This is a genomic window from Pseudomonas sp. NY15372 (genome assembly GCF_048068215.1).
Taxonomy (GTDB): domain Bacteria; phylum Pseudomonadota; class Gammaproteobacteria; order Pseudomonadales; family Pseudomonadaceae; genus Aquipseudomonas; species Aquipseudomonas guariconensis_A.
In genome coordinates, this window is sequence record NZ_JBLUPY010000001.1 from 281,931 (window position 1) to 370,413 (window position 88,483).

At 63.2% G+C, this 88,483-nt stretch carries 70 protein-coding genes and 1 pseudogene (1 of these 71 running past the window's edge); 30 read left to right on the plus strand and 41 right to left on the minus strand.

Annotated elements, in window-relative coordinates; all coding sequences use genetic code 11:
• The 8 genes from ACNFG0_RS01255 to ACNFG0_RS01290 form a co-directional block, all read right to left on the minus strand.
• On the minus strand, positions 1-272 hold the 5' portion of the coding sequence (locus ACNFG0_RS01255; protein ID WP_196143083.1) for a GntR family transcriptional regulator. The gene continues 481 nt to the left of window position 1, outside the view; the window shows 272 of its 753 coding nt (coding positions 1-272); it begins with the start codon at positions 270-272; its stop codon lies beyond the left edge, outside the window.
• Between the two features lie 91 nt (positions 273-363).
• Complete coding sequence (locus ACNFG0_RS01260) at positions 364-753, minus strand: carboxymuconolactone decarboxylase family protein (RefSeq protein ID WP_196154359.1); 390 nt, start codon at positions 751-753, stop codon at positions 364-366.
• A 173-nt stretch (positions 754-926) separates the two neighbouring features.
• Positions 927-1,412: a flavin reductase family protein gene (locus ACNFG0_RS01265; RefSeq protein WP_196143082.1), complete on the minus strand. Its 486-nt coding sequence runs from the start codon at positions 1,410-1,412 to the stop codon at positions 927-929.
• Between the two features lie 14 nt (positions 1,413-1,426).
• Positions 1,427-2,908 (minus strand): aldehyde dehydrogenase, encoded by a 1,482-nt coding sequence (locus ACNFG0_RS01270; protein ID WP_196143081.1) that lies wholly within the window; start codon positions 2,906-2,908, stop codon positions 1,427-1,429.
• Positions 2,905-3,738: an alpha/beta fold hydrolase gene (locus ACNFG0_RS01275; protein ID WP_196143080.1), complete on the minus strand. Its 834-nt coding sequence runs from the start codon at positions 3,736-3,738 to the stop codon at positions 2,905-2,907. Before ACNFG0_RS01275 ends, ACNFG0_RS01270 begins: the two co-directional genes overlap by 4 nt.
• A gap of 71 nt (positions 3,739-3,809) precedes the next feature.
• The gene (locus tag ACNFG0_RS01280; protein WP_084853534.1) at positions 3,810-4,406 is read right to left on the minus strand and encodes an amino acid synthesis family protein; all 597 of its coding nucleotides are present in this window, start codon (positions 4,404-4,406) and stop codon (positions 3,810-3,812) included.
• Between the two features lie 403 nt (positions 4,407-4,809).
• The gene (locus tag ACNFG0_RS01285; protein WP_196143079.1) at positions 4,810-5,853 is read right to left on the minus strand and encodes an LLM class flavin-dependent oxidoreductase; all 1,044 of its coding nucleotides are present in this window, start codon (positions 5,851-5,853) and stop codon (positions 4,810-4,812) included.
• A 131-nt stretch (positions 5,854-5,984) separates the two neighbouring features.
• Entirely contained in the window at positions 5,985-6,470 is a 486-nt protein-coding gene (locus ACNFG0_RS01290; protein ID WP_196143078.1) for a flavin reductase family protein, read from the minus strand.
• A gap of 315 nt (positions 6,471-6,785) precedes the next feature.
• Between ACNFG0_RS01290 and ACNFG0_RS01295 the strand changes: the two genes are divergently transcribed.
• A complete protein-coding gene (locus ACNFG0_RS01295) occupies positions 6,786-8,192 on the plus strand; it encodes a purine-cytosine permease family protein (RefSeq protein ID WP_196154357.1) in 1,407 nt (468 codons plus the stop codon).
• Between the two features lie 148 nt (positions 8,193-8,340).
• Here ACNFG0_RS01295 and ACNFG0_RS01300 read toward each other — a convergent pair whose 3' ends face one another.
• Positions 8,341-10,002, minus strand: coding sequence for a methyl-accepting chemotaxis protein (locus ACNFG0_RS01300; RefSeq protein WP_416763827.1), 1,662 nt, complete (start codon positions 10,000-10,002; stop codon positions 8,341-8,343).
• Between the two features lie 237 nt (positions 10,003-10,239).
• On the minus strand, positions 10,240-11,442 hold the full coding sequence (locus ACNFG0_RS01305) for an NAD(P)/FAD-dependent oxidoreductase (protein ID WP_416763829.1): 1,203 nt from the start codon (positions 11,440-11,442) through the stop codon (positions 10,240-10,242).
• A gap of 300 nt (positions 11,443-11,742) precedes the next feature.
• On the opposite strand from ACNFG0_RS01305, the gene ACNFG0_RS01310 reads away from it, so the two are divergent.
• Together ACNFG0_RS01310 and tam are read left to right on the plus strand one after the other, a co-directional pair.
• Complete coding sequence (locus ACNFG0_RS01310) at positions 11,743-12,282, plus strand: RrF2 family transcriptional regulator (protein WP_416763830.1); 540 nt, start codon at positions 11,743-11,745, stop codon at positions 12,280-12,282.
• A gap of 64 nt (positions 12,283-12,346) precedes the next feature.
• Complete coding sequence (gene tam, locus ACNFG0_RS01315) at positions 12,347-13,123, plus strand: trans-aconitate 2-methyltransferase (protein ID WP_416763831.1); 777 nt, start codon at positions 12,347-12,349, stop codon at positions 13,121-13,123.
• On the opposite strand, the gene ACNFG0_RS01320 is transcribed toward tam, so the two are convergent.
• Both ACNFG0_RS01320 and ACNFG0_RS01325 read right to left on the minus strand, forming a co-directional pair.
• Positions 13,113-13,484, minus strand: coding sequence for a DUF2784 domain-containing protein (locus tag ACNFG0_RS01320; protein ID WP_416763832.1), 372 nt, complete (start codon positions 13,482-13,484; stop codon positions 13,113-13,115). The genes tam and ACNFG0_RS01320 overlap by 11 nt on opposite strands.
• Positions 13,485-13,681: 197 nt before the next feature.
• Positions 13,682-14,551 (minus strand): LysR substrate-binding domain-containing protein, encoded by an 870-nt coding sequence (locus ACNFG0_RS01325; protein ID WP_196143073.1) that lies wholly within the window; start codon positions 14,549-14,551, stop codon positions 13,682-13,684.
• Between the two features lie 263 nt (positions 14,552-14,814).
• Between ACNFG0_RS01325 and ACNFG0_RS01330 the strand changes: the two genes are divergently transcribed.
• The 7 genes from ACNFG0_RS01330 to ACNFG0_RS01360 all read left to right on the plus strand — a co-directional run bounded on the left by ACNFG0_RS01330 (position 14,815) and on the right by ACNFG0_RS01360 (position 29,683).
• On the plus strand, positions 14,815-16,131 hold the full coding sequence (locus ACNFG0_RS01330) for an MFS transporter (protein ID WP_196154351.1): 1,317 nt from the start codon (positions 14,815-14,817) through the stop codon (positions 16,129-16,131).
• 12 nt (positions 16,132-16,143) lie between these two features.
• Entirely contained in the window at positions 16,144-17,535 is a 1,392-nt protein-coding gene (locus ACNFG0_RS01335; RefSeq protein WP_196166279.1) for an FAD-dependent oxidoreductase, read from the plus strand.
• Between the two features lie 194 nt (positions 17,536-17,729).
• On the plus strand, positions 17,730-18,440 hold the full coding sequence (locus ACNFG0_RS01340) for a YebC/PmpR family DNA-binding transcriptional regulator (protein ID WP_196143070.1): 711 nt from the start codon (positions 17,730-17,732) through the stop codon (positions 18,438-18,440).
• Positions 18,441-18,552: 112 nt separating this feature from the next.
• On the plus strand, positions 18,553-19,497 hold the full coding sequence (locus ACNFG0_RS01345; protein WP_196143069.1) for a LysR family transcriptional regulator: 945 nt from the start codon (positions 18,553-18,555) through the stop codon (positions 19,495-19,497).
• A 201-nt stretch (positions 19,498-19,698) separates the two neighbouring features.
• The gene (locus tag ACNFG0_RS01350; protein ID WP_416763834.1) at positions 19,699-21,111 is read left to right on the plus strand and encodes a DOPA decarboxylase; all 1,413 of its coding nucleotides are present in this window, start codon (positions 19,699-19,701) and stop codon (positions 21,109-21,111) included.
• A 541-nt stretch (positions 21,112-21,652) separates the two neighbouring features.
• Entirely contained in the window at positions 21,653-28,915 is a 7,263-nt protein-coding gene (locus ACNFG0_RS01355) for a neuraminidase-like domain-containing protein (RefSeq protein ID WP_416763835.1), read from the plus strand.
• Positions 28,916-29,011: 96 nt separating this feature from the next.
• Positions 29,012-29,683: a TetR/AcrR family transcriptional regulator gene (locus ACNFG0_RS01360; RefSeq protein WP_196143066.1), complete on the plus strand. Its 672-nt coding sequence runs from the start codon at positions 29,012-29,014 to the stop codon at positions 29,681-29,683.
• Between the two features lie 18 nt (positions 29,684-29,701).
• Here ACNFG0_RS01360 and ACNFG0_RS01365 read toward each other — a convergent pair whose 3' ends face one another.
• Positions 29,702-30,709 carry a GlxA family transcriptional regulator gene (locus ACNFG0_RS01365; RefSeq protein WP_196143065.1) on the minus strand — a complete coding sequence of 336 codons (1,008 nt, stop codon included), beginning with the start codon at positions 30,707-30,709 and terminating at the stop codon, positions 29,702-29,704.
• Positions 30,710-30,853: 144 nt separating this feature from the next.
• On the opposite strand from ACNFG0_RS01365, the gene ACNFG0_RS01370 reads away from it, so the two are divergent.
• From ACNFG0_RS01370 to katG, 3 genes are all read left to right on the plus strand, one after another.
• Positions 30,854-31,066, plus strand: coding sequence for a PLD nuclease N-terminal domain-containing protein (locus ACNFG0_RS01370; protein ID WP_084859055.1), 213 nt, complete (start codon positions 30,854-30,856; stop codon positions 31,064-31,066).
• Between the two features lie 436 nt (positions 31,067-31,502).
• On the plus strand, positions 31,503-32,381 hold the full coding sequence (locus ACNFG0_RS01375; protein ID WP_196166275.1) for a DMT family transporter: 879 nt from the start codon (positions 31,503-31,505) through the stop codon (positions 32,379-32,381).
• A gap of 172 nt (positions 32,382-32,553) precedes the next feature.
• On the plus strand, positions 32,554-34,806 hold the full coding sequence (gene katG, locus ACNFG0_RS01380) for a catalase/peroxidase HPI (protein ID WP_416763837.1): 2,253 nt from the start codon (positions 32,554-32,556) through the stop codon (positions 34,804-34,806).
• Positions 34,807-35,008: 202 nt separating this feature from the next.
• On the opposite strand, the gene ACNFG0_RS01385 is transcribed toward katG, so the two are convergent.
• From ACNFG0_RS01385 to ACNFG0_RS01400, 4 genes are all read right to left on the minus strand, one after another.
• Positions 35,009-36,181 (minus strand): cupin-like domain-containing protein, encoded by a 1,173-nt coding sequence (locus ACNFG0_RS01385; RefSeq protein WP_416763838.1) that lies wholly within the window; start codon positions 36,179-36,181, stop codon positions 35,009-35,011.
• Positions 36,182-36,285: 104 nt separating this feature from the next.
• Entirely contained in the window at positions 36,286-36,810 is a 525-nt protein-coding gene (locus tag ACNFG0_RS01390) for a DoxX family protein (protein WP_196166272.1), read from the minus strand.
• A 116-nt stretch (positions 36,811-36,926) separates the two neighbouring features.
• Positions 36,927-38,213: a sensor histidine kinase gene (locus tag ACNFG0_RS01395; protein ID WP_196154341.1), complete on the minus strand. Its 1,287-nt coding sequence runs from the start codon at positions 38,211-38,213 to the stop codon at positions 36,927-36,929.
• Positions 38,210-38,950, minus strand: coding sequence for a response regulator (locus ACNFG0_RS01400; RefSeq protein WP_196154340.1), 741 nt, complete (start codon positions 38,948-38,950; stop codon positions 38,210-38,212). Before ACNFG0_RS01400 ends, ACNFG0_RS01395 begins: the two co-directional genes overlap by 4 nt.
• Positions 38,951-39,167: 217 nt before the next feature.
• Between ACNFG0_RS01400 and ACNFG0_RS01405 the strand changes: the two genes are divergently transcribed.
• The 5 genes from ACNFG0_RS01405 to ACNFG0_RS01425 all read left to right on the plus strand — a co-directional run bounded on the left by ACNFG0_RS01405 (position 39,168) and on the right by ACNFG0_RS01425 (position 46,010).
• Positions 39,168-39,440 carry a DUF2790 domain-containing protein gene (locus ACNFG0_RS01405; RefSeq protein ID WP_196154339.1) on the plus strand — a complete coding sequence of 91 codons (273 nt, stop codon included), beginning with the start codon at positions 39,168-39,170 and terminating at the stop codon, positions 39,438-39,440.
• Positions 39,430-39,960: a thioredoxin family protein gene (locus ACNFG0_RS01410; RefSeq protein WP_416763840.1), complete on the plus strand. Its 531-nt coding sequence runs from the start codon at positions 39,430-39,432 to the stop codon at positions 39,958-39,960. The genes ACNFG0_RS01405 and ACNFG0_RS01410 overlap by 11 nt, the downstream gene beginning before the upstream one ends.
• A 376-nt stretch (positions 39,961-40,336) precedes the next feature.
• The gene (locus tag ACNFG0_RS01415) at positions 40,337-41,512 is read left to right on the plus strand and encodes a TolC family protein (RefSeq protein WP_416763841.1); all 1,176 of its coding nucleotides are present in this window, start codon (positions 40,337-40,339) and stop codon (positions 41,510-41,512) included.
• Positions 41,513-41,639: 127 nt separating this feature from the next.
• Positions 41,640-42,848 carry an efflux RND transporter periplasmic adaptor subunit gene (locus tag ACNFG0_RS01420; RefSeq protein ID WP_416763842.1) on the plus strand — a complete coding sequence of 403 codons (1,209 nt, stop codon included), beginning with the start codon at positions 41,640-41,642 and terminating at the stop codon, positions 42,846-42,848.
• 15 nt (positions 42,849-42,863) lie between these two features.
• A complete protein-coding gene (locus tag ACNFG0_RS01425) occupies positions 42,864-46,010 on the plus strand; it encodes an efflux RND transporter permease subunit (protein WP_416763843.1) in 3,147 nt (1,048 codons plus the stop codon).
• A 121-nt stretch (positions 46,011-46,131) separates the two neighbouring features.
• Here the strand turns inward: ACNFG0_RS01425 and ACNFG0_RS01430 are convergent, their stop codons facing one another.
• The 11 genes from ACNFG0_RS01430 to ACNFG0_RS01480 form a co-directional block, all read right to left on the minus strand.
• Complete coding sequence (locus ACNFG0_RS01430) at positions 46,132-47,454, minus strand: MFS transporter (RefSeq protein WP_196143050.1); 1,323 nt, start codon at positions 47,452-47,454, stop codon at positions 46,132-46,134.
• A gap of 186 nt (positions 47,455-47,640) precedes the next feature.
• Positions 47,641-48,645, minus strand: a complete 1,005-nt coding sequence (locus ACNFG0_RS01435; RefSeq protein WP_416763844.1) for a DUF1353 domain-containing protein — start codon at positions 48,643-48,645, stop codon at positions 47,641-47,643.
• A gap of 22 nt (positions 48,646-48,667) precedes the next feature.
• Entirely contained in the window at positions 48,668-49,972 is a 1,305-nt protein-coding gene (locus tag ACNFG0_RS01440) for a hypothetical protein (RefSeq protein ID WP_416763845.1), read from the minus strand.
• Between the two features lie 281 nt (positions 49,973-50,253).
• Entirely contained in the window at positions 50,254-52,404 is a 2,151-nt protein-coding gene (locus tag ACNFG0_RS01445) for a TonB-dependent receptor (RefSeq protein WP_416763846.1), read from the minus strand.
• Positions 52,405-52,460: 56 nt separating this feature from the next.
• The gene (locus tag ACNFG0_RS01450; protein ID WP_416763847.1) at positions 52,461-52,868 is read right to left on the minus strand and encodes a DUF2946 family protein; all 408 of its coding nucleotides are present in this window, start codon (positions 52,866-52,868) and stop codon (positions 52,461-52,463) included.
• A gap of 96 nt (positions 52,869-52,964) precedes the next feature.
• Positions 52,965-53,309, minus strand: coding sequence for a hypothetical protein (locus ACNFG0_RS01455; protein ID WP_416763848.1), 345 nt, complete (start codon positions 53,307-53,309; stop codon positions 52,965-52,967).
• 90 nt (positions 53,310-53,399) lie between these two features.
• The gene (locus ACNFG0_RS01460; protein ID WP_416763849.1) at positions 53,400-54,980 is read right to left on the minus strand and encodes a diguanylate cyclase; all 1,581 of its coding nucleotides are present in this window, start codon (positions 54,978-54,980) and stop codon (positions 53,400-53,402) included.
• 87 nt (positions 54,981-55,067) lie between these two features.
• Complete coding sequence (locus ACNFG0_RS01465; RefSeq protein ID WP_416763850.1) at positions 55,068-55,547, minus strand: hypothetical protein; 480 nt, start codon at positions 55,545-55,547, stop codon at positions 55,068-55,070.
• Between the two features lie 45 nt (positions 55,548-55,592).
• Positions 55,593-56,963: an OprD family porin gene (locus ACNFG0_RS01470; RefSeq protein ID WP_416763852.1), complete on the minus strand. Its 1,371-nt coding sequence runs from the start codon at positions 56,961-56,963 to the stop codon at positions 55,593-55,595.
• Positions 56,964-56,983: 20 nt separating this feature from the next.
• Positions 56,984-58,150, minus strand: coding sequence for a DUF1624 domain-containing protein (locus ACNFG0_RS01475; protein WP_416763853.1), 1,167 nt, complete (start codon positions 58,148-58,150; stop codon positions 56,984-56,986).
• Positions 58,151-58,346: 196 nt separating this feature from the next.
• A complete protein-coding gene (locus ACNFG0_RS01480) occupies positions 58,347-58,697 on the minus strand; it encodes a response regulator (protein WP_416763874.1) in 351 nt (116 codons plus the stop codon).
• Between the two features lie 227 nt (positions 58,698-58,924).
• On the opposite strand from ACNFG0_RS01480, the gene ACNFG0_RS01485 reads away from it, so the two are divergent.
• Genes ACNFG0_RS01485 through ACNFG0_RS01505 form a run of 5 tightly spaced genes read left to right on the plus strand, consistent with a single transcriptional unit; the run spans position 58,925 to position 65,406 of the window.
• A complete protein-coding gene (locus ACNFG0_RS01485) occupies positions 58,925-62,374 on the plus strand; it encodes a response regulator (protein WP_416763855.1) in 3,450 nt (1,149 codons plus the stop codon).
• Positions 62,371-63,192, plus strand: a complete 822-nt coding sequence (locus tag ACNFG0_RS01490) for a CheR family methyltransferase (RefSeq protein WP_196154327.1) — start codon at positions 62,371-62,373, stop codon at positions 63,190-63,192. Before ACNFG0_RS01485 ends, ACNFG0_RS01490 begins: the two co-directional genes overlap by 4 nt.
• Positions 63,189-63,764, plus strand: coding sequence for a chemotaxis protein CheB (locus ACNFG0_RS01495; protein WP_196143040.1), 576 nt, complete (start codon positions 63,189-63,191; stop codon positions 63,762-63,764). Before ACNFG0_RS01490 ends, ACNFG0_RS01495 begins: the two co-directional genes overlap by 4 nt.
• Positions 63,758-64,984 carry an ATP-binding protein gene (locus ACNFG0_RS01500; RefSeq protein ID WP_416763857.1) on the plus strand — a complete coding sequence of 409 codons (1,227 nt, stop codon included), beginning with the start codon at positions 63,758-63,760 and terminating at the stop codon, positions 64,982-64,984. The genes ACNFG0_RS01495 and ACNFG0_RS01500 overlap by 7 nt, the downstream gene beginning before the upstream one ends.
• Positions 64,985-65,028: 44 nt before the next feature.
• On the plus strand, positions 65,029-65,406 hold the full coding sequence (locus ACNFG0_RS01505; protein WP_196143038.1) for a response regulator: 378 nt from the start codon (positions 65,029-65,031) through the stop codon (positions 65,404-65,406).
• Positions 65,407-65,509: 103 nt separating this feature from the next.
• Here ACNFG0_RS01505 and xthA read toward each other — a convergent pair whose 3' ends face one another.
• On the minus strand, positions 65,510-66,322 hold the full coding sequence (gene xthA, locus ACNFG0_RS01510; RefSeq protein WP_196143037.1) for an exodeoxyribonuclease III: 813 nt from the start codon (positions 66,320-66,322) through the stop codon (positions 65,510-65,512).
• Positions 66,323-66,478: 156 nt separating this feature from the next.
• Between xthA and ACNFG0_RS01515 the strand changes: the two genes are divergently transcribed.
• Genes ACNFG0_RS01515 through ACNFG0_RS01525 form a run of 3 tightly spaced genes read left to right on the plus strand, consistent with a single transcriptional unit; the run spans position 66,479 to position 72,595 of the window.
• On the plus strand, positions 66,479-67,129 hold the full coding sequence (locus ACNFG0_RS01515; RefSeq protein ID WP_416763859.1) for a GNAT family N-acetyltransferase: 651 nt from the start codon (positions 66,479-66,481) through the stop codon (positions 67,127-67,129).
• A 52-nt stretch (positions 67,130-67,181) separates the two neighbouring features.
• Positions 67,182-68,924 carry an autotransporter assembly complex protein TamA gene (locus ACNFG0_RS01520; RefSeq protein ID WP_196143035.1) on the plus strand — a complete coding sequence of 581 codons (1,743 nt, stop codon included), beginning with the start codon at positions 67,182-67,184 and terminating at the stop codon, positions 68,922-68,924.
• Positions 68,921-72,595: a translocation/assembly module TamB domain-containing protein gene (locus ACNFG0_RS01525; RefSeq protein ID WP_416763860.1), complete on the plus strand. Its 3,675-nt coding sequence runs from the start codon at positions 68,921-68,923 to the stop codon at positions 72,593-72,595. The genes ACNFG0_RS01520 and ACNFG0_RS01525 overlap by 4 nt, the downstream gene beginning before the upstream one ends.
• Positions 72,596-72,602: 7 nt before the next feature.
• On the opposite strand, the gene ACNFG0_RS01530 is transcribed toward ACNFG0_RS01525, so the two are convergent.
• The 4 genes from ACNFG0_RS01530 to ACNFG0_RS01545 all read right to left on the minus strand — a co-directional run bounded on the left by ACNFG0_RS01530 (position 72,603) and on the right by ACNFG0_RS01545 (position 75,032).
• A complete protein-coding gene (locus tag ACNFG0_RS01530) occupies positions 72,603-73,142 on the minus strand; it encodes a DUF2589 domain-containing protein (protein WP_196143354.1) in 540 nt (179 codons plus the stop codon).
• Between the two features lie 104 nt (positions 73,143-73,246).
• Positions 73,247-73,867, minus strand: coding sequence for a DUF2589 domain-containing protein (locus tag ACNFG0_RS01535; protein ID WP_196143033.1), 621 nt, complete (start codon positions 73,865-73,867; stop codon positions 73,247-73,249).
• Between the two features lie 40 nt (positions 73,868-73,907).
• A complete protein-coding gene (locus ACNFG0_RS01540) occupies positions 73,908-74,288 on the minus strand; it encodes a Mor transcription activator family protein (protein ID WP_196143032.1) in 381 nt (126 codons plus the stop codon).
• Between the two features lie 282 nt (positions 74,289-74,570).
• A complete protein-coding gene (locus tag ACNFG0_RS01545) occupies positions 74,571-75,032 on the minus strand; it encodes a hypothetical protein (protein ID WP_196143031.1) in 462 nt (153 codons plus the stop codon).
• 147 nt (positions 75,033-75,179) lie between these two features.
• Here ACNFG0_RS01545 and ACNFG0_RS01550 point away from each other — a divergent pair, with 147 nt between their 5' ends.
• A complete protein-coding gene (locus ACNFG0_RS01550) occupies positions 75,180-75,374 on the plus strand; it encodes a hypothetical protein (RefSeq protein WP_196143030.1) in 195 nt (64 codons plus the stop codon).
• A 36-nt stretch (positions 75,375-75,410) separates the two neighbouring features.
• On the opposite strand, the gene ACNFG0_RS01555 is transcribed toward ACNFG0_RS01550, so the two are convergent.
• Positions 75,411-75,785, minus strand: coding sequence for a fe2+ zn2+ uptake regulation protein (locus ACNFG0_RS01555; protein ID WP_196143029.1), 375 nt, complete (start codon positions 75,783-75,785; stop codon positions 75,411-75,413).
• Between the two features lie 218 nt (positions 75,786-76,003).
• On the opposite strand from ACNFG0_RS01555, the gene ACNFG0_RS01560 reads away from it, so the two are divergent.
• Positions 76,004-78,298 (plus strand): acylase, encoded by a 2,295-nt coding sequence (locus tag ACNFG0_RS01560; RefSeq protein WP_416763875.1) that lies wholly within the window; start codon positions 76,004-76,006, stop codon positions 78,296-78,298.
• A 59-nt stretch (positions 78,299-78,357) separates the two neighbouring features.
• On the opposite strand, the gene ACNFG0_RS01565 is transcribed toward ACNFG0_RS01560, so the two are convergent.
• Entirely contained in the window at positions 78,358-79,080 is a 723-nt protein-coding gene (locus ACNFG0_RS01565; protein ID WP_196143027.1) for a UDP-2,3-diacylglucosamine diphosphatase, read from the minus strand.
• A complete protein-coding gene (locus ACNFG0_RS01570; RefSeq protein ID WP_196143026.1) occupies positions 79,077-79,577 on the minus strand; it encodes a peptidylprolyl isomerase in 501 nt (166 codons plus the stop codon). The genes ACNFG0_RS01565 and ACNFG0_RS01570 overlap by 4 nt, the downstream gene beginning before the upstream one ends.
• A 248-nt stretch (positions 79,578-79,825) precedes the next feature.
• Here ACNFG0_RS01570 and ACNFG0_RS01575 point away from each other — a divergent pair, with 248 nt between their 5' ends.
• Together ACNFG0_RS01575 and cysS are read left to right on the plus strand one after the other, a co-directional pair.
• Entirely contained in the window at positions 79,826-81,529 is a 1,704-nt protein-coding gene (locus tag ACNFG0_RS01575) for a glutamine--tRNA ligase/YqeY domain fusion protein (RefSeq protein ID WP_196143025.1), read from the plus strand.
• 9 nt (positions 81,530-81,538) lie between these two features.
• Complete coding sequence (cysS, locus tag ACNFG0_RS01580; RefSeq protein WP_416763861.1) at positions 81,539-82,921, plus strand: cysteine--tRNA ligase; 1,383 nt, start codon at positions 81,539-81,541, stop codon at positions 82,919-82,921.
• A gap of 131 nt (positions 82,922-83,052) precedes the next feature.
• Here cysS and ACNFG0_RS01585 read toward each other — a convergent pair whose 3' ends face one another.
• The 5 genes and pseudogenes from ACNFG0_RS01585 to ACNFG0_RS01605 all read right to left on the minus strand — a co-directional run.
• Positions 83,053-84,444, minus strand: coding sequence for a sensor histidine kinase (locus ACNFG0_RS01585; RefSeq protein WP_196154319.1), 1,392 nt, complete (start codon positions 84,442-84,444; stop codon positions 83,053-83,055).
• Positions 84,422-85,102, minus strand: a complete 681-nt coding sequence (locus tag ACNFG0_RS01590) for a response regulator transcription factor (RefSeq protein WP_196143022.1) — start codon at positions 85,100-85,102, stop codon at positions 84,422-84,424. The genes ACNFG0_RS01585 and ACNFG0_RS01590 overlap by 23 nt, the downstream gene beginning before the upstream one ends.
• Positions 85,103-85,437: 335 nt before the next feature.
• Positions 85,438-86,457, minus strand: a complete 1,020-nt coding sequence (locus ACNFG0_RS01595; RefSeq protein WP_416763862.1) for a branched-chain amino acid aminotransferase — start codon at positions 86,455-86,457, stop codon at positions 85,438-85,440.
• A 217-nt stretch (positions 86,458-86,674) separates the two neighbouring features.
• Complete coding sequence (locus tag ACNFG0_RS01600) at positions 86,675-87,178, minus strand: DUF6708 domain-containing protein (RefSeq protein ID WP_416763863.1); 504 nt, start codon at positions 87,176-87,178, stop codon at positions 86,675-86,677.
• Positions 87,179-87,465: 287 nt separating this feature from the next.
• Positions 87,466-88,483, minus strand: a pseudogene (locus ACNFG0_RS01605) (hypothetical protein); the annotation flags it as partial.

An 88,483-nucleotide genomic window follows, 5' to 3' on the forward strand; every position in this document is an offset into this window, starting at 1 on the left:
TCGCGGGCGTCTTCAAGGGTGATGATCGCCACACGCGGGCCCTTGGCGTCGGCGAACTCCACCAGGCCTTCGGATTCGAGGTGGCGTAGCGCTTCGCGAACCGAGGTGCGGCTGACCCCGAGGCGGTCGCAGAGGTCGCGTTCGACCAGGCGATCGCCGGGCAGCAGATGGAAGTTCATGATCGCCCCACGCAGTTTGTCGAGCACGATTTCGCGCAGGGTAACGGGGTTGCGGTTGACCTTGAAGCTGTCGTCGAGGGGCTGGCGTTTCATCGAATGCGCTCTGAATGAGGCTGCCCGGACGCGGCCTGGGGAGCACCACGAACCTGGGGCGCTCTCCTTGCGTGGTTCGAACAGCCCGCTGTTAACGGGTTGACTCCGCATCGGCTTCGGCGAACGCCTCGCGGGCCAGGCGGAAGCTGTCCACCGCCGCGGGTACGCCGCAATAAATGCCGACCTGGAGCAGGATCTCGCGTATCTGTTCACGGCTCAGGCCATTTCGCAAGGCGCCGCGAATGTGCAGCTTGAGCTCGTGGGGCCGGTTGAGCGCGGAAATCATGGCCAAGTTTATCATGCTGCGCTCTTTGAGCGACAAGCCATCGCGGCCCCAGACGTGGCCCCAGCAATATTCGGTGACCAGCTCCTGCAACGGCTTCGTGAAGTCGTCGGCGTTCTGGATGGAACGATTGACGTAGTCCTCACCCAGCACCTGGGTGCGGATCTGCAGGCCTTTGTCGTATTTCTCGTTGCTCATGTGCCGTGCTCCTGCGTAGAAAAAAAGGGGCCGCAACCGAAGGTGAGGGGGTATGCGCGGCCCCCGGAAAGTGCCGGCGCTGCGTTGCAGTCCATCGCGGGGCAAGCCCGCTCAACAAGGGCTGCGTCGTGTAGACGTGGGCTTGTCCCGCGATGGCGCGCGCAGCGGCCCAATTAACCCAGCGTGGGCAGCGCCCCGAGCTTGCCTTTGTGATACACCATCGGCGTCACCGGCTCGGCCGGCAGGATCAGGTTCTTCACCTGGCCGACGATGATCGCGTGGTCGCCCCCGTCGTATTCGCGCCACAGCTCGCATTCTATGATCGCCGTGGCCTTGGCCAGCAGCGGGTTGCCCAGCTCGCTCAGGTGCCACTCCACCCCTTTGGCCTTGTCCTTGCCCTTGCCGGCGAAGGCATAGGCCTCGGCGGTCTGGTCGGCGGACAACAGGTGGATGGCGAACTGCTTGCTGTCGCGCAGGATCGGGTAGGTGTCGGACGCGTAGTTGGGGCAGAACAGCACCAGCGCCGGGTCGATCGACAGCGCGCTGAAGGCACTGGCGGTGATGCCGACGATGGCGCCGTCGGCGTCCAGGGTGGTGACCACCGTGACGCCAGACGGGAAGGAGCCCATTACGTCTTTGTAGATGCCTGGTTCGATCATCTTCGTGCCCTCGGTCAACGCATCACGAACGGGTCGGGCATGGGCGCGGTGGAGAGGTTGATCCACACCGTCTTCAGCTCGGTATAGGCGAGCACCGAGTCGATGCCGCTTTCGCGGCCGTAGCCGCTGTTCTTGAAACCACCGATCGGTGCCATGGCCGAGACTGCGCGATACGTGTTGACCCAGATGATGCCCGAGCGCACGTCGCGGGCCAGGCGGTGGGCACGGCCCAGGTCGCGGGTCCAGATGCCGGCGGCGAGGCCGAACTGCGAGTCGTTGGCGATGGCCAGGGCTTCTTGCTCGGTCTTGAAGCGGATCACCGCCGCCACCGGGCCGAACACTTCTTCTTGCATGATCTTCATCGAGTTGCTGTCGCACTCGAACAGGGTCGGTTCATAGAACCAGCCATCACCCTCGACCTCGGCGCGCTTGCCGCCCAGGTGCAGCTTGGCGCCCTCGGCTTTGGCGGCGGCGACCAGGCCTTCCACCACGGCCAGCTGTTGAGCGGTGGCCATCGGGCCCATCTCGCTGGCGTCGTCCTGGGGGTTGCCGATGCGGATGCGCTTTGCACGTTCCACCAGGCGCGAGACGAACTCGTCGAAGATCTCGTCCTGCACCAGCAGGCGCGAACCTGCCACGCAGCTTTGCCCGGAGGCAGCATAGATACCGGCGACGGCACCATTGATGGCGCTGTCCAGGTCGGCATCGGCGAAGATGATGTTCGGCGACTTGCCGCCCAGTTCCAGCGACAGCTTGGCGAAGTTCTCGGCGCTGCTGCGCACCACGTGGCGGGCGGTCGCGGCGCCGCCGGTGAAGGCGATCTTGCGCACCAGTGGGTGGCGGGTCAGCGCCGCACCGGTGCTGGGGCCGAAGCCTGTGACTACGTTGACCACACCTGCCGGGAAGCCGGCTTCATGGGCCAGCCGTGCCAACTCCAGGATGGTCGCCGAGGCATGCTCGGACGGCTTGAGTACGATGGTGTTGCCGGCGGCCAGCGCCGGAGCCAGCTTGATCGCGGTCAGGTACAGCGGGCTGTTCCAGGGGATGATCCCGGCCACCACGCCGATGGGTTCGTGCACGGTGTAGGCGAACAGATCCGGCTTGTCCAGGGGCAGGGTGCCGCCTTCGAGCTTGTCGGCCAGGCCCGCGGTGTAATGGAAGAACTCCGGCAGGTAGCCGACCTGACCGCGGGTTTCGCGGATCAGCTTGCCGTTGTCGCGGCTCTCCAGCTGGGCCAGGTGTTCCTTGTTCTCGGCGATCAGGTCGCCCAGGCGGCGCAGCAGCTTGCCGCGCGCAGTGGCGGTCAGGCCACGCCAGGCCGGGTTTTCGAAGGCACGCTGGGCGGCTTGCACGGCCAGCTCGACGTCGGCTTCATCGGCATCGGGCAGTTGCGCCCAGGCCTTGGCGGTCGCCGGGTCGAGGCTGTCGAAAGTTTTGGCGCTCTGCGCATCGCACCATTGGCCGTCGATGCACATCTGGAAACGTACGAGGGTCATGCCACTATCCCCTTGGCGGATTCGGTGAACGTGCGGGCTTGCTTGAGGAAGTCCAGCAGCATCTTATTGACTTCGCGTGGCGCCTCCACCGGCATCATGTGCCGTTGTTCGGCCAGCACTACGCTGCGTGCCCCTGGGATACGCGCCGCCAGCTGGCGGGCCATGTCCGGGGTCGAGCCCAGGTCATGCTCGCCGGTGGCGATCAGTGCTGGTACCTGGATGCTGCCCAGATCCTCGGCGCGGTACATGTCCTGGGTGGCAAACAATTTATAGGTGGTCAGGTAGCCCTGCGGGTCATTGCCGGCGAGGGTCTGACGAATGGCCGCGACCTGGGCCGGGTTGGCCGCCTGGTATTCGCGGCTGAACCAGCGTGCCAGGGCCGCCTCGGCATTGGCATCGGGGCCGTGTTCAGCGGCCTGGGCGGCACGGGCGATGACGCCGGCGCTCTGCTCGGGGCTGCGGTTGAACACGCTGTTGAGCACCACCAGCGCCGCCAGGCGCTGCGGGTAGTGCAGGGCGAAGGCGCGGGCGACCAGGCCGCCCATGGAGAAACCGATGACCGTGGCCTGCGCAACCTGCAGGTGGTCGAGCAGTTCGGCCAGCTGGGCAGCGTAGCCGGCAAGGTCGGTATCGGCGGCAGGGCGCGGGCTCTGGCCGTGGCCGAGCATGTCGTAGGCGATGACGCGGTAGTCGTTGGACAGGCCGACGAATTGCCCGCCCCACATTTCCTTGTTAAGGCCCACGCCGTGGATCAGCACCACAGGCTGGCCCTGGCCGAGGCTCAGGTAGCTGGTCCCGGCGGGTGTACGTTCAGCAACAGGCTGAATCATGGAGGGCGCTCCTCGATGGTCGGGCGTGGCAGCAGTGCTTGCGCGCAACGCCCCGGCCCGTCTGGTTGTTGTTATTGAGCGTTGGCCTTCTCGGCGGCCAGTTCTTCCAGGTCGATGTAACGGTTACCGATGCGTGGGTGCAGACGGCCGCCGTCGGCCGCGCCCAGGACCACGACGATCTCGTCGGCGCGCGGGGCGTCTTCGATCTGCATTTCCAGGGTGATGTAGTGCGAACGCAGGCCTTCGTCGTCCTTCTGCATCATCGGGATCTGGATCGAGGTGCCCGGGCCACCACGCTTGTTGGTGAAGCTCAGGTAGCTCTTGGCCTGGACGGCTTCGCGGTAGTGATTACCGAAGCGCAGGGTGTGGATGACGGCCGACGCGTGCTCGATCTCGCCGTCGGCACCGACCACGGCCGCCTTGCCATAGGCTTCGATCTTGTCGGCACCGCCGATCGCCGCGCACAGGCGCTCGACCATCAATGCACCCAGGTCGGAGCAGTTGGCGCGGATTTCCGGCTTGAGGTCCTCGACGAAACCGCGACCGGCCCATGGGTTCTTGATCACCACGGCCAGGCCGACCATGGTCACCGGCTTGTCGGTGGCCTTGCCGCCTTCGATGCGGGTCTCTTCGGAGTAGGTGACGATCTTGCGGATTTCGAAACTCATGGAGGGCTCCTGGTGAGGGTTATCAGCTCTTGTTGTCTGATGGTATACCATAATACTGGTTGTGCAAGAGGTTGCCTGAAATTTATGTGACGGGGCGGATGAAAGGCGCAGTGGTCGGGATTTTTAACGTCTGGAAAATCGAGCGCCGCCCGCGCGGCGCATCGCGAGCTGCGCTCGCTCCTATGTTTGTTTACGGCCAGTAACGCCTGTGGCAGGCGCGCGCGACCGCCTGGTTCGCACAACACAGTCTCGCGTCAGGCGCCAAGGCGTCCGCGCGAAAATCCCACAGGATTAATTGGCCCGACACAAACGTAGGAGCGAGCGCAGCTCGCGATGCGCCGCGCGGGCGGCGCTCGATCTCTCAGGCGCTTGAGCATCGAAACCTGCGCCCAACTAACAAAACTCAGGCGAACGCCGGCACCACTTCTTTGATGAACAGCTCCAGCGACTTCTTCTTCTCGGCATGAGGCAGGCTGTTGTCGCACCAGAAGCTGAACTCGTCGACGCCCAGCTCCTGGTAGTACTTGATGCGCGCGATGATCTGCTCGGGCGTGCCGATCATGGTGTTCTTGCGGATGTTCTCCAGCTCGAATGCTGGTACCTCGGCGAACTTCGACTCCGGGCTCGGCTCGAGGAAGCCGTTGACCGGGGTCGTCTTGTTGCCGAACCAGGCATCGAAGGTGCGGTAGAAGCGCGAGATGGCCTGGGCGCCGACCTTCCAGCCCTCCGGTTCGTCCGGGCTGTGCACGTGGGTGTGGCGCAGCACCATCAGTTGCGGGCGCGGCACCTCGGGGTTGTTGTCCAGGGCTGCCTGGAACTTGTTCTTCAGGTCCAGGACTTCCTCGTCACCCTTCATCAGTGGGGTGACCATGACGTTGCAACCGTGCTTGACCGCGAAGTTGTGCGAGTCCGGGTCGCGGGCCGCGATCCACATCGGCGGCATGCCTGCCTGTACCGGCTTGGGCACGCTGGTCGAGGTTGGGAAGTTGTACACCTCGCCTGCGTGGGCATAGTCGCCCTGCCACAGCTGGCGTACCGCCGGGACCATCTCGCGCAGAGCCTTGCCGCCATCGGTGGCGGGCATGCCGTTGGCCATGCGGTCGAATTCGAACTGGTAGGCGCCCCGGGCCAGGCCCACTTCCATGCGCCCGTTGCTGATCACATCGAGCAGGGCGCATTCGCCGGCCACGCGGATCGGATTCCAGAACGGGGCGATGATGGTGCCGGCGCCCAGGCGGATGGTCTCGGTGCGCGCAGCCAGGTAGGCCAGCAGCGGCATGGGGCTGGGCGAAATGGTGTACTCCATGGCGTGGTGTTCGCCGATCCATACGGTGCTGAAACCGCCGCGCTCGGCCATCAGGGTCAGTTCGGTCAGGTCTTCGAACAGCTGGCGGTGGCTGACCTGTTCATCCCAACGTTCCATGTGCACGAACAACGAAAATTTCATGGGGTTTTCCTCGGAGCTTGTTGTTGTCGCCTGCCTGGGGCGGGCGGTCAGATCTGATCACTGCATGGCACCGGCGTTGCCGGTGATCGCGGGCAAGCCCGCTCCCACAGAGCCTTGCGTCTAACGGGGATTCAGGCGAAGGCCGGCAGGCTGGCCATCTTGCCGCGGCAGTAGACCATCGGCCGTGGCGCCTCCTCGGGCACGATCAGGTTATGCACCTTGCCGACCATGATGGCGTGGTCACCGCCTTCGTATTCGCGCCACAGCTCGCACTCGATGATCGCGGTGGCGTTGGCCAGCAGCGGGTTGCCGAGCTCGCTCAGCGACCATTCGATGCCAGCGGCCTTGTCCTTGCCTTTCTTGGCGAAGGCGTAGGCTTCGGCCTGCTGTTCACCGGAAAGCAGGTGGATGGCGAAGCGCTTCTGTTTGATCAGCACGGGGTAGGAGTCGGAGCTGTAGTTGGGGCAGAACAGCACCAGTGGCGGGTCCATGGACAGGGACGAGAAGGCACTGGCCGTGAGGCCGACGATCGAGCCGTCGTCGTCCAGGGTGGTGATGACCGTGACGCCGGACGGGAAGGAGCCCAGGACGTTCTTGTAGACGGTTGCGTCGATCATGGCGTGTTCCTCGGGTAGGGCAGCGGTGGTCCGCGTTTTTATCGTTGATGTGTCTGATGGTATACCGTAATACCTCGATTGCAAGCAGAATTTTTCCTACAGGTTCATAGGCGATAAACGGTCAAGGCCGCGAATTCAGTGGGTTTGTCGGCTAAATAGAGGCTTCGAGGCGGGGCGCGAGGCGGATCAGATGCGCCGAAAAAGCGCAGTGCAGTGTTGTCAAAACCTTGGAATACCATAATATGGTGCGCAGCTGAGAGGCCGCCTTGAGCGGTTTCCTACAAAGATAAAAAACGACCTTTCGAGCTGAAAACCATGTCCCAACCGTCGTCGCAACACCAGTTTGTCGAAAATCACACGGTCGATTACGTTCCCCCTGCCGAGCGCCATGGGAAGGCGCGCGACCTGTTCACCCTCTGGTTCAGTACCAACATCGCGCCGCTGCCTATCGTCACCGGTGCCATGGTGGTCCAGGTGTTCCACCTGAACTTGGTGTGGGGCTTGCTCGCCATCGTGCTGGGTCATCTGCTGGGTGGCGTGGTCATCGCCCTGGCCTCTGCGCAGGGACCGCAGCTGGGCATCCCGCAGATGGTGCAGAGCCGCGGGCAGTTCGGGCGTTACGGCGCCTTGCTGATCGTGTTCTTCACCGCACTGATCTATGTCGGGTTCTTCATTTCCAACATCGTGCTGGCGGGCAAGTCGATCCATGGCATCGCCCCCAGCGTGCCGATGCCCACGGCGATCGTCATCGGCGCCCTGAGCGCCACAGCCATCGGCGTGATCGGCTACCGCTTCATCCATACTCTCAACCGCATCGGCACCTGGGTGATGGGCTCGGCGCTGCTGGCAGGCTTCGTCATGATGTTCAGCCAGGCGCTGCCGGCGGACTTCTTCAGCCGCGGCGCGTTCAACCTGTCCGGGTTCGTCGCCACTGTATCGCTGGGGGTGATCTGGCAGATCAGCTTCTCACCGTATACCTCCGACTATTCGCGCTACCTGCCGCGTGAAGTGGGTATCGCCAGGCCGTTCTGGGCCACCTATTTTGGCGCTACCTTGGGGACTATCCTGTGCTTCAGCTTCGGGGTGGTGGCGGTGCTGTGCGTGCCTGAAGGCACCGACGCCATGGCGGCGGTGGAACAAGCCACGGGCTGGCTGGGGCCGGTGCTGATGGTGCTGTTCCTGTGCAACATCATCAGCCACAACGCGCTCAACCTGTACGGTGCGGTGCTGTCGATCGTCACCGCCATCCAGACCTTCGCGGCCCAGTGGACGCCGAGCGTCAAGGTACGGGTGGTGCTTGCCACGGTGATTCTGGCGGCGTGCGGGCTGGTGGCGCTCAATGCCTCGGCCGACTTCATCGGGCAATTCATCGGCCTGATCCTGGCGCTGCTGTTGGTGCTGGTGCCCTGGGCGTCGATCAACCTGATCGACTTCTACCTGATCAAGAAGGGCGTGTACGACATCGCCTCGATCTTCCGCGCCGATGGCGGCATCTATGGGCGCTTCAACCACCACGCGATCATTGCCTATGCCTGCGGCATCCTGGTGCAGTTGCCGTTCGCCAACACATCGCTGTATGTCGGCCCGTATTCGAACCTGGTGGAAGGGGCGGACCTGTCGTGGCTGTTCGGGCTGCTGGTGACCTGCCCGCTGTACTACTGCCTGGCGACCCGCGGCAAGGCGCCGGCCAAGGTGGGCCGGGTGGTGAGTGTCAACGAATAAGCAGACAGAAGGGCTAATGCCGAATGCCTGTCAGGTAAGCAATTGGGGCCGCTACGCGCCCCATCGCGGCACAAGGCCGCTCCTACAGGACACCCACCATTGGTAAGGTTTGCGTGATCCTGCAGGAGCGGGCTTGTCCCGAAATGGTTCAGAGCTTGAACTGAGCCACCATCGCGTTCAGGTCTACCGCCAGCCGCGACAGGTCCTGGGCTGCGGCGCTGGTCTGGTTGGCCCCCGCCGACGTCTGCATGGCCAGGTCGCGGATATTGACCAGGTTGCGGTCCACCTCGCGGGCCACCTGGGCCTGCTCTTCCGAGGCGCTGGCGATCACCAGGTTGCGTTGGTTGATCGAGGCAATGGCCTCGGCGATCACTTCCAGTGCCTGACCAGCCGACTGGGCCACTTCCAGCGTGCCGTTGGCGCGGCCCTGGCTGGTGTGCATGGCGCTCACCGCGCGCTCCGTGCCGGACTGGATACCACTGATCATCTGCTCGATCTCCGCCGTGGACTGCTGGGTACGGTGGGCGAGGGCGCGCACTTCATCAGCCACCACGGCGAACCCGCGACCGGCCTCGCCAGCACGGGCCGCTTCGATGGCCGCGTTGAGCGCCAGCAGGTTGGTCTGCCCGGCGATGGCACCGATCACGTCCAGCACTCGGCTGATTTCATTGGCATTGCTGGCCAGCTGTTCGATTTCCCCGGACGTGTCGGTGACGTCGTTGACCAGGTGCTGGATAGACGCCAGCGCCTGGTTGACCTGGTCACGGCCGTCACGGGTAGTCTGGTCGGCCCCCTTGGAGGCGTCGGCGGTGCTCACTGCGTTGTTGGCCACTTCCTCGACAGCGGCGGTCATCTGGTTGACCGCGGTGGCAGCCTGGTCGATTTCGGCGCTTTGCTGGTGCAGGCCACGACTGGTGTCCTCGGTGACCGTGTGCAGCTCTTCGGAGGCCGAGGCCAACTGGTCGGAAGCGGCGGCAATGTTGCGCAAGGTCTCGCGCAGGCTCTGTTGCATGCGTCCAAGAGCGCGCAGCAGCAAGGCCGGTTCGTCGCGGCCGATGACCTGGATATCGCGGGTCAGGTCGCCTGTGGCCACGCGCTCGGCTACTGCCACGGCGTCTGCCAGGGGAAGGACGATGCTGCGGGTAAGAAGGGTAGCGATGACGGTCAGGGCAAGCAGGATCAGGATCAAGGTACCGACGATCAAGCCGAAGGCCTCGTCGGATGTCGTGCTGCTGCGCAAGGATGCCTGCTCGGCATTATGGGCGTTGTACTGGATGACCGCGGCGAGCGCTTTCATCATGCTGTCGGCGTATTCGGCCAGGGAGCCATTGATCAGTCGGCGGGCTTCGTCGAACTGCTCGGCTGCGATGGCATCTCGGATCGATTGCTGAAGCCCATGGTAGCGTTCGCTCAGTTGCATGAACGTGTTGAACAAGGCACGGTCTTCATCGTCGACGATGGTGCCTTCATATACTTTCAGGTCTTTTTCCAGTTTCTGGTTAATTTCGATGATCTTGTCCAGGGCGACCTTGCGCGCGGCAGGCTGCTCTTCCAGCGCGCTGCGCAGGGTCAGGGCGCGTGCTCGGCCCAGGCCGTTGCTGATATCGCCCAGCGAGATGATCGCGGGCAACCAGTTCACCCGTATCTCGTCGGTGGCGCTGTCCATCTTCCGGGTTTCGTAAAGTGCGATCAGGCCCATGATCAGCACCAGCACACCCAATAGAGCGAATACGCTGGCGGCCCTAATGCCTATTTTCATATTCCGAAGTTGCATGTGAATGTTCCTTGGCGTTGGCAGTGTCGAGTGCATGGATCAGGCGCGCATCCAAGCGCTCGATGCGTTGCGAGTTGGCGTTGAGTCCTCACCAGTCATAGTGTTTTTATTGGATGATGACATAGTGCCATCATTCTAGGACAGATGTTCGCTCTACCGCGCCATGGCGCATGAAAAAAGCCGCTATGCGGCCCATCGCAAGACAAGCCCGCGATGGGCCGCATAGCGGCTCCAAGGAATTACAAACAGATCAAGCGGACGCCATTTCGGTCCTTACACGATCGGAATCAGTGGATCCGCCGCGGACAGGGCCTGGGCCCGGTCGGCAGCAGGCGGATAGATCCACACCGAGTTGATCTGGCGCTTGAGGTTTTTGCCTTCCTGGCCCTGCAGCTTGAGCTCGCGTTCCCAGCCCTCGCTGAATGCCGCGCCCCAGCCGCCGAGGTCGAGGCAGGTGACGTATTTGGGTTGGCGATACATCACCGGAGCCAGGCCCAGCAGGTCGGCAACAGCGTTGTTGCCGCTGTGCCGGCCCATGGGGATGGCGTGCTGGCAGGTCATCAAGGCATGGTTGCCAAGATCGTCCACCGCGGCCCAGGCCACGTCGCCGGTCGCATAGATATGCGCCTGGCCTGCTACCTTGAGATGCTCGTCCACCCGCAGTCGACCGAAACCGTCACGCTCGCCCGGCACCTGGGCGGTCAGGGGGCTGGCCTTGACACCGACCGTCCAGATCACCGTCTTGCTGGCGATGTACTCGCCGTTATCCAACGTCACGCCGCCGGCATCCACCGCCACTACCGACGTACCCGACAACCACTCCACGCCGGCCTGTTCACAGGCCTCGACGATCGCCGGGATGATGCCTGCCCCCAATGCCGCACCGATGCTGGGGCCGCGGTCGACCACGATCACGCGGACCGGCGCGTCCTGGCCGAGGATGGCGCGCAGTCGGGCAGGCATCTCGGTGGCGGTTTCGATGCCGGTGAAACCGCCGCCGCAGACCACCACGGTATTGCGGGCCGGGGAGGCGGGCTGGTTGGCCAGATCGACCAGGTGCCGCTCCAGGACCATGGCGGACTCCATCTGGTCGACGTCGAAGGTGTGCTCGGCAAGGCCCGGGACCGCAGGGCGAGCGACCTGGCTGCCGGCCGCCAGGATCAGACGGTCGTAGCCGATCTGACGCGGTTGGCCGTCGGCGTCGGTATAACGGACCGTGCGTGCATCTGCATCGATGCCGTGCGCCTGCCCCTTGATGAAGGTCACGCCCACCGCCTCGAACAGCGCACCCAGCGGTGCCTTCATGCCGTGCACGTCGCTTTCGTAGAAGCGTGGGCGAATGCGCAGTTCGGGCTGTGGTGCCAGCACGCTGACGCGCACGTCGTCGCGTTTGGCCTGGTCGAGCAGGCGGGCGGCGCTCAGGGCGCTCCAGACACCGGCGAAGCCGGCACCGATGATCAGGACATGTGGGTTCATGGGAAAGCTCCGTTGGGGTTGCAAGGCGAAAAGGATGCTCGGCGCAGATTGGCGTGTCGGCCGATTAACTACGACTCTATTGGTCGTAGTTATAAAGTGCAAGCAATTTCTTGCCAGCGTCTCGTTGGGTGTCGGTTCGTTCTCGCTTCCCTGCAGGCCGGACGGTACGCGCCTCATCGCGGCGCAAGGCCATTCCTACAGAGCGCGGTGTCGATCGGGGAGGGGCTGAGGCTATGGAGGGGTTTTGCTTGACGCGCTGGAAATGCGTATAATTTGCGACAAATTTGGTCGGAGATTGATATGTCCCTCTACAGTGCCGGTGTCGAATATGGCATCCATTGCCTGCTGTTCCTGGTGGACGAGCGCGGCGACAGCCGCGAATCCAGCGTGCGCGACCTGGCCGAGCTGCAAGGCGTGCCCCAGGAATACCTGGCCAAGGTATTCACCAAGCTGGCCCGCGCGGGCCTGGTGGCGGCCACCGAAGGCGTACGTGGTGGTTTTCGCCTGGCGCGCCCCTCCGACGAGATCACCGTGCTCGATATCGTCAATGCGATCGACGGGCCCAAGAAGATCTTCGACTGCCGCGAGATCCGCGAGCGCTGCACCTTGTTCGAGGGCGCGCCACCGACCTGGGCCACCGAGGGCACTTGCGCCATCCATGCGGTGATGCTGGGTGCGCAAAAGCGCATGGAGGAGGCACTGGCCCAGCAGACCATCCTCGACTTGGCGCGGCGTTTCGGGCGCAAGGCGCCGTCACAGTTCGGCCAGAAGGTCAGCGACTGGATGAGCGAGCGGCGTGAGGGCAAGGGCAGCGGCGACATCCCAGTCACGCAGGCCTAGCGCCCCCCGCGGCAAGGCGGCAAATGGCTTATGCTAGACACTCAGCCTGTCGAAGGAGCCTGTCATGACGTGGTCCGCTACTCAGTATTCCCTGTTCGAAGATGAGCGCACCCGCGCCGTGCGCGACCTGCTGGCCGCAGTGCCACCACGCCCGGTGCGTCATGCCACCGACCTTGGGTGCGGCCCGGGCAACTCCACCGAAGTACTGCGTGGCCAACACCCCGATGCCATGGTGGTGGCCCTGGACAGCGACCCGGACATGATCGACAAGGCGCGCCAGCGGCGGCGCCTGTGCGTACCGCAGGTGCGGTGCGAAATCGGCGATATCGCCAGTTGGACGGCCAGCGAGCCGCAAGACCTGATCCTGGCTAACGCTTCGCTGCAATGGTTACCCGACCACGGCACCCTCTATCCTCATCTGGTTCGTCAGTTGACCGAGGGCGGCAGCCTGGCCGTGCAAACGCCGGACAACATCGATGAACCTGCCCATCGGCAGTTGCGCGAGATCGCCGGCCAAGGGCCGTGGGCGGACAAATTCGCCGATTTGTTACTGCCGCCGCGGCACAATGCAGCGTTCTATTACGACCTGCTCAGCCCGCTGTGCGCTCGTGTGGATGTCTGGCGTACGACCTACCACCACCCGTTGGCCGGTGGCGCCGAGGCGGTCGTGGAGTGGTTCAAAGGCTCAGCCCTGCGACCGTACCTGGCGCGGCTGGATGAGCGGGAGCAGGCGGACTTTCTGCAGCTCTACCTGCAGGCGATGCAGCAAGACTACCCGCCTGCCAGCGACGGCAAGGTGCTGTTGCCGTTCCCGCGACTGTTCGTTGTCGCTACCCGCTAGTGCGGCGCCAGCGCCAGTAGACGTAGCCGTACACGCCGAGGTTGAGCACCAATATGAACAGGCCCAGCAGAGCCTGGACCTGTGGCGTCAGCCCGGCGGGGTAGATCATCGGCCAGATGTAATGCTCGATGAAGCCGCCCTGGTAGCCAGCCTGGCCTGCGGCGGCGCGCAGACGGTTTTCCCAGCCGGTCAGCGGACAGCCTAGATGCAGACACTCCACCGCCAGCCCCCAGGCCATGGCCGGCAGGTGGATGAACAGGGCAGGGCGCCACTTGATGACCAGGAGTCCACCGAACAACACCAGCAGGATGAACGCCAGGTGCAGGAGAACCAGGGCGTCGGCGGCGAGGCGGGAGAGCATGCTGTGTACCCGCGGCACGGAAATTCATACCAGCATAGAACAATGCATAACTAGTTGATTTTGCGGGACTTGTGGGAGCGGGCTGGTCTTGCGATCAAGGGCGACAGTGATATTGGGCCCGCGCTAGTCGCAGGACAAGTCGGACCGCTGCCCCACAGCATTATCGCCGCCCGTCGGAGAGCGGGCTTTCGCGCCCATCAACTTTCGTCTTGCACCATCTGCAGGAAGGTCGCCACCACCCGCCGGGTGCGCTGTTCGCTCAGGCACACCAGGGTCTCGGTCAGGTGCCGTTGGCAATCGAGGATCGGCAGCGCGCATACTCGAGCATCCGCCCCGAACTCGGCGGCCGACACCACGCCCACACCGATGCCTACCACCACCGCTTCCCGTGCCGCCTCACGGCCTTCTACCTGGATCGCTGGGCGGATGCGCAGGCCGGCACGCTGCATTTCTTCCTCGAGCGTCTGGCGGGTCACCGAGCCCGGTTCACGCAGCACCAACGGGGTATCGTCCAGGTCGGCAAGGTTGATCGAGCTGCGGCTGGCCCAGGGGTGATTGCGCGAGACGAACGCCACCATCGGGTCGCGGCGCATGGGCACGCAGAACAGCCGCTCGTCATCGACATCGCGCCCGAGCAGGGCCAGGTCGGCCTGGTAGCTGAACAGACGGGCCAGGGATTCGTCGGTGTTGCCCGTTTCGATCTTCACCTGGATGCCCGGGTAGCGCTGGCAGAATCGGGCGATCTGCGGCAGAACGTGGACCGGGGCGTCCACCGCCAGCACCAGGCTGCCGGTGTGCAGGGCGCGGGAGTCCTGCAGCAGCTCCACCGCCTCGGTTTCGCAGGCGAACAGCCGCTGGGTGACGCCCAGCAGGCGCTCGCCCAGGTCGGTCAGCTGCACCGAGCGTTTGTTGCGATGGAACAGCAGCACACCGAAACGTTCCTCGAGCTTGCGCACCTGATCGGAGACGGCCGGCTGGGTGAGGAACAGTTTTTCCGCAGCACGGGTGAAGCTGCCTTGCTCGGCAACCGCGTGAAAGGCCTTGAGTTGAGCGTGGGAGACTGACATGACCACTCCGTAACAAGCTGAGCTTATGTGTGAAATACGATAAATCGATTTTATTTATCAGTCACCAACTGGTTCCATGTTCGACAGCCCAGCGGCGTTGCCAAAAGCAACCACCCGGGGCCATGGCATTGCCCCGGTCACGCCCGACCGCCGATGCCATCTGACCAATGACGGTCCTTCTCGTCATGCAGTGCGCAACACAACAACAAAACAGGCGTTTTTTCACATTCTGCCGGCACACTCGAGCAAGAGGTCAGAGTCAAATGAATCAATCCCTAGCGGCCATGAAGCGCTGGCGCGTCCAGATCTTCGCAATCACCTGGTTGGCATACGCCGCCTTCTACTTCACCCGCAAGGCCTTCTCGGTCGCCAAACTCGGCATCGGTGAAGACCCGACGTTCATGCTCGACAAGGCCGCAATGGCCAACCTCGACGCGATCTACCTGGCGGCCTACGCCGTGGGCCAGTTCACCTGGGGCATGCTCGCCGACCGCTTCGGTCCGCGCGTGGTGGTACTGGGTGGCCTGTTGATTTCCGCCGCAGCGGCTGTGGTCATGGGCAGCTATGCGACCTTCCCGATCTTCGCCACCTGCATGCTGATCCAGGGTCTGGCGCAATCCACCGGCTGGGCGGGGTTGTGCAAGAACATCGGCAGTTTCTTCCCGGCGGTACAGCGCGGGCGGGTTCTGGGCCTGTGGAGCTCCTGCTACGCCTTCGGTGGCCTGGTGGCTTCGCCGTTTGCCGGTTGGTGGGCTTACACCCTGGTCGGCACCTGGCACGCGGCCTTCTTCTCCAGCGCCGCGGTGGTGGCGGGCGTGGCGGTGCTGTTCTTCATCTTCCAGCGCAACAAGCCCGAGGATGTCGGTTTGCAGGCGGTGGAACCCGAGCCGCAGAGCATGGCGCCGGGCTCGAACCTGTGCAGCGTCTGGGCGCCGCTGAAGGAAATCCTGCGTAATCGCACGGTGCTGACCCTGGGCCTTGCCTATTTCATGCTCAAGCCAGCGCGCTACGCCATTTTGCTGTGGGGGCCGGTGATCGTCTTCGAGCAAATGCCTTCGGTGGGCAAGGTGGGCGCAGCCATCATCCCTACGGCTTTCGAACTGGCCGGCCTGCTTGGGCCGATCCTCATCGGCCTGGCTTCGGACAAGCTGTTCGGTGCACGGCGCATGCCGGCCTGCGTGATCAGCCTGGTGTTGCTGACCCTCGTGCTGGCCGGCTTCATGGGTGCCATGCACACCGGTAGCGTGGTCTTGGTCGTGGCCTTGCTGTTCGTCATGGGCCTGACCCTGTACGGGCCGGACTCGATGATCAGCGGCGCCGCAGCGATCGACTTCGGCACCGCCAAGGCCGGCGCCACCGCTGCAGGTTTCGTCAACGGTTGCGGCTCGGTGGGCGCAGTGCTGGGCGGCCTGCTGCCGGGGTACTTCGACAGCGTCACCGTGTTCATCGTCTTCGCCTGTACTGCCCTGTTCTCCGCCCTGGTGTTGCTGCCGCACTGGAACAGCCGCCCGGCCAGCCTGGTGGCGGCCAATGACGTGGCCCCGAACACAGCGATGGCGATCAAGCCTGCGCGTACTTGAGGAATGTAATAAATGAGACCGTTCTGGCTGCAACAGGCCCTGGACATGGAAGACGAGCCGCCATGCCCGCCGCTCCCCGGTGACGCGCGTTGCGACGTGTGCATCGTCGGCGGTGGCTATACGGGGTTGTGGACTGCGCTGATGATCAAGGAACAGGCTCCCTCGCTGGATGTACTGCTGATCGAGGCGGATATATGCGGTGCCGGGGCCAGCGGCCGGAACGGCGGATGTGCATTGTCATGGTCGGCCAAGTACTTCACCCTCGAACGCCTGTTCGGGGTGGCCGAGGCGGTGCGCCTGGTGCGTGAGTCGGAGCGCAGCATCACCGCCATCGGCGAGTTCTGCGCGGCCAACGGTATCCAGTGCGACTACCGCCTGGACGGCACCTTGTACACCGCGACCAACCAGGCCCAGGTCGGCGGCACCGATGCGGTGATCGCAGCCCTGGAAAGCAAGGGGATCAATTCGTTCCAGCGCTTGCCGCTGGAACAGGTGCAACGCCTCGCCGGGTCCACCCGGCACCTGGAGGGCTGGTATTCGCCGGCCGCTGCCACGGTGCAACCGGGCCGGCTGGTGCGCGGCCTGCGGCGGGTGGCCCTGGCACGCGGGGTACGCATCCATGAAGGTACCGCAATGACGGGGTTGGAGCATGGTGCGCCGGTACAGGTACGCACCCGCCAGGGCACCATTCGCGCCGACCGCGTGGTACTGGGCCTCAATGCCTGGATGGCGCGGGCCTTCCCGCAGTTCGAACGCAGCGTGGCGATCGTTTCCAGCGACATGGTGATCACCGAGCCGTGCCCGGAACTGCTGCGTGAGATCGGCCTGGTCAGCGGCGTGAGCGTGCTTGATTCACGGATTTTCGTGCACTACTACCACAACACCAGCGACGGGCGGCTGATGCTCGGCAAAGGTGGCAACACCTTCGCCTATGGCGGGCGCATGTTGCCGGTGTTCGACCAACCGTCGCCTTACCGGCCGTTGTTGCGCGAGAGCCTAGGCGAGTTCTTCCCGGCCCTGGCCGACGTGCCGCTGGCGGCCAGTTGGAACGGCCCGTCCGACCGCTCGGTGACCGGCTTGCCGTTCTTCGGCCGCTTGGATGGGCAGGGCAACGTGTTCTATGGCTTCGGTTATTCCGGCAGCGGTGTGGGGCCATGCCACATGGGGGGGCAGATCTTGTCATCGCTGGCTCTGGGGCAGGACAACCCCTGGACACGCTCGCCGCTGGTCAAGGGGCCGTTGGGCCAGTTTCCGCCGGAGCCGATCCGTTACCTGGGGTCGTTGATGGTGCGCAATGCCATCCGTCGCAAGGAGCACGCCGAGGACCGCGGTGTACGGCCGCGGCGCCTGGACGTGCGCCTGGCGCGGTTCGCGGCGGCGGCGGGCAAGGCCGACAAAGCCTGATATCGCTGCGCCCCAATTGCGGGACAAGCCCGTTCCCACAGGGTCGTCCTGTAGGCGCGGGCTTGTCCCGCGATTGGGTTGCGCAGCAGCCTCGTCGAGATTTCTTGTCGATCCAGTGGGCGAGGGCGTATAAACTGCTCCCACTTTTTGGCCGGTCGCTTCCTGAACCGGCCGCTGAAACAAAGAGAGTCGACATGGGCGCACAGTGGAAAGCCAAGCATAAAGAAGCCGCAGCCAACGCCAAGGGCAAGATCATGGGCAAGCTGGCCAAGGAAATTCAGATCGCTGCCAAATCCGGCGCCGATCCGGACATGAACCCGCGCCTGCGCCTGGCCGTGGAACAGGCCAAGAAGGCCTCGATGACCCGTGAAACCCTCGAGCGCGCCATCCGCAAGGGCGCGGGCCTGGACGGCGACTCGGTGCAGTACCATGCAGTGACCTACGAAGGGTTCGCCCCGCACCAGGTACCGCTGATCGTCGAATGCCTGACCGACAACATCAACCGTACCGTCGCCGAAATCCGCGTGGCCTTCCGCAAGGGCCAGCTCGGTGCCAGCGGCTCGGTCGCCTGGGACTTCAACCATGTCGGCCTGATCGAGGCGACGCCAAACGGCGATGCCGACCCTGAACTGGCTGCCATCGAAGCGGGTGCCCAGGACTTCGAGGAAGGCGAGGAAGAGGGCTCGACCCTGTTCATCACCGATACCACCGACCTGGATGCCGTGCAGAAAGCCCTGCCGGAGCACGGTTTCACCGTGACCTCGGCGAAGATCGGCTACACCCCGAAGAACCCGGTCAGCGCGGCCAGCCTGAGCGCCGAGGCCCTGGCCGAGGTCGAGGCCTTCCTCGAGGCGATCGACAACCATGACGACGTGCAGAACGTCTATGTCGGCCTGACTGACTGATCAGCGGGCGTCAATCGCGGGGCCAGCCCGCTCCCACAGGTCTACTGCAGCCCTTGTGTGGAGCGGGCTTGTTCCGCGTTCGAGGGCGCAGCCCTCGCCGGAACCCCCATCAATGAATCCCGCCTTCGCCTCCCTCAGCCTCGCGCACCTGCGCACCCTCGACTGCCTCCTGCACCTGAAGAACCTCAGCCACGCCGCCGAGCGCCTGGGCTGCAGCCAGTCGGCCCTGAGCCGGCAGCTGGCTAACCTGCGCGACGCCTTCGACGACCCCTTGCTGGTGCGCCAGGGCCGCGGCTACGTGCTCAGCGAGCACGCCGAGTCCCTGGTCGAGCCCCTGCGGCAGGTACTGGAAGAATTGCAGGCCCTGCGCCAACCGGCGGTCTTCGACCCGGCGCGCTGCGAGCGACGCTTCTGCCTGGCGGCCTCGGACTATGTGGCCGAGCACATGCTGCCGTTGCTGGTCACCGCCCTGGAGCGCGAAGCCCCCGGGGTGACTCTGGAGTACCGCACCTGGCAGGCCGGCCAGTACGCCCTGCTGGCCAGCGGCGAGATCGACCTGGCCACCACCTTGTTCGATGAGTCGCCGCCCAACCTGCACGGGCGTTTGCTGGGCGAGGACCGGGCGGTGTGCCTGATGCGTCAAGATCACCCATTGACCGCACTCGACAGCGTGAGCCAGGACGACTACCTGGCGTTCAAACATGTGCGTATCTCCGGCGGTGGCGACAAGGACAGTTTCATCGACCGCCACCTGCGTGCCCAAGGGCTGCAGCGACGGATCGGCTTGCAAGTGCCGTTCTTCTGCGCCGCGGTGCAGGTGATCGGCAATGGCCAGGGCCTGGCCACCGTGCCCGAGCATATCGCTCGCCAGTTGTGTCGCCTGCACCCGCTGGCCTGGCGGCCACTGGGTTTCATCGACCATACCCAGCGTTACTGGGTGGTCTGGCACCAGCGGCTGCAGGCCTCGGCCGAGCACCGTTGGTTGCGCAACCGGGTGTTCGAGCTGTGGCGCCAGTCGCAGTTCGGCGTACAGGGCGGGCATGCGCCTTCGCCATAGCAGCTATGCGCGAAGCGGGGTTCTTCCCAAAGATAGAGCGCGCCTAGACTCTTGGGTACGAGGCGGGCCTTATCGCGGGACGAGCCCGCTCCCACAAACTGGGCAACCCTGTTGGGGTATGTTCCTATAAGTCGGCGTGGGAGTGGGCTTGCCCCGCGATTGGGCCTGCACTGACCACCAGGATTTCCCAGGAGCGCGCACGTGACCCCAGAAGACTTTCGCCAATACGGCCACCAACTGATCGACCTGATCGCCGACTACCGCCAAACGGTTGCCGAGCGCCCGGTCATGGCCCAGGTCGAGCCTGGCTACCTCAAGGCCGCCTTGCCTGCGGGGGCACCGCAACAGGGCGAGCCGTTCGAGGCGATCCTCGCCGATGTCGACAAGCTGCTGATGCCTGGGCTGTCCCACTGGCAACACCCGGACTTCTACGGCTACTTCCCCTCCAACGGCACCTTGTCCTCGGTACTGGGCGACTTCCTCAGCACCGGGCTGGGCGTGCTGGGCCTGTCGTGGCAGTCCAGCCCAGCGCTCAGTGAGCTGGAGGAAACCACCCTCGACTGGCTACGCCAGTTGCTGGGCCTGTCGGCGCAGTGGAGCGGGGTGATCCAGGACACCGCATCCACCAGCACCTTGGTCGCGTTGATCTGCGCTCGTGAGCGGGCCACCGACTATGCCCTGGTGCGTGGCGGGCTGCAGGCCCAGGAGAAACCCTTGGTGGTGTATGTCAGCGCCCATGCCCACAGCTCGGTGGACAAGGCGGCGTTGCTGGCCGGTTTCGGTCGCCAGAACATCCGCCTGATTCCTACCGACGAACGTTTCGCCATGCGTCCAGACGCGCTGCAGGCGGCCATCGAGCAGGACCTGGCCGCAGGCAACCAGCCCTGTGCCGTGGTCGCCACCACCGGGACCACAGCCACCACCGCCCTGGACCCGCTGGCCGCTATCGGCGCCATCACCCAGGCGCATTCGCTGTGGTTGCACGTCGACTCGGCCATGGCCGGCTCGGCGATGATCCTGCCCGAATGCCGCTGGATGTGGGACGGCATCGAGCTGGCCGACTCGGTGGTGGTCAATGCCCACAAATGGCTGGGTGTGGCCTTCGACTGCTCGATTTACTACGTACGCGACCCCCAGCACCTGATCCGGGTGATGAGCACCAACCCCAGTTACCTGCAGTCGGCGGTGGACGGGGAGGTGAAGAACCTGCGCGACTGGGGTATCCCCCTGGGCCGGCGGTTCCGTGCCTTGAAACTGTGGTTCATGCTGCGCAGCGAAGGGGTCGAGGCCCTACAGCAACGTCTACGCCGCGACCTGGACAACGCCCGCTGGTTGGCCGAGCAGGTCGAGGCCGCACCAGAATGGGAGCTGTTGGCGCCCGTGCAGTTACAGACGCTGTGTATTCGCCATCGGCCTGCGGGGCTGGCAGGTGAAGCCCTGGATGCGCATACCCGCGCCTGGGCGGATCGGCTCAATGGCTCCGGCGATGCCTATGTGACACCGGCGACCTTGGATGGGCGCTGGATGGTGCGGGTATCGGTGGGGGCGCTGCCGACCGAGCGGGCAGATGTGGAGCGGTTGTGGGCGAATCTGCTGGGGATCGTCAAGGCTTGAGCGCACAAGCCTGCATTGCGGCCTGATAGCGGGCGTAGGCACCGGGCTCTTCCCCGATCGGGCCGCTCTGCAATCATTTCCCTTGCTGCGACATCGTTATCCGTCGCTTGAAAGACGGTTTTTCACCATACCTGTTACTTCTGCCAGTTAGTGCCGGTGCTGTCCTTGGCTACCATCCGCCTCGCTGGTTGAGAGGTTAAATGTAGCGGCTTGATACAGGGAAGAACGGGTAGTTCGACACCCGTTTAATTGTATGGACGAGTGAGAGGATATGTGATCAGGATGAATGAGTGCCCTGCGCACGGCACATGGGAAACATTCAAATGTTTTGACCGGCACCGTCAGCGGTGTTGTCCTTCTTCACCCCGCCTTTTTCCTCCGTTGTAATGTCTGGTGTGTGCGACGGAACTGCGCCTCCTTCAATAGAAATTTACTTGCTTCAGGCGAGCGCCTTGCCTGTACAGGTTCGACACGTTGTTGGACTTCGACCGATGACCGTGTCAGGGGCGCGCGCCTGCTCATGATTAAATGAGGCTGGATAATGTCGCGAAAAGAATTCGATGTTCCCGCTGCCGTCTCTCTGACGGCTGCGGCTGGGTTGCGCTCTTGTGCAGAACTGCATGCCGAACTGGGCGCGGAACTCTCCTTGTATCAGGTGCAGACGCTGCATCAGGCTGCTCGCAAAGCGTGCAACGATGCGCTGATAACGGAAAAAAAGATCCTCACCCACGCCTCGCCCTTGCTGCCCCAGGCAATCAAGCTGGGCATGAAGGGCTCGGGCGCTTCGGTACAGGACTACAAGGACTGGTTCGGTGGGCGTGCGCTGACGTTCGCAGCCCCCGGTGATGTCGCGTCCATGTTCTCGCCTGCGGCTTACCTGGTGACGTTGTATCGCGAGGCCCGGGAACTCTACCCCGAGGGCAATCCTTGGCACATCGATGCCCGCCGCCCCGATCTGCAAGGGCTGGAATTGAGTCAGGCGAACCTGGACACGCCGGTGGGCGCACTGAGCCTGTCCAATGAAATCCTGATGGCGAAGCTGAGTCATCATGACGTCTCGCTGGACGGGTTGGCGCGCCATGTGGGCAGTGGAACCACGCCTTACCATCACCATCACAACCGCTTTCGCCAGGCGCATCGCCTGAAGGATCCGACGTTCGCGCACATGTGGGCGGCGCCCCATGTCACCAAGCACCTGAGCAGCGCTGCACGTGTCGGTATCCTTCACGCGATCTCGCCTGCCTTGTACGAGCTGTTGACGGATGAAATCACCCGGGAAAATGCCGACGAAAAGTTCCCCAGGTATTTTCCGGGCACCATGCCCGAGGAGATGCTCCGCCCTGACCGTTTACGTGAATGGTTTGGCCTGGACGACCGCCTGTTGATGAGCTTCATCAATGGCGGTGCCAAGGTCAACGAGGAGCGGCGTGGTGCGCAGACGGATCGTGCTGAATTGCTCAAGACCGACGGGGTCGTGTACCAAGTGGGCGTGGGAGCGACCAGTGAGGCGATCCACTACGCGCACTTGTTTTTCCTGGGCGGGAACCGTTGGCAATTGAGCTTCAAGCTCAAGCTCGGGGGCGTCATCAGATTCGATGTCAAGGATGCGCTGCAACTGAAGCTTACCCCAAAGGCACTGGGCGAAGAGCAGTGGCTGGCGGAGAAGGAATACCACTATCCATTCACCTGGAAGGGGCCGGCAGAAGGCCGCTCGTATGTAGAGTACCGAATCAAACTCGAGCCCAACGCGATGCAGGGGCGTTCATACGATGCGCATTACGCCATGCCCAGGTTGTCGCCCGCGCAGTTTTTGCTCAGGCTCAACAAGACCATCAGGCTGCACAAGGCCACCGGGCTTTGCGCTGCGCAGCTGAACGACATCATCGACAGCGAAAACCCTGAGCAGATCACCCGGCAGACGCTGGCCACACTGGCGCATACCTCGTGCCTGAGCCGACGCCATGACATCGCCATGGAAGATGCTCTGGTCATGGCCGGGAAGTCGATAGGCGTGACGGCCCGGGCCGGCGAAGCGAGCCAGTTCGATCGGCTGTTCAACGACCCACCGCTCATCGACGGCGGGCTGAGCTGCGAAGACTACGTCATGCTCGATCTGCACCCTTCCAAGGCCGAGGAGCAGGCAGACGTCAAAGCCACCCTCAAGCGTGCCTGCCAGACCGACGACCAAGGCTTGTATACGCTGGGCCAGTTGTTGGCGGCCGAACAGGACGCAGACGTGCGCTTCGCGACCACGCTTGGGCAATTGTCCCGCCTCTATGCCCTGAGCATATGGGGCCGCGTACATGGGCTGGCGCCAGTCGAACTGCAACTGGTGCTGGAGGCATTGGGTACTGCTCGTGCACTGGGTGAGGCGCCTGCGGTCGAATGGACGCAGGTGCTGGAGCGCCTGACGCGCTTGTGCGGCTGGATGGATGAGCGGGGTTGGACGGTCCATGACCTGTCACTGATGATCCGCAAGGTCGATGAAATCCCACCGAGTACCGAAATTTCCAACCTGCTCAAGGATATGGCGACGGCCGTGGCCAATGCGTCGTTGCCCGAGACGCCTGGCGCGCAGGACTATGTTCGTGCGCTGAGCGCACTGATGGCTTCGGTGTTTGGCCTGAGCGGCGAAACCGCGGCGCAGGCGCTGTTGAACTGGGCGCACCGGGCTAAGCCGGGTGGCCTTTCACTGGTGGATGCTGGTGCGATCCTGACAACCGAAGCCCCGCCCGAGGAACAGCAAGAGCAGGTGACGGCGTTCGCCTACGGGCTGGCGCAAATGGCGTTGATCGTTCACGCCACTGGGGTCACCGCCGACGTGTTGACACTTCTGGTCGAGCGGCCTCAGGCGCTGTCTCCAGAAGCGGTGCAGGGTGACGAGGCCAGCGCGACGTTGGCATGCAACGTGGAGATGGTGACAGCCCTGGCGGACTTCTGCACCTGGCTGAAAAAACTGCCAGACCCAGCGGGGGCAAGCGGAGCGCTGATCACCGCCCTGGGCGGCGATGGCGTGCCAGCCAAGCTGCTTGCGCAAGCTTCGGGGCTGGTCGAAATGACCATTGCCCAGGCCATCGACCAGGCCCGTTGGCGAGAGGACATCGCGGATGCGGCAGCGCTTGTCAGTTGGTACGAGATTGCCGTGGTCCTGCAGTGGGTCTCACTGGCGACAACGTTCGGCGTGCAGCCGGTCACGATCGGGGCGATGATCAAGCTGGACTACCTATCCGGGTCCTGGGCCGCCTGGCAGACACTCGCGGATGCCTTCCAGGCAGGCCTGACCCGCTCGCAGGGCAAACGCGCCCACTCGGTTACCGATGAAGCACTCAGTGGTGCATTGGCCGGCTTCCTGGCGGCCCAGGAACATGCTGGCGTGGAGCAACTGAACCAGCACCTGTTACTGGACAGCCTGAACGGTGCGCAGGTGATGACTTCTCGTATCGCCGAAGCCACGGCTGCGCTGCAGATGTTCATTCATCGCACCCTGTCGGACCCGGAAGACAAGCATGCCTTGAAGACAGCAGCACTGGACCGGCAGTTCTTCCGTGACTGGACCCGCTGGAATGCCCGCTATGCCACTTGGTCGGCCGGGCAGATGTTGATGTACTACCCGGAAAACTACATCGACCCGACCGTACGTCTGGGCCAGACCAAGGCGATGGACAGCATGCTCCAAACGCTGGGGCAGGCGCAGATCAACGACGACACCGTGGGCGACGCCTTCCATGGTTACCTGGGCGCCTTCGAAGAAGTGGCCAACCTGGAAACGATCAGTGGCTACCATGCAAGCCGTCTGGCGGACACTGGCAAGTCCTGGTTCATTGGCCGCAGCCGTGGCGAGCCTCGCCAATACTGGTGGCGTGCGGTGGACGAAGGCAAGCGTGGGAGCGATGGCGTACTACCGGCCAATGCTTGGACCGGTTGGACGAAGATCGACATGGCGCCCCAGGTGCATGGCCGGTTGATAAGGCCGGTGATCTACCGTGAGCGTCTGTACCTGCTGTGGGTAGAGCGTCAGGAGCACCTCATCACCCGCGATGACGAAGGCAAGCCAAGGGATCATGAATGGCGTTGGTCCTACAAGCTTGCCTGGTTGCGCTATGACGGGACCTGGAGCGCGCCGCTGGATTACCCGTTGTCCAGCGACGTCGTGGCGCAATTGGAGTGCAAGGAAAAACCGAATGCAGACTGCACGAAGATACCGAAAGAAGACCTTGCGATGTTCCTGTCGATGCGACCGGGGCGCAACGCGCTATTGGTCGGTCTGTATGATCGGCGTCAGGCTCCCCAAGATGACACCGAAGGGCCCGAAAGTTTCGGTGGCCTGGAGATCCGCGAGGACCTGAGTAGCAGGGAGGTACCGATCACGGGGTATCTGAAACAGGTCAGGCATTGGCTGGATTCGGCCAAACACACGGGAATGTGTGCGGTGTTCGACGGAGAGGGCAAACCTGTGAGCGGGGATATTCGCTCCGAGCCGGGTTCCGTACCTGAAGGTTTCAAGGTGTTCGATATCGTCGTGGGCGGTTTGAACGTTATCGATACGTCAGATACCGGGGAGGGTACTTATAGCCTGCACCTCGACACGACATTGGTGGTGGAGGCGGTCCGCCCGGAAATCGAGAATGTCTGGATAACCGCCCTGGTGAACGAATATCCCGCGCTTCTGGATGAAGATGAAACGTTGCCCGTGCTGGCCCGTAGCGGCCATGGTGCTTTCATGGCGCGCAAGGAAGATAACGAATACTGGGGGTATCTGTGCGTCAGTCGCGCCCGTTTCAAGACCTTTTTCCCTGACCTGGCCGATTCGATCGTTGACGTATTCGACGTGCCGCTGCCCGCGGAACCCGGCAAGTTCAAGAGAGTGCCGGCTGCCCAAGGCGAGGCCCACATGGGGAGGTTTAGGATCGCGACGCTGGGATATCCATTGCAGGCGGTGAATGTAAGATTCAATTTCGCTCGCGATCGCGAGGCCGGTACCACGCACAATATCAACATTGCGTCCTTGCTGTACCACCCAGCCGGTGCAGGCGCTGAAAAAGTGACACCCCGCCGATATAAGGACCCCTTGGGCAAGGTCGCGGCGGTGGACATACAACGTAGCGTGCATAGGGCAAAGGCAGGAGAGGCCATCACGGAACAGGCAAAAGCCGATTTCGACCTGGCCGGGGGCCCGCAGCAGGTCAATTTTTCCAGCACGTTGAAAGTCGGCGATATGGGGGAGTGGGACGACGCGATCGGCGAGCATCTCGTGCGGTTCCAGTTCGGCAAGGAGCATGTGCGCGAATGGACAATCAGCGTCGTCAAGGAAGGCGATACGTTGCAGACGGCGATTATCGGCGAGACCGCCGAGGGTGCGCAGTATCTCAAGCGCAATGGCTGGGTGACCCGGCTCAATACGCTGTTCGCGCGCCAACTCACCGAGCGTGCGGCTTTGGGCATCGACACCATTCTCAGTTACGAGACCCAGCAGATCCCCGAACCTGGCATCGAAGGCAGCGGCGAGAACCCCTTGATGGATTTCGCTGGCGCCAACGCGCTGTACTTCTGGGAACTGTTCTACTACACACCGATGATGGTGATGCAGCGGTTCCTGCAAGAGGAGCGCTTCGACCTGGCCGAACAGTGGCTCACCTACATCTTCAACCCGGCCGGCTATACCGTGAACGGGCAGTACACCCGGCGCATGTGGAACGTACGCCCGCTGGAGGAAGACACTGACTGGAACGATGAGCCCTTGAAGGCGCTGGACCCGGATGCCGTGGCGCAGAACGACCCGATGCACTACAAGCTCCATGTCTTCATGCGGCTGTTGGATATCACCTTGGGGCGTGGCGACGCCGCGTACCGCAAGCTGGAGCGAGACACCCTGAGCGAAGCGAAGGTCTGGTACCAGCGCGCCTTGCGACTGCTGGGCGACGCACCCTGGATCGAGGCGAGCAGCGCCTGGGATGATCCGTCGCTGGGCGAGGTGGCCTCGGAACAAACCTTGGAAGATCGCATGCAGGCACTGGCCTTGATGACCGAAGGCGTCCGTGCCGAGGATGTGACACATTTGCGTGTGATAGCCGGCAAACGCGCGGAGGCCGGTCGGACGTCGTTCCTGCCCGAAGCCAACCGCATGCTGCTGGGGTACTGGGAAGCACTGCGCATTCGCCTGTACAACCTGCGGCACAACCTGAGCCTGGATGGCCAGCCGCTGAATCTGCCGCTGTATGCCAAACCGGCCGACCCAAAGGCATTGCTGGCTGCGGCGGTGGCAGCTCAGGCCGGTGGCGAGAACGCCTTGCCCGAAATCAAAGGTGTGCCGGCCTTGCGTTTCACTCCGCTGCTGGAGAGCGCGCGTGCCATGACGTCTCACCTCATTCTGTTCGGCAATACGATGCGGCTCCTACTCGAGCGCCAGGATGCCGAAGCGTTGGTGGAGCTGCTCAATACCCAAGGCGCAGAACTATCCGCCAGCAGTGTCGCGTTGCAGGAGCAGTCGCTCCAAGAGTTGCAGGCCGAGACGGTGAGGCTCACGGCTCTCAAGGATGCTGCCCGGGTACGGCACGACCATTACCGGGCGTTGTATGACGAATACATCAGCGGCGCCGAGAATCTTGCCATGACCTTGACGCTCAGCAGGAAGGCCTTGCTGGGAACCTGGGGGTCCCTTGCCGTAACGGAGGGCCTGACGAAGACATTTCCCAACGTGTTTGGCACCTCCAACGGAGGCGGACAGCCCGGTGGGCCATTGAAGGCATCGGCGACGCTCGCGCGGCTTGGAATGACGGGGTTGAAATTTGCCGAGGCGGCGATCAGTAAAAAGGAAAAATACCGCCGCCGTCGCCAAGACTGGGAGATCCAATACAAGAGCGCCGAGAAGTTGATGGCCATCGCGCAGGCGCAACTGGATGCTTTGGCGGTCCGCGAAACGTCCATCAAGATGCAGGTCGCTCATACCCAGGCCCAGGCAGCCAATGCAGCGGCGCAGCTGGCCTTCCATCAAGGCAAGATGACCGCCAAGCCGATGTACAGCTGGCTGCGTGCCCGCCTGGCGAACATTTTCTACAGCTACTACGACCTGACGGTTTCGCGCTGCATGATGGCGCAAAGCGCACTGCAATGGGAGAAAGGCGACACCACAACCTACCTGCGCACCGGTACCTGGAACGGCGCCTGGGCGGGCTTGTTGTGCGGAGAGGGGCTGATGCTGGCGCTGGGGCAGATGGAGGACGCCTGGGTGAAATGGCAGAAGCGGGAGTTGGAGGTGACCCGCGCTGTGTCATTGGCTTCGGTCTTTGAAGGCTCATTCGGTAAGGACTCAGGGGGGAATCCGACCACCCTGTCGGAGGCGATTGTTGCGGTGCTGGCAGGAGAGGATGTCGAGTGTACATTGCCGCTGAGCAGTGTGACGTACGAGTCGAACATGCTGTCGGTCCAGTTCGGTCTCAATCAGTTGGGCCTGGCAGAGGAGTTCGCAGCAGGCACGTGTCGCGTACGTCGTATAGGCGTGAGCCTTGAGGGTGCGAATGTCGAGTCCTCCGGGCAGCTTCGTGCACGGCTGATGACCAATTACACCGGCTTGCCCGCCGGCTGCCACCAAAGCGTGATATCCCATGCCAGGAACGACGATGGCTTGTTTCCTCAGGAGGGCGGCAACGCGGCCACCCGATGGCTGCCGTTCGAGGGGTTGAACATTGCGTTGGCAAACGATGAGGACGATACCTGGCTGACACTGAGCTTCCCCGATGCCAAGGAGCAGTCGGTTCTGGTTGACCTGAAAGACATTACCTTGCACGTCCAGTTCACCGTCCGCTGACGGTGTGGGAGGGCATGCCGATGCCCTCCCGCTTCCCTGTTCCGCCCCGCTCGCGGATAATCCCTTGCCATTGAAGACAACAACCTGCGAGTGGGTATGAGTGATTCGGTAGTCAACCTCGGGGGACACGGGGGCGACGGGGGGCGCAAGTCGCGCAAGCACAACCCCGAGAAAACCCGTGAGGACATCCTCCAGGCCGCGATCCACGAGTTCGTGCAGCAAGGCCTCGCCGGTGCGCGTGTCGATGCCATCGCCGAGCGCACCGCCACCTCCAAGCGAATGATCTACTACTACTTCGGCAGCAAGGAGCAGTTGTACATCGAGTGCCTGGTCAAGCTCTACGGCGACATCCGCAAGACCGAGCACAGCCTCGACCTGGAGTCGCTGCCGGCCGTGCAGGCCATCGAGCGCGTAGTGGAGTTCACCTTCGACCACCATGACCATAACGTCGATTTCGTGCGCATCGTCTGCACCGAGAACATCCATTACGGCGAGTACATCAAGCAATCACCGGCGATTCGAGAAATGAGCAGCCTGGTGTTGCAGGGGTTGGCTCGTACCCTCCAGCGGGGCGTGGAGGAGGGCGTGTTCAGGCCAGGCATCGATGTCATCGACCTGCACATGCTGATGAGCTCGTTCTGCTTCTACCGCGTGTCCAACCGGCACACCTTCAGCGAGATCTTCCAGATCGACCTCTGCGAACAGGAGGTCAAGCGGCGTCACAAGCAGATGATTCGTGACGCGGTGTTGGGTTACATCCGCGCTTGAGTCAAGCCCCCAGCAGCTTCACTCGCCCAGCCGTTGTTCCCGTGACGGCGGGTAGCCGAAGTAAGCTGCATAGCACTTGCTGAAATGCGAGACCGAGACGAAACCGCAGGCTACTGCGACTTCCATTACCGAGAGGTCGGAGTATTGCAGCAGCCGGCGGCTCTTGGTGATGCGCAGCTCCATGTAGTAGCGCCGCGGCGAAGTGCCGAGCTGGGCCTGGAACAGGCGGTCGATCTGGCGCCGTGAGCGGCCGCTGTAGGCGGCGAGCTGGTCGAGACTGAGGGTTTCCTCGAGGTTGTTCTCCATCAGCTCGACGATGGTACGCAGGTGCAGGCTCATGGACTTCTTCGCCCCAGGACCAACCTGGCGATAGCGGGCACCGGAGAACGACAGGATTTCCTCCACGCCTTCGGCCAGGGCGTCGCCATAGAGACGACGGACCAGACCGAGCATCAGCTCCATGGCGCCATTGGGGCTGGCGGCGGTGAGCCGGTCGCGGTCCAGAGTGAAGCTGGCCGGGGTCAGGCGGGTCTGTGGGCTGCGTTCGGCGAGGCTGGCACGCTGTTCTGGGTGAATGCTGCAGCCGTAGTCGTCCAGCACACCGGCGCGGCCAAGGAACCAGGCCCCGTTCCACAAGCCGCCCAGCGCCACGCCATGGGCCGCGCACTCGCCTAGCATACGGTCGAGCTCGGGGTATTTGAGTGGCGTGCGCAAGCCGCCGCAGATCACCAGCAGGTCCAGCTCCTTCAGGCTGGCAGCGTTGAGCTCGTTGGCCACCAGCTCCAGGCCCAGGTCGCTGAGCACCCGGTCACCCTTGGGCGAGAGCGGGTTGAAACGGAAGCTGTCGGCACGCAACAGGTTGGCGGTGACCAGCACGTCCATCGCCACGGTGAAACTGGCCATGGAGAAATGTTCGAGCAGGACGAAGTCGACCCGATAGGGCACCTGGCCGTTACCGGAGGCGGATTTTAGCCGCAGCATATTGCTGGTGCTGGTTTTCTGGCTGAACTGACGTGGCGTGGACACTGCTGACTCCGCTTCCTGGCTGGCCCGATGAGTTTGCTGGGAGCGCGAGGGAAAGACAACTGGTCGCGCATGCGGGCAGGATCCGACTGAACCCTGGCGGTTGGCGGGCACCCAAAGCACTACATGCCTATTGGGAGAGCGCTCATGGAAATCGGAACGATCTGGATCATTCTCGCGGCCATCCTGATCCTCTTGGAGATCTTCGCCATCTGGCACATCATCGGCAGCGACCGGCGTGCCGAGCGCAAGATGCTGTGGATCGTCTTCGTGGTCTACGTACCCTTGCCTGGCTTGATCGTCTGGGCCTGGATGGGGCCTCGGGCCGTGAAGGGGCGGGCGGTGCTCGAGGAAAAATAGAACGCCCGGGGCAATGCCGGTCAGTTGATTGGGGCCGCTACGCGGCCCATCGCGGGACAAGCCCGCTCCCACAAGGCCCGCAAAATCAAATAGTTATGCGTTGTTCTATGAGAGCTGGCTTGCCAGCGATAGGACCGGGGCAAGCAACTCAAGACAGTTGGCTCCCACAGAGGTCAGCGCTTGCCATCCGTTCTTTGTGCGACTTGATTTTGCAGGCCCTTATGGGAGCGGGCTTGCCCCGCGATGGACTGCACAGCAGTCCCCATGAAATGCTCCTAGTAGCCTAACTGACCGGCATTAGTCGATCGATAAAGCTGGCAACAGGACATACAGGTTTCGCATCCCGGTGCATCTCTTCTAGAATCCGCACAGTAAACCCGCCGACCGACCGGCCGCGCGGTTCCCGGCGCGACCGTGCGCCACCGCCGAGAACGCCATGAGTGCCAGTACCCCGCTCTCCGGAGTCAACCAACCGCTGCGCGGCATCGCCCTAGTGGTGATGGCGACTTTCCTGTTCGCCAGCCACGACGCCCTATCCAAGTTTCTCGGTGGCCTGTACCCGATCATCATGGTGGTCTGGGCACGCTACTTGGTGCATACCCTGCTGATGGCCGGGATCTTCCTGCCCAAGGCCGGCATCGCCGTACTACGCACTCGCCGCCCCGTCTTGCAGACGCTGCGCGCCTTGAGCCTGTTGAGCACCAGCCTGCTGTTCACCACGGGCCTGCAATACCTGCCGCTGGCCGAGGCGACATCGGTCAACTTCCTTGCTCCGGTGCTGGTGACCGCGCTTTCGGTGCCGTTGCTCAAGGAACGGGTCAGCGTCGGCCAGTGGGTTGCGGTGGTGATGGGCTTTATCGGCGTCTTGGTAGTGGTGCATCCCGGGGGCTCGTTGTTCACCCCGGCAATCCTGTTTCCCTTCGGTTCGGCCCTGGGCTTTTGCTTCTACCAATTGCTGACCCGCAAGCTTTCGGTGTACGACAGCCCCACCACCAGCAATTTCTTCGCCGGGCTGTGCAATACCGTGATCCTGAGCGTGCTGGTGCCGTTTTTCTGGCAAACGCCGCAGTGGCACCACGTCCTGTTGATGCTCGCCCTAGGCGGCTGCGGCATGACCGCGCACCTGCTGCTGACCCAGGCCTTTCGCTTGGCCGCCCCGGCCTTACTGGCACCCTTCAGCTATTGCCAGATCGTCTTCGCCGGTTTGCTGGGCCTGCTGATCTTCGGCCAGGTACCGGATCTCACTAGCCTGGTGGGCATCGCCATCATCTGCCTGAGTGGGTTGGGAGCGGCCTGGATGCAGCGCGGCAAATGACCAGGCGGCCGCGTGATGGCGACAGTCGCAGTCTATCAACCCTAGATATTTACCCTATTAGAAACCTGGCTGCGCTCGGTTAGGCTTCACTCTGCCCCAAGAAAACGGCATGCAGGCATGGGCAGGGACACCCCGGATGCCTGTTCCATTTCCGTGCGAAAGGTACACGCAGATGTCGAACCAATCGAAATGCCCGTTCCACCAGACTGCCGGTGGCGGTACCAGCAACCGTGACTGGTGGCCTGACCAATTGAACCTGAGGATCCTCCATCAGCATTCGTCCAAGTCCGACCCGATGGACCCGGACTTCGACTACGCCAAGGCGTTCAAGAGCCTTGATTTCCAGGCCCTCAAGCAAGACCTGCGGGCCTTGATGACCGATTCCCAGGACTGGTGGCCCGCCGACTTCGGTCACTATGGCCCGCTGTTCGTGCGCATGGCCTGGCACAGTGCTGGCACCTACCGTATTGGCGACGGTCGGGGTGGTGCAGGGTCCGGCCAGCAGCGCTTCGCCCCGCTCAACAGCTGGCCGGACAACGTCAGCCTGGACAAGGCCCGGCGCCTGCTATGGCCGATCAAGCAGAAATACGGGCGTGCCATTTCCTGGGCCGACTTGATCGTGTTGACGGGCAATGTGGCCCTCGAATCCATGGGCTTCAAGACCTTCGGCTTCTCCGCTGGGCGCGCCGATGTGTGGGAGCCGGACGAGGATGTGTACTGGGGCTCGGAAAAGGTCTGGCTGGGCGGTGATACCCGCTACGGCAAGGCGCAACCCCCCGGCAAGGGCGACCTGGTGGCCGAACCGCAGAAACACGACGAAGAACAAGGGCGAGCCCTGGGCGGCGAGCGTAACCTGGAAAACCCCTTGGCCGCCGTGCAGATGGGGCTGATCTATGTCAACCCGGAAGGCCCCGAGGGTAACCCTGACCCGGTGGCCTCCGGCAAGGACATCCGTGAGACCTTCGGTCGCATGGCCATGAATGACGAGGAGACCGTGGCCCTGATCGCCGGCGGCCATGCGTTCGGCAAGACCCACGGCGCAGGCCCTGCCGACAATGTCGGGCCGGAGCCGGAAGCGGCAGGCCTGGAGTTGCAGGGGCTGGGCTGGCAAAACAGCTATGGCACCGGCAAGGGCGGCGACACCATCACCAGCGGCCTGGAAGTGACCTGGACCTCGACCCCCACGCAGTGGAGCAATGAGTACCTGGAAAACCTGTTCAATTACGACTGGGAACTGACCAAGAGCCCGGCCGGCGCCCACCAGTGGCGGCCGAAGGGCGGCGCAGGGGCAGGGCGGATCCCCGATGCCCATGACCCAGGCAAGCGCCACGCGCCCTCGATGCTTACCTCCGATTTGGCCCTGCGTTTCGACCCGATCTATGAGCCGATCGCCCGTCGCTTCAAGGAACACCCCGAACAGCTGGCCGACGCCTTCGCCCGCGCCTGGTACAAGCTCATCCACCGGGACATGGGGCCTCTGGCGCGTTACCTGGGCCCGGAGATGCCTGAAGAGGAATTGCTCTGGCAGGACCCGATCCCCAAGGTCGACCACCCCCTGGTGAATGAGCAGGACATCGCGTCCCTCAAGGCCAAGGTGCTGGCCTCGGGGCTCAGCGTGGCGGAACTGGTGGCCACTGCCTGGGCCGCGGCTTCGACCTTTCGCGGTTCGGACAAGCGCGGTGGTGCCAACGGCGGGCGACTGCGCCTGGCACCGCAGAAGTTCTGGGCAGCCAACCAGCCCGAGCAACTGGACAAGGTGCTGAAGGTGCTGGAGAAGATCCAGGGCGAGTTCAATGCCTCGGGCAAGCGGGTTTCCCTGGCCGACCTGATCGTGCTGGCTGGTAGCGCCGCCGTTGAAAAAGCCGCCCGTGACGCCGGGCATGAGGTAAACGTGCCATTCAGGCCCGGGCGCATGGATGCGTCCCAGGCGCAGACCGACGTTGAATCCTTCGGGGTGCTGGAGCCGCTGGCCGATGGTTTCCGCAACTTCTCCAAGGCTCGCTACAGCGTCAAGGCCGAGAAGCTGTTGCTGGACAAAGCCCAACTGCTGACCCTCACCGCCCCCGAAATGACCGTCCTGATCGGCGGCCTGCGGGTGCTCGGGGCCAATGCCGGTGGCAGTCCGCACGGCGTGTTCACCGACAGGCCCGGTACGCTGAGCAACGACTTCTTCCGCAATCTGCTGGACATGGCCGTGCAATGGACCCCGACCTCGGCGGACAACGAGACCTTCGAGGGGCGTGACCGCAAAACTGGCCAATTGCGGTGGACGGGGACCCGGGTCGACCTGGTGTTCGGCTCCCATGCCCAGTTGCGCGCCCTGGCCGAGGTATACGCAAGCAGCGATGGGGCAGGCAAGTTCGTCAGGGACTTCGTCGCGGCCTGGGTAAAAGTCATGGAACTCGATCGCTTCGACCTGCGCTGATCGCAGGCGAGCGCACCCATGAACGACGCGATCGCGGGCTCGCCCTGCGGTCGCGTTTTCTAGGCTCTGTCTGAAAAGTCTTGAGACGCCGGTCAGGCAAGGCGAAAACAGCCGAGGAAGCGGAGTTTACGGGTTGTAAATGAGCATTCCGAGGCTGTTTTCAACGCAGCATGACCAAGTATCAAGGCTTTTCAGACAGAGCCTAGTCGGCGGCCGCTACCACCAGGTCGGCGTCGGGCAATGGTGAATGCGGCCAGCCGCGCCCTGACTGCACCCAGAAGTTCACCGACAGCGACGTGGACTTCGACTCCACCTGGTGGAACCACCCTTCAGGCAGGAACAACAGGTCCCCGGCCTGCAGCACCACTTCCATGAAACAGACTGCCCGTGCTCCAGGGAAACGCGCGAAATCGGGCGCACGCGGTTCCACGTCGCAGCCCTCCAGCCCGCCGTTGGGCGAGGTCGCCCAGCAGCCCAGGGCATCGCGATGATGAGGCGCCGCCAGGATGAAGGCCTTCTCGCCCCAGACCTGGGCGAACAGGTTGTCGCTGTCGTCCCGATGCAACGGTGTCAGGGTGCCCTTGGGGCCGATCCAGATGCGTGGCGGAATGTACTGCCCGGGGTCGAAGTAGTTCGGGTAGCGGATATGCTCCAGCAACTGCGCGGGCACGATGTTGTTGCCCATGTAGGCCGGTGGTTGGCCGTCCGGGGAAGAAGCGACCGGGGCATCGAGGCTGGCGATGAATTCAGCCATGGAGGTGGAGCGAAAATCCCGTTCGGTGGAAAAAGTTTTCTTCACATAGTCGCCGTGGCGGGTGATGCCCTGCAGGTCGGCGAACAGCTCCAGCGAAGCTTGGCGACCGTTGCTGAACAACGGCCAGTCGTGCAGGGCATCGCTGATCACCACGGGTATTCCATGGAGCATGTAGCGCTGGCGGAATTCGTCTGGCGAAAGGCCTGCGCGAGGTCGACGTTCGATGACCCGCAACGGGGCCTGGCGTGCCGACAGGCGATCGCTGGCGCGTTCGCGGGCAGGGTAGCGCCGATTGGCCTCGATGGCAGGCGCCGGCCCACCTTTGAGGGCAACATCGATGGCTTGGGGCAGTAGCGTTGCCAGCCCCAGGTTGCCGCTGATCGTCAGCTTGCCGTTGGCGAACAATTCCTCGACATTGGCGCTCGCGTCCATGATGGCGAGAAAGTCGCCGGTCGCCACCTCGATGGTGACGTCAGGCGCGGCGTGCCGCCCGCTGCCCCCCGAGCCACCGGCCTCGAACCACAAGGCCCGGCAGTCATCGAAGATGAACTGGAAGACGCCTTCGAGGCCAACGCCGGTGGCGTTGGCGAACAGTTTGCCCAGGATTGGCTGCAGGTCCACGGTGGGTTTTCCCTTGTAGGTGGCTATCAACAAGGACGAAGCCTGGTGGTGTGAATTTACCGGGCACGCGTTTTTGCGAATGCCTCAATGTCGCCGAATGTACGTCATGAGGCTTTTAGCGTTTGTACGATCGTGCGGCGACGGAACAGCCAGTGATCCAGGCTCAGACGGCCAGCGCCTTTGAGCAACAGGGGCAGCAGGGCGACCAGATAGATCAACGGCAGCTTGAAGTTGCCGTAGCCCTGGTCGGTGATCGCGTAGCCCCGGGCCAGTTCTGCCAGGCTCGACCATTGACTTGGCCAGTGCACCGCCGCTATGGCCACCACCGTGACCACCATGAGCACCGCCGAGGCCAGGCGAGTGCCCAAACCGAGCAGAAGCAGCAAGGGGCAGATCAACTCCGCCCATAGCGAGAGCTGCCAGTTCAGGCCCGCAGGTAGCAGGTTGAACGGAAATGGGAAGCTCGACTGCAGGTCGGTGAACCAGTTGGCACCGTTGAACTTCTCGAGGCCCGACTCGAAGAACTCCCAGGCCAGGAACAGGCGCAAGGGCAGGTCGGCGCCCCAGGCGCCGACGCGGTCGAGCAGGATGAATGGCTTGCAGCCGGCGTGTTGGGTAAGGGTGTTCATCAGCAGGTCTCCCGAGCGGTGTGTGTGCTCGGGAGTATGCTGGCGCGGGGTATCTGCAATGTGTCGGGCGGGTGGGGCCTGTGTATCTTCATGTAGACCGTTGCCGGTGCGTGGCTTCACTTGAGCTCGATTTCTGCACACAGCCCGCCTGTTTTGCGGTTGCTCAGGGTCAGGCGTCCGCCCATGGCCTGGGTCAGTTGGTGGGCGATGGCCAGCCCCAGCCCGGTACCGCCGGTGCTGCGGTTGCGTGAGCCCTCGACCCGATAGAAGGGCTTGAGCACATCATCGAGCTCTGTGGGCGGGATACCGGGCCCTTCGTCCAGCACGCGAATCAAGGTACTGGTGCCTGCATGCTCGACTTCCAGCTGCGCCGCTCCGGCGAACTTCAGGGCGTTGTCCACCAGGTTCACCAGCACCCGGCGCAGGGCATGGGGGCGGGTCTGCAAGGTGATGTCAGCAGCGCCGAGGCGCTCGACCTTCGCGCCACTGTCCTGGTAGTCGAATACCAGGCTGTCGAGGAAGGCATCGAGCTTGACCCGACAGGGCGCCTCGGTGCCGCTGTCCATGCTGCGGGCATAGGCCACGCCTTCGCGCACCAGATGCTCCATGGCCGTCAGGTCGCTCCACAGCTTGTCTTTCTCCAGGCCCTCATCCATCACCTCGACCCGCAGCTTCATGCGCGTGATGGGGGTTTGCAGGTCATGGGAAATGGCCGCCAGCAGCTGCATGCGCTCCTTCAGGTAGGCGGCGATGCGCGCTTGCAGCGCGTTGAAGGCCAGTGCGGCGTAGCGCACTTCGCGTGGGCCGCTTTCGTCCAAAAGCGGGCCGGGTTTGTCCGGATCGAGGTTGTCCACCGCCTGGGCCAGGCGAGTCAAGGGGCGAATGGCCAGGCGCACGGCGAGCCAGGTACAGCCCAGCAATACCGCCAGCTGAATCAGCAACACGGTGGGCAGCCACCTGGCCACCGGCACCCCGGCAGGTGTGACATCGATGGTCAATGGCGCGCCATCGGCCAGTTGCAGGTGCGCCTGGAAGTGCGGCGCCGGGCCTGGGATTTCCTGGAAGGTCAGGTGATAGCGCTGGCCGATCGCCTTGACGATCGATTCGGCAGCCATGGGCGGATCCTCGGTCGGCATGACCTGGCCGCTGGTACCACTGTTCAGCAGGTAGCGGTAGTTGTGCCGTTGCAGCCGCGGCAACCAGGCGGCGCGCTCTTCGGCCGGCAAGCGATCGAGGATTGCCACCGAGGTGACCACGTCCTGTTCCAGGTTGCTCAGCATCATCGAACGGCTGCTGATGTAGCGCTCGTAGAGCTGCAGGCTGAACGACAGCCCATAGGCCAGCACCAGGCCGGTGAAGAAGATCAGCGCCAGGCGCGAGGCGAGGGTGCGCGGCCACCTCATGACGGCGACTCGAGCAACTGGACCGGCAGGGAGAACACATAGCCCTCGCTGCGCACGGTCTTGATGCAATTGGCTTCCCTGGCATCGTCGCCCAGGCGTTGGCGCAGGCGGCTGACCAGTAAGTCGATGGAGCGGTCGAAGATGTCTGCCTCGCGGCCCTGGGTAAGGTTGAGCAACTGTTCGCGACTGAGCACACGCTGTGGATGGTCGAGAAATACCCGCAGCAGGCGGTATTCGGCGCCGCTCAGGGCCACCAGCGTGCCGTCGCTGTCGAGCAGGTGGCGCGCGGTGGTATCCAGCCGCCATTGACCGAAGCCGATCAGTCGGCTGCTCTCGCTGATGGTCAGGTTGGGCGGCAGCATGCGGGTGCGGCGCAGCACGGCGTTGATCCGTGCCAGCAGCTCACGGGCGGAGAAGGGCTTGGTCAGGTAGTCGTCGGCGCCCATCTCCAGCCCGATGATGCGGTCGGTCTCGTCGTTACGTGCGGTCAGCATCAGCACCGGGGTGTTGCGGTGCTTGCCGGCGCGCAGCTCACGGCACAGCACCAGGCCGTCGTCGCCCGGCATCATGATGTCGAGTACCACCAGGTCGACGGTGTTGTTCTCCAGGAAGGCGCGCATCTGCCGGCCATCAGCGACGATGCTGGTACGCAGGCCGTTCTTCTTCAGGTAGTTGCCGACCAGTTCGCGGATCTCGCGGTCGTCGTCGACGATCAGAATGTGATCGACGTGTTCCATCGGGCTGGTTCCTGTATGAGGGAGGGTGGGGGCAGTGTACCGAGCGTTCGGGTACTTGCGTGCCGGGGTTTGTATTGCAGTGTATCTGGAGCCTGCATGGATACAGGAAAAAGCACATCGCCCGCTGTCCAGACACATCGCCGATACCTGCCAGGCGTGAAATGGCTCTCGACCGGGGAACTTGCTCCCCACCTGCACAACTCACAGGAGAGATGCCATGACCGCCAAGACCTTCGCCACCGCCGCCTTTTTCGCCCTGTTCGGCTTCGCCGCCCTGGGCGCCCAGGCCAGCAGCATGCCGATGGACGATAGCGTGATGCAGTACCGTTACGGTGACCGGCTGGATGTAAGCAAAGTACTGTCGATCAAGGATGACCAGCGCAATGCCTGTGGCATCGTGACCACCCGCATGGACTACCTGGACTCCCATGGCGAGCGTCAGAGCGTTGAATACCGCACCTATGCTACCGGTGGTTGCCATGAGAGCTGATCGACGCCTGGTGCTGAGAATCGGTGCCCTGGTCCTTGGGTTAGTGGGCGTGGGCCTGGCCGGTTACCTGATGGCCAGGGACGGCCAGCAGCCCATGCCCTCTTTGGCCGGGGCCAGTCAGTGGCTCAATTCACCTCCGCTGGACGCTCCGGCGCTCAAGGGCAAGGTGGTGCTGGTGGACTTCTGGACCTGGGATTGCGTCAACTGCCAGCGCAGCCTGCCTCACGTCAACGATTGGTCGCGACGCTATGCCGACCAGGGTTTGGTGGTGATCGGCGTGCATACGCCGGAGTACGACTACGAGCATGATGTGGGTACCTTGCGCCAGAAGGTGGCCAGCCTCGGCATCGCCTATCCGGTGGCCGTCGACAACGACTACCAGGTCTGGAACGCCTGGGGCAACCAGTTCTGGCCCGCGCATTACTTCATCGACCGCACGGGGCAGGTGCGCCATGTGCATTTCGGTGAAGGTGACTATGCCGGGCAGGAGCAGGTGATCCAGGCATTGCTGGCGGAGTGATGAGGTGCGTTACGAGTGGCGCCTGGGCCTGTCGGTTAAGGACGCGGGGCGCTGCACGCCCATCGCCGGCAAGCCGGCTCCCACAAGTAACGCGTCAGCCTTGAGGACAGCACTGTCCCGGTGGGAGCCGGCTTGCCGGCGATGGGCTGCATAGCAGCCCCAAGTGCAGCCGATAAGGCTTAACTGACCGGCATTAGCGCCTGGGCTCGCTTTTTTTCAAAATTGTAATGTTCATGCCACCGAGACGATAAGAGGCCCGCCCTAGAGTCCCTCGCCAAGCTTTCCGACGCTTGTCGACGAGGACCTGACCGTGCCGTGCAACCGTGCTACACCCCGCAACACTGCCTTGTTTGGCCTGCTATTGGCTGTGTTTGTCATGCCGCAGCTGCAGGCGGCACAAGGCTTGAGCCTGCCCCAGGCGCTCGACGCCGCCTTTGCCCAGAACCCTGAACTGGCCGCGGCAGGCCGTGAAATCGGCATCGCCGAGGGCGAGCGGCGCCAGGCCGGTCTGGTACCCAACCCTGAGCTGTCCTGGGAGGTCGAGGACACTCGCCGCGACACCAGCACCACCACCGTGACGCTCAGCCAGGCCTTGGAGCTCGGTGGCAAGCGTGGTGCGCGGATCGAAGTGGCCACTGCCGGCCAGGCGGTGGCTCGACTCGAGTTGGAGCGCCAGCGCAATGGCCTGCGCGCTGACGTGGTGCAAGCCTTCCATGCCGCCCTGCGGGCCCAGACCGCACTGGAGCTGGCCCAACAGTCCCAGGCTTTGACCGAGCGCGGCCTGCGAGTGGTAGAGGGGCGGGTTCAGGCCGGCCAGTCTTCGCCGGTCGAGGCGACCCGGGCCCAGGTGCAACTGGCCCAGTCCCAGGCTCAGGTGCGTCGTGCCGAGTCCCAGCGCACGGTCGCCTACCAGGCCTTGGCGCGCCTGACCGGCAGCCCGTTGGCCACCTTCGACCGCCTCGATGCCAGCCACCTGTCGCCAGGGCCCGCGCCCCGCGCCGAGGCCTTGCTCGACAGGGTCGCGCAAACCGCCGAATGGCGCCTGGCCGAGGTGCAGATCCAGCGGGGCGAGGCAGCCTTGGGCTCGGAGAAGGCCCAGCGTATTCCCGACCTCACCGTGAGCCTGGGCAGCCAGTACAGCCGTGAAGACCGCGAACGGGTGAATGTGATCGGGGTGTCGATGCCGCTGCCCTTGTTCGATCGCAACCAGGGCAACGTGCTGGCTGCTGCCCGTCGCGCCGACCAGGCCCGTGACCTGCGCAACGCCGTCGAACTCCGCCTGCGCAGCGACACCCGTAGCGCCGTCAGCCAGTGGACCACCGCCATGGAGGAGGTGCAGGCGTACGACCGCACCATCCTGCCGTCGGCCCAGCAGGCGGTGGACACCGCCACGCGAGGGTTCGAAATGGGCAAGTTCGCCTTCCTCGACGTGCTCGATGCCCAGCGCACGCTGATCGAGGCGCGCGGGCTGTACCTGGATGCCCTGGCTTTGGCCACCGATGCCAGGGCGCAGGTGGAGCGCATCTATGGCGACCTGGGTGAGGGGTTCTGATTGGGGGGGCTGCGTTGCAGCCCTTTCGCGGCGCGAGGCCGCTCCTACACGGTTTGATCGAGCGGCCTCGTGCCGCGAAAGGGCCGCACGGCGGCCCCAGGTACCCAGAATTTTTTCAGGAGTAACGATGAACAGCACCCGCAGAATAGCCCTCCTGGCCGCCGCCATCGCCGTGTTCGGCCTGGGCGGCCTGGCCTGGACCAACACCGCCGGCAAGGCCCGGGATGACCATGGCGAACAAACCCACGCCCGCGATGGCAAGCAGGATGATGGCCACGGCCATGACGAGGAGGGCGGCGAGGCACACGCCGAGCGGGAGGGTAGCCTGCACCTCAGTGCCGCTCAGATCGAAGCCGCTGGCGTGCAGTTGGCCGCTGCCGGGCCAATGACGTTGGGCACCGCCATCAGCTTCCCTGGTGAAATCCGCTTTGACGAAGACCGCACCGCCCATGTGGTGCCAAGGGTTCCGGGCGTGGTTGAGGCGGTGCATGCCGAGCTGGGTCAGGCGGTCAAGCGCGGTCAGGTGCTGGCGGTGATCGCCAGCCAGCAGATCTCCGAGTTGCGCAGCGAACAACAGGCCGCCCAGCGGCGCTTGGAATTGGCGCGCTTGACCTTCAAGCGCGAACAGCAATTGTGGCAGGCGCGCATCAGCGCCGAGCAGGACTACCTGCAAGCCCGCCAGGCGTTGCAGGAGGCCGAGATCGCCTTGGCCAACGCCCGGCAGAAAGTCGCTGCCGTGGCGCCGGCGGGGGCCGGCAATCGCTATGAGCTGCGCGCACCGTTCGATGCGGTGGTGGTGGAAAAGCACCTGACCGTGGGCGAGGTGGTCGATGAAACCAGCAATGCCTTCATCCTCTCGGACCTCAGCCGGGTATGGGCGACCTTCGCCGTCACGCCTCGCGACCTGGGTCGGGTGACCACTGGGCGAAACGTGACGGTCAGTGCACCGGATCTGGGCGCCGAAGTGCAAGGCAAGGTCAACTATGTCGGCAACCTGCTCGGCGAGCAGAACCGCGCCGCCACCGCCCGCGCCACCCTGGCCAACCCCAACGGCGCCTGGCGTCCAGGGTTATTCGTGACGATCGCGGTGAATGTAGAGCGCTTCGACGCAGCCGTGGTGGTGCCGGAAGCGGCCTTGCAGGCCTGGGATGCGCAGACCGTGGTCTTCGCCCGCACCGAGGAGGGGTTCGAGGCCCGCCCGGTCAAGACCGGCCGGCGCGACGCCGGCCAGGTGGAAATCATCGACGGCCTTGCCGCCGGCACCCAGGTGGCGGCCGCCGGCAGCTTCGTCCTCAAGTCCGAGCTCGGCAAGGGCTCGGCCGAGCATAGCCACTGACCCGGGGACGTATCCATGTTCGAACGCCTGATCCAATTCGCCATCGAGCAGCGCCTGGTGGTCATGCTCGCGGTGGTGCTGATGGCCGCCGTGGGCATCAACAGCTACCAGAAACTGCCCATCGACGCGGTTCCGGACATCACCAATGTCCAGGTGCAGATCAACACCGCCGCACCCGGCTATTCGCCGCTGGAAACCGAGCAGCGCATCACCTTCGCCATCGAGACGGCCATGGCCGGCCTGCCCGGGCTGAAGCAGACCCGCTCGCTGTCGCGCTCGGGCTTGTCCCAGGTGACGGTGATCTTCGATGACGGCACCGATATCTTCTTCGCCCGGCAACTGGTGAACGAGCGTCTGCAAGTGGCCCGCGAGCAGTTGCCGGAAGGCATCGAGGCGGCCATGGGGCCGATTTCCACGGGCCTGGGCGAAATCTTCCTGTGGACGGTGGAGGCCGAGCCGGGTGCGCTGAAGGACGATGGTACGCCCTACACCGCCACCGACCTGCGGGTGATCCAAGACTGGATCATCAAGCCGCAACTGCGCAACGTGCCCGGCGTGGCCGAGGTCAACACCATCGGTGGGCATGCCAAGCAGTACCTGATTGCCCCGGACCCCAAGCGCCTGGCGGCCTACAAGCTCACGCTCAATGACCTGATCGGGGCCCTGGAACGCAACAACGCCAACGTAGGTGCCGGCTACATCGAGCGCAACGGCGAGCAGCTGCTGATCCGTGCTCCGGGCCAGGTGGCGTCGGCCGAGGACATCGCCAATATCGTCATCTCCAGTGCCGATGGTGCGCCGATCCGGGTCAGCCATGTCGCCCAGGTCGGGCTGGGCGAGGAACTGCGCTCCGGCGCGGCCACCGAGAATGGCCGCGAGGTGGTGCTGGGCACGGTGTTCATGCTCATCGGCGAAAACAGCCGCGCAGTGTCCCAGGCTGTGGCAACCAAGCTGGCCGAGGTCAACCGCAGCCTGCCGAAGGGGGTGGTAGCGGTGACGGTGTACGACCGCACCAACCTGGTGGAAAAAGCCATCGCCACGGTGAAGAAGAACCTGGTGGAAGGCGCGATCCTGGTGATTGCCGTGCTGTTCCTGTTTCTCGGCAATATCCGTGCGGCATTGATCACGGCCATGGTCATCCCGTTGTCGATGCTGTTCACTTTCACCGGTATGTTCAGCAACAAGGTCAGCGCCAACCTGATGAGCCTGGGGGCCCTGGATTTCGGCATCATCGTCGATGGCGCGGTGGTGATCGTCGAGAACGCCATTCGCCGGCTTGCCCAAGCGCAGCAGCGCCATGGGCGCATGCTGACCCGCGCCGAGCGCTTCCACGAAGTGTTCGCCGCCGCCCGCGAGGCGCGCAGGCCCTTGATCTACGGCCAATTGATCATCATGGTCGTGTACCTGCCGATCTTTGCCCTGACCGGGGTCGAAGGCAAGATGTTCCACCCCATGGCGTTCACCGTGGTGATCGCCTTGCTGGGCGCGATGATCCTGTCGGTCACCTTCGTCCCGGCGGCCATCGCGCTGTTCGTCACCGGCAAAGTGAAGGAAGAAGAGGGCGTGGTGATGCGTACCGCCCGCCAGCGCTACGCGCCGGTGCTGGGCTGGGTGCTGGGCCATCGCAACCTGGCGTTCGCCGGGGCCGCTACCCTGGTACTGTTGTCTGGCATGCTGGCCAGCCGCATGGGCAGCGAATTCATTCCCAGCCTCAGCGAAGGCGACTTCGCGCTGCAGGCCTTGCGCGTGCCGGGTACCAGCCTCAGCCAGTCAGTGCAGATGCAGCAGCAGCTGGAAAAGGCCATCATCGCCCAGGTGCCTGAGGTGGAGCGAGTATTCGCCCGCACGGGCACCGCCGAGATCGCCTCCGACCCGATGCCGCCGAACATCTCCGACGCCTACGTCATGCTCAAGCCACGCGAGCAATGGGCCGACCCGGGTAAGCCGCGCGACGCACTGATCGCCCAGGTGCAGCGCGCCGCCGCCAGCGTGCCGGGCAGCAACTACGAGCTCTCCCAGCCGATCCAGCTGCGTTTCAACGAGCTGATTTCCGGCGTGCGCAGCGACGTGGCGGTGAAGGTGTTCGGCGACGACATGGCGGTGCTCAACCGCACCGCCGCGCAGATCGCCGCCACCTTGCAACAGGTGCCGGGGGCTTCGGAGGTAAAGGTCGAACAGACCACCGGGCTGCCGGTGCTGACCATCGATATCGACCGCGACAAGGCCGCCCGCCACGGCCTGAACATCGGTGATGTGCAGGACGCCATCGCCATTGCCGTCGGCGGCCGAACGGCCGGTACCCTGTATGAAGGCGACCGACGTTTCGACATGGTGGTGCGCCTGTCCGAGGCCTTGCGTACCGATGTCGACGGGCTGTCCAACCTGCTCATCCCGGTGCCGGCCAGCGCGGCGGCAGGTGCGACGCAGATCGGTTTCATTCCGCTGTCCCAGGTCGCCACGCTCAACCTGCAACTGGGCCCGAACCAGGTCAGCCGCGAGGATGGCAAGCGGGTGGTGGTGGTCAGTGCCAACGTGCGAGGGCGTGACCTGGGCTCGTTCGTCGAAGAGGCCGAGCAGACCTTGATCGACCAGGTGCAAGTGCCGCCGGGTTATTGGACGCGTTGGGGCGGCCAGTTCGAGCAATTGCAGTCGGCCGCCGAGCGCTTGCAGGTGGTGGTACCGGTGGCGCTGCTGCTGGTGATGGCTTTGCTGCTGATGATGTTCAACAACCTCAAGGATGGCCTGCTGGTGTTTACCGGCATCCCCTTCGCCCTGACCGGCGGGGTGCTGGCGCTGTGGTTGCGGGATATCCCGCTGTCGATCTCCGCCGGAGTCGGTTTCATTGCGTTGTCCGGGGTAGCGGTGCTCAATGGTCTGGTGATGATCGCCTTCATCCGCAACCTGCGCGAAGAGGGCCGGTCGCTGCGTGGGGCTATCGAAGAAGGTGCGCTGACGCGCCTGCGGCCGGTGCTGATGACCGCGCTGGTGGCGTCGCTTGGGTTCATTCCGATGGCCCTGGCCACCGGCACCGGTGCCGAGGTGCAGCGGCCACTGGCGACGGTGGTGATTGGCGGGATCCTGTCGTCGACGGCGCTGACGTTGCTGGTACTGCCCGCGTTGTACCAGTGGGCGCATCGGCGTGAGGAGGGGGCGTTAGACTAAACGCCTTGGGGCTGCTACGCAGCCCATCGCCGGCAAGCCGGCTCCCACAAAGGACCTGCAAACTCAAATAGTTATGCGTTGTTCTATGAGAGCCGGTTTACCGGCGATTGCGCCTTTGGATCTACATCGCTTCAGCTTGACGCTCACCGATTTCTTCATGCAGCGATATCCGCGACGTCTCCGGCAGTGCCAGGCCACCCACCAGTGCCACCAAGGCGATCGCCACCAGGTAGAACGCCGGTGCCAGGCTGCTGCCGGTCTGGCTGATCAACCAGGTCGCCACCAGCGGTGCGGTGCCACCGAACAGGGTATAGGCCACGTTGTAGGTGATTGCCGAGGCGGTATAGCGGGTGCGGGTCGGGAAGCTTTCCGAGAGCAGGGCTGCAGTGACCACGCCGCTGAGCAAGGCGCCGATCGCCAGCAGAATCACCCCCAGCAAGGCACCCGTCATCGATCCCGAGCTGGCCAGCCAGTAGGCCGGAAACACCGCCACCATCACCCACAGGCAGGTAAAGCCAATGGTCTTGCGCCGCCCGACGCGGTCGGAGAAGGCACCGGCCAGGGGGCACCCGACGGCTGCCACCAGCAGCGCCACGGTGGACACCAGCAGCGACTGGGCACGGGTCAGGTTGCCGACCATCTGCAGGTAGGTGGAGAAGTAGGTGGTGAACATGTAGAACGACAACGCGGTCAGGGAGATGAATGCCCCCAGGTTGCGGATCGCCCGGCCATGATGGCGCAGGGTGTCCTTGAGCGGCGAATGGCTGTGTTCCTTGCCCTCTGCCATGGCCTCGCGGAAGGCCGGGGTTTCTTCCATGCGCCAGCGCAGGTACAGGCCCACCAGCCCTAGCGGCGCCGCGATCAGGAAGGGAATCCGCCAGCCCCAGCTGCTCATCGCTTCGGGGGTCAGGCTGGCCTCCAGGGCATAGGCGATCACCGCCGCGCAGGCGAAGGCCGAGAAGGTCGACACCGGCACGAAGCTGCCGTAGAAGGCGCGTTTGTCCTGGGGTGCGTGCTCCATCAGGTAGGCGCAGGCGCCGGCATATTCGCCACCGGCCGAAAAGCCTTGCAGGCACCGGGCCAGGGTCAGCAGCAACGGGGCTGCCAGGCCGATGCTGGCGTAGGTCGGCAGCAGGCCGATCAGGGTCGTGGAGCCGGCCATCAGCAGGATGGTCAGCGACAGGATGCGCTTGCGTCCCAGGCGATCGCCCAAGGCACCGAACACAATGCCGCCCAGCGGGCGCAGGGCGAACGCCACGGCGAACACGGCGAAGGTCTTGAGCAGGGCGATGCTCGAGTCCTCCCCGGTGAAGAACAGGCTGGCGATCAGCGTAGCGAGGAAACCATAGACGGCGAAGTCGAACCATTCGACGAAGTTGCCAATGGCCGAGGCGGCGATCACCCGGCGCAGGGTGGCGGGGGATACCTCATGGGGTATGGACATGGGGGTGTTCTCCGGTCTTCATGGGCAGCCTGGACGAAAGTGCCGCGGTCGGGCCGCGGCATCGTTGTTGTAGGGCTCAGTAGAACGGCAAGAGAACAAAGTCGCTTTTTTGTGGGCGACATTGGGATACCTGTTTTGGCCGAAAGGACCGTGTTCGGTCATCAAAACGGCTCCGGGATACAAGGTTTACCGCCATTGCATCGCCGGCTCTTTTTTCAGGATGGACTTGGAACCAATGGACTCCAAGTTGACCTTGTGCTTGATCAATTCTTCGTTGTTTCCTTTTAGGATGAAACCGCGTGATCCTGGGTGTTCAGCAACCACACCAGGTGTCAAAAGTGCGGCGTCCTTAGGCGCCGGAAGCGTATGGCCTTCCCAGGGCTCTAAATAAAGAGGACCGTTATGGGGTGTTTCAGCCAGAATGCCTATTTGCGCTGCGGAGTGCTGGAAGTCTTTCTTGACGAAGAGGTCCCTGTAAGATTGCGAACTTTTTTCGATGTTTTGCACGTTGGCAACAATTTCTTGATCATTTAACCGCTCGAGCGTTTTGCCCTCGCTGGTCAGTAAATTTTTTGCGATGGCATTGGCTTTGCCTATCGCGACGGCCAGCACCTCGGGGTCAGAGAGGTCTGCCGCGGGTAACGTAACGACTTCTTCCTGTATGACCGGCACTGACTGGCATTCGACATCACCCGATGGAAGTGCCTGGCAATTGTGTGCCATGCGTATGCGCTTTTCGATCTTCCAGCTGGGGCCGAACGTATTGACCACCCAATACATAAACGATGCTTTCCACTCGGGGACACCGGCGGCGCGCATGCCGTAGTAGAAATTTCTATGGGTGTCGTGGGCGGTATGAGTGCGGGTTCTACAATAATGGTCATGGATGACGGACGCACTGAGGTACTCGCCTTCGAATGGTCCACCTATATAAGACCAGAACACTTGGGGGATTGACGCGCCGTCGACTTCGGTTCCTTGTGGTGTGGTCCACAACACACCGTTTGGGTCGATGAACCTATAGTCATCCGAAAGTTTGAAGAGTGGGCGAGGCTTGGCGGTGTGGTCAAACACCCCTTTTAATATGTCTGGAAACTCGCCAAAGTATTCTTCGGCTGTGGCCGGTGGGGAAACACTCACGCCGAACGTCATGAGCAGCACCATCAATATAGTAAGGGCTGGCGTCTTCATAGTCCCCTCCGGGAGAGGTCAATCAGCGTAGGGTGCATGTGTTCAAGGTATTGAGGAGCGATGCTTTATCCGTGATTGCACGATGTTTCACTTCGTCGTGGTATGCGATCATTTGTTGTTCGGAGATACCCGTGCACCCCACGAGTATTGAGTTGAAGCGCGTGGCAACCATATCCGCATCCTTGGCGGCCACAACCTTGTCGGTGTCAGACCACAGGGTCACGAAGGACAACGTGGCAGCTCTGCGCTGGGCGCTGTCTGGCTGGCTGCCTTCGATACGGCTCAAAGCACTGACCGATTGATTGCGTATATCGATGCTGGTCAGTTCCTCCTTTAATGCGTCTATCTTTTCGGTCGACAGTGGAGCGCTCGCTGACGCTTGCTCAATTTGTTGGCGAAGCGTGGAATAGAGCACTTGCTGTTCATCGTTGGTGTTGGCAATCGCGCTCGCGGCCTTGTTGATTTCCAAGACGGCATACGAGCTGTCGGTGAAATAGCAGCTTGGGTTGGGTTCGCTGGCGTTAACGCAATTGTCTTTTCTATATACCAGTCGGCCTGTCGGGGTGTTGAATCCAAGGTTGTCCCACGGCACGGCCCGCTCGCGGTTCTCACTGCGGACGAGGATGTAATTACCGGTTTCAAGGTAGGCCGTATTGGGGTTCAGGATGCCGTCATCCGACCGGTGTGCAATGAGGTCAAACGAGTACGTGAAAATATTATCGTCTTGATCATCCCGTATAAAAGTATCGGCAAGGGTGGTGAGAACTGTGGCGGCGGGATGGGCCGGCGGATAGAAGGTTTGCCCGAGTGTTGCCAGGTTGCTCAACAGTTGTTTGATTTGTTCGCCGGATTCGTCGAGCTCAATCATGTAAAGGTCTATTTTAAGCGGCTTCCCAGTATAGCTGATGGGGCCATAGATGCCTTGCAGGTTCGACAGATTGAGGAACTGCCTTTCTCGTACATCGTTCGAATAAAAAATGACCTTTGAGTTTCTTAAACCTTCTGGACCAAAGTTTCGCTTGCACGGGCTTTCGCAGGCGCTCGCGATGATGGCAACATCCCCCGTTGTTGGCTCGAACCGAACGTAGCGTAAGGGTGTCTTGAATTCAGTTAGTTGATTGATATACACCTGTTTCAAGGTAATGGTGACAGGGTCACCCGTCTTCAGCGCATTTTTAGCCTTTGCCGCAGACACATACTTTGAACTTAACGTCGCTGCCTCGGTACCGGGTCGGCTGTAGCGATAGTCCACGGCGCCCTGATTGGTGATTGAGCAACCTGTGAGTGCCAAAAAGAGGCATGGCCCAAAGCGCCACATGGCTTTCATGATCCACCTCCGATCGTCATGTGAATGACGATAGCTGAAGGATTTTTCCACGCCAGTCGGAATGTTTTTTCAAAAAGACGCGCGGTGTAAGTGCGTCGGCGGGTTGACGCCTGATTGACGTAAGTTATCAGGTAATGGTCGGATGACCATGTACTGCGTGTTAAAGGGAGGAAACAGCATCTCCGCTGCTGGAAGTTCCAAGTAGCGAAGGTGCTGCTGTCCTTTCTCGCGCCGCACAGCCCAAGCGGCTGGTTATTCTTGATACGCGTCCCGCAGGGCCGTCAGTACCGCAGGTCCATCGCCACCTCGAACGTGCGCGGCGCGCCCATGTAGTACTGCGTGCCATACGCCTGCTTGGCGTACAGCTCATCGGTCAGGTTGCGCACCCGTGCGGTGATCGCGGTGTGTTCATCCAGGCGATAACGGGCGAAGGCGCCGAACAAGGTATAGGCGGGCGCTTCCAAGGTGTTGGCGTTGTCGGCATACACCGAGTCGACAAAGCGCACGTCCATTCCCGCCGACCAGGCCGGGGTGAAGGCGTAGGTGAGCCACAGGTTGGCGACATTGGCCGGGACGTTGACCGGGGTATTGCCCTTGCGCGATACCGACTCGCCGCCGACCGCTTCGTTGAATTCATCGTACTTGGCATCGACATAGGCATAGTTGGCCTCGGCCAGCAGCCTCGGTGTGACCTGCAGCCGACCGGACAGTTCGATGCCGCGCGAGGTCTGCTGGCCGGCCTGGACGGTCACGTTGGGGTCGTTGGAGTCGCGCACCGCGAAGTCCTTGCGCACGATCTGGTACACCGCGACCGTCGCCGCGCCGCGTCCGTCGAGGAAATCGAACTTGCTGCCCGCTTCCCACTGCTCGCCCTTGGACAAGTCGAACAAGCCCACATTGGAATAGGTGGCCGATGCCAGAGAGCCGGCCGGCAGGTCGGCGGCGGTGCTGTACTGCAGGTACAGGCTGGCCGATGGCGTCAATGCGTAGGTCAGGCCGACACGCCCGCTCAGTGGCTCCCAGCGACGTTCGAAGTAGGCCGGGCTGGTAGCCGAGACAGGGCCATAGTTGTTCACTTGCATGTCCAGGTAGTCGTAGCGCAGGCCGGTCAGCAGAGCCAGGCGTTCGGTGAGCTGCAGGCGGTTTTCGGCGAACAGCGCGCGATTGGTCACTTCGTGATGGCGTTGCTTGGTCAGGCCGTTGTTCACGCCTGGGATGTTCTCGAAGCTGCCGGGATCGAAGTGGTCCGGGTCGACCACGTCGCTCCAGCTACCGGAAGTGGGGTAGAGCGTCTGGCGCATGCGCGAGTAGTCAAGGCCCAGCGACCACTGGCTGGCCAGGCCAAACAGCGAGTGGTCGTGGCGCAGTTCGATACGGTCGCCCAGCACCCGCTGTTCGTGGCGCTGCAGGTAGGGGCCGGAGCGCACCACGTTGCCGGCGTCGTTGTAGGCGTAGCGCTCCAGGTTGCGGTAGTCGCGCTGGGCGCTGTAGTGGTACAGGGTGTTCTGCACGCTGGTGCTGTCGCTGAGCTGGTAGTCCAGGATCGAGCGCAGCCAGCGTACGCGCTGCTCGTAGCGGCCATCGGCGACGTTGTAGTTTTCGAAGCGCCGATGCCGGTCGATCTTCATGGTGCTGCGCCCCGGCAGGATCGGCGCGCCCCAGTAGGGGCTGTCTTCTTTGTCCTCCTGGTATTCCAAGGCCAGGGTATGGGTCAGGTTGGGCGACAGGTCGCTGAGCAGCGAGAATGCCAGGCTGTCGGTCCAGCGTTCGTTGCGATCGACATAGCCATTGCCGTGGCCACGGCTGAAGTCCAGGCGGGCGAAATGCCGGGCGTCGGCCGGATTGCTGGCCAAGGCCTGGTTAATGCCGAAGGCGACTTCCGAGGTGTCGTAGCTGCCATAGCGCACCCGCGCATCGACGGTCTGCTCGTCGCGGCTGGCCAGCTTGGTGATGTAGTTGATCGACCCACCCACGGCACCGGCGCCATGCAGGAACGACGAAGGCCCGCCGAGCAGCTCGACCCGATCGATGACCCAGGCGTCCACAGGGCGGGTGGCGCTGCTGTAGCCCAGATTGATGCCGTTGTAGAGCTGGGTGATCTGGTTCTGGGTGAAGCCGCGGTACGACACGTAGCCGCCATAGCCGGGGTTGGCCGAGGCGTTCACACCGGTCATGGCGTTGATCACATCCTGGGTGTCCTGGGCGCCGCGCTCCTCGATCACGCGGCGGTCCGAGACGCTCACCGAGGCCGGGGTTTCTCGGGCACTGAGGCCGAGCCGGGAACCGGTGCGAATCGGCTCGTCCAGCTGAACGCCGGTGGGCGCCTGGCGTTCGCCATCGATGGTGGTGGCGCTCAGTTCGATAGGGGCGGAACTCGCCCAGGTGTAGCTGCAGGTGCCCATCAGGAGCACCAGGGAGGTCTTGCGAATCATGTTGTCATGGCTTCCACGCAAAGGTCATGGCTGACCACCAGCGTGCGCGGCTGGCGTCAGGCGAAGGTCGCTGCAGCGGGGAAGGCGATGGGAGAGGCGCGGGGGTTGAGCGCAGGGCGCAGGTAGCGCGGCGGCGGTTGTGCCCAGCTGCGCGCTACGATGGGCGAGGGTGTATTGCCCTGGGCCCGGGCGAAGGCCCAGGCGGGGCTGGCCAGCGGTACGGCCAGGGCAAAGGACGAGCACACCGGGCAATCGAGCTGGGCCATGTGCTGATCGCTGCCGCTGTCGCCCAGGTCGATGGCCGAGCCGTGGTCGTTGGAGAGCGAGCAGAAACCACCCTCCAGCCCGGCCAGGCGCAGGCCACTCATCTGGCCATGGTGCAAGCCGCACAGCAACAGGCTGAACAGGACGCTGGCATAGAGCGCCCAGGCAGTCAGCGCGCGTGTCTGGCGGGAGGTTTTCATGGTTGGCGAATCTACCATCCGGGCGGATGAACGGTATAGCGCGGCGGTGTGGTGGAATGTCGCAGCAATGCCGGTGGGCCTGATCGCGGGACAAGCCTAGAGCGCGTCGTCATTGCGCGGTGCGCCACCACCTGGGCTGCCGGAATCATCCAGGTCGCCACTGTTGCCGGTGCCGGGCCCTGCCTCCCCAGGCTTGCCATGGGCGGTGCCGTCGCCGCCGGTGTTGTCGGTGTCGTTGCCGTCAGTGCCGGTTCCGCTGCCCAGGCCATCGCCCGGTGTGCCGGAGCCCATCGGGCCCCCGTCACGGTCGATGGTGCCGGTGCCGGGTACCTGCTCGCTCGGGGCGCGCTGGGTGTTCGGTTCGTTCGCTGCCAGCGCCACGGAGGCGCCAGCGCCCAGGCAGAGGGCCAGGCCCAGGGAAAGGACGCGCGCATGCTTCATCGGGAATCTCCCATCCAGGTGTCTACTGAGTTCGAGCGTGACCAGGCTCGCGCAGTGCCGACGTCCTGACGGACGGAACAGGCTGGCCCTTCAGCGGGTGTGCTCGGCAACCACCCGGTTGCGCCCGTTCTGCTTGGCGGCATACAGCACCCGGTCGGCACGGTTGAGCACATCGGTCGGGGTTTCATCCCCCAGTGCATCCCAGCAAGCGACCCCGAGCGAGATGGTGATGGCGCCCACCGGCTCGATCGGTGTGTCCTGCACGCCTTTGCGCAGGCGTTCGGCCACGGTCGTCGCGACCTCCAGGCTGGCCTTGGGCAGCAGGATGAGGAACTCTTCGCCGCCGGTTCGACACAGCACGTCGCCCTCGCGGCAGCAACGGCGCATCAGTTCGGCCAGGCGCTTGAGCACCTGGTCGCCGACGTCATGGCCGTGGCCGTCGTTGATCCGCTTGAAGTGGTCGATATCCAGGGCCACCACGCAAAAGCCGTGCGCCTCGGCCTCCAGCAGCGCCAGGCTGAATTCCAGGCGCCGACGGTTACCCAGCCCCGTGAGCGGGTCGGTCTGGGCGTCGCGGTTGAGCCGGCCGATGCGTTCCTGCAGCAGGTTCAGGCCGAACAGCAGCGCACGCTTGAGCTCGGCGGCCTCGAAGTACCAGGCGCGCACTTTGTGCAGGCGTTCCGCCGTGCCGGCCCTGTCTAAGGTGCGTGTGGCGGCTGCCAGCTGGCGCAGTGGGCGGGTGATGGCCAGGGCCAGCCACCAAAGCACCAGGGAGCCGACCAGGGCCAAGGGGGCGGAGATACCGACCACATCGAGGATCAGGCGCCGCAGCGGCATCACGGTCTGGGCCAACGGCTGCTGGGCGACGATGCCCCAGCCGGTGCTGGGCACCGTGGCGAAGCCTGCGAGCATCTCCACGCCGTGGGTGTTGGTCACCTGCTGCGTGCCGTCACCCAGGGTGGCGATCCGATCGACCAGGGCGTTGCCGCTGACCACCGTGCCCACCCGCTGGGTGTCAGGGTGATAGAGCAGGCGACGGTTACGGTCGACCACATAGAGATAGGCGCCGTTCTTGTAGAAGTGCTTGTCGAGCAGGCTGTTGAGGATGTTGTGCTCGCGCAGGTACAAGCTGCCACCCACGTAGCCCAGGTACTGGCCGTCGGGGCTGAAGATAGGCTGCGACAGCATCACCACCAGGTTGTTGGCGGTTGAAAGGAATGGCGTCGAGATCAGCGTCTTGCGTGCTTGCAGTGCCTGGGTCGCGCCCGGGGTGTGCAGGCGGGTGCCCAGTACCTTGCGCAGAGGGGCTGGCGAAATGGCTCGGAGCACGCCCTGGGCATCGACCAGGTACACCGAGTTGAAGGCATGGCTCTGGCGCAACACGCGTTCGGTCTCGGCTTGCGTGAGCTGTGCATCGCCCAGTTGCCCGCCCTGTACCGTAGCGCTGAAAGCCAGCTGCTGCAGGGCAGTGCCCACGAACGTCTCGGTGATGGCTGCAAGCTTCGCGGCATACACCCGGTTGGCCTCCAGCGCGTGATCGATCAACAACTGGCGCTGCACGCGATAGCTGGCGAAATAGCTGGTCAACAGCATTACCGTGGCGGTGAGCGCCGACAGCATGAGGATCAACGTGCGCAGATCCAGGCGCAGGCCTTTCTTGGCGTGTGGCAATCCAGACCTCAACAGCGGGAAAGAGTGACAACCTTACCTGTTATACAGAGTAGTGGCCATGGGGCGTCAGGGGGCCGCGCCGGTATTTCATGGCGTGGCCTGCTCCAGTTCGCTCAGGTCCTGCTCGACCTGCTGCATGCGCTGCTCGGCCAGCGCCTGGGCTTTCCCATCGTTTGCGCTCTCGCGCATCAGGGCGGTGAGTTTTTCGCTCAACTGCCTGCCCTGTTCGGTTTCCTCCAGCGCCCTGGCCTTGGCAGGGTCCTGGGTGGCGGTGACGATCAGGTCGAACTCGGCATCGCTGAAATGCGCCTCGCTGTAGAGCCTGAACAGGTCCTGGCGTTGGTCTTCGACGGTCAGGTGCTTGCGCACCACGGCCTGGATCTGCTCCTGGGACAGCCCCGGATGCTTGGGTGCGAGCAGCGCGGCGATCTTGTCGATGTTGTGCTCGTAGGCTTCCTGCAGTGGCAGGTTGGCCAGGATCTTTTCTTCGCGGCTGGGCTCCTGGTCGCAAGCGGCCAGGGCTGCGAGCAGGAACAACGGAATCAGGCATCTGGGAAGGCGGGGCATCGATCGGGCCTTGGGCTGGGTCTGGCGAGCAGTTTACTGTAGATCTCAGCGCCCGCCACCCAACGGATATTCCACGGCCAGGCGTATCTGGTCGGCATCCAGCTCCGCCTGGGCAGTATTGCCACGGTGGACGTTGTGCCGTAGCGAGAAGGCCATGCCCTTGGCTGCGCCATCCTGCACTACGTACCGCGCTTCCAGGTCTCGTTCCCAATGCCTGCCACCCTTGCCGTAGCCCAGGTAGGCGTAGCCGCCAGCCGGGTCGACGTGGCTGCCATCGATATCGAACCCGCGCACATACAAGGCTGTCAGGTTCAAGCCGGGAATACCGAAAGCGCCCATGTTCACGTCGTAGCGTGCTTGCCAGGATTTCTCGTTGGGTGCGTTGAAATCGGACAGCTGCACGGCGTTGCCCAGGTAGATCGCGCCGCGGGTGACGTAGTCGAACGGTGTATCGCCATCGACCTGCTGCCAGCCCAGGCTGAACGTATGCGGGCCCTGGGTATAGCGCGAGAGCAGGTTCCAGGTGGTGTTGTCGATATGCCCGGACAACGCCTTGCCGGTGTCGGTGGTGCGGTACAGGTTCAGTTCCAGGCTCAAGCTGCGGTGTTCATCCAGGGCATGGCTGAGGGCGCCGCCCAGGTAATGCTGGCGCCAGGTATCGGCGTAGCGCGAGGTATAGAGGCTGGCGTTCATCGCGCTGCTCGGGTTCCACACGATGCCTGCTAGGTCGAAGCTGTCGCCCTGGCGTGCGTTCGAGTAATTCACGACGAAACCCTGATCATGGCTCGAGGCATTGCGGTCGGTGTTTTCGGTGAAATGGCCGGCCACCAGCTTGAGGGTGTCGATCTCGTTGCTGGTGAGAAACAGGCCCGTGACCGTTTCGGGCAGCAGGCGGCTGTCGGAGGCACTGAACACTGGTGTCTTCACCCGTTGTTCGCCGTAGGCCAGCACGGTGTCGGCCAGACGCAGCTTGAGCGCTGCGCCGCCACGGCTGTAGCTGCCTTTGGGGTGGCCGTCGTTGTCCAGGGCCAGCAGGCGAGCCTTGCCGGCACGCCCGCCGCCGCTGTCCAATTGCACACCGAGGTAGGCATGGGCGTCGATACCGACGCCCAGCAACCCTTGGGTGAACCCGGACTGGACGGTACCCATCAGGCCGTAGGCCCACTCCTCAGCCTTGCCACTGCGTCCGCTGCGTGGCTTGTAGGCATTGCGGGCAGCACCGTTGCGCCCGCCATGGCGATAGTCGCGCTGGTCGAACACGGTGCGGTTGAGCAGGCTCCAGGTACTGTCTTCGATAAAACCGTTGGACCGCGCCTGGGCCGACTCCGCCAGGGCCACCGGCGAGGTCCCGAGCAGCGGCAGCAGCAGGGCAGCGCGCAGCGACTGCCTTGGCCTGGACGTGATGCGGGCATGCATGGGGCTGGGCTCCTGTCGCCTTAGAAGTACTTGAGCCAGGCGATATCGCGGCGGCGGGCCTTGAGCCGGGCGAACGCGCGCACCGGCAGGAACAGGGCGATGGCGAGCAGGATCGCGCCGAGCCAGACCGCCCCGATGCCATCGAAACCGAAATAGTCACCCTGGTTCAGGCCCCACAGCGCGACGCTGGCCAGGTACAACAGCTTCAGCACGTAAAGGTGCAACAGGTAGAAGAACATCGGAGCTGCGCCGAACACTGCCAGTACTCCGATCCAGCGTGCCTGCCCAGCGCGCTCGAAGGCTCTCAGCAACAGCAGGCCGAGGCCCAGGGTCAGGGCCAGGAACAACAGCGACGGTGGGTATTTGGTGATATTGAAGAAGCTCATCAGCGTCTGGGTCGCGGTCGGGTAACCGCTCCATGGCGCTTCGCCATAACCGTTGAGCAGGCGCAGGGCGAAGAAGCCCAGCAGTGCGGCGATGCCGAGCAGCAGCAAGCGCTGCTGGCGTGTGCCAGCATCGCTGCCGCGGGCGAACCAGGGACCCAGACCATAGCCCAGCGCGATCACACCGATCCACGGCAGCACCGGGTAGGAAGTGCGCAAGCGCAGATGCTCGCTGAACTGAAGCCAACCCCGATCATGCAGGATCGCCCAAGGTGCATGCAGGGGGGAGCCAGGTTCGAAGTGCAGCCCATCGAGCAGGTTGTGCCCGGCGACGATGGCGATGCCGATGGCCAGCAGGGCCGGGCGTGGCAGCCAGACCAGCAGCGACAGGGCGATCATGCTCACGCCGATGGCCCAGATCACTTGCATGTAGATCACGCTCGGTGGCAGCTGGAAGGTCCAGGCGAAGTTCACCAGGGTGAATTCCAGGGCTACCAGGAACAGGCCGCGCTTGAACAGGAAGGCGCATACGTCGCCGCGGCCCTGATGCTTCTCGCCATAGAGCCACGCCGACAGGCCGGTCAGCAGGACGAACACCGGCGCGCACAGGTGCGCCAGGGTCCTGCTGACGAACAGGCTTGGCTCGGTGGTGTCGATGGCCATCGGATCGCTGACCTGGCGATGCAGGAAGAAGGTCTCGCGGACATGGTCCAGGAGCATGAACAGGATCACCAGGCCGCGCAGGGCGTCGATGCTTTGCAGGCGCTGGGTGAGCAGGGTGGGGGTGGCTGAGGCGCTTGTCATGATGGGGCGGGGAGTCTTGTCGTTGAATTGAAATGTTATCTTATAACTTTTTTGAGGTGGCAAGACAGCGCTTTTTGTGTTGTGCAGGGGGGATAGGTCGGAAGGTAGGTGGTGCCCGTGAGATCCAGCGCCGCTCACGATGCGCCGCGCGGGCGGCGCTCGATCTCGCAGGCGCCGAAGCTGTCGCGTCGAAACCTCAGGGCGCCCCGAGTATCCCCATGACCTTGTCCCGAAGCTGGTCGATCCCGAACGGCTTACCGATCATGTGCATCCCCTGGGGCACGTCCAGCGTTTCAGCATAACCGCTGGCGAACAGCACCGGCAGCGTCGGGCGCAGCGCGCGGGCCCTGGCGGCCAGCTCCTCGCCGCGCATGTCTGGCAGGCCCACGTCGGTCATCAGCAGCGACAGGGGCTGACCCGGATCTTCGAGTACCTCCAGCGCAGCAGCGGCGCTATCGGCTTCGATCGCGATATAGCCCAAGTCGCCGAGCACTTCGACGATCAGCATACGTACGATGTCGTCGTCTTCGACTACCAGAAGCTGCATCATGAGGGTCCTGTTCATAGAGGTGGTCTTTATTGGGTGCCCGGGAGGGCGGTAGAAGTTCCCCAGCATAGCGGGCGATGCATGACGATGGAACGATTGCTGCGGGTCGCCTTCAAATACTGGCTAAGTGCCCTGCCAGAGCCGGCAAAGCTGGTTAGACTCGCTATGAAGCCGGTGGCGCAGTGGCCACCCAATCCAATGGACTTTTTTCGCTCGGGCGTTTTCAGATGATTCAAGCAGCCTCGATGGACCAGCAGAGCTTTCGCAAGCTGTTGCGCCGCAACGTCAGCTTGCCGCTAGGTGTAGGCCTGCTGGGGGCCGTGGCGTTTGTCGCGGTGATCAACTATTTGTTGTCGGCCATGCAATGGGTCGAGCACACCGATCGGGTGATCGGCAATGCCAATGAAACAGCCAAGCTGGCGGTCGACATGGAAACCGGCATGCGCGGTTTCCTGATTTCCGGAGACGAACGTTTCCTTGACCCGTACGAGGTGGCCAAGCCGCGTATTTTCAACAGCCTCCAGGCGCTTCGCTCGCTGGTGGCGGACAACCCACAGCAGGTCGAGCGCATCGACCGGTTGATTGCCTTGCAGGGTGCCTGGAACGACTTCGGTGCCCAAATGATCGCCTTGCGGCGCAACCAGGGCGATTACCAGGCAGCCATCGGCGATGGCCGTGGCAAACGCTTGAGCGATGGCATCCGCAAGGAGTACGACGACCTGATCGCTGCCGAGCAACAGTTGCGCATGGCACGCAACGAGGCGGTGAGCCGCGTGACGATCCTGCTTGCCAGCGCGTTCGTGTTGTTCATCGTGGCGCTCACGGCCTTGCTGGCCTATCTCGGACGCCGCGACCTGCTGATGCTTTCCGATAGCTACCTGGAGAATCTCCAGGCCCAGCGACGGGCAGCCGAACACCTGGAACACCAGGCCTGGCTGCGCAACGGTCAGACGCAACTGGCCGAACAGGTGCTCGGCCAACTGACCCTGCCCATGCTCGGTGACAATATCCTGCGGTTCTTCGCCAGCTACTTGGGCAGCGTGGTCGGCGCTTTCTATGTGCGTGACGAACAAGGGCAACTGGTGCGCGTGGCCAGTTACGGCTTGGGCGTGGAACAGCAAGCCCGCGGACAGCAGGTGGCCAGCCACGAAGGTTTGTTGGCCGAGGCGGTGCGCCAGATCCGCCCGCTGCGCCTGGATGACCTGCCCGCCGATTACCTGCGCTTGAGTTCGGGCCTGGGCGAAGGCCTGCCGCGCAGCGCATTGCTGATGCCAGCGAGCGACGACGGCCAGGTCAATGGCGTGCTCGAGCTGGGCTTCCTCAGGCCGTTGCAGGAGCGCGATGCCCAGCTGTTGCAACAGGTTGGCGGCAACCTGGGGATTTCCATCGAAAGCGCACGCAACCGTCAACGCCTTCAGGAGGTGCTGGCCGAGACCCAGCAGCTCAACGAAGAATTGCAGGTGCAGCAGGAAGAACTCAAGACCGCCAACGAAGAGCTCGAAGAGCAGTCGCGCATCCTCAAGGAATCCCAGGCCCACCTGGAAACCCAACAAGCGGAATTGGAGCAGACCAACGAGCAGTTGGCCGAGCGTACCGATGCCCTGGACCGCAAGAACGGCGAGCTGAACCTGGCGCAGTTGGAGCTGCAGGCCCGCGCCGAAGACCTGCAGCGTACCAACCGCTACAAGTCCGAGTTCCTGGCCAACATGTCCCATGAGCTGCGCACGCCGCTCAACAGCTCGCTGATCCTCGCCAAGCTGCTGGCAGAAAACGGCGAGGGCAACCTCAGCGATGAACAGGTGAAGTTCGCCGAGTCCATCTATTCGGCCGGCAACGACCTGCTCAACCTGATCAATGACATCCTCGATATCGCCAAGGTCGAAGCCGGCAAGCTCGACGTGCGCGCCCAGGTCACCCCGGTCGAGGGGCTGGTGCAGGGCGTGCAGGCCCTGTTCGAGCCCTTGGCCCAGGACAAGGGCCTGGATTTCACGGTGCAGGTCCAGCCGCAGGTGCCGGCGACCCTGTTCACCGACCGCCAACGCCTCGAACAGATCCTCAAGAACCTGTTGTCCAACGCGATCAAGTTCACCGAGCGTGGCCAGGTCAGCCTGACCATCGGCCACGAGGTCGGCCAGGGCGTGCGCTTCAGTGTGCGCGATAGCGGCATCGGTATCGAAGCCGACCAGCAGCAGGCGATCTTCGAGGCGTTCCACCAGGTCGATGGCACCAGCAACCGACGCTATGGTGGTACCGGTCTGGGGCTGTCGATTTCCCGAGACTTGGCACGCCTGCTGGGCGGGCAAATCACGGTACAAAGCACGCCGGGGCAGGGCAGTACATTCAACCTGATTCTGCCTGAGCAATACGAAGGCGCACCGGCCCAGATCCAGGCGCCGCAGGTTGCCAAACCGGCGGTCCAGGCTGCGCCGCCGGCACCGCCAGCGCCCCGCAGGGCTGTCTTCGCCGATGACCGCGAGCGCGCGCCCTTCGCCAACCGCTGCATCCTGGTCGTGGAGGACGAGCCGAACTTCGCCCGCATTCTCTTCGACCTGGCCCACGAGCTAGGCTACAACTGCCTGGTGGCCCAGAGTGCCGACGAGGGCTACGAACTGGCCGCTCAGTACACGCCCGATGCCATCCTGCTGGACATGCGCCTGCCGGATCATTCGGGCCTGACGGTGCTGCAGCGGCTCAAGGAGCAAGCCGCTACCCGGCATATCCCGGTGCACGTCATCTCTGTGGAGGATCGCGTAGAGGCCGCCATGCACCTGGGGGCGGTGGGCTATGCGGTCAAACCCACCAGCCGCGAGGAGCTCAAGGCGGTGTTTGGCCGCCTGGAGGCCAAGCTCACCCAGAAGCTCAAGCATATCCTGCTGGTGGAGGACGACGACCTGCAACGCGAGAGCATCGCCCGGTTGATCGGCGACGACGACATCGAAATCACCGCCGTGGCTCTGGCCCAGGACGCCCTGGCGCTGTTGCGCGAGAACGTCTACGACTGCATGATCATCGACCTGAAACTGCCGGACATGCTTGGCGACGAGCTGCTCAAGCGCATGACCTGCGAACAGATCCGCGCCTTCCCGCCGGTGATCGTCTACACCGGCCGTAACCTCACCCGCGAGGAAGAGGCCGAGCTGCGCAAGTATTCCCATTCGATCATCATCAAGGGCGCCCGCTCGCCGGAGCGCCTGCTCGACGAAGTCACACTGTTCCTGCACAAGGTCGAAGCGCAGCTGTCCCATGAGCGCCAGCGCATGCTCAAGACCGCGCGCAGCCGCGACAAGGTGTTCGAAGGGCGCAAGATCCTGCTGGTCGATGACGATGTGCGTAATATCTTTGCCTTGACCTGCGCCCTCGAGCAAAAGGGTGCCATCGTCGAGATCGGCCGTAACGGGCGCGAAGCCATCGAGCGCCTGGAGCAGCATGGGGACATCGACCTGGTACTGATGGACGTGATGATGCCGGAGATGGATGGCTACGAGGCCACGCGGTTGATCCGCCAGCAGCCCCGCTGGCGCAAGCTGCCGATCATCGCGGTGACCGCCAAGGCCATGAAGGACGACCAGCACCGCTGCCTGCAGGCCGGCGCCAACGACTACCTGGCCAAACCGATCGAGTTGGACCGATTGTTTTCCCTGATCCGTGTCTGGCTGCCGCAATTGGAGCGAATTTGACTAGCGAACGTAGTACCGATATCGAGATCCGGCTGCTGATAGAGGCGATCTACCTCAAGTACAGCTACGATTTCCGCGATTATTCCGGCGCTTCGATCAAGCGCCGGATCCTGCATGCCGTGCGTCAATTCGATTGCCCCACGATTTCGGCATTGCAGGAGCGGGTGTTGCACGACCCGAGCATGTTCATGCAACTGCTGCAATACCTGACGATCCCGGTCAGCGAGATGTTCCGCGACCCAGGGCACTTCCTCGCCTTGCGTAATGAAGTGGTGCCGCTGCTACGCACCTGGCCGTCGCTCAAGGTCTGGATCGCCGGGTGCAGCACGGGTGAGGAGGTCTATTCCATGGCCATCCTGCTGCGCGAGGAAGGGTTGCTGGAACGCACGATCCTCTATGCCACCGACATCAACCCCTATTCGTTGGAAAAGGCCAAGCAAGGCATCTATGCGATGCACGACATGCAGGCCTACGCCGAGAACTATCGCCAGGCCGGTGGCCGCCGGGACTTCGCCGAGTACTACACCTCGGCCTACGGCAACGCCATCATGGACAACAGCCTGCGCGACAACGTGACCTTCGCCGACCATAGCCTGGCCACCGACAGCGTGTTCTCCGAGACGCAGTTGGTGTCCTGCCGCAACGTGCTGATCTATTTCAACAAGCAGTTGCAGGATCGCGCCCTGGGCCTGTTCCACGAGTCGTTGTGTCACCGTGGCTTCCTGGTCCTGGGCAGCAAGGAATCGGTGGATTTTTCCGCCTACAGCGGCCGATTCGAGGCGCTGATGCGGCCCGAACGGATCTATCGCAAGTCATGAATGGCGTGCAAGCGGTGGTCATCGGTGCCTCGGCGGGTGGCGTCGCGGCGTTGTTCACGGTGCTGGGTGCGTTGCCGGAGGGCTTTGACATCCCGGTGTTGTGTGTCCTGCACCTGCCTGACGACCGCCATAGCCAACTGGCCGGGGTGCTGCAGCGCCGGCTGCGCCGACCGGTACGCGAGGCCTGTGACAAGGCGCGTATCGAGCCTGGGCTGATCTATGTGGCCGGCCCTGGGTACCACCTGTCGGTGGAGCGCGATCGCAGCCTGTCGTTGAGCCAGGAGGAACCGGTGCATTTCTCTCGCCCGGCAATCGACTTCCTGTTCCAGTCGGCGGCCGATGCCTACGGCCCTGGCCTGCTCGGCGTGCTGCTCACCGGGGCCAACGAAGATGGCGCCCAGGGGCTGCTTCATATCAAGAACAGCGGAGGCCGGACCGTGGTCCAGGACCCTCGCGACGCACAGGTCGCGCTGATGCCGGAGGCCGCACTGGCCCTGCATCGGCCCGATCATATCCTTTCCCTGAGTGGTATCGGGCAACTGCTCGCGACCCTGGAACCCAGCGCATGCTAAGCAATATCATCGCCAAACTGCTGATCGTCGACGACCTGCCGGAAAACCTGCTGGCCCTTGATGCCCTGATCCAGGGCCAGGACCGTGAAGTGCACCAGGCCCAGTCTGCCGAACAGGCGCTGTCGCTGTTGCTCGAGCATGAGTTCGCCCTGGCCATCCTCGATGTACAGATGCCGGGCATGAACGGTTTCGAACTGGCCGAACTGATGCGCGGCACCGAGAAGACCAAGAACATCCCCATCGTCTTCGTGAGCGCTGCAGGTCGCGAAATGAACTATGCCTTCAAGGGGTACGAGAGCGGCGCGGTGGACTTCCTGCACAAGCCGCTCGATACCCTGGCGGTCAAGAGCAAGGTATCGGTGTTCGTCGACCTGTTCCGCCAGCGCAAGGCCCTTGGGCGTCAATTGGAAGCCCTGGAGCGTAGCCGTGAGCAACAGGCGCAGTTGCTGGCTGAACTCGAGGTGGCGCGTGGCGAGCTGGAGCGCGCGGTACGCATGCGTGACGACTTCATGTCGATTGTCTCGCACGAGGTGCGCACGCCCCTCAATGGCCTGGTCCTCGAGACCCAGCTGCGCAAGATGCACCTGGCCAAGGGCAACCTCGAGGCCTTTACCCAAGAGCGCCTGCAGGCCATGGTCGAGCGCGACGAGCGGCAGATCAACAGCCTGATCCGCCTGATCGAGGACATGCTCGATGTTTCGCGTATCCGCACCGGCAAGTTGTCGCTACGGCCCAAGGCGTTCGACCTGGGCCAGCTGGTGCGGGGGCTGGTGGAAAACTTCACGGCCCAGGCCGCTGCACTGGATACTCACATTGAACTGGAGCGTTGCGAGGCGTTGCCGGGGGAGTGGGATGAATTTCGCATCGAGCAGGTGGTGGCCAACCTGCTGTCCAACGCACTGCGTTACGGTGAGCGGCGACCGGTGCAGGTTCGTGTATTCGAGCAAGGCGGCAAGGCGTGGGTACAGGTGCAGGATCAGGGGATTGGCATCAGTGCAGCCAACCAGCAGCGGATCTTCCAGCAGTTCGAGCGAGTCGCGGCGCAGCAGGCCAGTGGTGGGTTGGGGTTGGGGCTGTATATTTCCGAACAGATCGTCCAGGCCCATGGTGGCCATATCCGGGTCGACAGCGAGGAGGGCAAGGGTGCAACCTTCAGCCTGTGCCTGCCGTTGGCTGCTGTGCGACAACAAAGCGACCAAGCCCGGGCAACCTCTGCCTGAGGCTGGGGTCTGATGGCCAACCTATTGAATCCCAAGGCGAAGTCATGAGTGAAGATGCACAAGATGTGGTACTGGTCGTCGAGGATGAGCCGGCGATTCGCATGATCCTGCGCGACTACCTCGCAGGGGAGGGTTACCACGTATTGGTGGCCGAGGACGGCGAGCAGGCGTTTGCCATTCTGGCGAGCAAGCCGCACCTGGACCTGATGGTCACGGACTTCCGCTTGCCGGGTGGGATCTCGGGGGTGGACATCGCCGAGCCTGCCGTCAAGTTGCGGCCGGACCTGAAGGTGATATTCATCAGCGGGTATCCGGCCGAAATCCTTGAAAGCCAAAGCCCGATTGCGCGCAAGGCGCCCATTTTGGCCAAACCGTTCGACCTGGACAGCCTGCGCGAGCAAATCCAGATGCTTTTGCAGTAAAGCCTGCTTGTTCGCTTAAAGCGTTGCGGTGCCTGTGAGATTGCGCGGGGCGTGCGATCCCCCAGGCACCGAAGCCGCTGCGGCGAACATCGTGTCTACAGGCTCAAGCGAGCTCGAGCCAGATCGGTGCATGGTCGGAAGGCTTTTCCATCCCGCGCAGTTCATAATCGACACCCGCCGCCTTGAGCCGCGGTACCAGCCCTTGAGAAGCCATGATCAGGTCGATCCGCAGCCCCCGCTTGGGCTCATCCTCGAACCCGCGGCTGCGATAGTCGAACCAGCTGAACCGGTCGGCCACTTCTGGGTGCAGGTGACGGAAACTGTCGACCAGCCCCCAGCCCTTGAGCCGCTCCAGCCATTCGCGTTCTTCTGGCAGGAAACTGCATTTACCCGTGCGCAGCCAGCGCTTGGCGTTGTCCGCGCCGATGCCGATGTCGCAGTCCTGGGGCGAGATGTTCATGTCGCCCATCACCAGCACGGGCTGGTCGCTGCGGAACTGGCCTTCCAGCAACCCCTGCAGGTCGCTGTAGAAACGCTGCTTGGCGGGGAACTTGGTGGGGTGGTCACGGCTTTCGCCCTGGGGGAAATAGCCGTTCATGACGGTGATGGGAGTGCCGTGCGCATCGGCGAAGGTACCCCAGATGAACCGCCGCTGGGCATCTTCCTCATCGCTGGCGAAACCTTTGTACAACGCCAGCGGCTCGCGCCGTGACAACAGCGCTACACCGTAGTGGCCTTTCTGGCCATGGTAGTGCACGTGGTAACCCAGGGCCTGGACATCAGCCAACGGGAACTGATCGTCGCTGACCTTGGTTTCCTGCAGGCCAATCACGTCCGGCTGGTGCTTTTCGATCAGCGCCGCCAGTTGGTGCGGGCGCGCACGCAGGCCGTTGATGTTGAACGAGACGATCTTCATGAAAAGACAATCCTGACAAAAATTGGGATGCTATCCGACATCCGCCCCCTCTGCCAGCATGGCACCCTCCTGTCCGCGCTGCTAATGTGCCGTATACAACGGCATGGCACGGGGCTTGCTCCGCTGAATGATGGTTTTTCCAGAAAGGATTTCGCAATGCCTGACGTCGACGCCCAGCAGGTTCGCATCTGCCAGCTGGATGACGGATACCGTGGCGAGGTCCGCCAGGTGCTCTATCACGCCTACCGCCACGACCCCACCTTCGCCTACGTGCTCGAAGCCCACCGCCCGGGTTACGAGCGCCGCCTGCGGGCCATGCTGCGGGCCTGGGTGGGGCAGCATTTTCATCTGCAACTGCCGGCCATGGGCCTGCTGATCGACGACCGCCTGGTCGGGCTGGCGCTGATCGTACCGCCAATGCGGCGCCTCGGGGTGGCAGACAGTTGGGCGTGGCGCCTGCGCATGGCCTTGGGTACGGGCATCGGCTGTACCCGTCGCTATCTCGACTTCCAAGCAGCCTTGGCGGCCTGCGTGCCGCAGGGCAGGGTGTACCTGCTCTCCTTGCTCGGGATACAGCCGCAATTTCAGGGGCAGCGTTTCGGCGAGCAATTGTTACAAGCTGTGCATGGCTGGTGCGCCCAGGCACCAGGCGTCGAGGGCGTGCTGCTCAATACGGGCAATGCCCATTCCCTTGCGTTCTATCAGCGCCAGGGGTACCAGCAAATCGGCGAAATCGCGGTCGGCCCCATTCGCGAGCGGGTGTTTTTCCGGCCCCAACCCGTCTTGCCGGGACCAGTCGCTGCATGAGCCGTGCGACAAGCGGCACCCTGGAGGGCCCGCCTCTGGTAGCATGCGCCGCATGACGTATTCAGGAAGACTAAGCTGGGGCCTGATCCTTTGGGTCGCCAGTACCACCGTATGGGCGCAAAGCGAACTGCTGGTGCGGGTGAAACCGGCCAACAAGGCGCTCAAGAGCAATGTCGAAGGCTATATCGGCAGCCTCGGGAACCGCGACGAGGAGGCCTTGTTGCGATTCAGCCGTGGTGCCCAGGAACAGGCGCGCAAGGCTGCCCAGGCCCTAGGCTACTACCAGGCGCAGATCGACACCGAAGTCAGGCCGCCGAGCGCGCAGGACAAACCACCGCAACTGATCATCCAGATCGAGCCGGGTGAGCCTGTTCACCTGCGCAACGTGACCGTGCGCATCGAAGGGCCGGCCAGCGAGCTGGCGGCGTTTCGAGTACCCGACAGCAAGGCCTTGCGCCCTGGCGAGCAGCTCAACCACGGCAGCTACGAGGATGCCAAGCGGCTGATCCAGAACCAGGCCTCGCGCTACGGATTCTTCAGTGGCCACTTCACCCGCCAGCGCCTGGCGATCGACCCTCAGGCCGGCATCGCCGATATCGAACTCATCTACCAGAGCGGCCCGCGCTATCGCATGGGCTCCGTGACCTTCGGTGGCGATACGCCGCTGGACAACGACCTGCTGCAGCGCATGGTCTCTTTCAAGCCAGGCACGCCCTACGACTCCGAGTTGATCGCCGAACTCAACAATGACCTGCAATCGAGCGGCTATTTCGAAGGCGTGCGGGTCGACGCGGCGCCGACTGGCGCAGTCAACGAAGAAATACCGGTGGAGGTCCACCTGCAAACCCGCAAGCCGCGCACCATGGGCTTGGGCCTGGGCTTCTCGACGGACGTCGGCCCGCGCGGCAAGGCCAACTGGACCCGCCACTGGGTCAACCCACAGGGGCACAGCTATGGCTGGGAGACCGAACTGTCCGCCCCTCGGCAGAACGTCGGCCTGTGGTACGACATCCCCCTGGACCCGCCGCTGACCGACAAGCTGCGTTTTGCAGGTGGCTACCAGAACGAAGAAATCGCCGGCACCGATACCTTGAGCAAGCTGCTGACGGTCGGCCCGGAGTGGCACAGCAAATTGCCCAGTGGCTGGCAGCGGGTGATCTCGCTCAAGTATCAGCGCGAGGAGTATCGGCTGGGCGATGACTCTGGGCTCAGCAACCTGTTGATGCCAGGCGTGAGCTTCTCCTATCTGCGCAGCGACAATCGCATCGACCCACACAACGGCTACCGCCTGCAATTCGACCTGCGCGGTGCCAAGGATGGGCTGGTCTCGGACACCAACCTGCTGCATGGCAACGTCCTGCTCAAAGGCCTGACCACCCTCGGCCAGAACCATCGTTTGCTCGGGCGCGTACAGTTCGGTGGCAGTGCCACCAATGGCTACAAGCAGAACGTCCCGCCATCGCTGCGCTTCTTCGCCGGTGGTGACCAGAGCGTGCGTGGCTATGACTACCAGAGCCTGTCACCTAAGAACAGCGACGGCGACCGCATCGGTGGCCGCTACCTGGTGGCCGGGAGTGTCGAGTACCAGTATTCGGTGGCGGACAAGTGGCGGGTGGCGACGTTCATCGACCAAGGCAACTCCTTCAATTCGCTGGAATTGCCCAGCCTCAAGACCGGCGTCGGGATCGGCGTGCGCTGGGTGTCACCGGTCGGGCCATTGCGCCTGGACCTGGCCCATGCACTGGATGACGACGGTGGTATCCGCTTGCATTTCTCCATGGGGCCTGAGCTGTGATGCGCGTGTTCAAACCCATTCTCCTGGCGCTGCTGGGCCTTCTCGTGCTGGTCGCCCTGATGCTGGGCCTGCTGTTGGGGACCGAGGCGGGCAGCCGCTGGGCCCTGGCGCGGGTGCCGGGGCTCGAGGTCACCCATTTCCAGGGCCGCCTGGGGGGCAGTTGGCAGGCTGAACGACTGGCCTGGGCCGATGGCGCGAACCAGGTCCAGGTACAGTCAGCGCAGCTGGCCTGGTCGCCGCTGTGCCTGCTGCGCGCCACCTTGTGCCTGGAGCGGGTGCAGGCCGAGCAGGTCAACATGGTGTTCGCCCAGAGTGAGGCACCTGCCGACAGCGGGCCGCTGCAACTGCCCAGCTTGAAGCTGCCCATCGCCATCGAGCTGGGCGAGGTCAAGCTCGGGCGCTTGCGCCTGGATGGCGACGACGTGCTGGGCGATATGCAACTGGCGGCCCATTGGGCGGCCAACGGCCTGCGCATCGACACGTTGCGAGTGCAGCGCGATGACCTGCGCCTGGACCTGCAAGGTGATCTCAAGCCCGAAGCCGATTGGCCTCTGCAAGTGACCGGCACGCTGCAGTTGCCCGAGGTGCAAGGCAAGCCCTGGCAACTGGCGTTGGCCATCAAGGGTGAACTGCAGAAGTCGCTCGCCATCGACGCGTCCAGCAGTGGTTACCTGGACGCGCACCTAGAAGGCCAGTTACAGGCCCTGGCTGAACATTTGCCGGCCACCCTTAGCATTCGTGCCGACGCCTTCAAGCCGGCGGCATCGTTGCCGGATACCGTGCAACTGAACCAACTGCGGCTCAACGCCACGGGCGACCTGCTCAAGGGCTATCAATTGGCAGGTTCGGCCAGCCTGCCGGCCGAACAGGGCCCCATTGGCCTGGTAGTCGGCGGCAAGGTGGACGCCAAGGGCGCTCGCCTCGATGCCCTGGACCTCAATGCCAGCGACACCCAGCGGGTCAAGCTGCGAGCCAACGCCGACTGGCAGCAGGGCCTGAAGGCCGATGCACAGATCGATTGGCTGGACTTTCCGTGGTTGCGCCTCTACCCATTGGAGCAGGCGCCGCAAGTTACTCTCAAGCGTTTCAACGCCCAGGCGCACTACCGCGATGGCAGCTATACGGGCACCTTCAATGGCGATCTTGATGGGCCAGCCGGTGCCTTCAACCTAACCAGCCCGTTCGACGGCGACCTGGCCCAGGTGCGCTTGCCCGCGCTGGCATTGAGCGCAGGGCAGGGCAAGGCAGCTGGCAGTGTCGCGGTCCGCTTCGCCGATACCCTGGCCTGGGATGTCGACCTTCAACTGTCTGCGCTCGACCCGGCCTATTGGCTGGCGGAGTTGCCGGGCACCCTGGCCGGCCCATTGCGTAGCAAGGGCGAACTGAAGAACGAGCGTCTGCAACTACAGGCGCAGCTCGACCTCAAGGGGCGCCTGCGCGGGCAACCGGCTGTGCTCAAGGTACAGACCGAAGGGGCAGGGGAGCGCTGGACGCTCGGCAGCCTGGCGGTGCAACTGGGCGACAACCGTATCAACGGCAGTGCCAGCCTGGAGCAGCGCCTGGCCGGGCGGATCGACCTTGACCTGCCGCGCCTGGGCCAGCTCTGGCCCAGACTGCAAGGGCAGGCCAAGGGGCGATTGGACCTGGCCGGTACCCTGACCGCCCCGCAGGGCACGCTGACCCTGCAAGGGCAACAATTGGGCCAGGCCGAAAACCGTATCCAGCGCCTGGACCTGGAGGCGCGCCTGGACAGCGCCCAGCGCGGGCGAGTCACGCTCAAGGCCGGCAATATCCGCGTCGGCGAGACCGCATTGGGCAACCTGGACGTCGACGGCAAGGGCGATATCCACCAGCAGGCCGCCACCCTGGCTCTCGATGGGCCACAGCTCAAGCTGGACCTGGCCCTGGACGGCCAGCTGGCCAAGGGCGACTGGCGTGGGCGCCTGGCCTCCGGGCGTATCCAGGCAGGCGGCCAGGACTGGCGCTTGCAAGCCCCAGCGAAGCTGCAGCGCCTGGCCAGCGGGCAACTGGACTTCGGCGCCCATTGCTGGCGCTCCGGCCAGGCGAGCCTGTGCGGCGAAGACCAGCGCCTGGCGCCGGAGCCGCGGCTGCGTTATCACCTCAAGCAGTTCCCGCTGGACAGCCTGGCCCAATGGTTGCCCAAGGACTTTGCCTGGCAGGGCCTGCTCAACGCCGATATCAATCTGGACATCCCGGCAGCCGGGCCCAAGGGCACCTTGCGGGTCGACGCCAGCGACGGAACGTTGCGCGTTAGAGACAATGGGCGCTGGGTCGATTTTCCTTATCAGGCGCTGCGCCTGGACAGCACGCTTGCCCCGCGCCGTGTCGACACCCGCCTGGATTTTCGTGGCCAGCGCCTGGGCGAGCTTTCCCTGGTTACCCGGCTCGACCCGCTGGGCAAGGACAAACCACTGACCGGCGACTTCCGCCTGGCCGGCCTGGACCTGTCGATCGCCCGGCCGTTCGTGCCGATGGTCGAGCGCCTGGCCGGCCAGCTCAATGGCAGCGGTCGGTTGTCGGGTACGCTGTTGAACCCTCAGGTCACGGGCAACCTGGCCCTGAGCGGCGGCGAAGTGAGAGGGCCGGAGCTACCGATCAGCCTCGAAGGCCTCTCGCTGCAGGCCCTGATTGCCGGCGAGCAGGTACAGGTGCAGGGCAACTGGCAGAGTGGGCCGGCCGGGCGTGGTCAGCTCGATGGTAACCTGACCTGGGGGCAGGCATTGGCGATGGACCTGCGCCTGCGTGGCCAGCAGTTGCCGGTGCACGTCGAGCCTTACGCAGACCTGGAGGTTGCCCCTGACCTGAACATCCGCCTGGTCGATGAACGACTGGCGATCGCCGGCAAGGTGCTGGTGCCCAAGGGCAAGATCACCGTGCGCGAACTGCCGCCCTCGACCGTCAAGGTCTCCGATGACACGGTGATCGTCGGCGAGCAGACCGAAGAGGGCAAGCCGCCGATGGCCATGGACATGGACATCGATGTCGAGGTGGGGCGCGACAAGCTGTCGTTCAAAGGCTTTGGCCTGACCGCCAACCTGCTCGGCCACGTGCATATCGGCAACAACATGGATACCCGTGGCGAGCTCAGCCTTGCCGAAGGGCGTTATCGTAAATATGGCCAGAACCTGATCATCCGGCGGGCACGCTTGCTGTTCGCCGGCCCTATCGACCAGCCGTATCTGGATATCGAGGCGATCCGCCGGGCCGATGATGTGATCGCGGGTATTCGCCTGAGCGGCAGCGCCGAGCAGCCGACCACCAAGGTGTTTTCCGAACCTGCCATGAGCCAGGAGCAGGCGCTGTCCTACCTGGTATTGGGCAGGCCCCTGGCGACCAGCGGCGAAGACAACAACATGCTGGCCCAGGCAGCCCTTGGGCTGGGGTTGCTGGGCGGCGAGGCGCTGACCGGCGGGCTGGCCTCGAGCCTTGGCATCGAAGATTTCCAATTGGGCTCCGAAGGTACGGGCAACAGCACCAGTGTGGTTGCCAGCGGCAATATCACCGAGCGCCTCAGCTTGCGCTATGGTGTCGGGGTGTTCGAGCCGGCCAACACCATCGCCCTGCGTTACAAGCTGAGCAAGAAGGTGTACCTGGAGGCGGCAAGCGGTCTGGCCAGCTCGCTGGACATCTTCTACAAGCGGGACTTCTAAAACCCGCTCAGCGAACGGTCGCTGCCTCAATGAACTCGTTGGACGCCTCATCCCCAGCAGGTGGGGCGTTCTGGCGCTGGGGCACGATGAGGTTGGTGTATTCCTCGATCAGGCGGTTGATCGCCTCCGGCGGTTCGCACGCCTGGAACTGCATGCGGATCTGCACTTCGTCCGGGTCACGCTGGTCCCCGCGACGGCCATTGGCCCCGACGGTAACCTGGAAGCGGGCCGTGCCATTGCAATGGGCGTCCTTGTGCGGCTCGCCAGATGCCTCTATCCCGTTGACCCTGACCGAAAGGTCGACCTGCATGCGCTCCAGGGCCAGGCCTCGTGGAGACACCAAGGCAATCAATGGAATCTGCAAGGTGTGTTGGCCATCCATGGCGATCTCCACCATCTTGGCTTTCATCGGGCTACCCAGTTTCTCGGGGTCGTAGTCGAAGAACTGATCGAACAGCTTGATGTACTGCTGGGCGATCAACGTATTGGTGGCGGCGGCTGCTTCCTGTAGGCCGCGGGTGATGTCCGACAGGTCGCTCGATGTCATGGGGGCTTGGCTGGTGGGGCGGGTATCCACGCAAAGAATTCCTCGATAGGTGCACGGACCCCCGCTCGGCGGCGGGGGCAGGGTGGGCGGCCAAGGCGGCGGAGTCAGTTACCCGAGTTGGGCAGTTCCGGGGTGGTTTCCTGTGGCAGGTTGGGTGGGGTGTCCTTGATCACGGTCGGCTTGGTGGCGGCGTCGGTCAGGTAGTCCATGACCCGTTGCAGCGCCTCGGGTGGGTCTTGTCGGCGTACCGTGGTATTGAAGGCATAGCGCGCCCGTGTGTCGCTTTTGCGGGTCTGTTCCGATTTATGGCTGGCACTGGCCTTGACGTTCAGCTTGAACGGCCCCCAACCCAACGAGGCTTCCCCGTCGCCGCTGAACTCGGAGTTCGAGCGGGTTTCGGCCATTTGGTTGATGGTCAACTCGAACTCGACCCGGCCCTCTTCGATACAGATATTGGGATGGGTGATCGCCGCCATCAACGGAATCTGCATGACTCGGCTGACGGTCCCTTGATGCAGGCCTTGCTCGTCTACGAGGGTTTCGTCGTAGTTGAATTCGATGGCGACCGCCTTGCCATCCTTGATGCAGACCTGCATGAGGAAGTCGGCATAGGATTGGCTGGCAGTGACCTGGGCGTCGATCATCGCCTGCAAGGGCGCTGCGATCATGCGGTCCATGGGCAGTGCATTGATGACCGAGCCGATCAGGTTGTTATCGATGGACATTGTGCTTGTTCCTTTTTAGTGGTGCTGGGCGCGTGGGGGATCAACGAACGTGGTTGTCCTGGCGGCGGATGTTGCCTATCTGGCGCAGGCTCAAGCCGTATTTGTCCGCCAGCAGGCTACGAGACAGGCCGTCGGCGCTTTCCTGCTGAATCTGCAGGTTGCGCAACTGGCGCAGGAAGTGGTCCGGCTTGGGAATTTCCAGCGCTACCCCGGCAAAGCGCTTGATCAACGCTTGCAGGGCGTCGGCGGGGAGCACGTCGGCGAGTTTGGTGCGCTCGAGATGCTTGGGAATGTATTTAGGCCGACCGCCGTAGGCGCAGGTCAGTCGGTAGGCGTTTTCGATGCCTATGCAGTCGATCAGCGATTGCAAGGAATGGGGCAACTGGGAGATGTCGATGCGATTGAGGTCTGGCAATTCCATATGGGGTTCCCTCGAGAATGAGCTGGCGCCAGGTGTGAGGTTCCTGGTGGCGCAGGCTGTCGGCGGTTGCCGCTAGGGCGATTCGTCCGTTCACCTGGCTCGATTCTCAGGCAGTACCCGGTGGGCCGCTAGGCGCCAAGCGGATCGCAGGATGTAGCCTCCGGACCTCAGGGTTTGCAGGCAGCGTGGGTTGCGTATGTAGGAGATGCCTTCAGTTACAGCCTGCAAGCCCTGATCTACCGTTTTCTGTCGAGTCGAGACCTTCAGAGGGTGGTCATACCCTTATAGGCAGGGGTACCCCTGTAGCAAGCCGACCATGCCCAGGTAGGCCTTCGGGGCGTGGGCCTGGGATTGCGGAACGGCACGCCAGTCGACTTCCAGGCAAAGCGCATTGAAACGCTCGGTATCGCGTCGTCCGATGAGCCGCGGACTGAAGTCCTTGCGATAACGAACCCGTGCCGAGTCCAGGGCTTCGGCCTGGTCGGCCTCGGCCAGGGTCTGGCGCGCCAGGGCGGGCAGCTGAGCTTGCGGTATGGTCAGGTGCAGTTGACCGGGGCGGGCATTGAAATAGCCGGCCCGGCGCATGCGTTGCCAAAGCTGCTGCCACTGGCTGGAGCCGGCGTGGGGCTCCAGCTCTCGGGCAAGCTGGTGCAATTGGTCATTGGAAAGCGTCGCGGTGTCCACTGCCATCGCAGCAGGGGACGCCAACAGCAGCAGGCAGTAGATCAAGTGGGCGGTACGCATCGGGCGGCCTCCAATCGGGGCTGTAAGGGAGACCGGATGCTTTCAGCAGGGGAAAGGCGCAGGCAGCAGGAAATGCGACCGATGACGTTGTATCATGGCCCCGGCTCGATGCGAGCCCTCTGTCCCTGATGTCGCAAGGAACCTTCGATGACACATGTGCAACGCCTGAAATACTCCATCCTGATCATCCTGGTGGTGCTGGGTATCATGCTGGGCCTGTCCTACCTGCAAAAACAGGGGACCATCAGTGAGCAGACCTTCCAGTACATCGCCATCGCCATCGCGGTGGTCGTGGTGGTGATCAACGGCATCCTGCGCCGCAAGGTCGGGCCGAAGCCCTGACCCCGACCGGCCGGCCAGCTCCGGCCGGCCCTGGTTTCAGCGTGAAACGGGCAGTTCCAGTACGGCCCGGGCTTCGGGGTTGAGGCTGTAGCATTTATCGCTGCCCAGGCTGATCACGCCCTCGGCGCACAAGCGCTTGAGCACCTCGCGCACGCTGAGGAACGACAACGGGATGTCCAGTTGCTCGAGTTGCGCATGAACGCCTCTCACGCCAATGCTGCGACCGTCCCGGTCGGCCGCATGCAAGGCATCGATGACTTTCAGGCGGATCAGGCTGGTGCGCAGCCCAAAGGCACGCAGCAACTCGCGAATCTGTTCGTTGCCGGCACGCGCCGGTGCGTCGGCGATTTGCCCTGCATCGTGGGCGGCCACGCTGCGAACACTCTGCAACGCAGGTTGTGGGTTGTACATGTGAATGCTCCTTTTCGTGGACTGTCCCGAAAACAAGGGTGCTTCATTGGGTATGACGAACGAGACGGGCAAAACTGCAACCCTTGACGAAAAAATAATGCGCACGCCCTGTTCAAGACGAGGCAAGGCCCTGGTTTGCGTAAAATTTCCAGCGAGCCGTTCGTTTGTACGGGATACCCCCAATCCCAGGAGTACCCGTGCGTACATTTTCGCGTCCCATGACCCGTCTTGGCCTGGCCGCCGTATTGATTGCATCCGGTCTGGTTGCCCAGGCCCGGGAAGCTGCTGGCGAGGTCTCGGCGCAGATCCGGCGTACCAGCTTCGGTGTTCCGCACATCCTGGCCGAGGACGAACGCGGCCTGGGCTATGGCATCGGCTATGCCTATGCCCAGGACAACCTGTGCCTGCTGGCCAACGAGGTGGTGACCGTCAATGGCGAGCGGTCCCGTTACTTCGGCGCCCAGGGCAGGACCATCGAGCAGCGCAAGAACCTCGACAGTGACTTCTTCTTCGCCTGGCTCAACGGCGACTCTGCCGTCACGGCTTTCCTCGAAGCACAGCCAGCGCCCGTGCGCGACTTGCTGGAGGGCTACGCCCTTGGCTACAACCGCGCGCTGGTCGAGCGTCGGGCGCAGGGCTTGCCTGCTGAATGCGGCCAGGGAGACTGGCTGCGGCCGATCAGCAGCCTCGACCTGGTCAAGCTGACCCGTCGACTTCTGGTTGAAGGTGGCGTTGGCCAGTTCGCCGAGGCGCTGGTGGCGGCGGCTCCGCCGGAGCTGGCCGCGCGCCGGGCCGAGGAGGACTTCAACCTGGCCCTGGTCCGCCAGGCGCAATTCGCCATGGCCCGTGGCAGCAATGCATTGGCGGTAGGGGCGCAGCGATCGGCCAACGGCGGTGGCCTGTTGCTGGCCAATCCACACTTCCCCTGGGTGGGCGGCCTGCGCTTCTATCAGATGCAACTGACCATCCCAGGCCAGCTGGACGTCATGGGCGCCGCATTGCCAGGCTTGCCGGTGGTCAATATCGGGTTCAACCGGCACCTGGCCTGGACCCATACGGTCGATACCTCGAAGCATTTCACGCTGTACAGGTTGCAGCTCGACCCGAAGGACCCGACACGCTATCTGCTCGATGGGAAATCCCTGCCGTTGGCCCGTCAGAGCTTGAGTGTCGCGGTCAAGGGCGAAGACGGCCGGGTGCAGCAGGTCGAGCGGCAGGTCTACGCTTCGGCGTTCGGCCCGGTGGTGCGCTGGCCAGGCCGGCTGGACTGGGACAACCAGTTCGCCTACAGCCTGCGCGATGCCAACCTGGACAACACCCGGGTGCTGCAGCAGTGGTACGCCATCAACCACGCCGACAGCCTCGACGGCCTGAAACGCACCGTGGGGCAATTGCAGGGCATCCCTTGGGTCAACACCCTGGCGGTGGATGCCGAAGGCCAGGCGACCTACCTCAACCAGTCCGTAGTGCCTTATGTGGACCAGCAATTGCTCGCTCACTGCAGCGACCCCTCGGCCGCCGGGCCGCTGGTGGTGCTCGATGGTTCGCGCAGTGCCTGCCAATGGAAGACCGACGCCCAGGCCGCCCAGCCGGGCATTTTCCCGGCGCGGTTATTGCCGAGCCTTGTGCGCCAGGACTTCGTGCAGAATTCCAACGACCCGGCCTGGATGGCCAACCCTGCCCAACCGCTGACCGGGTTTTCCCCGTTGGTCAGTCGGGAGAACCAACCTCTGGGCCTGCGCAGCCGCTTCGCGCTGCAGCGCCTGCAGGGCAACGCCAAGCTGACCGTGGAAGACCTGCAGCGCATGGTGCTGGACGATGAGGTATACGCAGCCAGCCTGGTGCTGCCCGACCTGTTGGCCTGGTGCAAGACTGCCTCAGCCGATGTCCAGGCGCTGTGTGCAAGCCTGGCCGCCTGGAATGGCAAGGCCGACCTGGACAGCGGCATCGGCCTGCTGCATTTCACCGCGCTCTTCGAGGCGTTGGCCGCCCAACAGCAAAACTGGCGGGTAGCCTTCGACCCGGCCGACCCTCAGCACACCCCACGAGGGCTTGCGGTGGAGCAGGCGGCGGTGCGCCAACGCGTGCACGAGGCGGCCTTGGCTTCCCTTGAGCGAGTGAGCAAGGCGGGGATTGCAGGCGATAGCCGCTGGGGGCAGGTGCAGCAGTCTGCCGACGGCACGCCGGTGCCGGGCGGGCCCCAGGAACTGGGTGTGTACAACGCCATGTACAGCGTGCCGCATGGTCCCGGCAAACGCCTGGTGGTCAGCGGTACCAGCTATTTGCAGGTGGTCAGCTTTACCCGGCAGGGGCCGCAGGCGCTGGGGTTGCTGGCGTTCTCCCAGTCCAGCGAATCGGCATCGCCCCATGCGGGCGATCAGACCCGGGTGTTCGCGGCCAAGCAGTTGGCGCCGATCCCGTTCACCGAGGCGCAGATCAAGGCCGATCCGCACTACCGTCGGTATGTGATCCGCGAGGGTGACGAGGCGGTAGTGGCTGGCGCAGGCCATTGACAGAGCGGGGCGCTGTGCGCCCCTTTACACAGTGCAAGGCCGCGCCAACACTCGCTCGCTCAGGAAAAGTCGAACGGCGCCAGCTGGAAACCCTGTTCATCCACCTGCAAGGCCCAGCCGCGGCGGTCCCAGTCGCCCAGCACGATGCGCCGGGCGGGCTGGCCATCGACCACGAGCTTGTGGATCGCTGGCCGGTGTGTATGGCCATGGACCAGGGTGCGAACACCATGGGCCGCCATCACCTTGGGCACCTCTTCGGGCGTGACATCGACGATCTCGGTCGACTTCATGCGGGTTTGCGAACGGCTTTCGCTACGCAACTTGCGCGCCAGCTTCTGCCGGGTAGCCAGCGGTAGGTGCCGCAGGACCCACAAGCTCAGCGGGTTGCGCAGGTAGCGACGCAGTTTCATGTAGGACAGGTCGCGGGTGCACAGGGTATCGCCATGCATCAGCAACACGGCCTCGCCACCGAGTTGTACCACGCAGGGGTCGTCCAGCAAGGTGCAGCCTGCGGCTTCACAGAACGCCTGGCCGATCAGGAAGTCACGGTTGCCATGCATGAGGAACACCGCCGTGCCGCTGTCGCTCAGCCGGCGCAGGGCCTGGCAGATCGACTGCTGGAAGGGCGTCATGGCATCGTCGCCGATCCAGGCCTCGAAGAAGTCGCCGAGGATGTACAGGGCCTCGGCGTGGCGTGCGCGGCCATCGAGCAGATCAAGAAACGCCCGGGTGATGTCCGGGCGTTCTTCTTGCAGGTGCAGATCGGAGATCAGCAGGATCACTCAATGATCTCGGCTTTCTCGATGATCACGTCGTCCTTCGGCACGTCCTGGTGGCCAGCCTTGGAACCGGTGGAAACGCCCTTAATCGCGTCGACCACGTCACGACCTTCGATCACTTCGCCGAATACCGCGTAGCCCCAGCCCTGGACGTTCTTGCCGCTGTGGTTGAGGAAGTCGTTGTCGGCAACGTTGATGAAGAACTGCGCGGAAGCGGAGTGCGGCTCCATGGTACGGGCCATGGCGATGCTGTACTTGGCGTTCTTCAGGCCGTTGTCGGCTTCGTTCTGGATCGGCGCGCGGGTAGGCTTCTGCTTCATGCCGGCCTCGAAACCGCCGCCCTGGATCATGAAGTTGTTGATCACGCGATGGAAGACGGTGCCGTTGTAGTGACCGTCCTTGACGTACTGAACGAAGTTTTCGGTGGTTTTCGGTGCCTTTTCGGCGTCCAGTTGCAGGACGATGTCGCCGTGGTTGGTGCTCAGTTTGACTTTGGACATGCTGGAATTCGCTCTTTCAAGGCATTCGGAAATAGGGTGCGCAGGGCGCGTACTTGTCACCTGACGCAGGATCGGGCGACCACGACACAAGGCGCGCGGCGGCCATTTTGCCAGCTTGCGACAAATAGCTGCGATAAATCGCGCCTGTTTGTCCGAGCCCGGCTGTCAGCAGCTTGACTGCTTCGGCTATGATAGGCCCTTTGATTCAATCGGCCTACCCAGGCCGAATACCAGCATTCAAGGATCCTATGAGCAAGCCCACTGCCGACAACGCGCCCAACGCCGCTGCCAAAGGCGCTCCCGCCGTCCCTGCGAACTTCCTGCGGCCGATCGTCCAGGCCGACCTGGACTCGGGCAAGCACAGCAGCATCGTCACCCGCTTCCCGCCGGAGCCCAACGGCTACCTGCACATCGGCCATGCCAAGTCGATCTGCGTCAACTTCGGCCTGGCTAAGGAGTTCGGCGGTGTCTGCCACCTGCGTTTCGATGACACCAACCCGGCCAAGGAAGACCAGGAGTACATCGATGCCATCCAGCGCGACGTCAAGTGGCTGGGCTTCGAGTGGGCCGGCCCGGTGCGCTTCGCTTCGGACTACTTCGACCAGCTGCACGACTGGGCCGTCGAGCTGATCAAGTCGGGCAATGCCTATGTCTGCGACCTGACCCCCGAACAGGCCAAGGAATACCGTGGCAGCCTGACCGAGCCAGGCAAGAACAGCCCGTTCCGCGAGCGCAGCGTCGAGGAGAACCTGGACCTGTTCGCACGCATGAAGGCCGGCGAATTCAAGGACGGCGAGCGCGTGCTGCGCGCCAAGATCGACATGGCCTCGCCGAACATGAACCTGCGCGACCCGATCCTGTACCGCATCCGTCATGCCCATCACCACCAGACCGGTGACAAGTGGTGCATCTATCCGAACTACGACTTCACCCACGGCCAGTCGGACGCCATCGAAGGCATCACCCATTCGATCTGCACCCTGGAGTTCGAAAGCCACCGTCCGTTGTACGACTGGTTCCTCGACAAGCTGCCGGTGCCGGCGCACCCGCGCCAGTACGAGTTCAGCCGCCTGAACCTGAACTACACCATCACCTCCAAGCGTAAGCTCAAGCAGTTGGTGGACGAGAAGCACGTCGATGCCTGGGACGACCCGCGCATGTCGACCCTGTCGGGCTTCCGCCGTCGCGGCTATACCCCGGCCTCGATCCGCAACTTCTGCGAGATGATCGGCACCAACCGTTCCGACGGCGTGGTCGACATGTCGATGCTCGAGTTCAGCATCCGTGACGACCTCGACCGCACCGCGCCGCGTGCCATGTGCGTGCTGCGCCCGCTGAAAGTGGTCATCACCAACTACCCCGAGGGTCAGGTCGAGCAACTCGAGCTGCCGCGCCACCCCAAGGAAGACATGGGCGTGCGCGTGCTGCCGTTCTCCCGCGAGCTGTACATCGACCGCGACGACTTCATGGAAGAGCCGCCAAAAGGCTACAAGCGCCTGGAGCCGGCCGGTGAAGTGCGCCTGCGCGGTAGCTACGTGATCCGCGCCGACGAAGCCATCAAGGATGCCGACGGCAACATCGTCGAGCTGCGCTGCTCGTACGACCCGGACACCCTGGGCAAGAACCCCGAGGGCCGCAAGGTCAAGGGCGTGATCCACTGGGTGCCGGCCGAAGGCAGCGTCGAGTGCGAAGTGCGCCTGTACGACCGCCTGTTCCGCTCCGCCAACCCGGAGAAGACCGAGGAGGGCGGCAGCTTCCTGGACAACATCAACCCCGACTCGCTGCAGGTGCTCACCGGTTGCCGCGCCGAGCCTTCCCTGGCCCAGGCCCAGCCCGAGGACCGCTTCCAGTTCGAGCGCGAAGGCTACTTCTGCGCCGACCTCAAGGACAGCCAGCCGGGCCGTCCGGTGTTCAACCGCACCGTCACCCTGCGTGACTCCTGGGGCAGCTAAGGAATCGCCGTGCTTACCATCTACAACACCCTGAGCAAGACCAAGGAAGCCTTCAAGCCCCTGGACGGCAACAAGGTGCGCATGTACGTGTGCGGCATGACCGTGTACGACTACTGCCACCTGGGCCATGGCCGCAGCATGGTGGCCTTCGACCTGATCACTCGTTGGCTGCGCAAGAGCGGCTACGAGCTGACCTATGTGCGCAATATCACCGACATCGACGACAAGATCATCAACCGCGCCAACGAAAACGGCGAGCGTTTCGATGAGCTGACCGCGCGCATGATCGATGCCATGCACGAGGACGAACGGCGCCTGAACATCCTGCCGCCGGACCAGGAGCCGCGTGCGACCGACCACATCCCCGGCATGCATGCGATGATCCAGACCTTGATCGACAAGGGCTATGCCTACGCGCCGGGCAACGGTGACGTGTACTACCGGGTCGGCAAGTTTGTCGGTTACGGCAAGCTGTCGCGACGCAAGATCGAAGACCTGCGCATCGGTGCGCGGATCGAAGTCGGCGAGGCCAAGCAGGACCCATTGGACTTCGTCCTGTGGAAGGCCGCTAAACCGGGTGAGCCGAGCTGGGAGTCGCCGTGGGGCCCGGGGCGTCCGGGCTGGCACATCGAGTGCTCGGTGATGTCCACCTGCTGCCTGGGTGAGAGCTTCGACATCCATGGCGGTGGCAGCGACCTCGAATTCCCGCACCACGAGAACGAGATCGCCCAGAGCGAGGCGGCCACCGGCAAACAGTACGCCAATGCCTGGATGCACTGCGGCATGATCCGCATCAATGGCGAGAAGATGTCCAAGTCGTTGAACAACTTCTTCACCATCCGCGACGTACTCGATAAATACCACCCGGAGGTGGTGCGCTACCTGCTGGTGGCCAGCCACTACCGCAGCGCCATCAACTACTCCGAAGACAGCCTGCGCGAGTCCAAGGGGGCCTTGGAGCGCTTCTACCATGCGTTGCGTGGGCTGCCGCGGGTTGCCGCCAAGGGCGGCGAGGAATTCGTCGAGCGCTTCAGCGTGGCGATGAATGACGACTTCGGTACGCCGGAGGCCTGCGCGGTGTTGTTCGACCTGGTGCGCGAGATCAACCGCTTGCGTGAAAGCGACCCCGAGGCCGCCGCCGGCCTGGCGGGCCGCCTGCGTGAGCTGGGCGATGTGCTGGGTGTGCTGCAGCTCGATGCCGACGACTTCCTGCGTGCCGGTGCCGAAGGCAAGGTCGATGCCGCCGAAGTAGAAGCGCTGATCCAGGCGCGTCTGCAGGCGCGTGCGGACAAGAACTGGGCCGAGTCCGACCGTATCCGCGACCAGCTGACCGCCATGGGCGTGGTGCTGGAGGACAGCAAGGGCGGGACCACTTGGCGCCTGGCTGACTGATCCATCGAGTGGGGCTGCTTTGCAGCCCAATCGCGGGGCAAAGCCGCTCCTACAGGGACTTCGCGGGCCTACGGGCAGCGGTAGGCCTGTGGGGCTTGTCCCGCGATTGGGCCGCAATACGGCCCCATTCGTTATTTGGGTAGACCACCTGTAGGGCAATGCAGCACCAGCTTCGCCCCACCCAGTTCGCTGCTCCCCACCTCCAACCGGAACCCATGCAGGTCGACGATCGCCGCGACGATCGACAACCCCAGCCCGAACCCCGGGTGTCGATGACCTTCCTCGCTGCGATAGAAGCGTTTCAAGACCGCTGCACGCTCCTCCTCGGGAATGCCCGGCCCGCTGTCTTCGATGGCGATATGCACGCTACTGGCATCATGGCTGGCCTGGATGCGCACCTGCCCACCCTCGGGCGTGAACTTGATCGCATTGCCTACCAGGTTGGCCAGCGCCTCGAACAACAACTCCCGGTCGCCATGCAGGAGCGGCAGCTGTTCCGGTTGTACGAGCGCCAGGCGAATGCCGCCGTCCTCGGCCAAGGGCAGGTAGAAATCGTGCAGTTCCACCAGCAAGGCGTGCGGGCCTAGTTCGACGAAGCCCGCGCGTCGCTGCCGGTCCTCCAGCTCGCTGATGCGCAGCAGGCCACGGAAGCGTGCCATCAGCGTGTCGGTCTCGCCGATGGCCTGGTCCAGGGCCTGCGCCTCGGGGGCGCGCTCGCCACTTTGCTGGCGGATCCGGTACAACTGGGCGCGCAGGCGTGTCAGTGGCGTGCGCAGGTCGTGGGCGATGTTGTCGCAGACGCCCTTGACCTCGTGCATCAGCCGCTCGATGCGATCGAGCATGGCATTGACGATGGCCGCCAGCATGTCCAGCTCGTCGCGCCGGGCCGACAGGGGCAGGCGGTGGGTGAGGTCGCCGGCGACGATCAGCTCGGCCTGCGCCTGGATCGCACGGATGCGCTTGAGTGGCCTGCGGCGCAGCAGGTACCAGCCGGCGAAGCCAGGGATCAGGGTCAGGGAAATGCCCCAGAGCAAGGCGTGGAGAATGATCCGCGTGACCACGAACAAGGAGCCGTTGTCACGTACCAGCACCAGCCAGCGGCCGTCCTTGACCCGGATCGCGACCGCGTCGCAGCTGTCGCGTGGTACGTGTGGGTCGTCGGCGTCCAGGCAGCGCTTGAGTTCGTGGACCTGGCCGTCCAGGCCGAGTTCTGGCGGAATGGCGCGGATCCGGCCGCTGATCGGGTTGAGCTGGGCGTCGAACAGGCCGTAGGCATCGAAGCTGCGTTCTTCGAAGGCCTGGCTTGCGATCAGGGCGTCGTCCAGCTGCTTGCCGGTCATGTGGGCGAACAGGTGCTGGCGCTGCAGCATGGAATGGCGAGTGAGCTTGTTCAGGTAGCTGGATACCTCGAAGTACAGCACGCCCATGAGGATGCTGCTCCAGGCCACGAACAGGAAGCTATACAGCGCCAAAAGGCGGCTGGTCGAGGAGCTCCAGCCCTTAGACGGGTTCGGCAATGGCATAGCCGGAACCCCGCACGGTACGGATGAGCGGGCTCTGGCCGGGCGGGTCGATCTTCTTGCGCAGGCGGCCGATGTGCACATCGATCAGGTTGGTGCCTGGGTCGAAGTGATAGCCCCAGACCTCCTCGAAGATCATCATCCGGGTGATCACCTGGCCAGCATGGCGCATCAGGTACTCCAGCAGCTTGTACTCGGTAGGCAGCAGGTTGAGGGTCTGCTCGCCGCGGCGGGCCTCATGGCTGATCAGGTCCAGCTCCAGGTCCGCCACCTGAAGGCGGGTTTGGGTCACGGGCACGCTGTTGCGGCGCAGCAGCACCTCGACGCGGGCAGCCATCTCGTCGGAGGCGAAGGGTTTGGTCAGGTAGTCGTCGCCCCCTGCACGCAGGCCCCGTACCCGCTCGTCGACATCGGACAATGCACTGATCATCAGGATGGGTGTGGCGATCTTCAGGTTACGCAGGGTGGTGACGATGGTCAGGCCATCGACCTCGGGCAGCATGCGATCCAGGGTGATCAGGTCATAGCCACCACCGATGGCCTTGGACAGGCCTTCACGGCCATTATCGGCCCAGTCCACTTCCAGGCCATGGCTGGACAGTTCGGCGACAATTTCCTGGGCGGTGACGGCGTCGTCTTCGATGGTCAGTACGCGGGGCATGCTAGTACCTGGGCAGCGATTGGAGACTCGATTGTGCCAAAGAATAGACAACGGGGGATTTAAGAAAAATTCATCTGGCGGCCCCAATGCTCGATTGCCACCCATCCCCTTTGTTATTACGCCCCCCCTTGTAGGAGCGGCCTTGTGCCGCGATCGGGCGCGAAGCGGCCGTAAAGCAGACTTGCACGGTATACCTGGAATACTTGAGTTGCTTGGATTGCGGCCGCTTCGCGCCCGATCGCGGCACAAGGCCGCTCCTACAGGGAGGGAACAGGCCTAAACGAAAACGGGGCATGCCATTGCTGGCATGCCCCGTTTCAGGGGAGGGCGAAACCTCAGGCGACCTTGACGATCCAGCCTGCTGGCGCTTCGACGTCACCGCTCTGGATGCCGGTCAGCTCGTTGTAGAGCTTCTGGGTAACCGGGCCGACTTTTTCCAGGTCGTGGAACACGTGCAGCTTGCCGTTGTACTCGATGCCGCCGATCGGGGTGATCACCGCGGCGGTGCCGCAGGCGCCGGCTTCGACGAAGCGGTCGAGCTTGTTGATCTCGACATCGCCCTCGATCACGGTCAGGCCCAGGCGCGATTGCGCCAGTTCCATCAACGACAGGCGGGTGATACCAGGCAGCACGGACGCGGACTTTGGCGTGACGAACTCATTGTTGGCGGTGATGCCGAAGAAGTTGGCCGAACCGACTTCCTCGATCTTGGTGTGGGTCAGCGGGTCCAGGTAGATGGCGTCGGCGAAGTTGGCTTTCTTCGCCTCGGCGCCTGGCTGCAGGCTCGCGGCATAGTTGCCACCGACCTTGGCCGCGCCAGTGCCTTGCGGGGCGGCGCGGTCGAAGCTGGAGATCTGGAAGTTGTGCGGCTTCATGCCGCCCTTGAAGTACGAGCCGACCGGGATGGCGAAGATCGAGAAGATGAACTCCGGGGCGGTGCGCACGCCGATGTTGTCACCGGTGCCAATCACGAACGGGCGCAGATACAAGGCACCCTTGCCATGGGGCGGGACGAAGCGCTCGTTGGCCTTGACCACTTGCTTGCAGGCCTCGACGAATACGTCGGTCGGCACCTGCGGCATCAGCAGGCGCGCGCAGCTGCGTTGCATGCGGGCGGCGTTCTGGTCGGGGCGGAACAGGTTGATCGAACCATCCTTGCAGCGGTAGGCCTTCAGGCCTTCGAAGCATTGCTGGCCATAGTGCAGGGCGGTGGAGCCTTCACTGATGTGCAGCACATTGTCTTCGGTCAGGGTGCCTTTGTCCCACTCGCCGTTGCGCCATACGGACAGGTAGCGCTTGTCGGTCTTGATATAGTCGAAGCCCAGCTTGTCCCAGTTAATGCTCTCGTTACTCATGACACCCTCATGTATTGCCTAGGGCCTGATCGCTCAGGCTGCTTTTATATGCGCACCTCGCCACGATAATACATCCGCCGCGGATCGGGAACGGCCAGTCGCGAATTGGCTGAACGCTTGGGCGCAGGACACCCCTTCGTCACTCGCGGCGAGGCATAAGCCAGGAGGTCTATGTGCTCATCTGGAGGGGCCGCCTCGTAGCCTCTGACACCACCCGTCAGGACAGCCGTTCAGGTGCTGTTCGTGACTCGAGATCCATTTCTGCTGGCCATCGAACCCTAGGCGCCAGGCGTTTTGCGATATCGCACCAAAGTACATCGTTATGGTCCAGTGGCGGGTTCGGCAATGGCAAGCTGGTCGGACCTTCTTGCATGTAAGTACAAACATAAGCCCAGACGGATTCATCCAGCCCCATGCTGCTCAACGGAAAGCGATCAATTACTTTGTTGGTGCCCGGCTCGACAATGGAAAGCATGACGCCCCATTTTAAAATGGATACACCTTGGATGCTGCCTCGTACCTTCCAGCTTTCGGCGCGAACATCTGACCAGTCATAGGTAACCACTTCGATGGGAAAGAGCTTGAAAGGATTCCACCAGCAGTATTTATAGTTGTAGGCATATATTTTTTGGCGTGCTCTATTGAATCTTATGGGTTCGTCACGTGGTGGTGAGATTGTAAGTTTGTAGCCTAAGGTCAACGCCCAGAGCCAGACTGTCATAGCTAGTAGTCCAATAAAAAATAACCCATGGCTTTGTATCTCCCAGGCTGTCGTGATTGCGGGAGGTAGGGTTAGGGATGAAAATATTGATGCGGCTACAAATAGTAAAAGTATAAAGCTTTTTAGGGGTAGATCTTTCCGATGGAGTTCTAAATAAGTGTCGTTTATCTGGTTCACAATGGAGGGTGTAGAAAGCTGTGTTTCTCTAATAGGGTGATTAGGGCCGTCTAGATCCATCACCCAGCCGCGGCAGGGAGGGTCAAGTAGTGGTATTTTTTGTTGCATGTTTATTTGTCCAGTAGTCCAATTTTGTCTTTTTTTACTATGATTTGAGCGAATTCAGAGACATTTGATTTGTCTGGCCAGTAGGTGAGTGTCAGCTCAACGGCATGGATGTCATCATATTCATCTAGGACTATTGTGTTCTTGATGATTTGTGGTGAGTTTTTACGAGAAAAAATTGCTATGTCCGGTGGAGAGGTTTCGGTGGGGCTCTTGAGTTTGGTAAAGTCAGCAGCTAATTCGTTGCTATTACCAGTATACGTATTGCAAGGTGGTTTATGGTTTGCTCGAAACGCATTTATTCTCCATTCGTACTTTGAGTGCTCGCTTCGGAAAGCCGGTAGAGTCATATGATAAACAAGGAGTCTGGACGAAGGGATTGAGAATCCGTCCCAAATTCTGGTTGGGTGCGAGGAGGGTGTTGTTTGGAAATTTACAGTGATGTCGATACTTGCACTCAGACCTAGCATGGCTGCGTTTAGGTAGGTCGTCGCAGTATCTTGGTCTTTTTCGGTTTGCCAGATTCTATGTTCTGTTGGGGTGCCCCAGCAACTTTGGCGAGCCCACGTTTCAAGTGCTGATGATTCTTGCTGTTTTGCCCAGGAGGCTAGAGCATAAGCAGTAAGGCCAAGAATGATAACTATGCCAGTCGGCCCCAGTAGAGCGCTGCTGCCACTAATTGACGAAGTTATTCCGATGAGTGCGGAGGAAGCTGCGAGTGAACCTGCAACTGGGTAAGTAACTGCGGCAATCCTGTCTCCTTGACCGCTGACCCGAATGCCAGCGAAAACGTACTGCACCGCATCCATCAACCCAGCTGCCGCCGCAATACCTCCACCAAATTTGGCGATCTGCCCCCCAAACCCAACAGTCGGATTTTGCGCAGCCATGAGCTTTTGCGGCCGCAGCGTCTCGAGAGCTCGTCCTGTAGCCTCAAGGCCGACACCCAGCACCCCGATGGAGGACGACCAGACGGCCGCCAACGCTTCGGGCTCACCGCTCCCGGGCGTGTCGAGCAGCGAT

What these genes read in the sequence shown, in the direction of transcription:
- ACNFG0_RS01325 (WP_196143073.1), bottom strand. Translation starts at nt 14,551, where the DNA reads ATGTCAGTCTCCCACGCTCAACTCAAGGCCTTTCACGCGGTTGCCGAG.
- ACNFG0_RS01410 (WP_416763840.1), top strand. Translation starts at nt 39,430, where the DNA reads ATGAGAGCTGATCGACGCCTGGTGCTGAGAATCGGTGCCCTGGTCCTT.
- ACNFG0_RS01360 (WP_196143066.1), top strand. Translation starts at nt 29,012, where the DNA reads ATGAGTGATTCGGTAGTCAACCTCGGGGGACACGGGGGCGACGGGGGG.
- ACNFG0_RS01560 (WP_416763875.1), top strand. Translation starts at nt 76,004, where the DNA reads ATGACCCGTCTTGGCCTGGCCGCCGTATTGATTGCATCCGGTCTGGTT.
- ACNFG0_RS01600 (WP_416763863.1), bottom strand. Translation starts at nt 87,178, where the DNA reads ATGACAGTCTGGCTCTGGGCGTTGACCTTAGGCTACAAACTTACAATC.
- ACNFG0_RS01355 (WP_416763835.1), top strand. Translation starts at nt 21,653, where the DNA reads ATGTCGCGAAAAGAATTCGATGTTCCCGCTGCCGTCTCTCTGACGGCT.
- ACNFG0_RS01305 (WP_416763829.1), bottom strand. Translation starts at nt 11,442, where the DNA reads ATGAACCCACATGTCCTGATCATCGGTGCCGGCTTCGCCGGTGTCTGG.
- ACNFG0_RS01455 (WP_416763848.1), bottom strand. Translation starts at nt 53,309, where the DNA reads ATGAAGCATGCGCGCGTCCTTTCCCTGGGCCTGGCCCTCTGCCTGGGC.
- tam (WP_416763831.1), top strand. Translation starts at nt 12,347, where the DNA reads ATGACGTGGTCCGCTACTCAGTATTCCCTGTTCGAAGATGAGCGCACC.
- ACNFG0_RS01515 (WP_416763859.1), top strand. Translation starts at nt 66,479, where the DNA reads ATGCCTGACGTCGACGCCCAGCAGGTTCGCATCTGCCAGCTGGATGAC.
- ACNFG0_RS01260 (WP_196154359.1), bottom strand. Translation starts at nt 753, where the DNA reads ATGAGCAACGAGAAATACGACAAAGGCCTGCAGATCCGCACCCAGGTG.
- ACNFG0_RS01330 (WP_196154351.1), top strand. Translation starts at nt 14,815, where the DNA reads ATGAATCAATCCCTAGCGGCCATGAAGCGCTGGCGCGTCCAGATCTTC.
- ACNFG0_RS01280 (WP_084853534.1), bottom strand. Translation starts at nt 4,406, where the DNA reads ATGAGTTTCGAAATCCGCAAGATCGTCACCTACTCCGAAGAGACCCGC.
- ACNFG0_RS01595 (WP_416763862.1), bottom strand. Translation starts at nt 86,457, where the DNA reads ATGAGTAACGAGAGCATTAACTGGGACAAGCTGGGCTTCGACTATATC.
- ACNFG0_RS01575 (WP_196143025.1), top strand. Translation starts at nt 79,826, where the DNA reads ATGAGCAAGCCCACTGCCGACAACGCGCCCAACGCCGCTGCCAAAGGC.
- ACNFG0_RS01545 (WP_196143031.1), bottom strand. Translation starts at nt 75,032, where the DNA reads ATGCGTACCGCCCACTTGATCTACTGCCTGCTGCTGTTGGCGTCCCCT.
- ACNFG0_RS01585 (WP_196154319.1), bottom strand. Translation starts at nt 84,444, where the DNA reads ATGCCATTGCCGAACCCGTCTAAGGGCTGGAGCTCCTCGACCAGCCGC.
- ACNFG0_RS01470 (WP_416763852.1), bottom strand. Translation starts at nt 56,963, where the DNA reads ATGCATGCCCGCATCACGTCCAGGCCAAGGCAGTCGCTGCGCGCTGCC.
- ACNFG0_RS01555 (WP_196143029.1), bottom strand. Translation starts at nt 75,785, where the DNA reads ATGTACAACCCACAACCTGCGTTGCAGAGTGTTCGCAGCGTGGCCGCC.
- ACNFG0_RS01430 (WP_196143050.1), bottom strand. Translation starts at nt 47,454, where the DNA reads ATGTCCATACCCCATGAGGTATCCCCCGCCACCCTGCGCCGGGTGATC.
- ACNFG0_RS01500 (WP_416763857.1), top strand. Translation starts at nt 63,758, where the DNA reads ATGCTAAGCAATATCATCGCCAAACTGCTGATCGTCGACGACCTGCCG.
- ACNFG0_RS01435 (WP_416763844.1), bottom strand. Translation starts at nt 48,645, where the DNA reads ATGAAGACGCCAGCCCTTACTATATTGATGGTGCTGCTCATGACGTTC.
- ACNFG0_RS01445 (WP_416763846.1), bottom strand. Translation starts at nt 52,404, where the DNA reads ATGATTCGCAAGACCTCCCTGGTGCTCCTGATGGGCACCTGCAGCTAC.
- ACNFG0_RS01285 (WP_196143079.1), bottom strand. Translation starts at nt 5,853, where the DNA reads ATGAAATTTTCGTTGTTCGTGCACATGGAACGTTGGGATGAACAGGTC.
- ACNFG0_RS01375 (WP_196166275.1), top strand. Translation starts at nt 31,503, where the DNA reads ATGAGTGCCAGTACCCCGCTCTCCGGAGTCAACCAACCGCTGCGCGGC.
- ACNFG0_RS01415 (WP_416763841.1), top strand. Translation starts at nt 40,337, where the DNA reads ATGCCGCAGCTGCAGGCGGCACAAGGCTTGAGCCTGCCCCAGGCGCTC.
- ACNFG0_RS01275 (WP_196143080.1), bottom strand. Translation starts at nt 3,738, where the DNA reads ATGATTCAGCCTGTTGCTGAACGTACACCCGCCGGGACCAGCTACCTG.
- ACNFG0_RS01290 (WP_196143078.1), bottom strand. Translation starts at nt 6,470, where the DNA reads ATGATCGACGCAACCGTCTACAAGAACGTCCTGGGCTCCTTCCCGTCC.
- ACNFG0_RS01270 (WP_196143081.1), bottom strand. Translation starts at nt 2,908, where the DNA reads ATGACCCTCGTACGTTTCCAGATGTGCATCGACGGCCAATGGTGCGAT.
- ACNFG0_RS01345 (WP_196143069.1), top strand. Translation starts at nt 18,553, where the DNA reads ATGAATCCCGCCTTCGCCTCCCTCAGCCTCGCGCACCTGCGCACCCTC.
- ACNFG0_RS01420 (WP_416763842.1), top strand. Translation starts at nt 41,640, where the DNA reads ATGAACAGCACCCGCAGAATAGCCCTCCTGGCCGCCGCCATCGCCGTG.
- ACNFG0_RS01535 (WP_196143033.1), bottom strand. Translation starts at nt 73,867, where the DNA reads ATGTCCATCGATAACAACCTGATCGGCTCGGTCATCAATGCACTGCCC.
- ACNFG0_RS01440 (WP_416763845.1), bottom strand. Translation starts at nt 49,972, where the DNA reads ATGAAAGCCATGTGGCGCTTTGGGCCATGCCTCTTTTTGGCACTCACA.
- ACNFG0_RS01450 (WP_416763847.1), bottom strand. Translation starts at nt 52,868, where the DNA reads ATGAAAACCTCCCGCCAGACACGCGCGCTGACTGCCTGGGCGCTCTAT.
- ACNFG0_RS01550 (WP_196143030.1), top strand. Translation starts at nt 75,180, where the DNA reads ATGACACATGTGCAACGCCTGAAATACTCCATCCTGATCATCCTGGTG.
- ACNFG0_RS01370 (WP_084859055.1), top strand. Translation starts at nt 30,854, where the DNA reads ATGGAAATCGGAACGATCTGGATCATTCTCGCGGCCATCCTGATCCTC.
- ACNFG0_RS01505 (WP_196143038.1), top strand. Translation starts at nt 65,029, where the DNA reads ATGAGTGAAGATGCACAAGATGTGGTACTGGTCGTCGAGGATGAGCCG.
- ACNFG0_RS01485 (WP_416763855.1), top strand. Translation starts at nt 58,925, where the DNA reads ATGATTCAAGCAGCCTCGATGGACCAGCAGAGCTTTCGCAAGCTGTTG.
- ACNFG0_RS01335 (WP_196166279.1), top strand. Translation starts at nt 16,144, where the DNA reads ATGAGACCGTTCTGGCTGCAACAGGCCCTGGACATGGAAGACGAGCCG.
- ACNFG0_RS01480 (WP_416763874.1), bottom strand. Translation starts at nt 58,697, where the DNA reads ATGCAGCTTCTGGTAGTCGAAGACGACGACATCGTACGTATGCTGATC.
- ACNFG0_RS01475 (WP_416763853.1), bottom strand. Translation starts at nt 58,150, where the DNA reads ATGACAAGCGCCTCAGCCACCCCCACCCTGCTCACCCAGCGCCTGCAA.
- ACNFG0_RS01405 (WP_196154339.1), top strand. Translation starts at nt 39,168, where the DNA reads ATGACCGCCAAGACCTTCGCCACCGCCGCCTTTTTCGCCCTGTTCGGC.
- ACNFG0_RS01520 (WP_196143035.1), top strand. Translation starts at nt 67,182, where the DNA reads ATGACGTATTCAGGAAGACTAAGCTGGGGCCTGATCCTTTGGGTCGCC.
- ACNFG0_RS01340 (WP_196143070.1), top strand. Translation starts at nt 17,730, where the DNA reads ATGGGCGCACAGTGGAAAGCCAAGCATAAAGAAGCCGCAGCCAACGCC.
- ACNFG0_RS01390 (WP_196166272.1), bottom strand. Translation starts at nt 36,810, where the DNA reads ATGAACACCCTTACCCAACACGCCGGCTGCAAGCCATTCATCCTGCTC.
- ACNFG0_RS01310 (WP_416763830.1), top strand. Translation starts at nt 11,743, where the DNA reads ATGTCCCTCTACAGTGCCGGTGTCGAATATGGCATCCATTGCCTGCTG.
- xthA (WP_196143037.1), bottom strand. Translation starts at nt 66,322, where the DNA reads ATGAAGATCGTCTCGTTCAACATCAACGGCCTGCGTGCGCGCCCGCAC.
- ACNFG0_RS01540 (WP_196143032.1), bottom strand. Translation starts at nt 74,288, where the DNA reads ATGGAATTGCCAGACCTCAATCGCATCGACATCTCCCAGTTGCCCCAT.
- ACNFG0_RS01300 (WP_416763827.1), bottom strand. Translation starts at nt 10,002, where the DNA reads ATGCACTCGACACTGCCAACGCCAAGGAACATTCACATGCAACTTCGG.
- ACNFG0_RS01590 (WP_196143022.1), bottom strand. Translation starts at nt 85,102, where the DNA reads ATGCCCCGCGTACTGACCATCGAAGACGACGCCGTCACCGCCCAGGAA.
- ACNFG0_RS01320 (WP_416763832.1), bottom strand. Translation starts at nt 13,484, where the DNA reads ATGCTCTCCCGCCTCGCCGCCGACGCCCTGGTTCTCCTGCACCTGGCG.
- ACNFG0_RS01425 (WP_416763843.1), top strand. Translation starts at nt 42,864, where the DNA reads ATGTTCGAACGCCTGATCCAATTCGCCATCGAGCAGCGCCTGGTGGTC.
- ACNFG0_RS01530 (WP_196143354.1), bottom strand. Translation starts at nt 73,142, where the DNA reads ATGACATCGAGCGACCTGTCGGACATCACCCGCGGCCTACAGGAAGCA.
- ACNFG0_RS01570 (WP_196143026.1), bottom strand. Translation starts at nt 79,577, where the DNA reads ATGTCCAAAGTCAAACTGAGCACCAACCACGGCGACATCGTCCTGCAA.
- ACNFG0_RS01395 (WP_196154341.1), bottom strand. Translation starts at nt 38,213, where the DNA reads ATGAGGTGGCCGCGCACCCTCGCCTCGCGCCTGGCGCTGATCTTCTTC.
- ACNFG0_RS01400 (WP_196154340.1), bottom strand. Translation starts at nt 38,950, where the DNA reads ATGGAACACGTCGATCACATTCTGATCGTCGACGACGACCGCGAGATC.
- ACNFG0_RS01295 (WP_196154357.1), top strand. Translation starts at nt 6,786, where the DNA reads ATGTCCCAACCGTCGTCGCAACACCAGTTTGTCGAAAATCACACGGTC.
- ACNFG0_RS01495 (WP_196143040.1), top strand. Translation starts at nt 63,189, where the DNA reads ATGAATGGCGTGCAAGCGGTGGTCATCGGTGCCTCGGCGGGTGGCGTC.
- ACNFG0_RS01265 (WP_196143082.1), bottom strand. Translation starts at nt 1,412, where the DNA reads ATGATCGAACCAGGCATCTACAAAGACGTAATGGGCTCCTTCCCGTCT.
- katG (WP_416763837.1), top strand. Translation starts at nt 32,554, where the DNA reads ATGTCGAACCAATCGAAATGCCCGTTCCACCAGACTGCCGGTGGCGGT.
- ACNFG0_RS01465 (WP_416763850.1), bottom strand. Translation starts at nt 55,547, where the DNA reads ATGCCCCGCCTTCCCAGATGCCTGATTCCGTTGTTCCTGCTCGCAGCC.